This is a genomic window from Kitasatospora sp. GP82 (assembly GCF_029892105.1).
Lineage (GTDB): Bacteria > Actinomycetota > Actinomycetes > Streptomycetales > Streptomycetaceae > Kitasatospora.
Genome location: NZ_JARZAJ010000021.1, coordinates 1 through 115343, shown reverse-complemented (window position 1 = coordinate 115343; position 115343 = coordinate 1). Strand labels below are relative to the sequence as shown.

Annotated in this window: 104 protein-coding genes, 3 tRNA genes and 1 riboswitch (1 of these 108 running past the window's edge); of the genes, 65 read left to right on the top strand and 42 right to left on the bottom strand. The window is 70.6% G+C overall.

What is annotated here, in order from left to right:
• The 7 genes from P3T39_RS22920 to rpmH all read right to left on the bottom strand — a co-directional run.
• Positions 1-329, bottom strand: the start of a protein-coding gene (locus P3T39_RS22920; RefSeq protein ID WP_280700380.1) for a ParA family protein. It extends 649 nt beyond the left edge of the window; 329 of the gene's 978 nt are visible here — the first part of the coding sequence; it begins with the start codon at positions 327-329; its stop codon lies beyond the left edge, outside the window.
• Between the two features lie 269 nt (positions 330-598).
• Positions 599-1393 carry a 16S rRNA (guanine(527)-N(7))-methyltransferase RsmG gene (gene rsmG / locus P3T39_RS22915; RefSeq protein ID WP_280700475.1) on the bottom strand — a complete coding sequence of 265 codons (795 nt, stop codon included), beginning with the start codon at positions 1391-1393 and terminating at the stop codon, positions 599-601.
• Positions 1394-1634: 241 nt separating this feature from the next.
• Entirely contained in the window at positions 1635-2171 is a 537-nt protein-coding gene (locus P3T39_RS22910; protein WP_280700374.1) for a R3H domain-containing nucleic acid-binding protein, read from the bottom strand.
• 80 nt (positions 2172-2251) lie between these two features.
• On the bottom strand, positions 2252-3448 hold the full coding sequence (gene yidC / locus P3T39_RS22905) for a membrane protein insertase YidC (protein ID WP_280700372.1): 1197 nt from the start codon (positions 3446-3448) through the stop codon (positions 2252-2254).
• A gap of 3 nt (positions 3449-3451) precedes the next feature.
• Complete coding sequence (gene yidD, locus P3T39_RS22900) at positions 3452-3766, bottom strand: membrane protein insertion efficiency factor YidD (RefSeq protein ID WP_280700370.1); 315 nt, start codon at positions 3764-3766, stop codon at positions 3452-3454.
• The gene (rnpA, locus tag P3T39_RS22895; protein WP_280700369.1) at positions 3763-4194 is read right to left on the bottom strand and encodes a ribonuclease P protein component; all 432 of its coding nucleotides are present in this window, start codon (positions 4192-4194) and stop codon (positions 3763-3765) included. Before rnpA ends, yidD begins: the two co-directional genes overlap by 4 nt.
• Before the next feature lie 19 nt (positions 4195-4213).
• Positions 4214-4351: a 50S ribosomal protein L34 gene (rpmH, locus tag P3T39_RS22890; RefSeq protein ID WP_030392420.1), complete on the bottom strand. Its 138-nt coding sequence runs from the start codon at positions 4349-4351 to the stop codon at positions 4214-4216.
• A gap of 501 nt (positions 4352-4852) precedes the next feature.
• Between rpmH and dnaA the strand changes: the two genes are divergently transcribed.
• From dnaA to P3T39_RS22825, 13 genes are all read left to right on the top strand, one after another.
• The gene (gene dnaA, locus P3T39_RS22885; protein ID WP_280700363.1) at positions 4853-6802 is read left to right on the top strand and encodes a chromosomal replication initiator protein DnaA; all 1950 of its coding nucleotides are present in this window, start codon (positions 4853-4855) and stop codon (positions 6800-6802) included.
• Positions 6803-7836: 1034 nt separating this feature from the next.
• Positions 7837-8967 (top strand): DNA polymerase III subunit beta, encoded by a 1131-nt coding sequence (gene dnaN, locus P3T39_RS22880; protein WP_280700355.1) that lies wholly within the window; start codon positions 7837-7839, stop codon positions 8965-8967.
• A 169-nt stretch (positions 8968-9136) separates the two neighbouring features.
• On the top strand, positions 9137-10012 hold the full coding sequence (gnd, locus tag P3T39_RS22875) for a phosphogluconate dehydrogenase (NAD(+)-dependent, decarboxylating) (RefSeq protein WP_280700353.1): 876 nt from the start codon (positions 9137-9139) through the stop codon (positions 10010-10012).
• Positions 10013-10104: 92 nt separating this feature from the next.
• Positions 10105-11238: a DNA replication/repair protein RecF gene (gene recF / locus P3T39_RS22870; RefSeq protein ID WP_280700351.1), complete on the top strand. Its 1134-nt coding sequence runs from the start codon at positions 10105-10107 to the stop codon at positions 11236-11238.
• Positions 11239-11340: 102 nt separating this feature from the next.
• Positions 11341-11865, top strand: a complete 525-nt coding sequence (locus P3T39_RS22865; protein WP_280700350.1) for a DciA family protein — start codon at positions 11341-11343, stop codon at positions 11863-11865.
• 285 nt (positions 11866-12150) lie between these two features.
• Positions 12151-14151 carry a DNA topoisomerase (ATP-hydrolyzing) subunit B gene (gene gyrB / locus P3T39_RS22860; protein WP_280700348.1) on the top strand — a complete coding sequence of 667 codons (2001 nt, stop codon included), beginning with the start codon at positions 12151-12153 and terminating at the stop codon, positions 14149-14151.
• A 130-nt stretch (positions 14152-14281) separates the two neighbouring features.
• Positions 14282-16816 carry a DNA gyrase subunit A gene (gyrA, locus tag P3T39_RS22855; protein WP_280700472.1) on the top strand — a complete coding sequence of 845 codons (2535 nt, stop codon included), beginning with the start codon at positions 14282-14284 and terminating at the stop codon, positions 16814-16816.
• A 225-nt stretch (positions 16817-17041) separates the two neighbouring features.
• The gene (locus P3T39_RS22850; RefSeq protein WP_348534376.1) at positions 17042-17641 is read left to right on the top strand and encodes a DUF3566 domain-containing protein; all 600 of its coding nucleotides are present in this window, start codon (positions 17042-17044) and stop codon (positions 17639-17641) included.
• Positions 17642-17904: 263 nt separating this feature from the next.
• On the top strand, positions 17905-19251 hold the full coding sequence (locus P3T39_RS22845; protein ID WP_280700338.1) for a cyclopropane-fatty-acyl-phospholipid synthase family protein: 1347 nt from the start codon (positions 17905-17907) through the stop codon (positions 19249-19251).
• Positions 19252-19267: 16 nt separating this feature from the next.
• A tRNA-Ile gene (locus P3T39_RS22840) sits at positions 19268-19341 on the top strand.
• Between the two features lie 396 nt (positions 19342-19737).
• Positions 19738-20031, top strand: a complete 294-nt coding sequence (locus P3T39_RS22835; RefSeq protein WP_280700337.1) for a hypothetical protein — start codon at positions 19738-19740, stop codon at positions 20029-20031.
• Between the two features lie 335 nt (positions 20032-20366).
• Positions 20367-20498 (top strand): DLW-39 family protein, encoded by a 132-nt coding sequence (locus tag P3T39_RS22830; RefSeq protein ID WP_211785814.1) that lies wholly within the window; start codon positions 20367-20369, stop codon positions 20496-20498.
• A 154-nt stretch (positions 20499-20652) separates the two neighbouring features.
• Positions 20653-20725 (top strand) — tRNA-Ala (locus P3T39_RS22825).
• A gap of 99 nt (positions 20726-20824) precedes the next feature.
• Here the strand turns inward: P3T39_RS22825 and P3T39_RS22820 are convergent.
• Positions 20825-21685, bottom strand: a complete 861-nt coding sequence (locus P3T39_RS22820) for a DUF5324 family protein (protein ID WP_280700336.1) — start codon at positions 21683-21685, stop codon at positions 20825-20827.
• 249 nt (positions 21686-21934) lie between these two features.
• Here P3T39_RS22820 and P3T39_RS22815 point away from each other — a divergent pair, with 249 nt between their 5' ends.
• Positions 21935-22459, top strand: a complete 525-nt coding sequence (locus P3T39_RS22815; RefSeq protein WP_280700335.1) for a peptidylprolyl isomerase — start codon at positions 21935-21937, stop codon at positions 22457-22459.
• Positions 22460-22546: 87 nt separating this feature from the next.
• Entirely contained in the window at positions 22547-23440 is an 894-nt protein-coding gene (locus P3T39_RS22810) for a rhomboid family intramembrane serine protease (RefSeq protein WP_280700334.1), read from the top strand.
• Positions 23441-23759: 319 nt separating this feature from the next.
• Here the strand turns inward: P3T39_RS22810 and crgA are convergent, their stop codons facing one another.
• The gene (gene crgA, locus P3T39_RS22805; protein WP_280700333.1) at positions 23760-24008 is read right to left on the bottom strand and encodes a cell division protein CrgA; all 249 of its coding nucleotides are present in this window, start codon (positions 24006-24008) and stop codon (positions 23760-23762) included.
• Between the two features lie 255 nt (positions 24009-24263).
• On the opposite strand from crgA, the gene P3T39_RS22800 reads away from it, so the two are divergent.
• From P3T39_RS22800 to P3T39_RS22775, 6 genes are all read left to right on the top strand, one after another.
• Complete coding sequence (locus tag P3T39_RS22800) at positions 24264-24971, top strand: DUF881 domain-containing protein (protein ID WP_280700468.1); 708 nt, start codon at positions 24264-24266, stop codon at positions 24969-24971.
• 115 nt (positions 24972-25086) lie between these two features.
• Positions 25087-25257 (top strand): hypothetical protein, encoded by a 171-nt coding sequence (locus P3T39_RS22795; protein ID WP_280700332.1) that lies wholly within the window; start codon positions 25087-25089, stop codon positions 25255-25257.
• Positions 25258-25324: 67 nt separating this feature from the next.
• On the top strand, positions 25325-25987 hold the full coding sequence (locus P3T39_RS22790) for an aminodeoxychorismate/anthranilate synthase component II (protein ID WP_280700331.1): 663 nt from the start codon (positions 25325-25327) through the stop codon (positions 25985-25987).
• A 4-nt stretch (positions 25988-25991) separates the two neighbouring features.
• A complete protein-coding gene (locus tag P3T39_RS22785) occupies positions 25992-26996 on the top strand; it encodes a class E sortase (RefSeq protein WP_280700330.1) in 1005 nt (334 codons plus the stop codon).
• A gap of 36 nt (positions 26997-27032) precedes the next feature.
• Positions 27033-27776: a class E sortase gene (locus tag P3T39_RS22780; RefSeq protein ID WP_280700466.1), complete on the top strand. Its 744-nt coding sequence runs from the start codon at positions 27033-27035 to the stop codon at positions 27774-27776.
• Positions 27777-27911: 135 nt separating this feature from the next.
• Positions 27912-28571 (top strand): hypothetical protein, encoded by a 660-nt coding sequence (locus tag P3T39_RS22775; RefSeq protein ID WP_280700329.1) that lies wholly within the window; start codon positions 27912-27914, stop codon positions 28569-28571.
• A gap of 57 nt (positions 28572-28628) precedes the next feature.
• Here the strand turns inward: P3T39_RS22775 and pknB are convergent, their stop codons facing one another.
• The 6 genes from pknB to P3T39_RS22745 form a co-directional block, all read right to left on the bottom strand.
• A complete protein-coding gene (pknB, locus tag P3T39_RS22770) occupies positions 28629-30680 on the bottom strand; it encodes a Stk1 family PASTA domain-containing Ser/Thr kinase (protein ID WP_280700328.1) in 2052 nt (683 codons plus the stop codon).
• Between the two features lie 303 nt (positions 30681-30983).
• Entirely contained in the window at positions 30984-32444 is a 1461-nt protein-coding gene (locus tag P3T39_RS22765) for a penicillin-binding protein 2 (protein ID WP_280700327.1), read from the bottom strand.
• A gap of 88 nt (positions 32445-32532) precedes the next feature.
• Positions 32533-33921, bottom strand: coding sequence for an FtsW/RodA/SpoVE family cell cycle protein (locus tag P3T39_RS22760; RefSeq protein ID WP_280700464.1), 1389 nt, complete (start codon positions 33919-33921; stop codon positions 32533-32535).
• A gap of 124 nt (positions 33922-34045) precedes the next feature.
• Positions 34046-35653, bottom strand: a complete 1608-nt coding sequence (locus P3T39_RS22755) for a protein phosphatase 2C domain-containing protein (protein WP_280700326.1) — start codon at positions 35651-35653, stop codon at positions 34046-34048.
• A 166-nt stretch (positions 35654-35819) separates the two neighbouring features.
• A complete protein-coding gene (locus P3T39_RS22750; protein ID WP_280700325.1) occupies positions 35820-36338 on the bottom strand; it encodes an FHA domain-containing protein in 519 nt (172 codons plus the stop codon).
• A 12-nt stretch (positions 36339-36350) separates the two neighbouring features.
• Entirely contained in the window at positions 36351-37241 is an 891-nt protein-coding gene (locus tag P3T39_RS22745; protein WP_280700324.1) for a DUF3662 and FHA domain-containing protein, read from the bottom strand.
• A gap of 430 nt (positions 37242-37671) precedes the next feature.
• Between P3T39_RS22745 and P3T39_RS22740 the strand changes: the two genes are divergently transcribed.
• Positions 37672-37755: transfer RNA gene (locus P3T39_RS22740), tRNA-Leu, on the top strand.
• Positions 37756-37870: 115 nt separating this feature from the next.
• Here P3T39_RS22740 and P3T39_RS22735 read toward each other — a convergent pair.
• The gene (locus tag P3T39_RS22735; protein ID WP_280700323.1) at positions 37871-39073 is read right to left on the bottom strand and encodes a sensor histidine kinase; all 1203 of its coding nucleotides are present in this window, start codon (positions 39071-39073) and stop codon (positions 37871-37873) included.
• Positions 39070-39744, bottom strand: coding sequence for a response regulator transcription factor (locus tag P3T39_RS22730; RefSeq protein ID WP_280700322.1), 675 nt, complete (start codon positions 39742-39744; stop codon positions 39070-39072). The genes P3T39_RS22735 and P3T39_RS22730 overlap by 4 nt, the downstream gene beginning before the upstream one ends.
• Before the next feature lie 343 nt (positions 39745-40087).
• On the opposite strand from P3T39_RS22730, the gene P3T39_RS22725 reads away from it, so the two are divergent.
• Both P3T39_RS22725 and P3T39_RS22720 read left to right on the top strand, forming a co-directional pair.
• The gene (locus tag P3T39_RS22725) at positions 40088-41839 is read left to right on the top strand and encodes a phosphatidylglycerol lysyltransferase domain-containing protein (RefSeq protein WP_280700462.1); all 1752 of its coding nucleotides are present in this window, start codon (positions 40088-40090) and stop codon (positions 41837-41839) included.
• A 324-nt stretch (positions 41840-42163) separates the two neighbouring features.
• Positions 42164-42934: a hypothetical protein gene (locus P3T39_RS22720; RefSeq protein ID WP_280700459.1), complete on the top strand. Its 771-nt coding sequence runs from the start codon at positions 42164-42166 to the stop codon at positions 42932-42934.
• Positions 42935-43036: 102 nt separating this feature from the next.
• On the opposite strand, the gene P3T39_RS22715 is transcribed toward P3T39_RS22720, so the two are convergent.
• A complete protein-coding gene (locus P3T39_RS22715) occupies positions 43037-45820 on the bottom strand; it encodes a SpoIIE family protein phosphatase (RefSeq protein ID WP_280700321.1) in 2784 nt (927 codons plus the stop codon).
• 310 nt (positions 45821-46130) lie between these two features.
• Between P3T39_RS22715 and P3T39_RS22710 the strand changes: the two genes are divergently transcribed.
• The 5 genes from P3T39_RS22710 to P3T39_RS22690 all read left to right on the top strand — a co-directional run bounded on the left by P3T39_RS22710 (position 46131) and on the right by P3T39_RS22690 (position 50272).
• Entirely contained in the window at positions 46131-47285 is a 1155-nt protein-coding gene (locus P3T39_RS22710) for a rhodanese-like domain-containing protein (RefSeq protein ID WP_280700320.1), read from the top strand.
• A gap of 81 nt (positions 47286-47366) precedes the next feature.
• On the top strand, positions 47367-47999 hold the full coding sequence (locus P3T39_RS22705) for a DUF5819 family protein (RefSeq protein WP_280700319.1): 633 nt from the start codon (positions 47367-47369) through the stop codon (positions 47997-47999).
• A gap of 86 nt (positions 48000-48085) precedes the next feature.
• A complete protein-coding gene (locus P3T39_RS22700; protein ID WP_280700457.1) occupies positions 48086-49141 on the top strand; it encodes an HTTM domain-containing protein in 1056 nt (351 codons plus the stop codon).
• A 259-nt stretch (positions 49142-49400) separates the two neighbouring features.
• On the top strand, positions 49401-49586 hold the full coding sequence (locus P3T39_RS22695; protein WP_280700318.1) for a hypothetical protein: 186 nt from the start codon (positions 49401-49403) through the stop codon (positions 49584-49586).
• A 38-nt stretch (positions 49587-49624) separates the two neighbouring features.
• Positions 49625-50272 carry a TrmH family RNA methyltransferase gene (locus tag P3T39_RS22690; protein ID WP_280700455.1) on the top strand — a complete coding sequence of 216 codons (648 nt, stop codon included), beginning with the start codon at positions 49625-49627 and terminating at the stop codon, positions 50270-50272.
• A 61-nt stretch (positions 50273-50333) separates the two neighbouring features.
• On the opposite strand, the gene P3T39_RS22685 is transcribed toward P3T39_RS22690, so the two are convergent.
• The 5 genes from P3T39_RS22685 to P3T39_RS22665 form a co-directional block, all read right to left on the bottom strand.
• A complete protein-coding gene (locus P3T39_RS22685) occupies positions 50334-50555 on the bottom strand; it encodes a peptidoglycan-binding protein (RefSeq protein ID WP_348534375.1) in 222 nt (73 codons plus the stop codon).
• A gap of 105 nt (positions 50556-50660) precedes the next feature.
• Positions 50661-51554 (bottom strand): pyridoxamine 5'-phosphate oxidase family protein, encoded by an 894-nt coding sequence (locus P3T39_RS22680; RefSeq protein WP_280700317.1) that lies wholly within the window; start codon positions 51552-51554, stop codon positions 50661-50663.
• A gap of 40 nt (positions 51555-51594) precedes the next feature.
• Positions 51595-52062, bottom strand: coding sequence for a VOC family protein (locus P3T39_RS22675; RefSeq protein ID WP_280700316.1), 468 nt, complete (start codon positions 52060-52062; stop codon positions 51595-51597).
• 126 nt (positions 52063-52188) lie between these two features.
• Complete coding sequence (locus P3T39_RS22670; protein WP_280700315.1) at positions 52189-53202, bottom strand: XRE family transcriptional regulator; 1014 nt, start codon at positions 53200-53202, stop codon at positions 52189-52191.
• A 190-nt stretch (positions 53203-53392) separates the two neighbouring features.
• Positions 53393-55543, bottom strand: a complete 2151-nt coding sequence (locus P3T39_RS22665) for a protease pro-enzyme activation domain-containing protein (RefSeq protein ID WP_280700314.1) — start codon at positions 55541-55543, stop codon at positions 53393-53395.
• Between the two features lie 198 nt (positions 55544-55741).
• On the opposite strand from P3T39_RS22665, the gene P3T39_RS22660 reads away from it, so the two are divergent.
• A complete protein-coding gene (locus P3T39_RS22660) occupies positions 55742-56287 on the top strand; it encodes a CGNR zinc finger domain-containing protein (RefSeq protein ID WP_280700313.1) in 546 nt (181 codons plus the stop codon).
• A 113-nt stretch (positions 56288-56400) separates the two neighbouring features.
• Here P3T39_RS22660 and P3T39_RS22655 read toward each other — a convergent pair whose 3' ends face one another.
• Positions 56401-57882: an FAD-dependent oxidoreductase gene (locus P3T39_RS22655; protein ID WP_280700312.1), complete on the bottom strand. Its 1482-nt coding sequence runs from the start codon at positions 57880-57882 to the stop codon at positions 56401-56403.
• Between the two features lie 106 nt (positions 57883-57988).
• Here P3T39_RS22655 and P3T39_RS22650 point away from each other — a divergent pair, with 106 nt between their 5' ends.
• Complete coding sequence (locus P3T39_RS22650; protein WP_280700311.1) at positions 57989-59257, top strand: bifunctional glycosyltransferase family 2/GtrA family protein; 1269 nt, start codon at positions 57989-57991, stop codon at positions 59255-59257.
• Positions 59258-59339: 82 nt separating this feature from the next.
• Here the strand turns inward: P3T39_RS22650 and paaN are convergent, their stop codons facing one another.
• Together paaN and P3T39_RS22640 are read right to left on the bottom strand one after the other, a co-directional pair.
• Complete coding sequence (paaN, locus tag P3T39_RS22645; RefSeq protein WP_280700310.1) at positions 59340-61040, bottom strand: phenylacetic acid degradation protein PaaN; 1701 nt, start codon at positions 61038-61040, stop codon at positions 59340-59342.
• A 188-nt stretch (positions 61041-61228) separates the two neighbouring features.
• Positions 61229-62521, bottom strand: coding sequence for a hypothetical protein (locus tag P3T39_RS22640; protein WP_280700309.1), 1293 nt, complete (start codon positions 62519-62521; stop codon positions 61229-61231).
• 342 nt (positions 62522-62863) lie between these two features.
• On the opposite strand from P3T39_RS22640, the gene P3T39_RS22635 reads away from it, so the two are divergent.
• Complete coding sequence (locus P3T39_RS22635) at positions 62864-63454, top strand: TetR/AcrR family transcriptional regulator (protein WP_280700308.1); 591 nt, start codon at positions 62864-62866, stop codon at positions 63452-63454.
• Here P3T39_RS22635 and P3T39_RS22630 read toward each other — a convergent pair.
• Positions 63451-63912, bottom strand: coding sequence for an Lrp/AsnC family transcriptional regulator (locus P3T39_RS22630; protein ID WP_280700307.1), 462 nt, complete (start codon positions 63910-63912; stop codon positions 63451-63453). The two genes, P3T39_RS22635 and P3T39_RS22630, sit on opposite strands and share 4 nt — an antisense overlap.
• A 231-nt stretch (positions 63913-64143) precedes the next feature.
• On the opposite strand from P3T39_RS22630, the gene pdhA reads away from it, so the two are divergent.
• The 3 genes from pdhA to P3T39_RS22615 are packed head-to-tail and all read left to right on the top strand — an operon-like array spanning position 64144 to position 67627.
• Positions 64144-65313: a pyruvate dehydrogenase (acetyl-transferring) E1 component subunit alpha gene (gene pdhA, locus P3T39_RS22625; protein ID WP_280700306.1), complete on the top strand. Its 1170-nt coding sequence runs from the start codon at positions 64144-64146 to the stop codon at positions 65311-65313.
• The gene (locus P3T39_RS22620; RefSeq protein WP_280700305.1) at positions 65310-66323 is read left to right on the top strand and encodes an alpha-ketoacid dehydrogenase subunit beta; all 1014 of its coding nucleotides are present in this window, start codon (positions 65310-65312) and stop codon (positions 66321-66323) included. Before pdhA ends, P3T39_RS22620 begins: the two co-directional genes overlap by 4 nt.
• A gap of 5 nt (positions 66324-66328) precedes the next feature.
• Positions 66329-67627 carry a dihydrolipoamide acetyltransferase family protein gene (locus P3T39_RS22615; protein ID WP_280700453.1) on the top strand — a complete coding sequence of 433 codons (1299 nt, stop codon included), beginning with the start codon at positions 66329-66331 and terminating at the stop codon, positions 67625-67627.
• A gap of 238 nt (positions 67628-67865) precedes the next feature.
• Here P3T39_RS22615 and P3T39_RS22610 read toward each other — a convergent pair whose 3' ends face one another.
• Positions 67866-68225 (bottom strand): hypothetical protein, encoded by a 360-nt coding sequence (locus P3T39_RS22610; protein WP_280700304.1) that lies wholly within the window; start codon positions 68223-68225, stop codon positions 67866-67868.
• Between P3T39_RS22610 and P3T39_RS22605 the strand changes: the two genes are divergently transcribed.
• On the top strand, positions 68200-69510 hold the full coding sequence (locus P3T39_RS22605) for a globin domain-containing protein (RefSeq protein WP_280700303.1): 1311 nt from the start codon (positions 68200-68202) through the stop codon (positions 69508-69510). The two genes, P3T39_RS22610 and P3T39_RS22605, sit on opposite strands and share 26 nt — an antisense overlap.
• Positions 69511-69584: 74 nt before the next feature.
• On the opposite strand, the gene P3T39_RS22600 is transcribed toward P3T39_RS22605, so the two are convergent.
• The gene (locus tag P3T39_RS22600) at positions 69585-70109 is read right to left on the bottom strand and encodes an NUDIX hydrolase (protein WP_280700302.1); all 525 of its coding nucleotides are present in this window, start codon (positions 70107-70109) and stop codon (positions 69585-69587) included.
• A gap of 571 nt (positions 70110-70680) precedes the next feature.
• Here P3T39_RS22600 and P3T39_RS22595 point away from each other — a divergent pair.
• On the top strand, positions 70681-71106 hold the full coding sequence (locus tag P3T39_RS22595) for an SsgA family sporulation/cell division regulator (RefSeq protein ID WP_280700301.1): 426 nt from the start codon (positions 70681-70683) through the stop codon (positions 71104-71106).
• Positions 71107-71197: 91 nt separating this feature from the next.
• Here P3T39_RS22595 and P3T39_RS22590 read toward each other — a convergent pair whose 3' ends face one another.
• Positions 71198-71575, bottom strand: coding sequence for a phage holin family protein (locus tag P3T39_RS22590; protein ID WP_280700300.1), 378 nt, complete (start codon positions 71573-71575; stop codon positions 71198-71200).
• A gap of 250 nt (positions 71576-71825) precedes the next feature.
• Between P3T39_RS22590 and P3T39_RS22585 the strand changes: the two genes are divergently transcribed.
• The 4 genes from P3T39_RS22585 (at position 71826) to P3T39_RS22570 (ending at position 74448) form a co-directional block, all read left to right on the top strand.
• Complete coding sequence (locus P3T39_RS22585) at positions 71826-72143, top strand: cupin domain-containing protein (protein ID WP_280700299.1); 318 nt, start codon at positions 71826-71828, stop codon at positions 72141-72143.
• A gap of 187 nt (positions 72144-72330) precedes the next feature.
• Positions 72331-73029 carry a thiaminase II gene (gene tenA / locus P3T39_RS22580; RefSeq protein WP_280700298.1) on the top strand — a complete coding sequence of 233 codons (699 nt, stop codon included), beginning with the start codon at positions 72331-72333 and terminating at the stop codon, positions 73027-73029.
• Between the two features lie 183 nt (positions 73030-73212).
• Positions 73213-73413 (top strand): DUF5326 family protein, encoded by a 201-nt coding sequence (locus P3T39_RS22575; RefSeq protein WP_280700297.1) that lies wholly within the window; start codon positions 73213-73215, stop codon positions 73411-73413.
• A gap of 255 nt (positions 73414-73668) precedes the next feature.
• On the top strand, positions 73669-74448 hold the full coding sequence (locus tag P3T39_RS22570) for a VC0807 family protein (RefSeq protein ID WP_280700296.1): 780 nt from the start codon (positions 73669-73671) through the stop codon (positions 74446-74448).
• A 96-nt stretch (positions 74449-74544) separates the two neighbouring features.
• On the opposite strand, the gene P3T39_RS22565 is transcribed toward P3T39_RS22570, so the two are convergent.
• Positions 74545-76032, bottom strand: a complete 1488-nt coding sequence (locus P3T39_RS22565) for a flotillin family protein (protein WP_280700295.1) — start codon at positions 76030-76032, stop codon at positions 74545-74547.
• Between the two features lie 300 nt (positions 76033-76332).
• Entirely contained in the window at positions 76333-76539 is a 207-nt protein-coding gene (locus tag P3T39_RS22560; protein WP_280700294.1) for a hypothetical protein, read from the bottom strand.
• Between the two features lie 97 nt (positions 76540-76636).
• Positions 76637-76770: riboswitch (TPP riboswitch) on the top strand.
• Here P3T39_RS22560 and thiC point away from each other — a divergent pair.
• Positions 76768-78597 carry a phosphomethylpyrimidine synthase ThiC gene (gene thiC / locus P3T39_RS22555; protein WP_280700293.1) on the top strand — a complete coding sequence of 610 codons (1830 nt, stop codon included), beginning with the start codon at positions 76768-76770 and terminating at the stop codon, positions 78595-78597. It overlaps the preceding riboswitch by 3 nt.
• A gap of 64 nt (positions 78598-78661) precedes the next feature.
• Here the strand turns inward: thiC and P3T39_RS22550 are convergent, their stop codons facing one another.
• Positions 78662-79129, bottom strand: coding sequence for an NUDIX domain-containing protein (locus tag P3T39_RS22550; protein ID WP_280700292.1), 468 nt, complete (start codon positions 79127-79129; stop codon positions 78662-78664).
• A complete protein-coding gene (locus tag P3T39_RS22545) occupies positions 79116-79853 on the bottom strand; it encodes a DUF5919 domain-containing protein (RefSeq protein ID WP_348534374.1) in 738 nt (245 codons plus the stop codon). The genes P3T39_RS22550 and P3T39_RS22545 overlap by 14 nt, the downstream gene beginning before the upstream one ends.
• A 270-nt stretch (positions 79854-80123) precedes the next feature.
• On the opposite strand from P3T39_RS22545, the gene P3T39_RS22540 reads away from it, so the two are divergent.
• From P3T39_RS22540 to P3T39_RS22505, 8 genes are all read left to right on the top strand, one after another.
• Positions 80124-80564 (top strand): ATP-binding protein, encoded by a 441-nt coding sequence (locus tag P3T39_RS22540; protein WP_280700291.1) that lies wholly within the window; start codon positions 80124-80126, stop codon positions 80562-80564.
• A 308-nt stretch (positions 80565-80872) separates the two neighbouring features.
• Positions 80873-81067 (top strand): hypothetical protein, encoded by a 195-nt coding sequence (locus tag P3T39_RS22535; protein ID WP_280700290.1) that lies wholly within the window; start codon positions 80873-80875, stop codon positions 81065-81067.
• Between the two features lie 168 nt (positions 81068-81235).
• Positions 81236-81589 carry a hypothetical protein gene (locus P3T39_RS22530; RefSeq protein WP_280700289.1) on the top strand — a complete coding sequence of 118 codons (354 nt, stop codon included), beginning with the start codon at positions 81236-81238 and terminating at the stop codon, positions 81587-81589.
• A gap of 826 nt (positions 81590-82415) precedes the next feature.
• Complete coding sequence (locus P3T39_RS22525) at positions 82416-82814, top strand: type II toxin-antitoxin system VapC family toxin (protein WP_280700288.1); 399 nt, start codon at positions 82416-82418, stop codon at positions 82812-82814.
• A gap of 42 nt (positions 82815-82856) precedes the next feature.
• Entirely contained in the window at positions 82857-83027 is a 171-nt protein-coding gene (locus tag P3T39_RS22520) for a hypothetical protein (RefSeq protein ID WP_280700287.1), read from the top strand.
• Entirely contained in the window at positions 83006-83917 is a 912-nt protein-coding gene (locus P3T39_RS22515) for a DUF5994 family protein (protein ID WP_280700286.1), read from the top strand. The genes P3T39_RS22520 and P3T39_RS22515 overlap by 22 nt, the downstream gene beginning before the upstream one ends.
• A gap of 109 nt (positions 83918-84026) precedes the next feature.
• Positions 84027-85733 (top strand): DUF885 domain-containing protein, encoded by a 1707-nt coding sequence (locus tag P3T39_RS22510; protein ID WP_280700285.1) that lies wholly within the window; start codon positions 84027-84029, stop codon positions 85731-85733.
• A gap of 320 nt (positions 85734-86053) precedes the next feature.
• Positions 86054-87013, top strand: a complete 960-nt coding sequence (locus P3T39_RS22505; protein ID WP_280700284.1) for an alpha/beta fold hydrolase — start codon at positions 86054-86056, stop codon at positions 87011-87013.
• A 255-nt stretch (positions 87014-87268) separates the two neighbouring features.
• On the opposite strand, the gene P3T39_RS22500 is transcribed toward P3T39_RS22505, so the two are convergent.
• The 3 genes from P3T39_RS22500 to P3T39_RS22490 form a co-directional block, all read right to left on the bottom strand.
• Positions 87269-88189: a hypothetical protein gene (locus tag P3T39_RS22500; RefSeq protein WP_280700283.1), complete on the bottom strand. Its 921-nt coding sequence runs from the start codon at positions 88187-88189 to the stop codon at positions 87269-87271.
• 194 nt (positions 88190-88383) lie between these two features.
• Positions 88384-89670 carry a metallophosphoesterase gene (locus P3T39_RS22495; RefSeq protein ID WP_280700282.1) on the bottom strand — a complete coding sequence of 429 codons (1287 nt, stop codon included), beginning with the start codon at positions 89668-89670 and terminating at the stop codon, positions 88384-88386.
• A gap of 405 nt (positions 89671-90075) precedes the next feature.
• Positions 90076-91233, bottom strand: coding sequence for a LacI family DNA-binding transcriptional regulator (locus tag P3T39_RS22490; protein ID WP_280700281.1), 1158 nt, complete (start codon positions 91231-91233; stop codon positions 90076-90078).
• 252 nt (positions 91234-91485) lie between these two features.
• Here P3T39_RS22490 and P3T39_RS22485 point away from each other — a divergent pair, with 252 nt between their 5' ends.
• From P3T39_RS22485 to P3T39_RS22425, 13 genes are all read left to right on the top strand, one after another.
• Complete coding sequence (locus tag P3T39_RS22485; protein ID WP_280700280.1) at positions 91486-91632, top strand: hypothetical protein; 147 nt, start codon at positions 91486-91488, stop codon at positions 91630-91632.
• A complete protein-coding gene (gene hisC / locus P3T39_RS22480; protein WP_280700279.1) occupies positions 91629-92708 on the top strand; it encodes a histidinol-phosphate transaminase in 1080 nt (359 codons plus the stop codon). Before P3T39_RS22485 ends, hisC begins: the two co-directional genes overlap by 4 nt.
• A 133-nt stretch (positions 92709-92841) precedes the next feature.
• Positions 92842-93279 (top strand): hypothetical protein, encoded by a 438-nt coding sequence (locus tag P3T39_RS22475; protein ID WP_280700278.1) that lies wholly within the window; start codon positions 92842-92844, stop codon positions 93277-93279.
• Positions 93280-93477: 198 nt separating this feature from the next.
• Positions 93478-94881, top strand: a complete 1404-nt coding sequence (locus P3T39_RS22470; protein ID WP_280700277.1) for a biotin/lipoyl-binding protein — start codon at positions 93478-93480, stop codon at positions 94879-94881.
• Positions 94878-95720, top strand: a complete 843-nt coding sequence (locus tag P3T39_RS22465; RefSeq protein WP_280700276.1) for an ABC transporter ATP-binding protein — start codon at positions 94878-94880, stop codon at positions 95718-95720. The genes P3T39_RS22470 and P3T39_RS22465 overlap by 4 nt, the downstream gene beginning before the upstream one ends.
• Positions 95717-96919, top strand: coding sequence for an ABC transporter permease (locus P3T39_RS22460; protein ID WP_280700275.1), 1203 nt, complete (start codon positions 95717-95719; stop codon positions 96917-96919). Before P3T39_RS22465 ends, P3T39_RS22460 begins: the two co-directional genes overlap by 4 nt.
• 93 nt (positions 96920-97012) lie before the next feature.
• A complete protein-coding gene (locus P3T39_RS22455) occupies positions 97013-97648 on the top strand; it encodes a DUF5666 domain-containing protein (RefSeq protein WP_280700274.1) in 636 nt (211 codons plus the stop codon).
• A 274-nt stretch (positions 97649-97922) separates the two neighbouring features.
• Positions 97923-98624 carry a response regulator transcription factor gene (locus tag P3T39_RS22450; RefSeq protein ID WP_280700447.1) on the top strand — a complete coding sequence of 234 codons (702 nt, stop codon included), beginning with the start codon at positions 97923-97925 and terminating at the stop codon, positions 98622-98624.
• An 11-nt stretch (positions 98625-98635) separates the two neighbouring features.
• Positions 98636-100153: a HAMP domain-containing sensor histidine kinase gene (locus P3T39_RS22445; protein WP_280700273.1), complete on the top strand. Its 1518-nt coding sequence runs from the start codon at positions 98636-98638 to the stop codon at positions 100151-100153.
• Positions 100154-100480: 327 nt separating this feature from the next.
• Entirely contained in the window at positions 100481-102022 is a 1542-nt protein-coding gene (locus P3T39_RS22440; RefSeq protein WP_280700272.1) for a cytochrome ubiquinol oxidase subunit I, read from the top strand.
• A 27-nt stretch (positions 102023-102049) separates the two neighbouring features.
• A complete protein-coding gene (cydB, locus tag P3T39_RS22435; RefSeq protein WP_280700271.1) occupies positions 102050-103063 on the top strand; it encodes a cytochrome d ubiquinol oxidase subunit II in 1014 nt (337 codons plus the stop codon).
• Between the two features lie 33 nt (positions 103064-103096).
• The gene (gene cydD, locus P3T39_RS22430; protein WP_280700270.1) at positions 103097-106612 is read left to right on the top strand and encodes a thiol reductant ABC exporter subunit CydD; all 3516 of its coding nucleotides are present in this window, start codon (positions 103097-103099) and stop codon (positions 106610-106612) included.
• A gap of 36 nt (positions 106613-106648) precedes the next feature.
• Positions 106649-108493, top strand: coding sequence for a GAF domain-containing protein (locus P3T39_RS22425; protein ID WP_280700269.1), 1845 nt, complete (start codon positions 106649-106651; stop codon positions 108491-108493).
• A gap of 169 nt (positions 108494-108662) precedes the next feature.
• Here P3T39_RS22425 and P3T39_RS22420 read toward each other — a convergent pair whose 3' ends face one another.
• The 5 genes from P3T39_RS22420 to P3T39_RS22400 form a co-directional block, all read right to left on the bottom strand.
• Positions 108663-109496, bottom strand: coding sequence for an HAD family hydrolase (locus tag P3T39_RS22420; protein WP_280700268.1), 834 nt, complete (start codon positions 109494-109496; stop codon positions 108663-108665).
• Between the two features lie 109 nt (positions 109497-109605).
• Complete coding sequence (locus P3T39_RS22415; RefSeq protein WP_280700267.1) at positions 109606-110205, bottom strand: hypothetical protein; 600 nt, start codon at positions 110203-110205, stop codon at positions 109606-109608.
• A 150-nt stretch (positions 110206-110355) separates the two neighbouring features.
• Entirely contained in the window at positions 110356-111597 is a 1242-nt protein-coding gene (locus tag P3T39_RS22410; protein WP_280700266.1) for a serine hydrolase domain-containing protein, read from the bottom strand.
• Positions 111598-112099: 502 nt separating this feature from the next.
• The gene (locus P3T39_RS22405; protein WP_280700265.1) at positions 112100-112492 is read right to left on the bottom strand and encodes a PIN domain-containing protein; all 393 of its coding nucleotides are present in this window, start codon (positions 112490-112492) and stop codon (positions 112100-112102) included.
• Positions 112489-112770, bottom strand: coding sequence for a hypothetical protein (locus P3T39_RS22400; RefSeq protein ID WP_280700264.1), 282 nt, complete (start codon positions 112768-112770; stop codon positions 112489-112491). The genes P3T39_RS22405 and P3T39_RS22400 overlap by 4 nt, the downstream gene beginning before the upstream one ends.
• A 226-nt stretch (positions 112771-112996) precedes the next feature.
• Here P3T39_RS22400 and P3T39_RS22395 point away from each other — a divergent pair, with 226 nt between their 5' ends.
• Both P3T39_RS22395 and P3T39_RS22390 read left to right on the top strand, forming a co-directional pair.
• A complete protein-coding gene (locus tag P3T39_RS22395; protein WP_280700263.1) occupies positions 112997-113893 on the top strand; it encodes an LLM class flavin-dependent oxidoreductase in 897 nt (298 codons plus the stop codon).
• 271 nt (positions 113894-114164) lie between these two features.
• The gene (locus P3T39_RS22390) at positions 114165-115103 is read left to right on the top strand and encodes a hypothetical protein (protein ID WP_280700262.1); all 939 of its coding nucleotides are present in this window, start codon (positions 114165-114167) and stop codon (positions 115101-115103) included.
• Positions 115104-115343: the final 240 nt, after the last annotated feature.

Below are 115343 nucleotides of genomic sequence, written 5' to 3'. Positions count from 1 at the left end.
TCGGCGAGCGGCTTGCCCTCCACCAGGACGTCGTAGATCGAGGGCACCTCGGCGTGGTGGTCGATGCCCAGCGCCGTGGAGGCGTTGCCCTGCGGGTCGAGGTCGACGACCAGGACGCGCAGTCCGTGCAGTGCCAGCGAGGCGGCCAGATTGACGGTGGTAGTGGTCTTCCCCACCCCGCCCTTCTGGTTGGCCACCACGATCACGCGTGTCGCAGCTGGCCTTGGCAGCCCTTCGCCGGCCCGCCCAGCAGCCCGCACTGCGGCCTGGGCTGCACGCGCGATAGGCGTGTCATCGCCGATCTGGTCGATGGTCTCCGAGTCCTGCATGGGGGTCAGTGTTTCACGTGAAACCGGAGCGGCAACAGTCGCCGCCCGGCTGCGACCGAGGATTCCAGAAAGCAGGGAGCGACGTTTCACGTGAAACACCATGCCCGCAATGTCGGAAATCTGACGGTGCGACACTCCGATCACCAGCACGAGCACGCCTCAGGGCACCCGGAAGCAGCAGAGCGGGTGGCCCCAGGGGCCACCCGCTCCGTGCACACCAACGAAAGACTCTCCGTACGAGCGGAGCGGCTGTCGCGACAACTCCGGGGTCAGCGTCGCCGACGCCCCACACCGCGCGGAGCGTCCCCGGCCTTTCCGGACCGCCCGGCCCGTGCCGCCTTCGCCCGCCGGGTCGCCGCCTTGACCCCGCCGGGGCTCTCCCCCGCCTCCACCCGCACCACTCGGGTCGAGGTCTCCAGGGTGCCCTCGCCCACCGAGATGACCGACCACTTCACCGCACCGAGCCTGGTCAGCGCGGAGCGCGAGTCCGCCAGCTCCTGCTCGGCGGTGTCGCCCTTGAGCGCCAGCATCTGCCCGTACGGACGCAGCAGCGGCATGCCCCATCCGGCGAGGCGGTCCAGCGGAGCCACCGCACGCGCGGTGACGATGTCCACCGAGAGCTTGCCGACCATCTCCTCCGCGCGACCGCGCAGCACCGTCACATTGGTCAGGCCGAGCTCCCGCACCACCTCTTCCAGGAAGGTGGTCCGCCGCAGCAGCGGCTCCAGCAGCGTCACGGAGACATCGGGCCTGGCCATCGCCACCGGGATACCCGGCAGCCCGGCACCCGAGCCGACATCGCAGAGCGAGGCCCCGGCGGGCAGCAGCTCGGCCAGCACGGCGCAGTTGAGCACATGGCGGTCCCAGAGCCGCGGGACCTCACGCGGACCGATCAGCCCGCGCTGCACACCGGCCGTCGCCAGCAGCTCGGTGTAGCGCACAGCCATCGGGAACCGCTCGCCGAAGATCTCCCGCGCCACGGCCGGCGCCTCCGGGAGCTCCTGCCTGCCCTCCTGGCCGTCCTCCGCCGGGGTGCCCTCGGCAGCCACACCGTCCGTCTCCATCTCAGCCTCTCCGCTCACGTCTCCACCGACCCGCACTCCACCACTGTTCCATGTGGGCCTTGTTTCACGTGAAACACAGCGCGTGAAACGCGGCCCACGTAAGACACGACGCACCTGCCCTCGTGCATCTGCCGCCCCGAACGGACGGCTCTCGAGAAGTCCCGGAAGGAGACCCCTCAGAGGGACGACGACCCCGCCCGCACGAGGCGGACGGGGTCGGTCGACAAACCGTCTCCGAACGTCAGCCCGGCAGCACGACGACGCAGCGCTGGGGCTCCTCGCCCTCCGACTCGCTGCGCAGCCCCGCTGCGGCCACCGCGTCGTGGACGACCTTGCGCTCGAACGGGGTCATCGGACGGAGCTTGACCTTCTCGCCCGAGCTCTTGACCTGCTCGGCCGCCTTGCTGCCCAGCGTCGCCAGCTCGGCCCGCTTGCGCGCCCGGTAACCGGCAATGTCCAGCATGAGGCGGCTGCGCTCACCGGTCTCCCGGTGCACGGCCAGCCGGGTCAGCTCCTGCAGAGCCTCCAGCACCTCGCCGTCATGGCCGACCAGACGCTGCAGAGAGCGGTCGCTGCCGTCACTGACGATGGACACCAGAGCGCGGTCGCCCTCCACATCCATGTCGATGTCGCCGTCGAGGTCCGCGATGTCGAGCAGACCCTCCAGGTAGTCGGCCGCGATGTCACCCTCCTGCTCCAGGCGGGCGACGAGGCTGTCAGCGGCGCCCTCGTCGGTCGCAGCCTCGGCCGCGACAGCGGAGGTGGTGCCTTCCGTCACTGATGGACTCCTTCAGGAATGGGCCCTCGGGTGGGGCCGAGAAACGAAGATCTTGGGCCGGGTCCGATGTCGTGGGGCCGTCAGGACTTCTTCCTCGGCCGCTGGCCGCCCTGCCCGCCCCGCTTCGGCTGCTGACGCGTCCCCTGCTTGGCCGCACCCGGCTTGCCGGCGCTCGCCTTGGCCGGTGTCGACTTGGCCGCAGCGGACTCGGCAGGCTCCGCGGACTCGACGGCAGCGGGCCCGGCCGAGGACTCGTCCTGGGCCTCCGGCTCCTTGGTCAGGCTCGTCTGCACAGTGCCGCCCGGCTGCTGCGCGCCGGTCTGCTGGCGCTGCGCCTTGCTCTGCTTGCGCGGCTGCTGGCGACGCACCTGCACCGCGTCCTCGACGGCCTCCTCGGCCGAGGCCGTGCCCTTGCCGGCCCCGCCGGTGAACAGCGCCAGCACGCCGGCCCTCTTCACCGAGCCGTCCGGGTTGAGGCGCCCGGCCTTCTTGAGGCGGTCCTGGCGCTCCTGGAACGCCTTGCTGCCCGGCGTCGGGTTGTTGCGGATGACGATCAGCTGCTGGCCCATGGACCAGACGTTGGTGGTCAGCCAGTAGACCAGCACGCCGACCGGGAAGTTGATGCCCATCACGGCGAACATCAGCGGGAAGACGTACATCAGCATCTTCTGCTGCTGCATGAACGGCGTCTTGACCGTCAGGTCGACGTTCTTGGTCATCAGCTGGCGCTGGGTGACGAACTGCGACAGCGACATCAGGACGATCATGACCGCGGTGACGATCTGCACGTTCAGCGTGTCGGAGCCGACGAACTTGGCCGACAGCGGAGCGCCGAAGATGTGCGCCTGCTTGGCACTGGCCAGCAGGGTGGGGTTGATGACACCGATCGTCTTGCCGTTGGCGACCGAGGCCAGCACTCCGTAGAGGGCGGTGAAGAACGGCGCCTGCACGAGGATCGGAAGGCAGCTCGAGAAGGGGTTGGTACCCGCCTCCTTGTAGAGCTTCATCATCTCTTCGGACTGGCGCTGCTTGTCGTTCTTGTAGCGCTCCTGGATGGCCTTCATCTTCGGCTGGATGGCCTGCATGGCCCGAGTCGACTTGATCTGCTTCACGAAGAGCGGGATCAGGCAGATACGGATCACGACCACCATGGAGGCGATCGACAGGCCCCACGCCCACCCGCCGTTGGGGTCGAAGACGTGGCTGTACAGCGAGTGGAACTGGACGATAATCCAGGACACCGCGTAGTACAGAGGTTTGAGGAAGGACCAGGTCACCGGTCAGACTCCTTGGACATCGGGCTTGGCCACCGGCTCAGGCCTGGCGGTCCCGCTCTTCGGGCTCAGCAGATCGCGCAACCGACGGTGCCAGACCGGGTGCTTGCGTGGCGGTACATGATCGACCCCGCCGGGTGACCATGGGTTGCAGCGCAGGATGCGCCACGCGGTCAGGCCACTGCCCTTGACCGCGCCGTGCACCCGCACCGCTTCGTACCCGTAGTGCGAACACGAGGGGTAGTACCGGCAGACCGGGCCGAGCAGTGGACTGATCGTCCACTGGTAGAGCCTGATCAACCCCATCAGCAGGTACTTCATCGCCCTGCTCCTGTCGGCACGGCATCGGCCGGCGGATCGGCCCGGAGCAGTCGCCGCAACGCCGCGTCCAGGTCGTGCTCCAGGTCCAGGTACGAGGCCGTCCCGGCCGCGGGCAGTGCCCGTACCACTATCAGGCTACCTGCGGGGAACCTGGACAGACGGTCGCGGACCAGATGACGCAGTCGACGCTTCACCAGATTGCGCACCACTGCGGGACCGACGGCCTTGCTCACGACGAAACCCGCACGCGCCGAAGGAAGCCCCTCGGCGACGTGCGGGTGGGAGTCGCTGTTCCGGTCGGTCTGCCCCCCGGCCGCCCCGTCTCTGTTGAGATGGACGACCAGAAGGGGCCGACCGGCCCGGCGACCGCGTTTCACTGCGGTCGCGAAGTCCTGGCGCCGCCGCAGCCGATTCTCGGAGGGCAGCACTGCAGACCCTTGCTGCGGATCAGGCGGACAGGCTGGTGCGGCCCTTGCCACGGCGGGCGGCCAGGATGGCGCGGCCGGCGCGGGTACGCATACGCAGCCGGAAGCCGTGGGTCTTGGCGCGACGACGGTTGTTCGGCTGGAAGGTGCGCTTGCTCACTCGGGGGCTCCTGAGGTGAATCGTAGGGCGACGGGACGTCGCTTGGCCGTCACCGTGCGTCCGCGCGATCTCTCCTGGTGAGAAATCCGGCCGCAACGGCCCAGGTCGGCTGGGGTTGCGACAATCCACGGCGCCCGTGCTGCGCGCCTTATGGAAGCGGGAGGACCCGCGGACATGCGGCAGCGGCCATCGACAACTCGACCTGGTTACGGTACGCGGCACGAGGGCGGAGGGTCAAACCGGCCATCCGGAGCAGAGCATCGCAAGCCCCCTCGGACTCCGCCGATCATGGTGACCGGACCGGCGGCACCGGGCATCCGGCGACGCCGCGCGCCCGCCCGCGCACCACGAGTACGTTCACCCACAGCCTGTGGACAACAACTTGAATCAGCCCAGTCGGCTGACTACCGTTGCAGGACTTGTCGGGTTTGTTCATCGGATCGGACCGGCACCCGAAGTCCCTTGACACCCCCGCATCGGGGAACGAGAAAGCGTGCACCAGTGGCTGATGTCAACAGCGATCTCGTCGTGGTCTGGGCGAGAGTCGTCGAGCGGCTGGTCAACGACTCAGGCGTCGGGGACAGCGACAAGATGTGGCTGCGCCGCACCCAGCCGATGTGGATGATGCACGACACCGCCCTGCTGGCCGCACCGAACGAGCGGGCCAAGCAGGTGCTCGAAGGCCGGCTGCTGCCGCCGCTGACGGAGGAACTCAGCCGCGAGTTCGCCCGCCCCGTGCGGATCGCCGTGATGGTCGACGCCAACGCCGTCCCACCGGCCGCCAGCCCGGCTCCCGCCGAGCCCGAGTCCGCTCCTGCCCAGCCGCAGAGCCCCCAGCCGGGCCCGTCCGCCGGGCCCCAGGACTGGCAGCAGCCCTACGCCGAGCCGGAGTCCGAGACCGGCCGCTGGCCCAGGACCGAGAACTACCCCTCCCCCGACTACGCCCGCCCGTACGAGTCCCAGACCGCCGAGGCCCCGCAGGGCTACGAGCGCAGCGGCCGCTACGACACGGCCGGTTACGACCAGCGTCCCGCCCCCTACGGCGGCGAGCAGAGCGAGTGGTCGGGCGCCGCCGAGCAGCGCCCCGGCTGGGAGGGCGGCTACGGGGGCCAGGAGACCGAGCGGCGCGGCGAAGGCCGGGACTCCGCCACCGTCGCGCAGGGCGACCTGTTCGGCGGCGCGTACGGAACCGGCCCCGGCGACCGCCCGCGTCCCTCGGCCGGCGCCCGGCGCACTCCGCCGCTCCCCCAGCGGCCGCCCGCTGTCCAGACCGACCGGGACGCACTGCTGCCGGACACCCGGCCGCAGCCGGGGCAACCTCCCACCACCGGCGGCCAGGTGCCCGAGCGCACCCCGAGCCCGGGTGTGCCCGCGCCGCCCGGCGCTCCCCCGGCCGGCGGCTCGCGCAAGGACGAGCCCGCGGCCCGGCTGAATCCCAAGTACCTGTTCGACACCTTCGTGATCGGCGCCAGCAACCGCTTCGCGCACGCGGCGGCGGTGGCGGTCGCCGAGGCCCCGGCCAAGGCGTACAACCCGCTGTTCATCTACGGCGAGTCCGGGCTCGGCAAGACCCACCTGCTGCATGCCATCGGGCACTACTCGCGCAGCCTCTTCCCGGGGACCCGGGTGCGCTACGTGAGCTCGGAGGAGTTCACCAACGAGTTCATCAACTCGATCCGGGACGGCAAGGCGGACGCGTTCCGCAAGCGGTACCGGGACATGGACATCCTGCTCGTGGACGACGTCCAGTTCCTGGCGAGCAAGGAGTCCACGCAGGAGGAGTTCTTCCACACCTTCAACACCCTGCACAACGCCAACAAGCAGATCGTCCTCTCCTCCGACCGGCCACCCAAGCAGCTGATCACCCTGGAGGACCGGCTGCGCAACCGCTTCGAGTGGGGACTGATCACCGACGTCACCCCGCCCGAGCTGGAGACCCGGATCGCGATCCTGCGCAAGAAGGCGATCCAGGAGCAACTCAACGCTCCGGCCGATGTGTTGGAGTTCATCGCCTCCCGGATCACCCGCAACATCCGGGAGTTGGAAGGCGCGCTGATCCGCGTCACCGCCTTCGCCAACCTCAACCGGGCGCCTGTGGACCTGGAGTTGGCGGGGATCGTCCTCAAGGACCTGATCCCGGGCGGCGACGAGGACGCGGGCCCGGAGATCACCGCGCAGGTCATCATGCAGCAGACGGCCGCCTACTTCGGTCTGGGCGTGGACGACCTCTGCGGATCCTCGCGCAGCCGTGTACTGGTGACGGCACGTCAGATCGCGATGTACCTCTGCCGCGAGCTCACCGACCTGTCGCTCCCCAAGATCGGCGCCCAGTTCGGCGGCCGGGACCACACCACCGTGATGCACGCCGACCGGAAGATCCGCTCGCTGATGGCGGAGCGGCGCTCCATCTACAACCAGGTCACGGAGCTGACCAACCGCATCAAGAGCTGAACCCGCGCCGCGCACGCGACGTGACGGGGAGTCGGGCCCACTGGAGCGATCCGGAGGGCGTCCGGCTCCCCGTCGTCGTTTCCGGCCGCCGGGCGGGCGCCAGGGCCTCGTGAGAGCCCCGGGCGGGCGCTCCGGGCCCCGGTGGGCCGGTGCCGGCCTCGACGACGGGTGTGGATGGAGGTGTAGCGGCGGCGGGATCGGGGCAGGATTCCCACAGTCGACGCTTCGCCAGGTGGACTGCCGCGCCGAACATCTGACCATCAATTCGAACGGGTCGGGGCCGCAGGGCAGTAATCCACAGGATCGGGTGGTTTTCCCCCGTCCACAGGCTGGGGAGCCCCGAGTTATCCAGAATTCTTCCACAGGGCCGTCACCGCTACGCTCTTCGACGCAGGTCAGGCCCCTGGGGACTTGTGCACAACAGTTATCCACAGGCTGTGGACAGTTGGCGGACCATCAGAGGGCCGAATGGGTTATCCACCGGTTGTCCCCAGGGAAGGGGCAGTTATCCCCAGGTTGTCCACAGGTGCATCCACAGTTCGACAACGTGCGGCAACTGTTCACCTGCTGGTGTGAAAGGCGTCACGAGATGTTGACAGCGCCCGGTGGATAACCCGTCCATGATCTGGGGACAGTGCTGTGGATAACCTGTGGATACTCAGCGTGCCCTGTTGATAACTCTCCGCTGTCCACAGTAGGCCCTGGTTGTCCACAGGTTCCATCCACAGCGACTGTGGACAAAAAACAGCACTTGACCTGCGAAAACGGGGTTATCCACGGTATCCACAGGCCCTACTACTACCACTACACCTATAGACCTCTGACCTTGATCAACAGTGGGGCGGGCCGAAATCTGTGGATACTCCGAAACCGACAACTGTTCGGACTTGACTCGGCCCGATTGCCTCGTCTGTCGGTGGAGTACGTCAGACTGTTCTCCGGCAACTGGAAACCGGAGGGCTCAGGCCCGGCGGCCAGGTGCCAGTAGACGATCAAGAGTGCAAGCGACAGCGGAGTCCAGGAGGCGGTTACCGGTGAAGTTCCGGGTGGAGCGTGACGTCCTCGCGGAGGCGGTGGCCTGGGCTGCCCGCAGCCTCCCGGCGCGGCCGCCGGTGCCGGTGCTGGCCGGCCTGCTGCTGACGGCGCAGGAGGGCAGCCTGGCCCTGTCCGGGTTCGACTACGAGGTCTCGGCCCGGGTCGAGCTCGACGCCGACGTCGAGGAGGCCGGCACGGTCCTGGTCTCCGGCCGCCTGCTGAACGACATCTCGCGCAACCTGCCCAACCGCCCGGTGGAGATCTCCACCGACGGCATGCGGGTCAGCGTGGTCTGCGGCAGCTCGCGATTCACACTCCCGAGCATGTCTGTGGAGGACTACCCGGCGCTGCCGCAGATGCCGACCGCCACCGGCACCGTCCCCGGTGACGTCTTCGCCGCCGCCGTCAGCCAGGCCGCCGTGGCCGCCGGGCGCGACGACACCCTGCCGGTGCTCACCGGTGTCCGGGTCGAGATCGAGGGCGACCGGATCACCCTGGCCGCCACCGACCGGTACCGCTTCGCGGTCCGCGAGCTGCTGTGGAAGCCCGAGCAGTCGGACATCTCCGCCGTCGCCCTGGTCCCCGCCAAGACCCTGCAGGACATCGCCAAGTCCCTCGGCAGCGGCGACAGCGTCTCCATCGCGCTGTCCTCCGGCGGGGCGGGCGAGGGCCTGATCGGCTTCGAGGGCGCCGGGCGCCGGACGACCACCCGCCTGCTGGAGGGTGAGTTCCCGAAGTTCCGCACCCTGTTCCCGACCGAGTTCAACGCGATCGCGGCGATCCAGACCCAGCCCTTCCTCGAGGCGCTCAAGCGCGTCTCGCTGGTCGCCGAGCGCAACACCCCGGTCCGGCTCAACTTCGAGCAGGGTGTGCTCACCCTGGAGGCCGGCTCCGGCGACGACGCCCAGGCCACCGAGCGGATCGACGCCGACCTGGAGGGCGACGACATCTCGATCGCCTTCAACCCCGGCTACCTGGAGGAGGGCCTCAAGGCCATCGACTCCGCGTACGCCCAGCTGAGCTTCACCACCTCGACCAAGCCGGCCCTGCTCAGCGGCAAGGCCGCGGTCGACGCCGAGGCGGACGCGGCGTACCAGTACCTGATCATGCCGGTCCGCCTCTCGGGCTGACGGCTTCCGGCGAGCCGGTCCACAGCCTGTGGACGGCGTCCGGCCGAATCCCGCACAGCCTCCCCTGGTCCGCCCCGACCGGGGGAGGCGCTGTGTGTCCCGGCGTAGGCTCGGGCTGTGCGGCAACGGCGCCGCCGTCAGGCACACACCACAGTGAAGGACAGTTGTCATGGAGCTCGGCCTCATCGGTCTCGGCAAGATGGGCGGCAACATGCGCGAGCGCATCCGCCGCGCCGGCCACACCGTCATCGGCTACGACCGCAACCCGGAACTCGCCGACGTCGACAGCCTTGAGCAGCTGATCAGCAAGCTGCAGGGCCCGCGCGTGGTGTGGGTGATGGTCCCGGCCGGTGGCCCGACCCAGGACACCGTCGACCAGCTGGCCGAGCTGCTCTCCCCCGGCGACGTGGTGGTGGACGGCGGCAACTCGCGCTGGACCGACGACATCAAGCACGCCGAGACGCTGGCCGCCAAGGGCATCGGCTTCGTGGACTGCGGTGTCTCCGGCGGCGTCTGGGGCCTGGAGAACGGCTATGCGCTGATGTACGGCGGCGACGCCGAGCACGTCGCCAAGGTCCAGCCGATCTTCGACGCGCTGAAGCCCGAGGGCGAGTTCGGCTCGGTGCACGCGGGCAGGGTCGGCGCCGGCCACTTCGCCAAGATGGTCCACAACGGCATCGAGTACGCGATGATGCAGGCCTTCGCCGAGGGCTGGGAGCTGCTGGAGGCGGCACCCGAGGTCACCGACGTCCGCGAGGTCTTCCGCAGCTGGCAGGAGGGCACGGTCATCCGTTCCTGGCTGCTCGACCTGGCCGTCCGTGCGCTGGACGACGACGAGCACCTGGCCAAGCTCAAGGGCTGGGCCGCGGACTCCGGTGAGGGCCGCTGGACCGTCGAGGCCGCGATCGACCACGCCGTGCCGCTGCCCGCGATCACGGCCTCGCTCTTCGCCCGCTTCGCCTCCCGCCAGGAGGACTCGCCGCAGATGAAGATGATCGCCGCGCTGCGCAACCAGTTCGGTGGTCACGCGGTCGAGTCGAACTAACGCCGGATCGGCCGGGGGTTCGGGGAGCGATCCCCTGGACCCGGGACGTACGAGGAACAGCAGAACCCAGAAGGCGAGCGCAGTCCACACCCATGCATGTCGCGCATCTGTCGCTCGCCGACTTCCGGTCCTACGCCCGGGTCGAGGTGCCTCTCGATCCGGGCGTGACCGCCTTTGTGGGCCCGAACGGCCAGGGCAAGACCAACCTGGTCGAGGCCATCGGGTACGTCGCCACCCTGGGCAGCCATCGGGTGGCCACCGACGCCCCGCTGATCCGGCTCGGCGCCGAGCGGGCGGTGGTCCGTACCGGCATCGTCAGGGACGGCCGCACCACCCTGGTCGAGCTGGAGATCAACCCGGGCCGGGCCAACCGGGCCCGGATCAACCGCTCCGACAACGTCCGCCCGCGCGACGTCCTCGGCCTGTTGCGCACGGTGCTGTTCGCCCCCGAGGACCTCGCCCTGGTGAAGGGCGATCCGGGTGAGCGCCGTCGCTTCCTGGACGAGCTGCTGACCGCCCGCGCGCCTCGCCTGGCCGGGGTCCGGCAGGACTACGAGCGGGTGCTCAAGCAGCGCAACGCCCTGCTCAAGACCGCCGCCGCGGCCCGCCGCTCCGGCGGCGGCAAGGGCGCGGACCTCTCCACCCTGGAGGTCTGGGACGGCCATCTGGCCAGGGCCGGGGCCGAGTTGACGGCCTTCAGGATCCAGCTGGTCGCCGCGCTCCAGCCGCTGGTGGCGCAGGCGTACGAGCAGCTGGCCCCGGGCGGTGGGGAGACCGTCCTGGAGTACCGGAGCTCGTTCGAGGGCACCCTGCCGACCAGCCGCGAGGAGGCCGAGCAGCAGCTGCTGGCGGCTCTTCAGGAGGCCCGGCAGCAGGAGGTGGCCAGGGGGCTGACCCTGGTCGGTCCGCACCGCGACGAGCTCGGCCTGAAGCTGGGCCCGCTGCCCGCCAAGGGCTACGCCAGCCACGGTGAGTCCTGGTCGTACGCGCTGGCGCTGCGGCTGGCCTCGTACGAGCTGCTGAAGGGCGACGGCGGCGAGCCGGTACTGATCCTGGACGACGTCTTCGCGGAGCTGGACGCCCGGCGGCGGGACCGCCTCGCCGAGCTGGTCGCCGGCGCCGAGCAGGTGCTGGTGACGGCGGCCGTCCCGGAGGACGTGCCCAAGGCGCTGTCCGGAGCCCGCTTCGCGGTGGCAGACGGTGCTGTGACGCGGCTCGACTCCTGAGCCGCGCACCGTCGCGGCAACCCGTAAGCTGGACGACTCTCGGCGACCGTCGGCGTGGGCCGCGTGCAACTGTCCACAGCCTGGGGAAAGGAGACCGCCGCGATGAGCGATCAGGATCCGCGGACCCAGGAGCCGTCCGGTGTGGATCTGGCCCGGGTGGCGTTGCGGGCGGCGAAGGAGCAGGCCCGTCGGCGCGGTGAGCAGGTGCGGGAGAAGCGCGAGGCGAAGCGGCACGGGCTGCGCAGCGGTGCGCGCGCGGACGGCCGCGACCCGGTGCCGCTGGGGGCGGCGCTGAACCGGCTGATCACCGAGCGGGGCTGGGAGGCCCCGGCCGCGGTGGGCGGGGTGATGGGCCGGTGGCCGCAGATCGTGGGTCCCGACATCGCGGCGCACTGTGTGCCCAAGCAGTACGCGGAGGCCGAGGCGGTGCTCACCGTGCAGTGCGACTCCACCGCGTGGGCGACCCAACTCAGGCTGCTGGCACGCCAGTTGGTGGCCCGCCTGAACCATGAGCTGGGGCACGGCACGGTCCGTGTGATCAAGGTGCTCGGTCCTGACGCGCCGGTCCGTGGGTACGGTCGGCTGCGGGCGCCGGGCAGCCGGGGCCCGGGTGACACCTGGGGGTGAGCGGGTGTCCGGCAGCGGTGTGAACGGAAGGGGATCTTCCGGAACCGCTGGCGGCCTGCATAGGCGCTCTGAGCCCCCCTGGCGAGTATCGGGACATGTGCAGAGGGGATTCAGGGCGGCACATCTGCCCTCAGGGGCTGCCAAACGCCCATCTCTGTCAGTCCTACCGGTAGACTAAGAGCCAAACACTGTTGCTCGTAGCAACCGAGTCGAAACGCCGTGGTCGCAGACCTGCCCGAGGAACCGGGTGGGGTGCGGCCCGCGCCGTGCCAGAGAGGGCGCTTCGTGGCCGATTCCGGCAACTCCAGCCAGACCCCAGAATCCACCGACCAGGCCGCCGAGGGCTCCTACACCGGTAGCAACATCCAGGTGTTGGAGGGCCTCGACGCCGTCCGTAAGCGCCCCGGTATGTACATCGGCTCGACGGGCGAGCGTGGCCTGCACCACCTGGTGTACGAGGTCGTGGACAACTCCGTCGACGAGGCGCTGGCCGGATTCGCCGACACCATCGACGTGACCATCCTGGCCGATGGCGCGGTACGGGTCGTGGACAACGGCCGCGGTATCCCGGTGGACATCGTCCCCGGCCAGGAGAAGCCCGCCGTCGAGGTCGTACTCACGGTGCTGCACGCGGGCGGCAAGTTCGGCGGCGGCGGGTACGCGGTCTCCGGCGGTCTGCACGGTGTCGGCGTCTCGGTCGTCAACGCGCTCTCCACCCGGCTCTCGGTCGACATCCACCGCGACGGCTACCGCTGGTCGCAGGACTACAAGATGGGCGCTCCGACCGCCGCGCTGGTCAAGCACGAGGCAACCGAGCGCACCGGCACCAGCGTGACCTTCTGGGCCGACCCGGACATCTTCGAGACCACCGTCTACTCCTTCGAGACGCTCTCGCGCCGCTTCCAGGAGATGGCCTTCCTCAACAAGGGCCTGACCATCTCGCTGACGGACGAGCGCCCGGAGCACGCCGACGAGAACGGCAAGCCGCTCTCGGTGACGTACAAGTACGACGGCGGCATCGCCGACTTCGTCGCCCACCTCAACTCCCGCAAGGGCGAGGTGATCCACCCGACGGTGATCGACTTCGAGTCCGAGGACAAGGACAAGTCGATCTCGGTGGAGATCGCGATGCAGTGGAACTCCTCGTACACCGAGGGGGTCTACTCCTTCGCCAACACCATCCACACCCACGGTGGCGGCACCCACGAGGAGGGCTTCCGCGCGGCACTGACCGGCCTGGTCAACCGCTATGCGCGGGACAAGAAGCTGCTCCGCGAGAAGGACGACAACCTCTCCGGCGAGGACATCCGCGAGGGTCTGACCGCGATCATCTCGGTCAAGCTGGGCGAGCCGCAGTTCGAGGGCCAGACCAAGGACAAGCTGGGCAACACCGAGGCCAAGACCTTCGTCCAGAAGGTCGTCCACGAGCAGCTGAACGACTGGCTCGACCGCAACCCGACCGACGCGGCGGACATCATCCGCAAGTCGATCCAGGCGGCCACGGCCCGCGTGGCCGCCCGCAAGGCCCGCGACCTGACCCGCCGCAAGGGCCTGCTGGAGAGCGCCTCGCTGCCCGGCAAGCTGAGCGACTGCCAGTCCAAGGACCCGGCCGAGTGCGAGATCTTCATCGTCGAGGGTGACTCCGCAGGCGGCTCGGCCAAGCAGGGCCGCGACCCGCGCACCCAGGCGATCCTCCCGATCCGCGGCAAGATCCTGAACGTCGAGAAGGCCCGGATCGACAAGGTGCTGCAGAACACCGAGGTCCAGGCGCTGATCTCGGCCTTCGGCTGCGGCATCCAGGAGGACTACGACGAGTCCAAGCTCCGCTATCACAAGATCGTCCTGATGGCGGACGCCGACGTCGACGGACAGCACATCCGTACCCTGCTGCTGACCCTGCTGTTCCGCTTCATGCGGCCGCTGGTCGAGTCCGGGTACGTCTACCTGGCCATGCCCCCGCTGTACAAGATCAAGTGGGGCAAGGACGACTTCGAGTACGTCTACTCCGACCGTGAGCGCGACGCCGTGATCGCGGCCGGCGTGGAGGCCGGTCGCCGACTGCCGAAGGACGACGCGATCCAGCGCTTCAAGGGTCTGGGCGAGATGAACGCCGAGGAGCTCCGGATCACCACCATGGACGCCGCCCACCGTCTGCTGCTCCAGGTCACCCTGGAGGACGCGGCCCGCGCCGACGACCTGTTCTCCGTCCTGATGGGCGAGGACGTCGAGGCCCGCCGCTCGTTCATCCAGCGAAACGCCAAGGACGTCCGCTTCCTGGACGTGTGACGGGTCCGTGCGTCAAGCACGGCCCTTGTCCACGAACCAGTCACGCGTGAAAGGAAACTGACCACCAGTGGTCGACGAGAACCGTCCCGACGGCGACGAGCAGCCGGAGAACACCGAAGCCCAGGTCACCCTGCGGGTCGAGCCGATCGAGCTCGAGACGGAGATGCAGCGCTCCTACCTCGACTACGCGATGAGCGTGATCGTCAGCCGTGCGCTGCCCGAGGTCCGCGACGGCCTCAAGCCGGTGCACCGCCGCGTGCTCTACGCGATGTACGACGGCGGGTACCGGCCGGAGAAGGGCTACTACAAGTGCGCCCGCGTCGTCGGCGACGTGATGGGTAACTACCACCCGCACGGCGACACCTCGATCTACGACACCGTGGTCCGCCTGGCCCAGCCGTGGTCGCTGCGGATGCCGCTGGTGGACGGCAACGGCAACTTCGGCTCCCCGGGCAACGACCCGGCCGCGGCCATGCGCTACACCGAGTGCAAGATGATGCCGCTGGCCATGGAGATGATGCGCGACATCGACGAGGACACCGTCGATTTCGCTGCCAACTACGACGGCCGCTCGCAGGAGCCGACCGTCCTGCCGGCGCGCATCCCCAACCTGCTGATCAACGGTGCCACCGGCATCGCGGTCGGTATGGCCACCAACATCCCGCCGCACAACCTGCGCGAGGTCGCCTCCGGTGCGCTCTGGGCGCTGGAGCACCCGGACGCCTCCAACGAGGAGCTCCTCGAAGCCCTGATCGAGCGGATCAAGGGCCCGGACTTCCCGACCGGCGCCCTGATCGTCGGCCGCCGGGGCATCGAGGACGCGTACCGCACCGGTCGCGGCTCGATCACCATGCGCGCGGTGGTCGAGGTCGAGGAGATCCAGGGCCGCCAGTGCCTGGTGATCACCGAGCTGCCGTACCAGGTGAACCCGGACAACCTCGCGCTGAAGATCGCCGACCTGGTCAAGGACGGCCGGATCGCGGGCATCGCGGACGTCCGCGACGAGTCCTCCTCGCGGACCGGCCAGCGCCTGGTGATCGTGCTCAAGCGCGACGCCGTCGCCAAGGTCGTGCTCAACAACCTGTACAAGCACACCGACCTGCAGACCAACTTCGGTGCCAACATGCTGGCCCTGGTCGACGGCGTGCCGCGCACGCTGTCGCTCGACGCCTTCATCCGGCACTGGGTCAACCACCAGGTCGAGGTCATCGTCCGCCGCACCAGCTTCCGGCTGCGCAAGGCCGAGGAGCGGGCGCACATCCTGCGCGCGCTGCTCAAGGCGCTGGACCAGATCGACGCGGTCATCGCGCTGATCCGGGCCTCGGAGAGCGCCGACGCGGCCCGCAGTGGCCTGATGAACCTGCTGCAGATCGACGAGCTGCAGGCCAATGCGATCCTCGAGATGCAGCTTCGCCGGCTGGCTGCGTTGGAGAGCGCGCGGATCCTCAGCGAGCACGACGAGCTGCAGGCGAAGATCAACGAGTACAACGCGATCCTGGCCTCGCCGTCCCGCCAGCGCGAGATCATCTCCGAGGAGCTGACCGGAATCGTCGAGAAGTACGGCGACGAGCGGCGCAGCACGCTGATCCCGTTCGACGGTGACATGTCGGTCGAGGACCTGATCGCCGAGGAGGACATCGTCGTCACCATCACCCGTGGCGGCTACGTCAAGCGCACCCGCAGCGACCTCTACCGCTCGCAGAAGCGGGGCGGCAAGGGTGTGCGCGGCGCCCAGCTGAAGCAGGACGACATCGTCGACCACTTCTTCGTGACGACGACCCACAACTGGATCCTGTTCTTCACCAACAAGGGCCGGGTCTACCGCGCCAAGGGCTACGAGCTGCCCGACGCGGGCCGGGACGCCCGCGGTCAGCACGTGGCCAACCTGCTGGCCTTCCAGCCGGAGGAGCACATCGCCCAGGTGATGGCGGTGCGCACCTACGAGGACAAGCCGTACCTCGTGCTGGCGACCAGGGCCGGTCTGGTGAAGAAGTCGCCGCTGAAGGACTACGACTCGCCCCGTTCCGGCGGCCTGATCGCGATCAACCTGCGCCAGGACGAGGAGGGCCGGGACGACGAGCTGATCGGCGCCGAGCTGGTCTCCGCCGACGACGACCTGCTGCTGATCTCCAAGAAGGCCCAGTCGATCCGGTTCACCGCCACCGACGAGGCACTTCGCCCGATGAGCCGGGCCACCTCGGGCGTGAAGGGCATGTCCTTCCGCGAGGACGACGAGCTGCTGTCGATGAACGTCATCCGTCCGGGGACTTTCGTCTTCACCGCCACCGACGGTGGCTACGCGAAGCGGACCTCGGTGGACGAGTACCGTGTCCAGGGTCGCGGCGGTTTCGGTATCAAGGCGGCCAAGATCGTGGAGGGCCGTGGCTCGCTGGTCGGGGCCCTGGTGGTCGAGGAGACCGACGAGATCATGGCGATCACACTCTCGGGCGGCGTGATCAGGACCAGGGTCTCGGAGGTACGTGAAACCGGACGTGACACGATGGGCGTCCAACTGATCAACCTCGGCAAGCGTGACGCGGTGGTGGGCATGGCCCGCAACGCGGAGGCCGAGGACGAGGAGATCTTGGAGGACGAGGACTCTGTGGAGACCTCGGCCGAGATCGCCGACGGGACCACGGCGGGTGGCGCGGCCGAGCAGGCCTGACCGCACGCCCGGCTGACCGGCGCCCGCCCGCCTGGGGCGGGCGCCGGTCGACCGGTACCCGGCCACCCGGGCCGGGTACCGGACACGACTGAGTGACCAGGGCGGACCGCCGGCCTGGCGGTTGACTGCGGGAGGACCAGGGTGAGTGGAGCCACGGGTGCTGCGGGAGGTGCCGCGAGCGGCCGGCCCGGCGGTGCCGCACATGGCGGGGCGCCGTTCGGTGGGGTGCCACAGCCCCCGGCCGAGCCCCCGGCCGCGGCCACCTCGGTGATGCCGCCGGTCGGCGCCGCCGGTGGCGCACCCTCGGCCGCACCCGGCGGCTTCTCGCCGCCGACCACGTACACCAAGGGCCAGCCGACCCCCGCCCGGGGCACCAAGACCAACCAGGGCTCCCCCGCCGCGCGCCGCCCGGGAATGCCCCCGGCCGCCGCCCCGGCGGGCCAGGCGTCGGGTCGGGTGCGCAAGGCCCGGCTGCGGATCACCAAGGCCGACCCGTGGTCGGTCATGAAGGTGAGCTTCCTGCTCTCCCTCGCGGTCGGCGTCATCATCATCGTCGCGGCCGCCGTGCTGTGGATGACCCTGGACGGCCTCGGCGTCTTCGACTCCCTCGGCAGCACGCTGAAGGAAGCCACCGGGGCGGACACCTCGGGCGGCTTCAACCTGATGGACTACGTCGGCTTCGGCCGCGTGATGATCTTCACCACCCTGATCGCGGTGGTGGACGTGGTCCTGATGACCGCGCTGGCCACCCTCTCCGCCTTCATCTACAACACGGCGGCCGGTTTCACCGGCGGCATCGAACTGACGCTGGCGGAAGAGGACTGACGCACCGTCGGCCCGGTCGAGGGCCGGCCCCGGGGGCTGACGGGCCGTCGAACACGGTCCACCGGGATTTCCCCCCAACCGGAATCAGCGGGCCCTGAAGGCTGTTGCAGCCTTCAGGGCCCGCTGGCATTCGAGTGACAGCCCCGGCGATCCCGGCGTGCCGTCCGAGCGGTGGCGGCGGCCGTGGGTTAGCTGGCGGCCAGGTCCGGGGGCGGGCTTCGTAAGCGACAGGGTGGGCAGTTACGGCTGGTCGGAGGCGCTTCATGGCTGAGGTGGCAACGCAACTTGTAGGGGCACTCGAGGGCTTGCTGGGGGCTCGGCTCCCGCTCCGAGTGCGGGCATGGGACGGCAGCGTGGCAGGCTCGCCCGGGGCACCGCTGGTGGTGCTCCGCAACCGCCGCGCCGTCCGTCGGCTGATCTGGCAGCCGGGCGAGCTGGGCCTGGCCCGCGCATACGTCTCGGGCGACCTCGACCTCGCCCCCGAGACCGATCTGTACGAAGTGATGGCCGCCGTCGCCCACTTCGCCGAACTTCCCGAGATCCGCAGCCTCAGGCTGGGTCCGCGCGAACTGCTGAGCCCCGAGGGCCGGCGCCTACTGGGCACCGCCGCCCGTACCGGAGCGCTCGGCCTCCGGCCCGCCCCGCCGCCGGAGGAGGCCCGCCAGCAGGGCCGGGTGCACAGCCATGGCCGCGACCGCGCCGCCATCAGTCACCACTACGACGTCGGCAACGACTTCTACGGCCTCGTCCTGGGCTCCTCGATGGTCTACTCCTGCGCCTACTGGACACCGGGCGGCAAGAGCCTGGAGGACGCCCAGGAGGCCAAGCTCGACCTGATCTGCCGCAAGCTGGGCCTGCGCCCCGGGATGCGCCTGCTGGACGTCGGCTGCGGCTGGGGGTCGCTGCTGCTGCACGCGGCGAGGAACTACGGCGTCACCGCGGTCGGAGTCTCCATCTCCAGGGAACAGGTCGCCCTGGCCCGCAAGCGGGTCGAGGAGGCCGGTCTGGCCGGTCAGGTCGAGGTGCGCCTCCAGGACTACCGCGAGATCCCCGACGGCCCCTTCGACGCCATCTCCAGCGTCGGCATGGCCGAGCACGTCGGCGCCGCCCAGTACCTGCGCTACGCCGGCGGTCTCTACGAGCTGCTCACCCCCGGCGGGCGCCTGCTCAACCACCAGATCGCCCGCCGCCCCGGCCAACCCGGCGAGCCGTACGTCCCCAGCCCCTTCATCTCCTCGTACGTCTTCCCGGACGGCGAGCTCGCACCGGTCGGCAGCACCGTCTCCCTGCTGGAGGAGGCCGGCTTCGAGGTCAGGGACGTCGAGTCCCTGCGCGAGCACTACGCACTCACCCTGCGCGAGTGGGTCGCGAACCTGGAGGCCCACTGGACGGAGGCCGTCCAGCTGGTCGGCCGCGGCCGCGCCCGGGTCTGGCGTCTCTACATGGCCGCCTCGGCCCTCGCCTTCGAGGAGAACCGCATCGGGGTCAACCAGGTGCTCGCCGTCCGTACTGCCCCTGATGGCCTCAGCCACCTCCCGGCGACCCGCGCCGAGTGGCTCGCCGGGGTGCCTGCCGAAACGGATTTGGGAGATCGGCGCTCGGTCCGCTAATCTTTCAGTGCGGCAAGGGCCTATAGCTCAGACGGTTAGAGCGCTTCCCTGATAAGGAAGAGGCCACAGGTTCAAGTCCTGTTAGGCCCACCGACGCAGAAGGCCCGGAGTGGATTCCACTACGGGCCTTCTGCCGTTCCCCGGGGCAGGACGTGACCCGTGGGCGGTGGACTCGTTGCACCGGGTGCGCAGAGGCAACTTGGGTGGGACGACTCGAAACTGCTGTGAAGTCGGGGATTGCCGGGCGATAGAACCGGTCATCGGATCTGTGGACAAAGCGCGACCTCTGCTCCTGCTGGCGGATGCTCCAGCCCCGCGCGCCATGGGTGATCGGGCGGTCCAAGACTTTTGCAAGCTTCAACTTGAAGCTTGCAAACCTCAAGCATCGGCGGCTGGCGCCCTACACCCGGCGCGCGGTGCTCAACGTGGCGATGCTGCTGCTGGACAGCGAGGTCGCCAGGAGTTGTCCGGCGGTACCTGCTCGACGTGGAGGCGGCGCGCCCGCAGGCCCTGCGCGGGGAGCCCGGGCCGGAGGAGACCGGCTGCTGGTGCTCGTGGGTCGTCGAGCAGCTCTCCGACCGCTTCCACGAGCGGGTCTCCGCGGTCGAGCAGCGCCTGACCCGGTGGGAGGGGATGGTGCTCGCGGACCGGGGCCTGCTGGGGGCGATGAGTCTGCGGCTCTGCCGGATCGGTGAGGACGTCGGGGAACTGCGGCTCGACCTGGCGGAGTTGCGACGCAGTCTGGGACGGCTCGCGGAGCGGCGGCCCTGGCGGCTCTGAGCCTTCCGGCGCCGAGGGCCCGGCGGACGACGGCTCCCGTACGCCGTACGACCAGGCGCGTTCCCCGCTGCCGGCCGCGGCACGTGGCCCGGCGTGTCGCGGCCCGGCCGTCCGGCAGGAGGCGTGACGTCAATCAGGCGTGCGGATTGGCCGGTTGGACCTGGCGGGGGCCGCTGGGTGAGCGGTTACCGGTGTGTATCATCGGCCGCAAGGCGGTCTGCCACCTCCGGCCGCTGGTTCGTGCTCGTACATCAGAGGACTCGCGGGCCATCCCTCCCTGGCGGGGGAGCCTGGCTGAGCCCGTCACAAGCAAGCAAGAAGGACGAGGTCCCGCGGTGAAGAAGCTTCTCCTGGTCGCCCTGGTCGCCCTCGGCGGCTTCTTTGTCTACCGTCAGGTCCAGGCGGACCGCGCCGAGCAGGACCTGTGGACCGAGGCCACCGACCCGGTCCCGGCCGGCGCCCGCTGAGGCGACGGACGATCTTCCGGAGGCCGTTCGAGGTCTTCCGGTGGGTGAGCCCCGGCCTGTCGGCCGGGGCTCACCCGCGGTCTGCCACCGGTGTGCGGATACCTGCTGAAGATTCTCGGCGGGACCGGGTACGCTAGTGCGCAGCACACCGCTCGGGGCTTTAGCTCAGTTGGTAGAGCGCTGCCTTTGCAAGGCAGATGTCAGGAGTTCGAATCTCCTAAGCTCCACAGTGGAATCGGCCGCTGACCTGGGATCAGGTCGGCGGCCGATTCGCGTTCGGGGCGTCTGCGGCGCACCTGCCGCTTCAGTACGGCTTCAGTACGGCTTCAGTGCGGCTTTCGCGGGTCGTGCGGCTTGGGGTGCTCGTCGGGTGCGGGCTTGCCGGGCGGCGGTCCCGGTTTGGGGTCGGGGTTCTCGGTGGGGTGGCCGTTCGGCTGGTCGGCGGACTGTTCCCGGGGGCCCGAGCCGTTGAGCTGCGGTTCGCCGCTGGATCCGCCGGTGGCTGCGGTGGTCCCGGTGGAGCCGCTGCCGGGGGGCTCGACCAGCCACTGGGGGTTGCTCTGGCGCTGCCACCACTGCCAGGCGAGGATGCCCGCGCCGATCGTCAGGGTCCCCGCGACGGCGAGGCCGGTGGCCCGGTTGAGGCGCCGGCACCTGGCCGCGTGCTTGGCGTTCCTGGCGGCGAGGTCGGCGATCTCGGCCGAGCTGACGTGGCCGTGCAGGGCGGTCAGGGCGGCGGCCCCGCGGCTCTGGGCCTCGTGGGCGACGGGGACGATCGCCGAGCGGGCGCCGTCGACGGCGTCGGAGACCTTGGGGACGACGTTGGTCCTGGCGTGGTCGGCGGCCTTGGTGGCGGTGTTCCGGGCGGCCAGGGCGGCCTCCTGGGCGCGGTGGACGGCCTTGAGGGTGTTCTGCTGGGCCTGTGGCGGCAGCGCGGAGAAGGCCTGCTCCAGCTGCGGGGCGAGGTGCTTGGCGTAGTGGACACGGGCGGCCTGGGCCGCGTGTGCGGCGCCGGTCCTGGCCTGGCTGCCGGCTGCGCCGACCTTGGGGCCCAGCGCCTCCAGCGCGGGGCCGATCCGGTGTCTGGCCTCGTCCGCGTAGTGGACCGCGGTTTCCTTGGCGGTGGTGGCATAAGGCGCCAGTGTGTCCCTGGTCCGGCCGGCTGTCTCACGAGCTGAATGGGTCACGAGCTTCTCCTCCTGAATGGCGTCTTGTATGCACATTTCCACCTGATTGGAGATCATGCATGCCGATTTGTCCGATTGGCGCGCCGGGTTGGGCCGTACGCGGGTCATCGGATGGATTCGGGCCGGCGGAAAGCCCGTGGAAAGCCGGTGGATCCGAGCTCCGCAGCCGGTGGCACGGGCGTCCCGGAGGCCTCAGATCCGGTCATGGGATGATTTGAAGATCAGTTGCACAGATTAGGAAGGCACACCGTGGCCGAGGAACTGTTCGCCACCCTGAAGACCAACCGCGGCGACATCGTCATCAAGCTGTTTCCGAACCACGCCCCCAAGACGGTGGCGAACTTCGTGGAGCTGGCCGAGGGCAGCCGCGAGTGGACGCACCCCCGCACCGGTGTGAAGTCCAACGACCCGCTGTACAACGGCACGGTGTTCCACCGTGTGATCGGCGACTTCATGATCCAGGGCGGTGACCCGCTGGGCACCGGCACCGGCGGCCCCGGCTACCGCTTCGCCGACGAGTTCCACCCGGACCTCGCCTTCAACCGTCCGTTCCTGCTCGCCATGGCCAACGCCGGCCCGGGCACCAACGGCTCGCAGTTCTTCATCACCGTGGCGCCGACCGTCTGGCTGACCAACAAGCACACGATCTTCGGCGAGGTCGAGGACGAGCTGAGCCGGAAGCTGGTCTCGGAGATCTCGGTCACCCCCACCGCCCGTGGCGACCGCCCGATCGAGGACGTCGTCATCGAGTCCGTGGAGATCACCCGCCGCTGAGCGGTTGCGGCAGTAGCCTTGACGGTCCCGGCGGTACCCCGTTCGCGGTGGTGTCGCCGGGATCGCTCTTGAGGAGGGAATCCCCGCATGCTCCCGGACGAGTCGGCCCGACCGCATCCCGAGGCGGCCTCGGGGCTGTCCCGCTGCTACCGGCACCCCGAGCAGGAGACCGGCATCTCCTGCACCCGCTGCGGGCGCCCGATCTGCCCGCAGTGCATGGTCAGCGCCTCGGTGGGCTTCCACTGCCCGGAGTGCGTCCAGGGCACCCGGCAGCAGGCGCAGCGTACGGCCGCCAGGACTCGCTTCGGCGGGCCGGCGGGGCAGCAGGGCGCGCTGGTCACCAGGAGCCTGATCGGGATCAACCTCGCCGTCTTCCTGCTGACCCAGTACCTGAGCCCGCAGCTCAAGGAGACGCTCTCCCTGCACAGCCTGGTCCCGCCGTACTGGTACGAGCCGTACGGCGTCGCGGCCGGGCCCGGCCAGTGGTACCGGCTGGTGACGGCGGCCTTCGTCCACACCGGGGTGCTGCACGTGGGGATGAACATGGTCTCGCTCTGGGTGCTGGGCCCAGGTCTTGAGCAGGTGCTCGGCCGGCTGCGTTTCGTGGGGCTGTACGCGGTCTCGGGGCTCGCGGGCAATGCCTTCGCCTATCTGGTCTCCGGGGGCGACCTCTACTCGGTGGGGGCCTCGGGGGCGATCTTCGGGCTGCTCGGGGCGACGGCGGTGCTGTTCCGGGTCAGCCGGACGCCGTTGGGGCCGCTGATGGCGATGCTGGTCTTCAACCTGGTGATCACCTTCTCGGTGCCCTACATCGACTGGCGCGCGCATGTGGGCGGCCTGGTGGCCGGGGCCGTCACCGGTGTGGGGCTGATGTACGCCCCCCGGGCGCACCGCAACCTGGTACAGGGGTTGACGGTGGCCGGGATGCTCGCGGTGGTCGTGGTGCTCGTCCTGGTGGGGACGGCGCGTCTCGGGGTGTGAGTCCGGTGGTCCTGCCGGCCGGAGTGCCAGGTTGTCCACAGCGCGCACCGCTCTGTGCACAGCCGGTGGCGCGACCCGGGTGGGGATAGCACCTCTACGCGCGTCCAGCTGTGCTTTTTCCGGAATTCGGGTGCTCTTCCCCGGGGGTGCCGGGGAAAAGTTATCCACAGGCTGAGCCGACTTTTCCCCACTGTGGATAACCGTGTGGATAAACGTATGGTTCGGTACGGTTCGATGCCCGGACCCGGCGGCGGACAGGCAGAAGCACCGCTCCGGGCCCGAGGCCTGGAGCGGTGCGGAGGAGCGGGTCAGAGGCGGCTTACTTCCACTGGGTGGAGACGCCGAATCCGGCGGCGATGAAGCCGAACCCGGCCAGAATGTTCCAGTTGCCCCAGCTGCTGATCGGCCAGCTGCCACTGGTCACGTAATAGGTGACGATCCACACCAGACCGATCAGGAACAGCGCCAGCATCAGCGGAGCAACCCAGCTGCGCCCGGAACTGATCTTCACCACAGCCGTCGTCGGCGGGGTGTAGTCGGACTTCTTGCGGAGTCGAGACTTCGGCACGAGTGGGTTCTCCTGTCGATGCGCTGTGACCGCGCAGGGTGCAGCGGGGGCGGGCGGCGGTGAGGGCCGGTCTGTGCGGGGCGATCGGCCGGGACCTCCGCCAGGCGAGCCTGGGGATGCACCGACAGGGCGCTCCGCACATGCCACCGGCGTCCGTTAGCGTAGTGGCTCGCCGGGTCTGAAGGAGATAAGGGTACGGTGCCTAATTCCACGATTCCGCCAAGCTCCGCCACCGGCCGCCGCCCCGGTACCCGAATTGTCGGACGTGCCCTGACCTGCGCTGTCTTCGCCCTCGCCGGACTGCTCTTCTACATCAGCGCCGAGACCGCCCGCGGTACCGATCTGCGCACCGACAACTCGCTGCTGCGGCTCAGCGACGTGATACGCCAGCGCAGCACCCAGAACCAGCAGACCCAGGCCCAGCTCACCGACCTCCAGCACCGCGCCGACGCCCTTGCCAAGCAGCAGGGCGACCCCTCCGACACCGCCCAGCTCGACCCGCTGCGCCGGGCTGCCGGACTCGACCCGCTTCAGGGCCCGGGGCTGACCGTCACCCTCAATGACGCACCCCCCGACGCCACCGCGCGCATCCCCGGCGTTCCCGACCCGGGCGTCAACGACCTGGTGATCCACCAGCAGGACATCCAGGCCGTGGTCAACGCGCTCTGGCGGGGCGGTGCCCAGGGAATCCAGGTGATGGACCAGCGACTGATCGCCACCAGCGCCGTCCGCTGCGTCGGCAACACCCTGCTGCTCCAGGGCCGGGTCTACTCCCCGCCGTACGTGATCAGGGCGGTCGGCAGGACGGACGGGCTGCGGGCGGCGGTCAACGGCGACCCGACGATCAACAACTACCTCCAGTACGTCGCCGCCTACGGGCTCGGCTGGAAGGTGCAGGAGAGCACAGCTCTGACCCTGCCCGGCTACCCGGGCAGCGTCGATCTGCACTCGGCGAACGGGTAGACCCCCGGGGTTGATCCCGCGCAGTCCCCCTCGGGGGCACAACTGAGGCGATGTGGCCTGCCCGGCGGGCACCGAGGTCTAGTCTTGACACCGACCTGAACCCCCGAGGAGCGGTATGTACGGCTGGATCTGGCGGCATCTGCCGGGCAACACCCTGGTCCGGATGGTCCTGGCGGTGCTGCTCGTCCTCGGGGTGGTCTACGTCCTGTTCCAGTACGTCTTCCCGTGGGCGGAGCCGCTGCTGCCCTTCGGCGACGTCACGGTGGATCAGGGCAACACCGGTTGACCCGGCTCCGCTTTCTGGCACCTCCCCTGCCGGCCGGCAGGACCTGCACCTCAGGAGTAGCGCGCGTATGACCTCCGCCGGCAGTTCACCCCGGATCCTCGTGGTGGACAACTACGACAGCTTCGTCTTCAACCTCGTCCAGTACCTGTACCAGCTGGGCGCCACCTGCGAGGTGGTGCGCAACGACGAGGTGACGGTCGAGCACGCGGTGCGCCGCGACGGTGAGCGCGGTTTCGACGGCGTGCTGCTCTCCCCCGGGCCCGGGGCCCCCGAGGAGGCAGGGGTGTGCATCGAGATGGTGCACCACTGCGCGTCCATCGGGCTGCCGCTGTTCGGCGTCTGCCTCGGACTGCAGTCCATCGCGGTGGCGTACGGCGCGGTGGTCGACCGGGCACCCGAGCTGCTGCACGGCAAGACCTCACTGGTCACCCATGAGGACGGTGGTGTCTTCGAGGGCCTGCCCTCGCCGATGACCGCGACCAGGTACCACTCGCTCGCGGTCGAGCCGGCCACCGTCCCCGAGAGCCTGGTCGTCACCGCGCAGACCGAGAGTGGCGTGATCATGGGGCTGCGGCACCGCGAACTCGCGGTCGAGGGAGTGCAGTTCCACCCCGAGTCGGTGCTCACCGAGGGCGGGCACCGAATGCTCGCCAACTGGCTGGCGGAGTGCGGCTGTCCGGACGCGGTGGGCCGTTCGGCCGGGCTCGCCCCGGTGATCGGCCGGAGCTGACGGAGTGACGGCACTGCGCCCGGAGGGGGGCGCGCAGACAGGCGCAGGGCCCGGGTGGGACGCCGGTCCGGGCGAGTGGGGTGTCTACGAGCCCGCCGGGGAGCGCCCCTGGACACCGAGCGAGCAGACGCTGCAACTGCGCCCGGTAGCCGACAGCCCGACACCCGCAGGCCCGGCGCCCGACAGCAGTCGTCAGGAACAGCCGGGCGGCGGCCGGGCCGCGCGGCGGCGGGCCGCTCAGGGCCCGATGGCCGTGCGCCCCGGCAACGGGCGGCGACGGGCGAGCGGGCGGGCCGGCGGCCCTCGGCCGCGTCCCAAGGAGTCCAAGGCGGTGGTCGCCGCCCGGCTGGTCGGCGAGCTGTTCATCACCCTCGGCGTGGTGATGCTGCTCTTCGTCTCGTACCAGCTGTGGTGGACCAATGTGCAGGCGGACGCCTCCGCCGACGGCACCCGCAGCCAGCTGGAGCAGCAGTGGAGCCGACCGCAGCCGACGCCCGCCCCGGGCAGCACCGACAAGCCGGCCGGGGCGTTCGAGCCCGGTCAGGGCTTCGCCATCATCTACATCCCCAAGCTCGGCCTGAAGTACCCGATCGCCGAGGGCACCCAGAAGCAGCAGGTCCTCGACAAGGGCCTGGTCGGGCACTACACCGGCACCGCGATGCCCGCCGACAAGAGCGGCAACTTCGCGGTCGCCGCCCACCGGACCACGCACGGCCAGCCCTTCCGCAAGATCGGGCAGCTGGTTCCCGGGGACAAGATCGTGGTGGAGACCGCGACCTCCTTCTACACCTACGAGGTCGAGGGCGGTATCCCGGAGACCCCGCCGTCCAATGTCACGGTGCTCCAGCCGATCCCCAAGGGCTCGCCGTTCAGCCAGCCGGGGCGCTACCTCACCATGACGACATGCACGCCGGAGTTCAGTGCCAGGGGAAGGCTCATCGTCTTTGGCAAGATGGTCGACGAACGGCCGAGGAGTCAGGGGCAGCCCGCTGCGCTGACCAACGGTTAGGCACCGGTACGTGAGGGGCGAGGCAGCGGCATGGAGATGGTGCTGGACGGTCCCTCGCGAGTTGACCGGCGCCGACGGGAGCGTCGTGGCCGCAGGGCCTCGGTCGTGGGCGTGGTCGGCGAGCTGCTGATCACCGCCGGGCTGGTGCTGGCCCTGTTCGTCGGGTACTCGCTGTGGTGGACGGATCTGGTCGCCGAGCGCCGCTCCGGGAAGCAGGCGGACCGGCTGCGCGAGAGCTGGTCCGCTCCCGCCACCCCGGGCGCGCCTGCCGAGGCACCGCCCCCGGTCTACGAGGCCGGGGACGGCGTGGGCTTCCTGCACGTCCCGGAGCTGGGTCGGGACTACCAGGTGCTGATCCGGATGGGTACCGGCACCGACGTCCTCAACGAGGGTGTGGCCGGGGTCTACGAGGAGCCCTACCGGGCCGCGATGCCCTGGGACGGGGAGGGCAACTTCGCCCTCGCCGCCCACCGGGACGGTCATGGCGCCAAGTTCCACGACCTGGACAGGCTCGACAAGGGCGCCGCGATCGTGGTCGAGACCAGGGACAAGTGGTACGTCTACCGGGTCGACAGCACGCTGCCGCAGACCTCCAAGTACGACACGGGCGTCATCGCCCCCATCCCGATGGGCTCGGGCTACTCGGCCCCCGGGCGGTACATCACGCTGACCACCTGCACCCCGGTGTACACCTCCACGTACCGCATGGCGGTGTGGGGCAGTCTGCTGCGGGTGGACGCCGTGGACGCGAAGCGGACCCCGCCGCCGGAACTGCGCTGAGGAGCTGACGCACGGATCGAGGCGTACGCCGGTCGGGTGATCCGGTGCGCTGGGCCGGGAAGGTGACGCGCCGTCAACCGGTGTCGTTGGCAGTTCGGCAGAACAGGTGCCTGACGACGGGTGAGGCGATCGCCGATGGATCACGAAGCCGTACTTCTCGAATCCCGGACCATGCGCGGCAGCCTGGCGGAGTACACGGAGAGCCTCGACAGGGCCAAGGTGTTCCGGTTGCTCCCGGACGGGGTGCATCTGACGCGATCCCTGCTGGCCGACTACTTCGAGGTCGACGAGGAGGCCATCAGGAGTCTGGTCCGACGGCATCGCGAGGAGCTCTCACAGAGCGGTATGGCCCTGTTGAAGGGCGCTGATCTGCAGGAGCTTCCAGGGGTCGACACGGCCCCTGGAAACTCTCCCGGCCGTGGGCTGCTCGTCTTCCCCCGCCGGGCGGTGCTGAACGTGGCGATGCTGCTGCGGGACAGCGAGGTCGCCAGACAGGTCCGTCGCCATCTGCTGGATGCCGTCGAGGGGCGCGGACGGTGGTCCGCGGCGGTGGTCGCCGACATCGCCGAGCGGGCCGCCGCGGGGGCGCGGGCGGATCTGGCCGAGCTGCGCGAGGCGTATGCACGCCTGGTCGGGCAGTTGGAGGCGGAGCGGGCGCTGATCGCCGCGACGAGTGTGCGGATCGCGGACACGGCGGGCGATGTGCACACCCTGGGCGGCCGGGTGGACATGCTCTGCACCCTGGGTGCCGCTCCCTGCCGGGGTGGACGGCGCCGACGGGGCCGCTGGCAGTAGCGCGGGGAATGCCGAAGGGGGCTGCGGGTGCAGCCCCCTTCGGCATTCGAGCGTGGGTCAGTGGTTGGGGGCCGGGCTGTTGCCCCGGGGGTCGCCCGGCTTGGTGAAGAGCCGGACGGTGCTGCCCTGGTCCACCGGGGTCGAGGACTGCGGGTCGGTCTGGAACACCACGGCGTTCTCGTCCTGGGGGCCGATCACCTGCGGGAGCAGGCCCTTCTGCTGCAGGATGTCGAAGGCCTGCTTGTAGGTCTTGCCCACCAGGATCGGAACGAGCACCTTGTCCGGAGCCTTGAAGACGCTCAGGGTGACGGTGGCGTTGTTGGCGGCCTTGCTGTTGCCCTTGGGATCCTGGTCGGCGACGATGTCGATCTTGGTGGGATCGTTGGTCGGCACGTTCTTGATGGTCACCTGGAAGCCCTGGGCCTCCAGCTGCTGCCGGGCGGCCTCGGACTGCAGGCCGATCACACTGGGGACGGTCGTCTTGGACTTGCCCTGGGAGATGACCAGGTCCACCGCGGTGTTCGGGGCGGCGTTGCCGGTGACCGACTGGGAGACGACCTTGTCCTGGGCGACGGTGTCGCTCGTCTGGTAGGTGGTGTTGCCGACGGTGAAGCCCGCCTTGGTGAGGGTGTCGGTCGCGGCGGACAGCGACTTGCCGGTGACATCGGGGACGGCGGTGGCGGCCGGGCCGCTGTTGAGGTGCACCTTGACCGGGGTGTCCACCGAGATCTGCGAACCGGCGGGCGGCTCCTGGGTGCAGACCTGGTCCTTCTGGATGTTGGTGTCCGGGCAGGCGACCGGGTCGGCTGCGGTGACCTGGAGCTTGTCGTTCACAGCCGCCGCGGCGGCCTGGGCGTCCTTCATGGACTTGCCGACCAGGTTGGGCGCGGAGACCTTGCTGGTCTTGGCGCCGCCCGGCTGGGTCATGGCGTCGACCACGAAGTACGCGCCGACCAGCACCAGTACGGCCGCGATGGCCAGGATGATCCAGGACGTGTTGCTCTTCTTCGGCTCCTGGCGCCTGCCACCCCGGTCGTAGCCGTCGTCGTAGCCGCCGCCGGCGCCACCCGCGCCGCCGTAGGTGTCGCCGTAGCCGGGCTGCTGGCCGCCGACCGGGGGCATCATCGTGGTCGGCCCGGCCGCGCCCTGCTGCGGGAGCAGGTTGGTCTGCCCGTACGGGTCGTGCTGGGGGGCGTAGCCCTGCTGGTCGTAGCCGTAGCCGGGGGCACCCATGCCGTACGCGGCGGCCTGCTGGGCGGCGGCGACCGGGAGGCCGTCGAGGAAGCGCTCGATGTCGTCGCGCATCTCGTCGGCGCTCTGGTAGCGGTAGTCGCGCTCCTTGGCGAGGGCCTTGAGCACGATCGCGTCGACCTCGGGGCGGACCTCGGCGTCGTAGGAGGAGGGCGGCATGGCCTCCTCGCGGACGTGCTGGTACGCCACCGCCACCGGCGAGTCGCCCACGAAGGGCGGGCGCAGCGTGAGCAGCTCGTAGAGCAGGCAGCCGGTGGAGTAGAGGTCGGAGCGGGCGTCGACGGTCTCGCCCTTGGCCTGCTCGGGGGAGAGGTACTGGGCGGTGCCGATGACGGCGGAGGTCTGGGTCATCGTCATGCCGGCGTCACCCATGGCACGGGCGATGCCGAAGTCCATGACCTTGACGTTGCCCTGCTTGGTGAGCATGACGTTGGCGGGCTTGATGTCGCGGTGGACGATGCCCGCGCGGTGGGAGTACTCCAGCGCCTGGAGGATGCCGATGGTCATCTCCATCGCGCGCTCGGGCAGCAGCCTGCGGCCCGAGTGCAGCAGCTCGCGCAGGGTGGACCCCTCGACGTACTCCATCACGATGTACGGGATGGAGATGTTGTCGATGTAGTCCTCGCCGGTGTCGTAGACGGCGACGATGGCGGGGTGGTTCAGGGAGGCCGCGGACTGGGCTTCGCGGCGGAACCGGGCCTGGAACGACGGATCCCGGGCCATGTCGGCCCGGAGCGTCTTCACTGCGACGGAGCGGCCGAGCCGGGTGTCATGGGCGAGGTACACCTCGGCCATGCCGCCGCGCCCGAGGACGCCGCCGAGCTCGTACCTGCCGCCGAGGCGACGAGGCTCTTCCATAGTTCCGACCCTCTCCCTCACCTCCTGGTGAGGATGTGACGTAGGTGTCCCCGCACGCTCTGTTGGACGCTACCGCCGCCACGGTGGTTCTGTGACGGCGGACCCTGCCCCGGCCTTCGGCCGGGGTGACCCCCCATGGCCGAGGCCGGTGGGTGAGCGGCGGGCACACCCGCTGCTGCGGATACGCTACCGGTCCTGCCAGAGCCTGCCGGGGCAGGCGGCCAGCTGAGACCAGACCGGTATCGACCGGCCGCGTCCCATTGTGACAAGCCTGCCATCCGTTCAGGGGTCACTCGGCGGGTCCTACTTGTTGAGGACGGCCTGCATCACCGATTTGGCGATCGGGGCGGCGATGCTGCCGCCGCTGATCTCGTTGCTCGATGCGGCACCGTCCTCGACCACCACGGCGACCGCGACCTGCTGGCCGTCGGCGCCCTTGGCGTAGGAGACGAACCAGGCGAAGGGCAGGCCGGAGTTGTCCTGGCCGTGCTGGGCGGTACCGGTCTTGCCACCGACCGTGACGCCGTCGATCTGGGCCTTCTTGCCGGTGCCGTCCTTGACGACGCTCTCCATCAGCTGCTGGAGCTTCTGCGCGGTCTCGGGCTTCATCGGCTGGCTGAACTGGTGCTCGGTGTGCGTGGAGACGGTGGTGAGGTTGGCCGAGCGCTCCTCGCTGACCAGGTACGGCTGCATCAGGGTGCCGTTGTTGGCGATGGCGGAAGCGACCATGGCCATCTGCAGCGGGGTGGCCCGGGTGTCGTGCTGGCCGATGGCGTCCATCGCGGTGCCGTCGGGAGTGGAGTTCTTGGGGAAGTAGCTGGCGACGGCGCGGATCGGGGTGTCGATCTTGTCGTTGTTGAAGCCGAACTTCTCGGCCTCGGCCCGCAGCTTGTCCTTGCCCAGGTCGGCGCCGATCTTGCCGTAGACGGTGTTGCAGGAGACCGCCAGGGCGTCCCTGAGGGTGGCGTTCTCGCAGGGCTCGTTGTCGCTGTCGTTCTTCAGCGGGGTCTTGGTGCCGGGCAGGATGTACGGGTTCGGGGTGTCGGTCTTGTCGTCCGGGCCCTGGAACATCCCGTTCTCGAAGGCGGCGGTGGCCGTGACCAGCTTGAAGGTCGACCCGGGCGGGTAGGTCTCCCGCAGCGCCCGGTTGACCATCGGCTTGTTCGGGTCGGCCTCCAGCGCCGCCTTGGCCGCGCCGTCCGCGTCCGTGCCACCGGAGAAGGTGGTCGGGTCGTACGAGGGCGTCGAGACCAGTGCCAGGATCGCGCCGGTCTTCGGGTCGAGGGCGACCGCGGCGCCCTTCTTGTCGCCCAGGCCGTCGAAGGCGGCCTTCTGTGCCTTGGGGTTGATCGTGGTGACGACGTCGCCGCCCTGCTTCTGCTTGCCCGTCAGCATGTCGAGGGTGTTGCGGAAGAACAGGCGGGAGTCGGTGCCGGAGAGGATGCCGTCCTCCAGGTTCTCCAGCTGGCTGCTCGGGCCCATCTGGGTGGAGTACCCGGTGACCGGTGCGTACAGCGGGCCGTCGATCCAGGCGCGCTTGTACTTGTAGCGGAGGCCGTTGACGAAGTCGGACTTGGTTACGGCCTGTCCGGCCACGATGATGTTGCCGCGCGGGTAGGCGTAGCGGTCGAACTTGTTGCGGTCGTTGTGGCTGTTGCTCGCCCAGGTGTCGGCCTGGACGCCCTGGACCCAGTTGGTGCGGAGCATCAGGGCGAGGATCAGGACCAGGCAGAAGATCGAGACCCGTCGGATGGGCTTGTTCACTGGGCGGGTCTCCTCCTTCGTGCGGTCACTGGGTCAGATTCAACCGCATGTCTCTTCATGATGGTGCAGCCCACGGCTGTGCTGGTGTTCACGCCTGGGCGGCCTGCACCGGTTCCGCGGACGGGCGCCTGGCGCTGTCGCTGATCTTCAGCAGGATGGCGATCAGCACCCAGTTGGCGACCACCGAGGAGCCGCCCTGGGCCAGGAACGGCATGGTCATACCGGTCAGCGGGATCAGTCCGGTGACGCCGCCCGCCACCACGAATACCTGGAGCGCGAAGGCCGAGGAGAGACCGACGGCGAGCAGCTTGCCGAACGGGTCACGGGCGGCGACGGCGGTGCGCAGACCGCGCTGTACGACCAGGGCGTAGAGCAGGAAGAGCGCCATCATGCCGGTGAGGCCGAGTTCCTCGCCGAAGGAGCCGAGGATGAAGTCGCTCTTGGCGGCGAACTGGATCAGCCAGGAGCGGCCCTGGCCGAGTCCGGAGCCGGTGACGCCGCCCGAACCGAAGGCCATCAGGGTCTGGCCGATCTGCTCGGTGGAGCCGGCCGGCGGCTTCGTCCGGAAGGCGGCCATCGGGTTGAGCCAGGCGTCGATACGGGTCTTGACGTGCTGCTCCGAGGTGGCGACCACGGCGGCGCCGCCGACGGACATCAGCAGGCCGAAGACGATCCAGCTGGTGCGCTCGGTGGCGACGTAGAGCATCACCACGAACAGGCCGAAGAAGAGGAAGGAGCTGCCCAGGTCGGTCTCGAAGACCAGGATCAGGATCGAGAGCAGCCAGACCACGATGATCGGGCCGAGGTCGCGCCCGCGCGGGAGGTAGATCCCCATGAAGCGGCGGCTGGCCAGGGCCAGGGCGTCCCGTTTCACCATCAGGTAGCCGGCGAAGAAGACGGCCAGGATGATCTTGGCGAACTCGCCGGGCTGGAGGGAGAAGCTGCCCAGGTGGATCCAGATCTTGGCGCCGTAGTCCTCCTTGCGGGCGGGGAAGAAGGCGGGTGCGGCGAGCAGCACCAGGGCGACGGCCATCGAGATGTAGGTGTAGCGCTGCAGGATCCGGTGGTCCTTCAGCAGCACGATGACGCCGATGAACCCGGCGATCGCCAGGCCCGACCACATCAGCTGGTTCTTGGCGGCGGGGAAGTTGTTGGCCAGCAGCTTCCCGGCCTTGTCGAGCCGCCAGATCATCACCAGGCCGAGCCCGTTGAGCAGGGTGGCGAGCGGCAGCAGCAGCGGGTCGGCGTAGGGCGCGAAACGGCGCATCACCAGGTGCGCGACCAGGGCGAGCGCCCCCATTCCGGCCCCGTACGCCAGCATGCCGGTGGGCAGCTTCCTGTCCATGGCAAGGCCGACGTTGGCGTACGCGAGCATCGGCAGCAGCACCGCGAAGGCCAGCAGGGTCAGCTCGGTGTTCCGCCGGTTGGGCGCACCCTGCGGGGTGATGGTGGTGTTCTCGCGGCGCCGGGAGCGCATGCCGGAGCCGGCGCGCCGGGCGCTCGCGCCGCGGCGACCGTTGGTCGTATGACTGCTGCTCAGGTCAAAGGTGCTCACGTGGTGGCCGCTCCCCGACGGCTGAGTAGGCCCGTACGGGCCAGAGTCACTGGGTCGCGCAGGAGAGGGCCAACTGCTGCTCCTGCTCGGTGAGGGTCGGTGCGCCCCCGGGGGTGGTGGAGGACGGGCTGCCGGTCGCGGGGGTTCCGCTGGCGGGCCGTTCGGCGGGCGGGGCCGGGGCGGCCAGGTATCCGGCGTTGCTGACGGAACTGCTCGCGGTGGGCGCGGGGCTGGGCGAGGCGGCCGGGGCCTGCGCGGGCTTGGCGCCCTCGGCGATCTTCTTGCAGACCGCCGCCTGGGCGCCGAGGCGCTTCACCTGCTCATGGGCGTCGTCCAGGCTCTTGGCCTGGATGGTCTGATCCACCTGGTTGCGCTGGTAGGGCGGCAGGTACTTCAGCTCGACGTCGCCATGCTGTTCGTATACCGAGGAGAGGCTGATCCCGGCCAGGTTCTGGTTGACGCCACGGTAGACCGCGACATGCTCGCCGTCGGCGCCGATGTAGTACTGGCCCTGCGTCCACTGCCAGCCGAACCAGCCGCCACCACCGAGCAGACCGAGCGTGAGGGCGACGGCCAACGAGACCTTCAGCCAGCGGCCCTTGCGGCGCGGCCCGTCCTCGTCGTCCTCGTAGTCGTCCTCGTACGCCTGCGCCTCGGCCGCACCGGAGGCACCGTGCGCCTCGCCGTAGCCGCTCTGGGAGTCGCCGTACCCGTCGCCGTAGCCCTCGGCGGGGCCGAAGCCCGGCTGCTCGTAGCCGGAGGCCGGGCCGAAGGCGCCCTGCGGGCCCTGCGGGGGGCGGCCGAGACCGGAGGCGCGGCCGGCCGGGGTGTTCAGGATGGTCTGGTCGTGCACGCTGGACGGCGGCGCGTCGGCGACCGCGCCGACCACCACCGGGATGTCGGCGAGCTGCCCGCTGAGGGTGTCGGTGGCGCCGACGTCGATCACGTCCGCGACGATGCAGGTGATGTTGTCGGGGCCGCCGCCGCGCAGCGCGAGCTGGATCAGCTCCTGGACGGTCTGCTGCGGGGAGTAGAAGCTCCCGAGTGTCTCCTCCAGGGTCTGGTGGCTGACCGGTCCCGACAGGCCGTCGGAACAGATCAGATAGCGGTCCCCGGCCCGGACGTCACGGATCGACAGATCGGGCTCGACCTGGCCGCGCCCGTCCAGGGCGCGCATCAGCAGGGAGCGCTGCGGGTGGGTCTCGGCCTCCTCCGGTGTGATCCGGCCCTCGTCCACCAGACGCTGCACCCAGGTGTGGTCCTGGGTGATCTGGCTGAGGCTGCCGTCGCGCAGCAGATACGCGCGCGAGTCACCGATGTGGACCAGGCCCATCCGCTGACCGGTCCAGAGCATGGCGGTGAGGGTGCAGCCCATGCCTTCGAGCTGCGGGTCCTCCTCGACCATCTGGCGAAGCCGGTCGTTGGCGACCTGGACCGCGTCCTTGAGCAGGGTGAGCAGATCGGCGCCCGGGATGTCCTCGTCGAGGCGGACGATCGAGCCGAGCACCTCGGAGGAGGCGACCTCACCGGCCGCCGCGCCGCCCATGCCGTCGGCCACCGCCAGCAGACGCGGGCCGGCGTAGCCGGAGTCCTCGTTCCCTTCCCGGATCAGACCCTTGTGGGAACCGGCCGCGAAGCGCAGCACCAGACTCATGCCCCCGCCTCGCTTCGCTCAGCGGCGGCTTCGCCGGACGCAGCCACAATGATTCGCTCGGTCATGCGGAACGGACTCCCTTCAGGGCGTCGGCGCGCACCAGGGTGGCAGCGTGGCAGCCGCGTGCCCGGCCGGGCTTGAACGGGATGCTGTCCCTCATGCGCTACTACTTCCGCAGTTCGATGACGGTCCTGCCGATACGGATCGGCATGCCCGGCTGGAGCGGGGTCGGCGTGGTGAGCCGCTGCCGGTCCAGATAGGTGCCGTTGGTGGAGCCTAGATCCTCGACCGTCCACTGCCCAGTCTGATCCGGGTAGATCCTGGCATGCCGGGAGGAGGCGTAGTCGTCGTCCAGCACGATGGTGGAGTCGTGCGCCCGGCCCAGGGTGATGGTCTGGCCCTGCAGCGCGACCGTGGTGCCGGCCAGCGAGCCCTGGACGACCACCAGCTGGGTCGGCGCGCCCCGGCGCTGCCGGGGCTGGGCGGGTGCGGCCTGCTGCGACTGGGTGGCCCGTCCCGGTCCGGCGGCGCTCGGCGCGGGGGCCGCAGCGGCGCGGCGCGAGGAGCGCGGGTTCACCTTGGTGCCGAAGAGATCACTGCGGATCACCTGCACCGCGACGATGACGAACAGCCACAGCACGGCGAGGAAACCAAGCCGCATGACCGTCAGGGTCAGATCTGACATAGGTGGCCCGCTCTACCCTTCGACCTGTCGGTAGACAATGGTGGTGCTCCCCAGGACGATCCTGGAGCCGTCGCGGAGCGTAGCGCGCTGGGTGTGCTGTCCGTCCACCACGATGCCGTTGGTGGACCCCAGGTCGAGCACCATGGCGGGAGTGCCGGGGCGGATCTCGGCGTGCTTGCGCGAGACACCGGGGTCGTCGATACGGATGTCGGCCTCGGTGGACCGGCCGAGGACGACGCCGTTACCGGTGACCTGGTGCCGGGCGCCGTTGACCTCGATCCAGCGGCGGGTGGCCGCGCCACCACCGCCCGAGCCGGGGAACGGGCGCACGTTGCCGCCGCCGCCCGCGGTGGGCGGTGTGCTCGGCGGTGCCGGGGGCATCGCAGGCATCGCGGGGGGTGCGGACGGCGGGGGCGGCGCACCGTACGGGGCCGTGCCCTGCTGCTGCCAGGGTGCGCCGGGCGCGGGCGGGGTGGGCTGGCGCCCGTACCCGGCCTGGGCCGGCGGCGGGGTGGGCTGCGGGGGCTCCTCGGAGGCCAGAGTGCGGCTGCGCACCCGGTACAGGCCGGTGTCGAGATCGTCCGCCTTCTCCAGGCTGACCTGGAGCGGGCCCATGAAGCTGTAGCGCTGGGCCTCGGCGTACTCGCGCACCATGCCGGCCAGCTCGGTGCCCAGCTGCCCGGAGTACGGGCTGAGCCGCTCGTGGTCGTGCGGGCTGAGCTCGACGATGAAGTCGTTGGGGACCACGGTGCGGTCGCGGTTCCAGATGGTGGCGTTGTTGTCGCACTCGCGCTGCAGTGCTCCGGCGATCTCCACCGGCTGGACCTCGGACTTGAACACCTTGGCGAAGGTGCCGTTCACAAGACCCTCGAGTCGCTGCTCGAACTTCTTAAGGACTCCCACGGGGCACCCCCTTCCAAGGGCTTCGGTCGGGCCTGCTGCTCGGCCTGCTTGCGGTACTTCCGTACTGATCGTATCCACGCCGGGCCCATCCGTACGGTTCCCCACCGATGTGGCTCCCGGCCGTGAGCCCTCGCACAGCGGTAACGACCCGGGGATCCTCATCGTTCGACGGTGGCAAGCGGGGGTTACCCGGGGCAGCCCCCACTCACCCCTCGCTCGCCGCCCCGGGCCTCCGGCCGGGTGAACGACCCCCTGCTCTCGGTCGTCCGCGGGGCGGCGGGGAACGGATTCGGAGGTAGCCCGCAGGCCGTGCTAATGTTTTCCATGTCGGAAGGGGCGCCCGCAAGGGAGCCGGACGGAAGACCAACTGGGATGCGGTAAGCTTCTCGGCAGGTCGGAAGAACGCAAAGCTTCTGAAGACAACACCCATGCGCGGGTGGCGGAATAGGCAGACGCGCTGGATTCAGGTTCCAGTGCCCGAAAGGGCGTGGGGGTTCAACTCCCCCCTCGCGCACAACGAAGCCCCGCAGATCTTCGGATCTGCGGGGCTTTTTTGTCGGTTTGAGCGAGCGTTGATTTGAATAAGCAGAGTCCCGATCGGGAAGGCCGACCGGGAAACGGGAAAAGGATCAGTCGCCCGCGGCCGGGAGTTCGGCGCGGACGGTGAAGCCGCCGTCGGGGGTCGGGGTGGCGGCGAAGGCCCCGCCGAGGAGCTGAGCGCGCTCGCGCAGGCCGACGAGTCCGTGGCCGCCGCCGGGGAGCCGGGCCGGCCCGGGCCGCTGGGGTGGGCAGCCGTTGTGGACCTCGACCGTCAGCCGGGTGCCCCGGGAGGCGAGGCGGACCTCGACGGTGGCACCGGGGGCGTGCTTGGTGATGTTGGTGAGGGCCTCCTGGACGGTGCGGTAGGCGGCCCGCTCGACCGCTTCGGGCCAGGGGCGGTCACCGGGGCAGAGCTCGCTGGTGACATGCAGTCCGCTGTCCTCGATCAGCCTGGGCAGGTCCGCCAGCCGGGGCTGCGGGGCGAGCGGCTCCTCAGGCCGCATTCCGGCCGCGCGCAGCACGCCGACCATCTGCCGCAGCTCCTCCAGGGTGCGCACCGCAAGCTCCCTGATGGTGACGGCGGTGGCCTTCGCGGCCGGGTCGCCGGTGCTCACCTGGAGCGCGCCGGCCTGAATGCTGATCAGACTGACCTGGTGGGAGACCACGTCGTGCATCTCACGGGCCAGGCGGGCCCGCTCGGTCGCGAGCACCCGCTCGGCGAGCAGCCGGCTCTCGCGCTGCTGTCCCTTGGTCAGTTCGTCCAGCCGGACGGCGAGCTCGCGCCGGGTGCGGGCGAGCAGACCGAGGGCGGCGGGGGCGGCGCCGAGCATCATGCACTGGATGGCGTAGAGGGCGTTGTCGCGGTTGAGCGCGAGCGGGTGGTCGCTGAGCGGCCAGTGGAAGAACTCCACCAGGGCGAAGGCAATGGCGCACAGCGTGGCGACCCAGGGCCTGGACCGGCGCGAGGCCACCGAGTAGACGGCCGTGATCGGTGCGATCCAGACGAAGGTGAGGAAGGCGCCCGGCAGGGTGAGCAGCAGCACCAGGACCGGGTAGCGACGGCGCAGCAGCAGCGACAGGGTGGCCAGGGCGGCCAGGCCGCGCTCCCACCAGGGGGAGTCGAGCGAGACCAGGACGGCGTCCACACCGGAGGCCAGGACGGGGAGCAGCAGCATCAGCCAGGGCGCGGTCAGCCAGCCGGGCCGGGGGCGGCGCGGTACGGGGGCGCCCGGTATCGAGCGGGGGCCGGTGGACGCGTCCCCGCTCTCTGCGGTCACGGCTTCGTCGATCATTCGCGTGGCTGCTCGGGGGCGCGGACCAGCCCGGCGCGGTTGGCGACCACCGCGGCCTGGACGCGGTTGGCGGCGCCCAGCTTGCCGAGGATGGCGCTGATGTGGTCCTTGACGGTGCCGGTGCCGAGGAAGAGCCGGTCGGCGATCTCGGCGTTGGAGAGGCCCTCGCCGAGCAGTGCGAGGACGTCGAGCTCACGGCCGGTCAGGCCGCGGGTGAGCGCGGTGGCCTCGGCGTCCGGGCCGCTGCCGCCCTCGACATAGCCGCTGATCACGGTGCGCGTGACGGTGGGGGAGAGCACGCTGCCCCCGGCCGCGAGCACCCGTACGGCGTGCACCAGCTGCTCGGGGGCGGTGTCCTTGAGCAGGAAGCCGGCCGCGCCGCTGCGCAGTGCGGTGCCGATGTACTCGTCGGTGTCGAAGGTGGTGAGCATGGCCACCGCCGGCGGACTGGGCAGGGCGCGCAGCCGGCGGAGCACGGAGATCCCGTCCAGGTCGGGCATACGGATGTCCAGCAGAACGACGTGCGGGCGCAGCGCGACAACCCGGTCCTCGGCCTGGCCGCCGGAGCAGTCGCCGACGACCTCCAGGTCGGGCGCGGATCCGACGATCAGGCCGAGGCCGGAGCGGACCAGGATCTCGTCGTCCACGATGAGTACGCGGATCGGCGTCATGGTCTTATTCTCCTCGGTCGGGCGGTACATGGGGTGGTTGCCGGTTCCGAGCCTAGGGGCCGGTGGGAGCGTGCGACGCCGTGCTCGGTGGGAGGTTACCCCCGCCGATCGGCGGGGGGCCGAATCGGCTACCTGGTTCACGTCATTCTCATCTTCGGTGAGCAACCATGGAATGCGGCGCCCTCCTGCCGGCGTGGGCCGATCGGAACCCGGCTGCACTGGCCCGGCTCGGCGCCGTGGGCGCGGTGCGGATGCGCCCCCATACCTGATCGTTTGGAATTGAGCCGTGTCCTCCACTGTGAAGCCGGAGTCCTCCGCCGTTCCCGTCGAACGCTCCGGCGTTCTGGCGAGCCTGCTGGCCCGCTGGCGGCCGAGGGCCGCCGCGGCGACCGTCTGGTACCTGCGGCTGCTGGCACTGCTCAACCTGCTGGCCGTTCTTGCCGTCCCGTTCCGGGAACAGGTGCGGACGCACAACGAGGGTGAGTACTTCACCCCCTATCTGTTGACCGCCGGTCTGACCTCGGTGGTGCTGTCGCTGTTCCTGGCGGTGGCGATGCGGCGGCGCAAGCGGGCCGCCTGGATCTTCAACACGGCGCTGTCGGGCGTGCTCACCCTGCTGTACCTGGCCTGGATGGTCACGCCGGGCCTGAAGTTCGCCCACCACGTGCTCAACTACTTCTCGACCGCGTTGACCGTTCTGTTCTTCCTGGCCTGCCTGGTCGGGCGCAAGGAGTTCACTTCCAAGGGCGACCCGTCCAACCTGAAGACCGGCGTGGCGACCTTCGCCGGCGGCCTGCTGTTCGGGGCCGGGCTCGGCGCGGTGCTTGTCGGGCTGACCAACACCGCTTCCGGGGCCAACTTCTGGGACCGGTTCGGCTATTCGATCGCCCGGATGGTCACCCTGGCGCCCTCCGAGCACGTCATCGACGTGATCAACGTCCCGACCTGGGTGAACGCCTTCATCAACACGATGAGCGCGGTGCTCTTCCTGCTGGTGCTGTACGTGGCCTTCCGCAGCCCGCGCGGGCAGGAGCTGCTGAGCGTCGAGGACGAGGTGAAGCTGCGCGGGCTGCTGGACAGGCAGGGCGAGCGGGACTCGCTGGGGTACTTCGCGCTGCGCCGGGACAAGGCGGTGATCTTCTCGCCGAGCGGCAAGGCCGCGGTGGCGTACCGCGTGGTCGGCGGGGTGTCGCTGGCCTCGGGTGACCCGATCGGCGACCCGGAGGCGTGGCCGGGGGCGATCGACGCCTGGCTGGGCGAGGCAAGGGAGCACGCCTGGGTTCCGGCCGTGATGGGGGCCTCGGAGGAGGCCGGGGTGATCTACGCCCGGCACGGTCTGGACGCGCTGGAGCTGGGTGACGAGGCGATCGTCGAGCTGGACGAGTTCTCGCTGGACGGCCGGGCGATGCGGGTGGTCCGGCAGGCGTACAACCGGGTGAAGCGGGCCGGGTACACGGTGCGGATCCGTCGTCACGAGGACATTCCCGAGAGCGAGATGGCCGAGCTGGTGGAGAGGGCGGACCACTGGCGGGACGGCGCCACCGAGCGCGGTTTCTCGATGGCGCTCGGCCGCCTGGGCGACCCGGACGACGGCCGCTGCGTGATGCTGGAGTGCCATGACGCCGACGGGGAGCTGAGCGCGCTGCTGAGCTTCGTGCCGTGGGGCGAGAAGGGCCTTTCGCTGGACCTGATGCGCCGGGACCGGGAGACCGAGAACGGCCTGATGGAATACATGGTGATCGAACTTCTGCAGCGGGCAAAAGAGGTCGAGCTCGAACGGGTATCGCTGAACTTCGCGATGTTCCGATCCGTTTTTGAGCGCGGCTCGAAGCTGGGCGCGGGGCCGGTCCTTCGGTTGTGGCGGTCGGTCCTCGGTTTCTTCTCCCGCTGGTGGCAGATCGAATCCCTCTACCGGGCCAATGCGAAGTACCGCCCGATCTGGGAACCGCGTTATCTGCTGTTCGAGAAGAGCAGCGAGATCCCCCGGATCGGTATCGCCAGCGCGCGTGCCGAGGGCTTCATCACCGCACCGAGCCTCCCCGCTCTGTTCCGTCGTCGGCACGTCAGGGCCACCGCTTCGGCGGGCGGTTCCTGACTGCCGGTGGCGGAGCGCAGTGGGAAGGGGTAGTCCCTCCGCCGGGGGGCGGAGGGCACCCACCGGGTCGAGCCCGAGGACACCGGGCTTGACCTGCCCGAATACCTGACAGAGAAGACGCGAATACACAGCGTCCGGTCGGGGTACCGGCCGACCGGCGGTACGGGGACGTTCTGTCTCCCCCTTCAGGATGACCCGTGATTCCCCATCAAAGCTGAGGCGGGGCGTTTATCCGCTGCCTACTGTGGATCTAAGTGGCGCGCAATCGTCAGCGCACGGTCGAAGTTCTTAATCGGGGACACGGGGAGCGCAGTCGTGGAGCAGATGACCCGGGCGGGGGGCGGAGGGAACGGAGCACTGGCACACGCCAGGCGCGCCGTCGTCGCCGAGTGGGGCGTGCTGTTCACCACAGCGCGGGACGCGGTGGTGGCCAAGCGCTTCGCGGCCGTCCCGCTGGCGGTGACGGCGACGGCGCTGGTGCTGCTCTTCAGCATCGTCCAGCATCTGCCCGGCGGGGGGCGTTTCGTCGCCCACGTAGGGGTCGTCAGGGCCGCGCTCCCGCTGGACATCTCGCTGCTGCGCACGCCGCTCTCGCTCTATGTACCCGCCCTAGACCTGCCGGTCTGGGGTGCGCTGGCGCAGGTCTTCTTCGTGTTCGGGATCGCCGAGATCGTGCTCGGCCGCCGGATGACGCTGGTCGTCGCGTACACCTGCACCCTGGCCGGGACGCTGTTCGCCCGGGTCGGCGTGGCACTCGGCCCCGGCCACGTCTTCGGCTTCCCGCACAGGATCGGCTATGTCCGCGACACCGGGCCCTCGGCGGCCGTGGTGGCACTGGCGATCTGCATCGCCTTCCGCTGCCGGGCCTGGTGGACGGGTGGCACGGTCGCGGTGGTGATGGTCACGGAGGCCGTCCTGCTGCCCAACCTCGCGGGTGTGGAGCATGTGGTGGCGCTGCTGGTGGCGGGGCTGATCGCCGTCTCGGTGGAGGTCTTCGGGGGCTTCTGGCCGCGGGTGCTCGGCGGTGTCGGTGCGGCGGCCTCGATCGCCACCGAGGCCGCCCGCCGGACGGCCCCGGGGACGCTCATCCCGTAGGGCCCCCGGGGCCGCTCGCCGTCGGGCGACCCCGGAGCCCCGGGCCCCTTGCGGCCGGCCGGGTGTTCAGGTCGACCGGCTGTCTCCGGCCGGCCGGTGTTCCTAGGAGCGCGGCAGCGCCAGCTCGAACCAGACCACCTTGCCGACCGCCTTCCTGGCGGTGCCCCAGCGCTCGGACAGTTTGCTCACCAGGTGCAGCCCCCGGCCGTTCTCGTCCAGTGACTCCGCCGGTTCCAGCGAGGGCAGGTTGTGGTTGTCGTCGCTGACCTCCACCAGCAGTTTGTCCACCCGGATCAGCTGGAGCTGGACATGGTCCCTGGCCACCCGCACCGCATTGGTGACCAGCTCGCTGACCAGCAGCTCGACCGTGTCGGAGAGCGCCGTCAGCTGCCAGGAGGCCAGCTGCTCGTGGACCAGCGTGCGGGCCCGGCGGACCTCGGCGTCGCTCACCGAGAGCTCCCAGGTGGCCACCTCGCTCGGGTCGACGCCGTCGAAGCGGGCCACCAGCAGCGCGATGTCGTCCTGCCGGTCCTCCGAGTGCAGCCGGTCCAGAACGACGTCGCACGCCTCTTCGGGTGTCTGTTTGGGGTCGATCAGATTGCCGCAGAGGGCGGCGAGTCCTGCTCCTATGTCACCGCCACGCACCTCGACCAGGCCGTCGGTGCAGAGCACCAGCATCGAGCCGTCGCTGACGTCGATGCTCTTCGCCACGAACGGCACCCCGCCCACGCCGATCGGCGCGCCCTCGGGGATCTCCAGCAGCTCGCCCCGGCCGTCCGGGTGGACCAGTACCGGCGGGACATGGCCGGCGCTGGCCAGCTCGCAGGTGCGGTTGATCGGGTCGTAGACCGCGTACAGGCAGGTCGCCAGGTGGTCGTCGCCCAGCTTCTGGGCCAGGTTGTCCAGGTGGCGCAGCAGCTGCCCGGGAGGCAGGTCGAGGGCGGCCAGGGTCTGCATCGCGGTACGGAAGCGGCCCATCGCGGCGGCCGAGTGCAGGCCGTGGCCCATCACGTCGCCGACCACCAGGGCGACCCGGCTGCCGGGCAGCTGGATCGCGTCGAACCAGTCGCCGCCGACCTCGGCGCGGCGGTCGCCCGGCATGTAGCGGTGGGCGATCTGCACACCGGGGATCTTCGGCGGACGGGTCGGGATCATGCTGCGCTGCAGGGTGGTGGCGACCTTGGCCTCGGCCCGGTGCAGCCGGGCGTTGTCCAGCGAGAGCGCGGCCCGGGCGGCCAGCTCGCGCAGGGTCGCCGCGTCGCTCTTGTCGAACGGCGCGCGGTCGGGCAGCCGCAGCAGCTTGAGGATGCCCAGGACGGTGCCCCGGGCGGAGAGCGGCAGCACCAGCATGGACCGGCCGACCACCACAGGGACGAGGCCGGGGCCGCCGAGCGAGGCGGCGTAGTCCACCGCCACGTCCGGGCTGATCACCGGGACCAGTACCGGCTGGTTCTCCTGCAGTGCCAGCCCCGGCGGGGTGGAGCGGGGCATCGCCAGCAGCGAGCCCTCGTCCAGGACGTGGTCCCAGCAGCCGGAGGAGGCGTTGAAGGCGCGGGCGACCCGGCGCAGCATCGTCCGGTCGTCCGGCCGGTTGGCGGGCAGCTCGGAGTCGGAGATCAGCCCGTCCATCAAGTCCACGCAGGCGAAGTCCGCGACCCGGGGGACCAGCACCTGGCAGAGCTCACGGGCGGTGGTGTCCAGGTCGAGGGTGGTACCGACGCTGCTGCCGACATCGCTCAGCAGCGCCAGCTGCTCACCCGCCTGACTGCTGGTCAGCACCTCCACGCTGGGGGACGGGGCGGCGGGCTGGACGGTGAGGCCGGTGTCGTGGAGGGGGGTGCGGCCATTGGCGACGGACTCGATGGCGGAGCCTCCAGGAGTCGGGCCGCACGGGCCGGTGGACGTGCCGTTCGGCTGGGAACCGTCCGGATCACAGGGGGTAGCGGTGCTCTGGCAGCCGTTCACGGTGGTGCGCAGCACGGCGGCCTCGCGCGGGCCGGGGACGGCGCTGTCGGGCGTACGAGAGCCTTCGGCGCCGTCGGCCGGCAGCAGTTGCAGTCCGATCGCCACCGGCCCGGCGCCGGTACGGCCCGCCTCCGGCGGACGGCGGGTGGCTCTGGGCTGGACGGCCCGCTGCTGCGGGGTGGGGTAGCGGCGGCCGAGCCCGGCGGCGATCCGGGCCACCCCGGAGCCGGTCGGTTCGTACGGGAGGACGGGCAGTCTGGTGGTCGCGTCCACCCAGAGGGCGGGCAGTCCGGCGTCGGCGAGCTGGGCGAGCAGCCGGTGCCGGCGCTCCGGTGAGCCGCCGGGCAGCAGTGCGGCCAGCGCGGCGGCACCGGACCGGCCCGTCGCGGCGAGGGTGGCGCAGATCCGGTGGAAGTTGCCCGGTCCTGCCTGGGCGGCCGCGTACGGGAGCAGTCGGCTGCCGAGGGCGATCCGGGGGCCCGTGGCGCGCAGTGGGCGGGCGTCCGCGGCCAGGGCGAGCAGGCTGCGGCCGCCGGGCTCGGTCAGCGGGTAGGCCCACCAGAGCACGTCGCGGGGGCGGTCCTCGCGGTCGTTCACCGTCATCGACCCGGCCCAGGCGGTGTGGTCGGGCTGGGTGAGGTCGTTCAGGGTGTCGAAGGCGTCGCAGCGCCGGGCAGCCGTGGCGGGGCGCGCGGCCGTCTCGGCGCGCGGCTCCAGGGCGGGGAGCAGGCCGGAGGCAGTCCGGCCGCAGGCCACCTCCGCCCGGTGCCCGAAGAGCTCCTCGGCCGCCCGGTTCCACTGGGCGATCCGGCCGTCCGGATCGACCAGCACGGAGGCGAGGCGCAGCAGCGCGACAACCCCGGGTGGCTGGTCACCCGGGGTGTCGGCCGGGCTCGGTGTGGAGTTGGGCTCGTCCACCATGGATTCGGTCTGCTCCCGCCTGGCCGCCGAGCCGAAGGGCGGCCGTTGTGAGCTCCTGTGTGCTGTGCCGGTGTGCCGTGCTTGCCGTGCTGAGCCGGTGTACCGCTTCAGCCGGTTGTGCGCCTTCCAGCGAAGCACGGCGAGGGCCCGGTCTGATAGCGAATCGGGGAGATTCGTCAGTATCAGTTGCCTGTCCTGTGGTGTGCGCCGGGCCTGTACCTCTGGTTCATCCGATCGGAGCAGCTGTGGGGTGTGTCGCCACCCGGGTAGGGTGGCAGGCCGTACGGCCGTTCCGGATGAAGGCGAGCAGGTGAGCGCAGAGAGCCCCGTCCAGTGGATGGACCCCGAGCGGCTGCGGCTGGAGGAGCAGGTGGCCGCCACCGAGCTCGCCTGGCTGACGCTGGAGGTCGATGTCGAGACCCTGAGGGTCGAGATCGACAACTTCGCGCTGATCCACCATCAGCTGCTCGGCCCGCTCTACGCCCGGCTGGACGAGCTGGACGCGCTGGTCGCGGAGAGCATCGCGGCCCGAACCGGGCACCCCGAGGACGTCCGTCGGGCCGGTGAGGCCCGCAGCCGGGTCGAGGAACTGCCCGACCTGGAGGCGCTGCTCGCCGATCTGCCGCCCGAGGTCCCCGAGCCGGAGCCGACGCGCCGGGTCCGCCCCGGCAAGGAGGCGCAGCGGATCTACCGCGATCTGGCCCGCCGCGCCCACCCCGACCTGAGTACCGACCCGGCCGAGCAGCAGCGCCGCTCGGCCTTCATCGCCCGGGTCAACGAGGCGTACGCGCACGGCGACGCCAAGGCGTTGGAGGACCTGGCCGAGGAGTGGTCCACCGCGCCGGAGGCCGCCCCCGCGCCCGAGGCACCGGACCGTCTTGAGTGGCTGCACCAGCGTCTTGAGTGGCTGACCGGGAAGATCGGGCAGCTGGCCACCGAGCAGGTCCGGCTGGAGCGCAGCGCGATGGGCGAGCTGCTGCGGCTCGCCCCGCAGGACCCGGACGGGCTGCTGGCGGAGCTCGCCGAGCAGCTGCTCGCCAAGGCCGCCGAGCGGCAGGCCGAACTTGACCGGCTGCTGGCCGCAGTGGCGGACAATGGCGGAGACCACCGCGAACCCCAGGAGAAGTCGACGATGTTCACCCAGCTCCCCACCACGGACGCCGCCTCGGTGCCCGCCGACGCCGCTCTGCTCGATGTCCGCGAGCAGGACGAGTGGGACGCCGGCCATGTGGACGGCGCGCTGCACATCCCGATCGGCGAGGTGATCGCCAGGATCGGCGAGCTGCCCGAGCCGGAGCAGAAGCTGTACGTGCTCTGCCGGGTCGGCGGCCGCTCCGCGCAGGTCGTCCAGTACCTGGTGGCCCAGGGCCGGGACGCGGTCAACGTGGACGGCGGGATGTTCGCCTGGGAGGCGGCCGGCCGCCCGATGGTGAGCGGCGACGGCCGGGACCCGTTCGTTCTCTAAATCTCACCCCCTGCCCAAGGTGTGCCCGGATGCGGCAGGATGACCGGGCACACCATGACGGGCCAGGGAGGAGAGCACGCCGTGGCTCGTACCTGGTCGCTTCCCGCGCTGACCGTGCTCTGTGCTGCGGCGACCCTGCTGATCGGCGGCACCGGGCTCTTCCTGGCGGCGCTCTTTCTGCATGTCGCGCCGTCCAACGCGCTCTCCCAGCGCTACCAGGCGCAGCTGAACGACGTGGTGTACCCGGAGTTCGAGCAGAACTGGAAGCTGTTCGCACCCAACCCGCTGCAGCAGAACCTCACCGTGGACGCCCGGGTGCAGACCATCTCCGACGGCGGCCGGGTGCTTACCCGCGACTGGGTCGCGCTGACCGCGCAGGACCTCGCCGCGATCCGGCACAACCCCGTCCCCAGTCATGTGGACCAGAACCTGCTGCGTCGCGCCTGGGACTTCTACGACTCCACCCACAGCGCCCAGGACAGCACCGCCGTCGGCGCCCGCGGCAAGTCGGCCGAGGAGTACCTCAAGCGGATCGCGCTGCAACGGTTCGGGCGTACGTTCCAGGGCGAGCGGATCCTGCAGATCCAGTTCCGTTCCGGGACGGCGGACATAGCGCCGCCGAAGTGGAGCAAGGAGCAGGTCTCCACCGAGGTCCGCTACCGGGAGCTGTCCTGGTGGCCGGTGGGCCAGGACGACTACCGGGGCCTGCTGTGACCAGGACCCAGCAGACCGGTCGTCAGCTGCTGCCCGGCATTCCGCGGCAGCCGGGGACGGCACCCGCCGCTCCCCCGCCCGGCCGCCTGGCACGGGCCTTCGAGGCTTTCACCGGCCGGGCCCACGGCCCGTACCAGGCGGCGGTGGTGCGGATCGGCTTCGGCCTGACCTGGGCGGCCTTCCTGCTGCGCGAGTGGCCCAACAGGCGGGTGCTGTACGGAGACCGCTCGCCGTGGTCGGACGAGCTGGCGGCCCGGCTGCTGGCCGAGAACCACGCCTTCACGGTGCTCGCCTGGTACCACGGGCGGCTCTGGTTCGAGCTGGTCTACCACCTGGCGATCGTCTCGGCCGTACTGTTCGCGCTCGGCTGGCGGACCAGGGCGAGCGGGGTGCTCTTCATGGTCACGGTGCTCTCGCTGCAGAACCGCAATGTCTTCGTCGGCGACGGCGGCGACAACGTGGTCCATCTGATGGCCGTGTACCTGGTGTTCACCCGCTGCGCCCAGGTCTGGTCCCTGGACGCGCGCCGGTCGCCTCCCGGTGCAGCCCGCTGGCTGTGGGTGCTGCTGGGAGCCGTACTGGCGGTGGGGCCGCCGGGGTGGCTGTGGGCTCCGTGGGCCATCGCCGGTATCTGGTACGCCGTCAACCGCCGCTACCCCGAGAGCGAGTGGCGTGCGGTGCTGGACGCGCTGGCGAACATGCTGCACAACTGCGCGATGCTGGTGATCGCCGTACAGGTGGTGCTGATCTACTCGACCGCCGGCTGGTACAAGGTCCAGGGCTCGCGCTGGCAGGACGGCACCGCGCTGCACTACCCCATGCACCTGGACTACTTCACGCCCTGGCCCTGGCTCTCCGGGGTGCTCGGCTCCAGCCTGCTGCTGGTCTTCCTGCTCTCGTACGGGACGGTGATCCTCCAGGTCGCCTTTCCCTTCACTCTGGTCAACCGGCGGCTGAAGAACGTGCTGCTGGCGCTGATGATGGTCGAGCACCTGGGGATCGCGGTAACCCTCGGGCTGCCGTTCTTCTCGCTGGCGATGATCGCGGCGGACGCGGTCTTCCTGCCGACCGCCGCACTGCTGTGGACGGGCCGCAGGGCCCATGACCTCCGGCACCGGTGGCGGCGCGCACCCCTCCCCTAGACTGCGGCTATGTCCTGGTCAGCGGCTCTGCGCGACACCGCGCGCACCGGGCTGACCCTGGACCGTACGCTCAGCAACCCCAGACGGGCGGTGCGCGGAGCCCTCGGCGCCGCCCTGGTGATCTTCCCGACGCTGGCGCTCGGCGGACCCGCACTCGCCACCTCGGCCGCGATGGGCGCCTTCACCCGCCGGTACCGCCACCTTCCAGCGCAGCTTCCGTCCCCGCGTCTCGCTCGCCGTCGCGGCGGCCGCCCTGCTGATGGGGGAAGCGGTCGACTTCGCCGGACTGCGCTCCGCCCACGAGCGCTGGGACGCCCGGCTGGCCGGCCTCCCCGCGGAGGACCACATCGAGGTGGCCAGGGCCGGTGCCCGGCTGGTCCTGGCGGCCATCGCCGACCTCGAAAAAGCGGTCCGGCCCCGCCGCCCCGTACCCTCGGGGACGTGAGCGAGCGCAGCGAGGGAACCGGCAGCAGGGGCAGCAGCATCGGCGTGCCCCACGAGGGAGAGCAGTACGACGACGCCTTCGTCCCCGAAGACCGGGAGATCGGCCTCGGCCCGCACCCCGAACCCTGGCCCGTGGGGCCGCAGTACGACCCCGAGCTGCTCGCCGGCGGGGACCGGCGCAACGTCGTCGACCGGTACCGCTACTGGACCCGCGAGGCGATCGTCGCCGACCTGGACACCCGCAGGCACGGCTTCCATGTCGCGGTGGAGAACTGGCAGCACGACTTCAACATCGGCTCGGTGGTGCGCACCGCCAACGCCTTCCTGACCTCCGAGGTGCATATCGTCGGGCGCCGCCGCTGGAACCGGCGGGGCGCCATGGTCACCGACCGCTACCAGCACGTACGGCACCACGAGGACGTGGCCACGCTGGCGGCCTTCGCGGCCGAGCGGGGCCTGCCGATCATCGGCATCGACAACCTGCCGGGTGCGGTTCCGCTGGAGACGTACGAGCTGCCCGAGCGCTGCGTACTGCTCTTCGGGCAGGAGGGCCCGGGGCTCACCGAGGCGGCCTGGGAGCACTCGACGGCCGTCTGCTCGATCGCCCAGTTCGGATCGACCCGGTCGATCAACGCCGGGGCGGCTGCGGCCATCGCCATGCACGCATGGATCCGCGTGCACGGGTGAAACCCCCAGGGGCAAGGGTGAGCCCCTTATGGGTTGCCCCTTGCCCCTGGAAGGTGCGTTGTCAGGCGGGTGGGGTGTCGTTGCCCTTGCCGTTCACCAGGTAGTCCCAGGTGTCCTTGCCCGGGTAGCCGTCGGCCTCGTTGCCCGTCCAGCCCTGGGCCCGCTGGAACGCCTCGGCGGCCCGGTGGTCGGACTCGCCCCAACTGCGGTCCGGTCCCTCGGAGTAGAAGCGTCCGCCGCCGCAGCCGCAGTTCTCGGAGGGCTCTATCCCGGTGAACTCCATCAGCACGGTGCTCCCTGCCTCCCTGCAGGGCGTACAGAAGAGGTCATACGTTCCACCGGCGGAGGGCGCGATACCAGGGCTGAAGGGACATCAGTGCTGTGCCGCTCACGCTGGGGGGACCGCGGGATTGGCCGGGGAGAATTCGGGAGGTGTCCAGGTCAGCGGGGTGGCGTGGGCGAGTTCGACCACCTGGGTGACGGTGAAGTCGACGGTGCGGGCGGGGCCGGTCCAGTCGATGCGGGCCTCGCCGGTCAGCAGGAGGGCACCACCGGTCTCCCAGTCGGGCAGGAGCAGCCCGGCCGAGGGGTTGAGCTCCAGGTTGCCCAGGGTCATGAACATGTTGTTGCCCGGGTAGTCGGGCCAGCGCAGGCGGTCCGGGGCGAGGACGCCGAGGAAGCCGGGGTTGCCGCCCCGGTGGGAGGCGTCCACCTTGCCGTCGGGGCTCGCGGTGGCGACGAAGAAGGTGTCGGCGGTCGCGATGGTGAGCTGCTGAACGGTGGTCAGCCGGGTGCCCCGGGAGGTGACCCTCGGGGTGCCTGGTGCCTCCTGGGGGCTGCGGCGCTGGATGTACTTGGGGCAGTTGGCGTACACCTGGCCGGCCGCGATCACCAGGCCGCCCCGGCCGTCGGGGACGGCTCGGCCGTTGAGCCGCATCCGCCGCCGCCCGGCCGGGTCCAGTGCGATGGTGCCGACCTCGGCGGGGTGCCCCAGGACGTCTGCGAGCGGGTCGCCGGGCGCGGGCAGCGCGGCCACCGCCAGAGTGGTCTCGTCGGCGGCCCGTAGGAAACCGGGCGGCCCGCTCAGCTGGGTGGCCCAGATCCTGCCCTCCCGGTCGGCGGCGCCGACCACCAGCGTCCGGCGCTCGGTCAGGAACCGGGCGGCCACCGGCGGGATGGTCCTGCCGATGGCCCGTCCGGAATGGTCGGCCCGTTCGAGCGCGTCGGCGCGCAGCTGGACCGCCCGCTCGCCCTGGTGGTACGGCCCGGGGATGTTCTTCATCGGTCGGCTCCTGCCCGATCGGCGCCCACAGGATCCGGGCTTAGAAGAAACCGCAGGTCGGGGCGGTGGTGGGGGCAGTGGCTCCGGTTTCCCCGATGCCCTCGGGGGTGAAGATCTCCAGTCGGATGCCGTCCGGGTCGGTGAAGAAGATGCCGCCGGAGGCCGCGCCCTCGGAGTGCGGGACGACGCCCTCGTAGGCGAACTCGGCGCCCAGCTCGCGCAGGGTGCGCTCGGCGGCTCGGACCTCCTCCAGTGAGTCGACCTGGAAGGAGAGGTGGTGCAGCCCGGGGGCGGAGGTGGCGAAGCTGCCTGTGCTCTGCTGCCAGAGCGTGATCACCAGGCGGCCGTCGCGGGCGAGGAAGGCGAAGCGGCGGCCCTCCTCGGTGCCCTCGGAGGCCAGGTCCAGGCCGAGGAGGGTGCGGTAGAAGGCGGCGGACCGGTCGAGATCGGTGACGTTGAGGCCGACGTGGCCGGTCTGGAGCGAGGTGAGGGCGACGGTACCGGGCATGCCTGGTCAACTCCCTTGGTCGGGTGGCCAGTCGGAATGGACTAACCGTTACCAATGACAGTAGGGGTTAGTCTGACAGGGCGTCAACCAGTACGGGGTGTTGCAACGGTTAGATCCGGCGGAGGGCTACTCCCACTCCCAGCGGATGCCGACCTGGCCCGGGGGCTGGTCCGGCGAGAGCACATGGACGCTGGCCGAGGCGCCGATCCACAGCTGCCTGCGGGCCCGGTCGGTCTCCTCGCCGGGCTCCCGGTCGAAGCGCTCGCAGTGCGCGGGCACCGCCGCCGGGTCGAAGTGCACCTGGAGCACGTACTCGCGTACGGGCACCGCGAAGCGCCGCGCATAGGTGGTGGTCGGGCTGCCGGGCGGGATCTCGACCTCGTACTCGAAGACCGTGCTGTCGCCGAGGCCGAGCGGGCGGTCCAGCAGCAGTTCGGCGACCAGCAGTCCGTTCTCCGGGCGGCGGCGGACCCGGCCGATTCTGGCGTGCCGCACGGAGGTGATCTCGGGGCAGTCGGTGGCCTCCTCGTCCGCCTTGTGCACGACCAGGCAGCGGGACACTCCGCTCACGGTGGCCCGCACCACCTGGCGCAGCCGCAGCAGGTGGCCACGCCGGCTCTCGTCGACGTAGTAGGCGTCGTGGATGCTCAGCCGTTCGAGCTCGCCGATCGGCGGGGCGTCCAACTCGGTGAAGACGTCGGCGATCTCGCGCTCGCCCGGCCACACGTCCTCGACCCGGAGGCTGTCGGACGCGGCGGGCGTGACCCACCGGCCGCGAGGGCGGGGTGGCCCGAGCAGGGTGGACAGAGCGGTGTGCGGGAGACCGAGCAGCTCCTCCAGCAGGTGCACGGCGCGCAGCGAGGTCGCACGCTCGGGCTGGCTGCGCCCCCTGCGCCAGTAACTGAGCGTGGTGACACTGACTCTGACGCCGTGTTGGGCGAGCGAGAGACGGATCCGGTCGAGGCTGAGGCCGCTGCCTTCGATGGCGGCATGCAGTGCCTCGGCGAAGTTGACGGCGGTCATCGGCCTTGCCGCGCCGATCTGCTGGACCGGCGGACGGGCGAAGCCGCCGTCCAGGCCATCCCTGTGCTCGCCGACCAGCCTGAGTCGACCGGCGTGCTGCGGTTGCTGTGAGGCCATGCGGACACCTTCCCCACCAGGCGAGTTCGGTGGGAACCCTACGCACGGTCGAGAGACTACGTCATCAACGCGAGGGTATGACAGTGGTCACGCAAAAGAATTCGCCAGTTTCCGGTTATTGAAACATTTCGGAAACACGACTGCCGGTACGGGGAGCGACCCCGTACCGGCAACCGGCTATGAATTCACATCAGGAAATGTTGAGCGCGGTGTCGTCGATGACGAAGCTGGTCTGCTGCGAGGAGTCCTCGACACCGGTGAACTTGAGGGTCACCGTCTTGCCGGCGAAGGCCGACAGGTCGAGGGTCTTCTGCACGTAGCCGGTGGCCGCGTCGACGTTGGAGTAGGTGGCCAGCGTGGTCGAGCCCGCCTGGACGGTGAGCTTGTCGTACGCGGTGCTGCCGGTCTCCGCGGTGTCGATGTGCAGCCAGAAGCTGAAGCTGGCCTTGCAGCCCGCCGGGATGGTCACGGTCTGCGAGAGGGTGTCGGTGTGGGCGGAGCCGTAGCCGTCCAGCCACGCCTTGTACGAGCCGGAGTGAGCGGCCTCACCGGAGGCGTTGGTGATCACACCGCTGCTGGCCGTCCAGGGCGAAGTGCCGTTCTCGAAGCCGCCGTTGCCGAGCAGCTGGGCCGAGGTGCAGCCACCGGTCGGCGGCGGGGTCGGGGTGGTGCCACCGAGCAGGGCCGTGGTCAGGCCGTCTGCTGCCGGGGAGCCCCAGCCGGTGACCTGGTCGTAGCCCGTCTTGGCCGGGAAGTCCTGGTTGGAACCGGAGGCGACATCGTGGAAGGCCGAACCGTAGCTGCTGCCGTTGGCAATCGAGTACAGCTTGGGGTTGGCCTCGCCGAGCGCGGACTGGCTGGCCGCCTTGGCCTTCTGGTTGAACAGCGCGGCGTAGCCGCCCCAGAGCGGAGCAGCGGCGGAGGTGCCGCCGTAGACCTGCCAGCCGCCGGCGGTGTAGATGGCGAAGCCGCTGGCCGGGTCGGCGTTGGAGGAGACGTCGGGCACGGTGCGCATGGAGCCGCTGACGCCGGTGCCGGTCTGCCAGCTGGGCTTGGCGAACTGGGTGGAGACGCCGCCGCCGGCCGTGCTCCAGGCACTCTCCGAGGAGTAGCCGGTGCCGGAGAGCTGGAGGTTGGTGCCGCCGACGCCGGTCACGTAGGTGTCCGAGGCCGGGAAGTCGACCGCCTTGACCGAGGAGCCGCTGGTGGAGCGGGTGCAGTCGCGGGAGCCGTCGTCACCGGAGGCGGAGAAGATGCTGATGCCCTGGGCGGCGGCCTGCTTGAAGGAGTTGTCCACCGCGGTCATCGAGGAGGCGGTGGTGTCCGGCTCGCAGGAGCCCCACGAGATGGAGATGGCCGAGACCTTGTTCTCCGAGACGATCTGGGCGGCCATGTCGATCTCGCCCTGGTCGCTGTTGGGGGCCTCGTAGACCAGCTGGGTCGCCTTGGGGGCGACACCGCGCACGATCTCGGAGTCCAGCTCGACCTCACCCTGACCCTGGCCGGGCGCACTGTTGTAGTTGGCGCCGTCGACCGAGACGGTGCTGACAGCCGGGCCGGAGAGGCCGAACTGGCTGTCGTAGGTGGTCAGGTTGCCGGAGGAGTAGCCGTCGAACTCCCAGAGCGCCACCGTGGAGCCGGTGCCGTCGGCGCTGATCTTGTTGAGGTTGTAGGCGCCGTCGTACTGGGCCGGGCCGTAGCCGCTCGGGGTCGAGTGCGGCGTGGCGGCGTTCGGCTTGGCGATCCGGGTGGTGCGCACGGTCTTGTTGTTCAGACCGGAGACGCCCTGGACCACATCGGCCAGCGAGGCCGGCACCGAGGCGGCGTCGTCGTTGGCGAAGAAGGTCTTGTTCTGCTGCTGGTCGACGTACTGGCTCTCGTGGGTGCCGAACGCCTTGGCGATCTGCGCGGCGGTGCCGCTGGCGTTCACCACCTGGCGGTTGCCGCTGACCGAGGTGACCTTCAGGCCCTGACCCGCCAGGTACGAACGGACCTGGTCGACATCGGCGTTGGTCGGGCCGAAGCGCTCGGTGAACTGAGCCGGGGTCAGGTACTGCCCGAACTCCGGGGCGCCCTTGGTGCTGACGGCGGCCAGGAACCGGTTGAGCTCTGCGGTGTTGCGCAGCTTGAGGCTGATGGCCACGGATATCTGCTGGGCGGCGGGAACGTCACCCTGCTTCTGGGAGTGGGCCACCGCCGGGGTCACGGTGTTGGGCAGGGCCACGCGGGCGGCCGAGGCGTTGGGCGTCGGCGCGGCGTAGGCGGCCGTGGCACCCAGGGATGCCACGGTCAGTGGCAGTACGGCAAGTGCCGAGGCAAGGGCGAGCGAGCGGGGTCGCACGGGCTCCTCCGGAAGGTGGGGGGCGTTCCGGTTCGAAAACGCTTGTCAGAACTTCTCAGAAAACTCTCAGGATCGGTCCCATGCCTGGGCAATTGGTTGCTAAAAAACAGTCAAGTGTGGAACCCCGATTCATCAACAGAATGCCTGAATCTTCATACAGTTAATAAGCTTGATAGGGCGGAGAGTTAGAATCGGCCCATGGCAGACCCCCGCGACCCGCGCCCGCTGATCGGTGAACCGCTCTCGCTCGATCTGCTCAACACCCGCTGGCGCCACCCCGTCGCCGAGGATCTGCTCAGTGATCTGACGGGCTATCGGATCTGGCTCTCCTCCGCCGGACTCGCCGACCGCTGCACCGCCGACCCGGCCGGACTGGCAGCCGCCCTCACGGCCCGCTCGGCCCTGGCCGGGGTCGCGTCCGCCGAGGAGTCAGGCCAGGCCGAACTGGACGCCCTCAACGAGGTGTTGGCCCACGGCAGGCTGGTCCACCGGCTCGCCGGGTCCGGTCCGCAGGAGAGCGTCGAGGTGGACAGCCCCGAGTGGCTGGCCGCCTGGCTCGCCGCCGACGACTACCTCGGCCTGCTGCAGCAGGGGGCGCACCGCATCAAGCGCTGCGCCCACCCGTCATGCATCCTGCACTTCTTCGACAGCTCGCAGAACGGGCGCCGCCGCTGGTGCTCGATGGCAGTCTGCGGCAACCGCGCCAAGGCAGCCCGGCACTACGTCAAGGTCAACAGCGCCTGAGCGGACCCCGCTTCAGAACGCTTGGGGGTTCCCTTTGCCCCTTCTGAGGGCCCACCCGCGCCCGTCAAGGTTCGCCCTTGCCCGTTCTGAAGGTTCGCCGACGCCCCTGAGGGTCACTTGGGCGGGGTGCCCAGCCACTGGGTGAGGGCTGTGCGCAGTTCGCCTCGGCTCGGGTCCACCGCCGCCCAGGCCGCGTAGCCGTCCGGGCGGACCAGCAGCACGGTGTCGCGCAGCTTGCCGTGCGGATCGGCCGGTGCAGCCGTCACCACCCGGTCCGCCCACGGCTCGGCCACCGAGAGCTCGTCATTGCCGACCAGTACGAACCGGCCGCTGCGCAGCGCCTCGTGGAGCCGTGCCGGGCCGCCCGGCTCGTCCACCGCCAGCCGCAGGTCGGGAATGCGCCGGCCCACCAGGTGGTGGGCGTTCCTGGGCGCGGGGTAGCCGATGCCGATGCCCGAGATCTGGCGGGCGCCGAGCTCGGCGAGCGGGCCGAGGTGCCCTGCCGCCCCCACCAGGGCGCTGCGCAGCGCCCTGGTGGGGGCGGAGCGGGCCAGCGCCATCCGGACCAGGGCACCGGAACTGCGCAGCACCGTACGGCCGACCGGGTGGCGCTCGGTCTGGTAGGTGTCCAACAGGGCGTCAGGGGCCCAGCCCTGGACGGCGGCGGCCAGCTTCCAGCTCAGGTTGGCGGCGTCCTGCAGGCCGGTGTTCATGCCCTGGCCGCCCGCCGGGGAGTGGCAGTGCGCCGCGTCACCGGCCAGGAAGACCCGCCCCGAGCGGTAGTTGGGCACCTGGCGCTCGTCGCTGTGGAAGCGGGACATCCAACGCGCGTCGTGCAGGCCGTAGTCCACGCCGTAGACGGTGCGGGTGATGTCCACGATCTCGGCGAGCGAGACCGGGTCCGAGTCGGGCCGCTGGCGGGTGCGGTCCCAGGCGATCACCCGGTACCAGCCGTCACCGAACGGGACCATGAAGGCGAAGCCCTGGCTGGTCGCGTTGACCGTCAGCACCTCCTGCGGCTCCCGCTCCAGCCGGACGTCGGCCAGCAGGACCGAGCTGATCACCGACTCGCCCGGGTACGGGATGCCGAGCAGGTCGCGGACCGTGCTGCGGACACCGTCGGCGCCGACCGCGTACTGGGCGGTGTGGGTGACACGCTCGCCCTCGACCCGGATGTCCAGGCCGACGCTGCGGCCGTCCTGGCGCAGCGCGAGCAGCTCGGCTCCCCGGACGATGGTCGCGCCGGCCTTCAACGCCCGGTCGTTCAGGAGCCGTTCGGTGTTGGACTGCGGGGTGATCAGGACGAACGGGAAGCGCGTCGGCAGGTGCCCGAACTCCACCGAGAGGCGGTCGAACAGTCGCAGCGAGTCCAGCGCTGTTCCGGTGGCGATCAGCTCCTCGGCCAGCCCCCGGGCGTCCAGTTGCTCCAGTGTCCTGGCGTGGACGGCGAAGGCCCGGGTGAGGTTGGACTCGGTGGCGCGCTTCTCCAGCACGGTCACCCGCAGCCCTGCAGTCGCCAGATCGCCGGCCAGCAGAAGCCCGGTGGGCCCCGCCCCGACGATCACGACATCCGAGGTGAACTGCTTGTCGGACATCTGCCATCTCCTGGTGGTCGGACCAGCATTGCAAGCGAGCCGAATCTCAGCTCGCTCTCAGCCTTCCATCATCGCGGCCCCATCCGGGGCTGTGAATCTCGCAGACATGACAGAGCCCGTGAGCCGGGGGACCACCACGGCCGAGCCCCTGCCCGCTCGCCGCGGGGAGGTCCGAACCCGCTTGGTCGAGGTGGTCGTCCCGGTCTACAACGAGGAGCACACGGTCGAGCGCTGCGTCCGCCGACTGCACGCCTACCTCGACGAGACCTTCCCCTACCCCTACCGCATCACCATCGCCGACAATGCCAGCATCGACGGCACCTGGAAGGTCGCGACCGCGCTGGCCGAGGAGATCCCGCAGGTGGAGGCGGTACACCTGGACCTGAAGGGCCGCGGCCGGGCGCTGCGCCAGGTCTGGGGCGCCAGCGACGCCGACGTGGTCGCCTACATGGACGTGGACCTGTCCACCGGTCTGGAAGCCTTTCTGCCGCTGGTCGCCCCGCTGCTCTCGGGCCACAGCGACCTGGCGATCGGCAGCCGGCTGCACCGGGGTTCGGCGGTGGTGCGCGGCCCCAAGCGGGAGTTCATCTCGCGCACCTACAACGTGCTGTTGCGGGCCACGATGGCGGCCAAGTTCTCGGACGCCCAGTGCGGGTTCAAGGCGGCGCGCACCGAGGTGGTCAAGCAGCTGCTGGTCGAGGTCGAGGACAACGCGTGGTTCTTCGACACCGAACTGCTGCTGCTGGCAGAGCGCTCCGGGCTGCGGATCCACGAGGTGCCGGTGGACTGGGTGGACGACCCGGACAGCCGGGTGGACATCGTCCGCACAGTGATCGACGACCTCAAGGGCATGGCCAGGGTCACCCGTCGCTCGCTCACCGGGGCAGGCCGGCTCGACCACCTGCCGACCCGGATCCGCGAGGCGCAGCTTCCGCCCGGCCTGTCCTGGCAGTTGAGCAGCTTCGCGGTGATCGGCACGCTCAGCACCCTCGCGTACATGCTGCTCTACCTGCTGCTGCGGCAGCCGGCTCCCGCGCTGCTGGCCAACGCTGTCGCGCTGGGCGCCACGGCGGTGTGCAACACGGCGGCCAACCGGCGCTTCACCTTCGGGGTGACGGGGCGTCGCAACGCCCTGCGGCACCAGGTGGAGGGCGGCATCGCCTTCCTGATCGGGCTGGGCCTGAGCAGCGGTGCGATCGGACTGCTGGCGTGTGCCTGGCCGACGGCCAGGCACACGGGCGAGCTGGCGGTGCTGGTGATGGCCAACGCGCTGGCGACGGTGGTGCGGTTCCCGCTGATGCGGGTGTGGGTGTTCAACCCGAGGCGGGCCCGCTGGCGTGATCCTTCAGGGGCAAGCAGAGCCCTGCGCCCCTGAGGAGTCGCCCCTTGCTCCCGGAGACTCCGGTGGCCCGCTCCACGCCCCCCATCGGGAGCGGGTCACCGGTGCTGCACGGTCGTCAGCTGTGGCGGCGGACCTCGACGACGCGGAAGCGGTTGGCGACGAAGGCCGCGTCCGAGTAGGCCGAGTTGGCGGCCGGGTTGGCGCCGGTGCCGTGCAGGTCGGAGAAGGCCGCCGTCTGGTTCGGGTAGACGCCGCCGGTCAGGTTGAGCGAGAGCGAGACCCCGGAGTCCAGGGCGGCCTCGACCAGGGCCGCCTCGACCTGTGCGTCGACGGTGTAGCCGGTGGCGGTCATCGCGCCCTGTTCGATGGTGGTGCGGCGCAGCAGCTCGACCGCATCCGCGGTGGACTCCACGGCCACCGCGAAGGAGACCGGGCCGAAGCACTCGCTGAGGAAGGTGGCCCGGTCGTCCGGCTTGTCGGCGTCCACCTTGACCAGGGCCGGGCTCCGCAGCGTGGCGGCGGGGAACTCCGGTGAGGTCACCACCCGGGGGGCCAGGGCGAGTTCACCGAACTCGCCGCCCGCCGCCTGCACCGTGCGCTGGAGCACGCCCGGGTTGACCACGGCGCCGAGGATCGCGGCGGCCCGGGCGTCGTCGGCCAGCAGACCCTGGATCGCGGCGGCCAGGTCGGTGACCACCTCGTCGTAGGACTTGCTGCCCTCGTCGGTGTTGATGCCGGTACGCGGGATCAGCAGGTTCTGCGGGGTGGTGCACATCTGGCCGCTGTAGAGCGAGAGCGCGAAGGCCAGATTGGCCAGCATGCCGCGGTAGTTGTCGGTGGAGTCGAGCACCGCCGTGTTGACGCCGGCCTTCTCGGTGTAGACCTGGGCCTGCTTGGCGTTGGCCTCAAGCCACTCGCCGAAGGCGGTCGATCCGGTGTAGTCGATGACCTTCACCTCGGGCCGGACGGCCAGCGCCTGGGCGATGGTCGAGCCCTCGTGCTCCGCCGCCAGACAGACCAGGTTGGGGTCGAACCCGGCCTCGCGGAGCACCTCGCGGGCCACTCGTACGGTGAGCGCGAGCGGCAGGGTGGCGCGCGGGTGCGGCTTGACGAGGACCGGGTTGCCGGTGGCCAGCGAGGCGAACAGGCCCGGGTAGCCGTTCCAGGTCGGGAAGGTGTTGCAGCCGATCAGCAGCGCGAGCCCGCGCGGCACGACGGTGAACTCCTTGACCATGCTGAGCGGGTCGCGCTTGCCCTGCGGCTTGGTCCAGCTCGCACTCTCGGGCAGTCGGGTCTGCTCGGCGAAGGCGTACGCCACCGCCTCGAGTCCGCGGTCCTGGGCGTGCGGGCCACCGGCCTGGAAGGCCATCCCGTACGCCTGGCCGGTGGTGTGCATCACCGCGTGCGCGAACTCGTGCGAGCGGGCGTTGATCCGGGCCAGGATCTCCAGACAGACCGCTGCCCGCGCGGCCGGACTCGCCGCGGCCCAGGCGGGGCGGGCGGCCTGTAGCGCGGCGATCAGCGCGTCGGGCTCGGCGTGCGGGTAGCTGACGCCCAGTTCGATCCCGTACGGCGAGGACTCGCCGCCGACGAACTCGCCGTCGGTCGGCTGGCCGTCGAGTGCGAAGACGCCGCCGAGCAGCGACTCGAAGGCCGCCTTTCCGTCCTCCGCCCCGCTCTCGCCGTACGCCTTGGGGAACTCGGGGTAGGGCGACCAGTAGTCGCGGCTGCGGATCGCCGTGAGCGCGCGGTCGAGGGTGTCCTGGTGGCGTTCGATGAGTTCGACGACCGGGGGGTTAGGGGTCGCAGCGGCCATGGTGCGCTCCTCCGAGGGGGCGGACGGGACACCCCTCAGCGTAACCGAACGATCGGTCGGGGCAAGAGGCAAATCCTCGGCGACCCAAGGAAACCTTCCGGGGCGAGCACGGCCCACAGCAAGGGGCAACCCTCCCGGAGGGTTGCCCCTTGCTCCGGGAGGGTTGCCCCTTGTCCGTAAGGCGGGGTCTACGGGATGCCCAGCTCGAAGATGACGTAGCCGGCGAACCAGCCGGAGGCGATGGCGCCAACGCCGAGGACGGTGGCCAGCGAGGGCAGGGAGAGCCGCCGCAGTGCGAGGGCGAGCGGGATCGTGAGGGGGAAGACCGGCAGGACGAAGCGGGAGAGGGTGCCGAACATCTGCTGGCTGCCCAGGGCCAGGACCAGGGTGCCCAGGGTGTAGACGGTGATCACCAGCGGTGGTCGCAGCCGCAGCAGCGGGACCAGCAGACAGGGCAGCGCGAAGAGCACCAGGACGGCGATCAGATCCTCGGTCGGGTACGCGAAGAGGTAGTTGTTGTCGCCGGTCAGAACGTGGGTGACCGCGTTCCAGGTGTACTTGCCGAAGTCGAAGAAGTGCAGCCAGGCGCCCCGCTGGAGGGTGAGGTAGCCGTCCCAGTGCCCCATCCGGTAGCCGACCCAGCCGATGTAGCCGAAGAAGCTCAGCGGCGGCAGCAGGATCGCGGTCAGCGGGCCGAGCACACCGTCCCTGCGGCGGAACAGCGCGATCAGGGCGGAGAGGGCGACACCCGCGATCAGGGTCATCGAGGTCGGGCGGCTCAGACCGGCGATGAAGGTGATCAGTGCGGCGTTCAGCCACTGCCTGCTGATCACGAAGTAGCAGGACCAGGCGGTCAGGGCGACGAAGAGCGACTCGCTGTAGACGGCCCACTCCACGCCCGACCCCGGGAAGGCGCCCCAGAGCGCCGCCGCGATCACGCCCGTTCTCGCACCGGCCAGTTGTGCGGTGACCGCGTAGATCCCCGCGGCGGCGGCGAAGGAGGCGACGATCGAGACCAGCATCCCGGCGCCGTAGAGGCCGAGGCCGGTGCAGTCGGCGACCAGGCGTATCAGACCCGGATAGAGCGGGAAGAAGGCCGAGGAATTCTGCTGGACGCTGAAGAATCCGCCGGGTTCCGCTATCAGCTGCGGGTGGTAGCCGAATTGCGCGACCTGCTGGTACCACCAGCCGTCCCAGCTGGCGAGGACGTCCCACGGGTGCGAACCGCCGCCGAATCGCGGATCCAGATTGTGGAAGCGGTTGGAGGAATCCAGCAGCAGCATGAAGACCGAGAAGCCGACCAGCTTCACCGCTCCGAACAGTGCCAGCGCGGGCCCGAACCGGGCCGCACCCTGGCGGAAGCGGACGCGGAAGCCGTCGGCCCCGGGTATGTGTGGGGGCGCGGACTCGGACGGTGGCGCCGCGGATTCGCCGGAGAACGTACGGCGCTCCGGCGCCACCGTGTCCTGTATCGCGCTCACTGTGGGGCCCCTCCGCAGGTCGCCGTCACCACACCGCCGGGGATCCTGCGGTGAACGGGGAGTCTATCCGGCCGCCTTGGAAACACCGAGGTCTCGCTGCCCGGGTGGGGGCGGTGCGCGAATTCGCTTTCGCGGAGTTCCGCCGACCTCCGGTGAGTTCTGCCGAGTTCCGGCGAGTTCAGGTGGTGAAATCCCGTAATCGGTGGGAAAGGTACGGAAACCGGTGGCCGCGGTCTCCGTATGCGGAGGTGAGCCGGGTACGCGTGATGCGGATCCGTGCGGTGGATGTGCGTTGTGACCCCGGGCTGACGTGCTGCCAGGGCGGCGAGGATACTCGGTCCCATGGCCGAGAACACCACCCGCACCGCGTACACCGTCGAGTCACTGCTGGCCGTGACCGTCGAGGTCTTCAACGAGCGCGGGTACGACGGGACCTCGATGGAGGACCTCTCGAAGGCGGCCGGGATCTCCAAGTCCTCGATCTACCACCACGTACGCGGCAAGGAGGAGCTGCTGCGCCTCGCCGTCGGGCGGGCGCTGGACGGCCTCTTCGCCATCCTGGACGAGCCGGCCGCCCGGGCCGGCCGCCCGGTGGACCGGCTGGAGCACGTCGTGCGGCGCACGGCCGAGGTGCTGCTCGACGAGCTGCCGTACGTCACCCTGCTGCTGCGGGTGCGCGGCAACACCCCCACCGAGCTGTGGGCGCTGGAGCGTCGCCGGGAGTTCGACCACCAGGTCGCGGAACTGCTGCGCGCCGCCGTCACCGCGGGTGAACTGCGCTCCGACGTGGAGCCCCGGCTGGCCACCCGGCTGCTCTTCGGCATGATCAACTCCATTGTGGAGTGGTACCGCCCGGGCGCCAGGGCGGCCGACGGTGTCGCCGAGGCGGTCGTCCACCTCGCCTTCGACGGGCTGCGCGCCCCCAGGGCCTAGTCCGGGGGTACCTGGTCGGTCTCCTCGAAGACCAGCAGGGTCTGGGTGGCCAGCACCTGCGGGATGCCCTGGATCCTGTTCAGCACCAGCTCGCGCAGCGCACGGTTGTCGGCGGTGTGGACCAGCATCAGGACGTCGAACTCGCCGCCGACCAGCGCGATGTGGGCCACCCCGGGCAGTTCCAGCAGCTGGTCGCGGACGGTGCGCCAGGAGTTCTGCACGATCTTCAGCGTGACGTACGCCGAGGCCCCCTGCCCGGCCTTCTCATGGTCCACGCGCGCTGTGAAGCCGCGGATGACGCCGTCCTCGACCATCCTGGATATCCGGGCGTACGCGTTGGCCCGGGAGACGTGCACCCGCTCGGCGACGGAGCGGATCGAGGCCCGGCCGTCCTGCTGGAGCAGGCGGAGGATCGACCGGTCGACCCGGTCGAGCCTGGACTGATCGAGCCTGGACATCTGTTCAGCGGACACGGCCCCCCGCCCTCCCGGATTGGACATGCTGCCACCAGCAGACCGCTGATCGGGCCGATTGTCCACCACCTTGGCGCAGCTGTGGCCAGAATGAACAGACGACCGAACAATCGGTAGGGAGATGAGGCCCCGGAGACCTGCCACTCCACCCTCGCTCACCACGGCATCACCCCTGCCCCTGCCGCACCCCCTCCCCACTCTTCGGAGGTGCCCGAGATGACCGTTCTCGACCCTCCCCCAGACTTCGTCCGGGGGGACTCCCTCAACCTTGCCCCCGTCCCGGGATGGCTGCCCGGCGCGAGCGGCCCACGGACCGACCCCGCACCGCTGCTCCCCGACCAGTCCCCCGTCCGGGTCCTCGGTACTCCGCTGCTGGAGAAGGCCGACCCGACGCTGCTGCGCGAGCTCTACCGCCGCCTGGTGGTCGGCCGTCGCTACAACCAGCAGGCCACCACCCTGACCAAGCAGGGGCGACTGGCCGTCTACCCCGCATCCACCGGCCAGGAGGCGTGCCAGGTGGCCGCCGCGCTGGCCCTGCGGGAGCAGGACTGGCTCTTCCCCAGCTACCGCGACACCCTCGCCGTCGTCGCCCGGGGCGTGGACCCGCTGGAGGCGCTCACCCTGCTGCGCGGCTCGGCCCACACCGGCTACGACCCGCGCGCCACCCGCACCGCCCCGCTCTGCACTCCGCTGGCCACCCAGGCCCCGCACGCCGTCGGCCTGGCGCACGCCGCCCGGCTGCGCGGCGAGCAGGTGGTCGCGCTGGCCCTGCTCGGTGACGGCGGCACCAGCGAGGGCGACTTCCACGAGGCACTCAACTTCGCCGCCGTGCTGCACGCGCCGGTGGTCTTCCTGGTGCAGAACAACGGGTACGCCATCTCCGTCCCGCTCACCCAGCAGTCCGCCGCGCCCACCCTGGCCCACAAGGCCGTCGGCTACGGCATGCCCGGCCGTCTGGTGGACGGCAACGACGCCCCCGCCGTGCACGCCGTCCTCACCGAGGCCGTCGAACGGGCCCGCTCGGGCGGCGGCCCGACCCTGGTCGAGGCGCTCACCTACCGCATCGAGGCGCACACCAACGCCGACGACGCCACCCGCTACCGGAACGAGGAGGAGGTCGCCGCCTGGCGCGAGCACGATCCGATTCTCCTGATGGAGCGTCATATGCGTGCTGCGGGACTGCTGGAGGAGCAGCTGGTGCAGGAGGCCGCCGACGAGGCAGAGGTGCTCGCCGCCCGGATGCGCGCCGAGTTCCACGCCGACGCCGAGCTGGACCCGATGTCCCTCTTCGCCCATGTCTACGCCGAGCTCACGCCGCAACTGCGCGAGCAGTCAGCCCAGTTGGCAGCCGAGCTGGCTGCGGAGGCCGAGGTGCACAACCCATGAGTACTGCCCCGCTTGTGGACCAGACACGGTCCGTACGGACCAGCAGCATGGCGCAGGCGCTCAACTCCGCGCTGCGGGACGCCATGCGGGCCGATCCGACCGTCCATGTGATGGGCGAGGACGTCGGCTCGCTCGGCGGTGTCTTCCGGATCACCGACGGCCTCGCTGCCGAGTTCGGCCCCGACCGGTGCCTGGACACCCCGCTCGCCGAGGCCGGCATCCTCGGCACCGCCGTCGGGATGGCGATGTACGGGCTGCGGCCCGTGGTGGAGATGCAGTTCGACGCCTTCGCGTACCCCGCGCTCGAACAACTCTTCTCGCACGTCGCCAAGATGCGCAACCGCACGGCGGGCAGGCTGCCGCTGCCGATCACCGTCCGCATCCCGTACGGCGGCGGTATCGGCGGGGTCGAGCACCACAGCGACGCCTCGGAGGCGTACTACGCCCAGACGCCCGGCCTGCACGTGGTCACCCCCGCCACCGTCTCCGACGCGTACGGGCTGCTGCGGGCGGCCATCGCCTCCGACGACCCGGTGGTCTTCCTGGAGCCCAAGCGGCTCTACTGGGGCAAGCAGGAGTGGGACCCCTCGGCGCCCGTGGAACCGATCGGCAAGGCGGTACTGCGGCGCACCGGCCGCTCGGCGGTGCTGATCACCTACGGGCCCTCGCTGCCGGTCTGCCTGGAGGCGGCGGAGGCCGCCAAGGCCGAGGGCTGGGACCTCGCGGTGCTGGATCTGCGCAGCCTGGTGCCCTTCGACGACGTGACGGTCGAGGAGGTGGTCCGCTCGGTCGGGCGGGCCGTGATCGTGCACGAGTCCACCGGCTTCGGCGGGGTCGGCGCGGAGATCGCCGCACGGGTCACCGAACGCTGCTTCCACCACCTGGCCGCGCCCGTGCTGCGGGTCACCGGCTTCGACATCCCTTACCCGCCGCCGATGTTGGAGCACCACCATCTTCCCGGGGTGGACCGGATCCTGGACGCCGTCGCCCGGCTCCAGTGGGAGGAGTGACGATGATGCCCGTGGTTCGCGAGTTCACCCTGCCCGATCTCGGTGAAGGTCTCACCGGGGCCGAGGTGGTGCGCTGGATGGTCGAGGTCGGCGAGGTCATCGCCGTCGACCAGCCGGTGGTGGAGGTCGAGACGGCCAAGGCGGTGGTCGAAGTCCCCTGCCCCTACGGCGGCGTGGTCACCGCGCGGTTCGGCGAGGTCGGCGAGGAGGTCCCGGTCGGCGCGCCGCTGGTGACGGTCGCGGTCGCGCCGTCGGGGCCGGGGTCGGACTCCGGGGCGGGGCCGTTCGAGGGGGCGGCCCCGGCCGCGAACGAGCGGCCGCTGGTCGGGTACGGGGTGATGGAGGGCGGCAAGGGCGCTCGCCGGGCCCGGATCCGGGTCGGCGAAGCCGCGCCTGCCGCGCCTGCCGCGCCTGCTGCGCCTGCTGCGTCGGCAGCGGTGCAGGTGGTGGCCCCGGCGGTGGTTCCGGTGATCTCGCCGCTGGTACGGCGGATGGCCCGCGACCACGGCCTCGATCTGGCCCGGATCTCCGGGAGCGGTCCGGACGGGCTGATCATGCGGGCGGATGTGCAGCGGGCGGTGGCCCAGACCGCCGCTCCGGTCGCGGCGGCAGCGGACGAGGAGGTCGTACCGCTGCGCGGGCTGCGCCGGACGATCGCCGAGAAGCTCACCCGCAGCCACCAGGAGATTCCCGCCGCGACCTGCTGGGTGGACGCGGATGCCACGGAACTCATGGACGTACGCGCCCAGTTGAACCGCTCGACCGGGCCGAAGGTCAGTGTGCTCGCCTTGCTGGCCCGAATCTGCACCGCTGGTCTGACTCGCTTCCCCGAGCTCAACTCCAGTGTGGAGAAGGATGGTTCGGTCATCCGTCGGCACTCGGCCGTGCACCTGGGATTCGCGGCGCAGAGCGAGCGCGGTCTGGTGGTGCCGGTGATCAGGGATGCGCACCTCCTCAACACCGAGCAACTCGGCGCCGAACTGGCCAGGTTGACGGAGGCGGCTCGCACCGGGAGGCTCACCCCTGCCGAACTCACCGGAGGCACCTTCACCCTCAACAACTACGGGGTCTTCGGAGTGGACGGCTCCACCCCCATCCTCAACCACCCCGAGGCGGCGATGCTCGGGGTCGGCCGGATCACGGCCAAACCATGGGTGCGCGAGGGGGAGTTGGCCGTCAGGCAGGTCACCCAGCTGTCGTTCACCTTCGACCACCGGGTCTGCGACGGCGGGACCGCAGGCGGGTTCCTGCGCTTCGTCGCCGACTGCGTCGAACAGCCGGGGATGCTGCTGCGGCAGCTCTAGCACCAGTCTGACGATCTGTCCGCAGGTGGCGGCCATGCGCTTTCAGGGGGGCGCATGGCCGGCCGAATGCAGAACGGGTGAGGGTAGCGCGTGTCCGGGCCGGGTGTCCGGGCTTCGCGTGATTTGTCGGATGAGCTGTGCAGAAGTGCCAGGCTACCGAAGGCATCAGCGAGCAGTACGCAGAGCCAGGTGTGGTTGCAGGGGCGACCGGAAGCGGAACGATTCTCTTGGGCACTAGTCAAGTCACGGTGAAGTCAACCTCGTTACTGGTCAGAACGGGTCGCGGTTCGGCTGCGGCGGACGCCGTGCCGGGAGTGCCCGAACCTCCTCCGATGACAGCGGGGGCACTCCCGGCCCAGCTGCCCTCGGTCCAGCCGCCCTCGGCCCGGACGGCCGTGCTTCGACCGGTGATTCCGCCCAGGCCGACCAGGCCGCCGTCCATTCCGGTACCCGGGGTGTCGGTCCGTCCCCTGGTGCCGGTGCGGCCCCGGCCGCCCGAGGTGCCGATGGCGTCCGCCCCGGCGGCGACGGCGGTGCTGCCGGTGCTGCCGCAGGCGCGGGCGATCGAGCCGATGTTCACCCGGGCGCCCGGGCTCAACTGGGCCGGTCCTGGCGACCACTGGAGCCGGGCCTGGGCGGCGGGCGCGCCGACCGGACCGACTCCGCCGGCCCTCGGCAGCGGTGCGGCCGGTCAGGGTGCCCAACATCCGCCCACGGCAAGGGACATCGAGCTGATCCGGGCTGGACTGGCCGTGGTGGAACCCGTCGCCGACCGGGCCACCGCGCACTTCTACGCCCTGCTCTTCCTCCACCACCCCGAGATCCGGTCGCTCTTCCCGGCCGCCATGGACGTCCAGCGGGACCGGCTGTTCCGCTCGCTGCTGATGGCCGCCCGCAGCGCCGACAACCCCGCCGGGCTGACCGAGTACCTGGTCCGACTCGGCCGTGGCCACCGCAAGTTCGGGACGCTGACCGGCCACTACGGCTCGGTGGGGGAGTGCCTGGTCGCGACCCTGGAACGGTACTGCGGCAGTCGGTGGGACGCGGAGGCCGAGCTGGCCTGGCGCCGGGTGTACGGGCTGGTTGCCAGGACCATGATCGACGCGGCCGAGGAGGCCGCCAAGAGCTCGCCGCCCTGGTGGCAGGCGGAGGTGGTCTCCCACCGGCTCGGCACCCCGGACATCGCGGTGCTGACCGTCCGCCCCGACCAGGCGTACCCCTACCGTGCCGGGCAGTACACCACCTTGGAGACGCCCTGGTGGCCCCGGGTCTGGCGGCACTTCTCCTTCGCCACCGCACCTCGCCCGGACGGGCTGCTGACCTTCCATGTCAAGGCCGTTCAGGCGGGCTGGGTGAGCAATGCGCTGGTCCACCGGGCCGCACCCGGGGACGTGCTGCGGCTGGGCCCGGCAGCAGGCGGCATGGTGGTCGACCACGGCAGCGGCGCCGACCTGCTGTGCGTCGGCGGCGGCACCGGCATCGCGCCGATCAGCGCACTGGTCGAGGAGGTCGCCGCGTACGGGGCCGGGGGCCGCTCGGTCGACGTCTTCTACGGTGCCCGGTCGCACGCCGGGCTGTACGCGCTCGAAGCGCTGCGGAGCCTGGCCGGCGGCAACCCCTGGCTCTGCGTCCACCCGGTGGTCTCGACGGACACGGTGGTCTCGACGGACCCGGGCGGCGGCGGTCCCGGCGGGACGGGGGGCCGGGCGGAGGCCGGGGAACTCCCGGCAGCGGTCCTCCGCCGGGGGCCGTGGTCCGGTCGCCGGGCCTATCTCAGTGGGCCGCCGGCGATGGTGCGCAGGACCGCGGCCGCGCTGCTGCGCTCCGGGGTGCCACAGGCGGCTGTCCACCACGACCTGGTGGGTGACCTGGCCGCCGGATGAGCGGGGCGAGCACGGGCCGACGGTTCGGGGCAGGGCCTCCGGGCGCAGGGCTCTCGAGTGCCGAGGGAGAGGATTCAGCCCAGGTCGTGGGCGAGCAGTGCCCGGACTCCCTCGATGTTGGCGGCCAGGTACGCGCGCAGGCTGGGCGGGACGACGTTCACCGAGGTCACGCCCTCCCTGGTGAAGGGCAGGCGGACGATCTCGTACTCGCCGCGCGGCTCGTCCACTTCGGGTCCGTGCCGCCGGGAAGGGTCCATCGCGGCCAGTCGGCAGACGAAGAAGTGCTGCACCTTGACCCCGTGCGGGTGGGCGAGGGTGCCGTCGTCGTGGTGCGCGTGGGAGACGGTGTCCACAAAGGCGGGCACCACGTCCACGACCTTCCCGCCGAGTTCCTCGTCCACCTCGCGGTGCAGCGCGTCCACGACGGTGCGGTCACCGCTCTCCACGCCGCCGCCGGGTGTGATCCAGTACGGATTGCTGCCCGGCCGGGTGCGTTTGATCAGCACGATGGCGGCCGGGGCGTGCGGGTCGTCCGGGTCCAGCTCCAGCAGGATCGCCCGGGCCGTGCGTTTGACGACCGGGCGGACGGGGCCGGTCATGGCCACCTCCGGTGCGCGAGCGTTGTGCGGAAGTCTCCCGCGCAGTGGCCCGGCCGAAACCCGTGGGAACGCACGAACGGGAGGGTCCGGTTCCGCCGAACGGCTGATTCGGCGTGCCCGGGTGTGTAGACCGGGAGGCATGGGTGCAGCCGCCGTAGATCTTCGATGGAAAGGTGCGGCATCGCTGAGCAGTGCGATTCACTGCGCTGGCCACCGCACTTATGACTTTGATTCGAAGGTTTTTCGATGGATGTGCTGTCGGGAATGATTGCAGGCCCGCCCACCCTGTGCTGCAATGAGCGCCAGTCGGGCAAACGGAGCAGCCAACTCCGGACTGGGGGCTGGGAATGGCCCTGGGTGACCGAACGGTCCGTGCCGCTGCGGCGGTTGGCCGCGATCGAGCCGGCCGGGCCGGTGCCGGAGCGTCAGGAGCGCGCGCTGGTTCAGCTCATCACCAAACGTGGCCGATGGGTTGAACGAGGAAACGGGCGCACACGACCACAGCACGTGCCAGGCCCAGACGGACCCTCAACGACACGTACGAGCCGGGTAGAACGAGAGGTACTGGCGCATGCACAGCACGGTCCAGGGCCACGTGGTGATGAACCTCGTGGTCTCCAGCGAGCTCTCCTTCCGCATCGTGGTCGACCTCGACTACGACCCCGTCGACCCGTACGCGATCCGGTTCACCTTCCACCTCCCCGGCGACGCGCCGGTGACCTGGGTGTTCGCGCGGGAGCTGCTGCTGGACGGAATCAGCCGTCCGACGGGCGAGGGCGATGTGCACATCCGCCCCGTCGGGGAGGAGCTCTCCGAGGTCCGTGTCGTGCTGCGCTCCCCCGACGGCGATGCGCTGCTGCGCACCTCGGCGCCGCCGCTGATCGCCTTCCTGGCCCGTACCGACCGCCTGGTGCCGATGGGCCAGGAGTTCACCGGCGGTGACCTGGACGAGCAGTTGGCGCTGATCCTCGGCTCGGGCTGTGAGAACGCCGGCTGACGCAGCCGTCCGGCGGCGGGAGCGGTAGAACGCAGTTGGGCCCGCCGTGACGAACGGCGGGCCCACGGGCCTGGACTGTGAGGGGTGGCGGTCAGTCGTCGTCCCCGAAGGCCAGGTGGAGGCCCCAGGCCACCAGGCTGATGATCAGCGAGCCGAACAGTGCGGCCCAGAACCCCGAGACGTGGAAGTCGAGGTGGAGCCTGCCGGAGGCCCACGAAGTCAGCAGCAGCATCAGGGCGTTGATCACAAAAGTGATCAGCCCCAGGGTGAGGATGAACAGCGGCAGCGAGAACAGCTTCACCACCGGCTTGATCAGCCAGTTCACCACACCGAAGACCAGGGCCACCACGACCACGGTGGCCGTCTTGTGCTGCCAGTCGTCCCCCGTGAGGGTGATCCCGTTGACGATCCAGGCGGCGACCCAGATGGCGGCCGCATTGATGAGCGTTTTGACGACGAAGTGTTTCACGGGTTAGCCAGCGTCCAATCTGCCTTGAGCCTTGAGTAGCGGTGGTCGTGATCATCGACCGGTTGCCCCTCCCGGGGGAAGGGGCGGCGCGCCACTACCTAGACCTACCGCACCGGCGCCGGATGCCAAACCGGCGGCCCGGGAGGGGAGGGGGCGGGGAGGCCGAGGAGCGGGACGGGATGCGATTGAATGAGTGCCGCGAGCATCTCGATCTCGGGCGGCATTTCGGTGAGGATGGGACACGAAGGCGATGAAGGTCTTCAGGCTGGACGAACTGGATGCGGAACGCGCCGCCAACCAGGGCGCCTACCTCCGCTTCCTCAAGGAGCGCAGTATGTCCGCCGGGCTGTACGCGCTCTCGCCGGGCGACACCGACACCCAGTCGCCGCACGCACAGGACGAGATCTACCAGATCATCAGCGGCCGGGCCGAGTTGACCGTCGGCCGGGAGACCACCACCGTTGCGCGGGGCAGTGTGGTCTTCGTGCCGGCCGGTGTGCCGCACCGCTTCCACCACATCACGGAGGAGCTGCGCGTACTGGTCATCTTCTCCCCACCCGAGGACTGACCGGCCCTGGCCGGTAGGGTCGGCCGGGTACGCAATCGAACCGCGGGAGCCCGCAGCAGCGGGCTGAGAGGGCGCTGAACGGTCGACCCCCGGAGTCGGGGTCCGCACCGGGGCCGCTGCGCCGACCGCCAGAACCTGGCCGTGGCACGGGAGCACCCCTGCCCGGGACAGGGAGGGAGTCCATACCGTGTCCGTTCCCGTGTCGCAGACCGACGAGCAGGCCGTGCCGCTCACCGAGGAGCTCTGGGCGGCGATCGAGCCGATCTACACGGAGATCCTCGCCCATCCCTTCATCGCCGGGCTCACCGACGGCACCCTGCCGCGCGATGCCTTCCGGCACTTCGTCATCCAGGACTCGCACTATCTGCGCGACTACGCCCGCGCCTTGGCCGTCTGCGCGGCGAAGGCCCCGGACGAGGAGGACGTGCGGGCCTTCGCCGACGATGCGATCGGTGCGCTGGCAGCCGAGCAGGGCATGCACGCCGAGTTCCTGAACGCCTTCGGTGAGACGGCGGCCGAGGCCGCCGCCGAACCGGTGCTGCCGACCACTCGCGCCTACACCAGCTACCTGCTGGCCACCGTCTACTCGGGTTCGTTCGCCGAGGCGCTGGCGGCGGTGCTGCCGTGCTACTGGATCTACGCCCGGGTCGGCGAGCAGCTGCTGGCGAAGTCCTCGCCCCAGCCGCTCTACGCGAAGTGGATCGCCACGTACGGCGACGAGGCGTTCCAGTCGGTGGTCCGGCGGGTGCTGGCGCTGACCGACCGGCTGGGCGAGGAGATCTCCCTGGCCGAACGGCGGCGGATGGCCGAGCACTTCACCACGACCTCCCGCTACGAGTGGATGTTCTGGGACGCGGCCTGGCGCGGGGAGACCTGGCCGGTCTGACAGCCGGTCCCGGGCGGCTGTGGTGGGGGAATCCCTGGGCCCGGCCTCGGGGGGATCTCGGGGTTCAATCGGGGGCCGAGACCCTCGTTTGCGTGGTGGGGCGCCCGTACGATCGAAGTATCGAAAGCGGACGGGACGCGACGGAAGAGCCGGCGCCGGCCCGAGGGGAGAGAAGGAACCGACATGGCTGAGCTCTGGAAGTCGCTGCCCTCTTGGGTGCGCAACATCGTTGTCCCGATCCTCGTTCTGGTGCTGGCCTGGAACCTGATCTGGTTCGTGGTCGGCGTCGTGAGCACGCTGTTCGGCCTGCTGATCAAGGGCCTGCTGGTGGTGGCCCTCGCCGCCGTGGTGGTGGTCCTGGTGAAGAAGGCAACAAAGAGCTGACCCCGCTCACAGAGACCGCCGGACGGGCCCTGTGCTCCCCTTGCTGGGAGCGCCAGGGCCCGTCGGCGTTCCTGCGGTCGAACTCGGCTGCACGGTAAGGGAGATGGCCGCCCAGCGGTGACGGGCGATCAGTTCGGCCATGACATCCGTCATAGCGCTTCCCGGACGGCAGGCACTGCTGCCGGGGCGGGCCCGCGCGGGATTCTGAGGACACCGGAAGGAACCGGAGCAGGGGCGGAGCGCGAGGAGCGGATCATGTCAGTCATCACCCGGAACGCGGCGCCGGAGCAGGGCACCTGGGCCGTGCGCGGCAGGGAGGACGAGGCGACCGTGCGCATGGCCGCCGGGAGCACCGCTGCCGTCACCGACGCGGTCGGGGGCACGGCCGTCGAGAGTGAGGCTGCCGGGCTGCGTCCGCTGCTCCTCGATGTCGCGCTGCCGCTGTTCGTCTACTACGCGGCGCACTCGGTCTTCGGCCTGAGCCTGATCGCCGCGCTGACCCTCTCCAGCGTGGTGCCCGCCGTCCGGACCGGCCACCAGCTGGTGCGCGAGCGCTCGCTGAACGCGTTCGCCGCCCTGATCCTGGTGGTCAACCTCGCGGGTATCGCACTGTCCCTGCTCACCGGGGACCCCCGGCTGATGATCGCCAAGGACGGTGCGGCCAGCAGTGTGATCGGCCTCGCCGTCCTGGGCTCGGCCTTCGCCGGACGGCCGATGATGACCACCGGTATGCGGCCGTTCCTGGTCAAGGGCAAGGCCGCCCGAGCTGCTGCGTGGGACCGGCTGATGGCGGGCTCGGCGGCCGGTTCGACGGCGTTCCGCCGCCACGAGCGCAACTTCTCGCTGGTCTGGGGTACGGCGCTGGTGGCCGAGTGCGTGGCCAAGGTGATCGGCGCGTACACCCTGCCGGTGGCGACCATGGCCTGGCTGGGCTCGGTCTTCCTGGCCGGAGCGATCGTTCTCGGCTTCGCGGTCGGCAATGTCTTCGCCGGCCGGATGCACGAGCTGATCACCGGGGAGGCCGACCGGTCCTGACCCGCCCGCTACTCCCTGCGAACACCTCCGGAAGCACGAGCGGGCCCGGTCGCCGAAGACGGCGGCCGGGCCCAACTCGGCTGTACGGCAGGCTGATCAGCCCTGCTGCTCCTGCAGCGGGATCGGCTGGCTGACGGCCTTGGCCGGAGCCTGCCGCTGCTCCTCGCCGTTCGCGCCCGGCTCACCGCCGGTGTTCATCGCGGAGAGCAGCTGGCGGGCCAGGCCGAGGCCGGTGCCGCCCATGGTCAGGGCCTTGGCGAACATCTCGCCCATGCCCTCGGCGCCGTTGAGCAGCACCATGTGCTCCACGTTGCCGAAGGCCTCCGCGCCCGCACGGACGATCTCGGGCCAGTTCTCGGCGAGCTGCTGGGCGACCACGGCCTCCTGGTTCTCGGCGAGCGCGGCCGCTCGGGCCTTGATCGCCTCGGCCTCGGCCAGACCCAGCGCGCGTGCCGCCTCGGCCTGGGCGAGACCCTTGGCCTCGGCCGCTGCGGCGTCAGCCTGACCGGTGGCCTTGGTCGCCTCGGCGGCGGCCAGACCCCGGGCCCGGGTGGCCTCGGCCTCGGCACCGGCGGCGATCTTCACCCGGTTGGCTTCGGCGGCCGCCTTCAGCTCGGTCTCCCTGGCCTGCGCCTCGGCCGCCGAGATCCGGGCGTCACGGTCGGCCTCGGCCTTGGTGCGGGTCTCGTACGCCCGGGCGTCGGCCGGCTTGCGGACATCGGCCTGGAGCTGCTGCTCCTTGCGGTGCGCCTCCAGCTCGGCGACCTTGGTCTCCTGGACCACGACCTCCTGCCGGGCGGCGGCCTGCGCCAGCGGCCCGGCCTGCAGTGCGCGGGCGGCCGCGGTGTCCATCTCGGCCTGGTAACCGGCCTGCTGGATACCGGAGTTGCGGGTGGCCTCGGCCTTGCGGGCAAAGGCTTCCTGCTCGGCCTCGGTGGCCGCCCGGTCGGCTGCGGCGGCCGCGATACGGGCGTCCCGCTGGACGGCTGCGGCGTGCGGGGCGGCGAGGTTCTTGATGTAGCCGGTCGGGTCCAGGATCTCCTGGATCTGGAGCGAGTCGATGATCAGACCCAGCTTCTCCATCTCCGTCCCGGAGGCGGCCCGGGTCTCCCCGGTCAGCCGCTCGCGGTCCCGGATCATGTCCTCGACGGTCAACCCGCCGACGATGGACCGGAGATGACCGGCAAAGACGTTGTGCACCCGCTGGCCCATCAGCTTCTGCTGGTCCAGGAAGCGGCGGGCGGCGTTGGCGATCGACACCACGTCGTCGCCGACCTTGAAGATCACAACACCCTTGACGTGCACGGGAATTCCCTGCGAGGTCACGCACTCGACATCCAGATCGGCCTCGTTGAGGTCGAGCGAGAGCCGGCGGACCACCTGCACGCCGGGCGTCACCAGCGTGCCCCGCCCGGTGACGATCCTGAAGCCCATGCTCTCGCCGACCCCCTCGGCGCGGTGCTTGGACCCGGAGATGACCAGTGCCTCGTTCGGCTCGGCAACGCGCCACATGAGCTTGAACAGCACGATCAGAACGATGACGGAGGCAACCACTGCCCCCACGACGCCGATCAACATCGGCATTCTCCCCCTTCAGGGCGCACCGGTTCCGTGGCTGCGCTCGTTGTGCAGGATGGCGCGGAACGCGGTGGCAGCATGAGATTCTGCGCCTCCGGAGATCCATTGGGAAGCTGGCAGGGTCCGCGTCCTGCATCGAAGTCGTCAAGATTCCGTCAACGATGCGACAAAGCGGACGACATGGGCGCTATCCCTGCGCAGGCCACCCCCCGTCCGACCCCGTTCGGCCCCGGCCCTCAACCCGCCCGGGGCCGGACCTGACAGAGTCTTCGGCCTCCTCGGTGCACTCCTGGCCCTCCCGGCGGTTCAGCCGAGCGCGCGGGCCACGTACACGGTGCGCGGCGGCTGGTACTCCACCACGACCACCGGTGTGCCGAGGGGCAGCGTCTCGTCCGGCACCGACGGGTAGGCGAGAAACGCCTCCGTGGCGAGCCGTTCCGGTACGTGCAGCAGCACCTCGCCGACCAGCCCTGCTCCGACCTTGCCGGTGACCCGGCCCGTGTACCCCACCATGGACCCCAGTCTGCCCGCCCCGCCCACCGGCCGGAACCCATCTGGACCTGCCGCGATCCGCCCGCTACGGTGTTTGACGTCTTACGCAGGCAATACCGCCTGCGGACACGGGAGCTCGGAGCACCGGGCTGAGAGGGCGCTGACCGGTACGTACGTACGTACCGAACGCTGCGTCGACCGCAGGAACCTGGACCGGGTAATGCCGGCGTAGGGAGTAGAGGGTCCGACATGACCACCTTTGATGCACAGCAGCCTGCCCGCAGCGCGGAGGCGAACGGCGCCGCAGTGACCAGCGCGCGCACCGGCTACCCGACCCCGGCATGGCGCAAGGCGTACCGCGAGGGCTCCCGGCCCGACCTGCGCGTGCCGTACCGCGAGGTCCAGCTCACCAACGGCAAGACCGTTCCGCTGTACGACACTTCGGGCCCGTACACCGACCCGGCGTACGAGCCCGACGTGCGGCGCGGCCTGCCCGCCCTGCGCGACCCGTGGATCCGCCAGCGCGGCGACGTCGAGGAGTACGACGGTCGCGAGGCGCGCCCGGAGGACGACGGGATCAAGCACACCTCGCCGCGCGGGGGCAACCTGCGCAACCTGGACGCGGTCTTCCCGGGCCGCCCGCGCCGTCCGCTGCGCGGGCGCGCCGGGGCGGCGGTGACCCAACTCGCCTACGCCAAGCGGGGGATCATCACGCCGGAGATGGAGTTCATCGCCCTGCGCGAGGGCCTGGAGGCGGAGTTCGTCCGCACCGAGGTCGCCGCCGGGCGGGCCGTCATCCCGCTGAACGTGAACCACCCCGAGGTCGAGCCGGCCATCATCGGCACCAACTTCCTGGTGAAGATCAACGCCAACATCGGCAACTCCGCGGTCACTTCGTCCATCGAGGAGGAGGTGGAGAAGATGACCTGGGCGACCCGCTGGGGCGCCGACACGGTCATGGACCTCTCCACCGGCCGCAACATCCACACCACCCGCGAGTGGATCCTGCGCAACTCCCCCGTGCCGATCGGCACCGTCCCGCTCTACCAGGCGCTGGAGAAGGTGGACGGCAAGGCCGAGGAGCTGAGCTGGGACGTCTACCGCGACACCATCATCGAGCAGTGCGAGCAGGGCGTCGACTACATGACCGTCCACGCCGGCGTGCTGCTGCGCTACGTCCCGATGACGGCCCGTCGCAAGACCGGCATCGTCTCGCGCGGCGGCTCGATCATGGCGGCCTGGTGCCTGGCGCACCACAAGGAGAACTTCCTCTACACCAACTTCGAGGAACTCTGCGACATCCTCGCCGCCTACGACGTCACCTTCTCGCTCGGTGACGGCCTGCGCCCGGGCTCGATCGCCGACGCCAACGACGAGGCGCAGTTCGCCGAGCTGCAGACCCTGGGTGAGCTGGGGCGGATCGCTCGCGCCAAGGACGTCCAGGTCATGATCGAGGGACCGGGACACGTCCCGATGAACAAGATCAAGGAGAACATGGATCTCCAGAAGGAGATCTGCGACGAGGCGCCCTTCTACACCCTCGGCCCGCTGACCACCGACGTCGCCCCCGGCTACGACCACATCACCTCGGGCATCGGCGCCGCGATGATCGCCTGGTGGGGCACGGCCATGCTCTGCTACGTCACCCCCAAGGAGCACCTGGGCCTGCCCAACCGGGACGACGTGAAGACCGGCGTCATCACCTACAAGATCGCCGCCCACGCCGCCGACCTGGCCAAGGGCCACCCCGGCGCCCAGGCCTGGGACGACGCCCTCTCCGACGCCCGCTTCGAGTTCCGCTGGGAGGACCAGTTCAACCTGGCCCTCGACCCGGAGACCGCCCGTGACTTCCACGACGAGACCCTCCCCGCCGAACCCGCCAAGACGGCCCACTTCTGCTCCATGTGCGGCCCGAAGTTCTGCTCGATGAAGATCTCCCAGCAGATCCGTGACGAGCACGGCGACGGCTCCACCGCTGTGGCAACGGAGTTCGACGCCGAGGCGGTGGCCGGGATGGCCGCCAAGTCGGAGGAGTTCGCGGCCTCGGGCAACCGGGTGTACCTCCCGCTGGCCGACTGACCCGGAGACGAGCGCCGTTCTGGGGAGGCTTCGGCCTCTCCGGACGGCGCTTCGTCGTATCCGGCTATCGGATGGCGGGTCCTTGCCCCGAGCGCCAGTCGTTGATCCGCTTGCGGATGCTGGAGACCATGGGGAGATCGTCCACCCGGTCGGCCTCGAACCACGCCACCTCGTGAGACTCGTCGGACACTCGGAGCGTCCCACCGGTCGGGCGGGCGAGTAGGCAGATGGAGAACTCCTGGCGGACCTCTCCGTCGTCGTAGGTGAAGACGTGGCCGGGGTTGGTGTAGGTGCCGACGATGCCGGTGATCTCCACGTCGATGCCGGTCTCTTCGAGGGTCTCCCGGATGCCGCAGCCCGCGAGGGACTCGCCGAGTTCCATCTTTCCGCCGGGCAGTGCCCACATGCCGTTGTCCGTCCGGCGCTGAAGCAGGATGCGACCGGCGTCGTCCACGACCACGACCGAGGCGGCGGGTACGAGGCTGTTGGGCTTCGGGGCGTTCGGGTCATCCTCGTAGTCACGCCTGGCCATGGTCTGTTGCCTCCCAGATGTCGCGTCCTCGGGTCCACAGTTCTTCGACGTGGTCGGCGAAGCGGTCGAACATCCCGTCGGCCTGGCTGCGTCGCAGGTGCATCATCGGCGAATCGTGGCCGACCCTGCGAGCGAGGATCGGTGTCACGATCATCTCGTCATCGAAGCGGAACACCGACAGGTTGACGTGGCCGGTCTCGAAGCGGCCTTCGATGTTCCCGACCTCGCGCAGCCTCGCCAGCTCGCTTATCGTCACGGCGATCCGCGTGGACAGCGACAGCGGAACGTCCTCCTCGTCCTCGCGGGCCCTGGTGACCGGGCTGTCGGGATCGCCGATCAGGAACCTGATCCGGCATCCGGTCTGCGCCTTGCGACGGAGCGCGCCGGCCAGGTTGGCCTGTTCGAGCCACAGGAAGTAGTTGGTGTAACCCGCGAAAGTCAGCTCGTGCTGAGCCTTCGTGATGAGCGAGCGCCAGAGCGATGCCGGGGCAGCCGACCGGTACGGGAACACCTGGATGACTTCGCGGTCGGGGCCTGTCTTGAGTGCCGATCGGACGGCGGTGGGCCACACGGCGGCCTCCTCCTCTCCCAACGCCTCGCAGGCTGCCCACCGGTGGCGGGCGTGGGGGATTCGGCTGGGGTCGGAAATCCATCGACTGATGGTCTTGGGATCGACGCCGCATGCCTCTGCGAGCTGCGCTTCGGTCATCTTGGCATTCGCCATCGCGCGGCGGAGAGCATGGTTCATAGTTCGCCTCCTTGGCCCCTGGGGGACGAGACGAACCATAACGGCGAAGTGTCCCAAACGTCCTGCAAATGCGGTGGGAACGCCCTGACGTGCGGTGGAGTATCGGGGAGTGTCATCGAGACTCGTCGTTCCGTGGACGGCGGGCCCCAGCCACGGCTGCCCCTGTTGGGACTGAGCGGCCGTCAGGGAGCCCATGCGCAGCCCTGGACGTCTCGCCTAACGGCCTTGCCCGGAGGGGGCTTTGACGTGCCCGAGGTGCATGCTGGACCGCCCGCGCTTGCGGGTGAGCAGTCGTGTTGGCTGCCGCGTCACCAGAAGTCGGCCAGCGAGGCCCGACGGCTGTTGCGGGCCTTCCTCGCCGAGCTCGATGGCGGCGAACGGCTCATCGACGTTGGCGAGTTGCTGCTCTCAGAGTTGGTCACCAACGCCGTGTCGCATGCGCGCGTCTCGCCTGGGCGGCTAATCCAGGTCCGGCTTGAGGTGGTGGCAAGTCAGCTGCGGATCGAGGTGCATGACGCGAGTAGTGACCGGCCTGTCATACGGCCGGTGGTCGGCGGCGATGCCGAGTCGGGCCGTGGGCTGCGCCTGGTCGATTCGCTGGCGGCGGCTTGGGGCTGCTGCCCGCGTCAGGGCGGTATCGGGAAGTTCGTATGGGCGTTGGTGGGCCCGATGGAGGGTGAGTCGTGAGGTTGGTCAAGCACTTCGCGCGGGTGGAGGCGGCGCGCTGCTTCTACTGCGGTGCGGGGCTTCGGAAGGGGGCAGCCCGGTTCATCGTCGTCGCCGGTCAGGTCGTTGGGGTCCATCGACGGCACCCGCGCCGGGCGGGGGAGGTGGCGGCATGACTGGCCTCACGAGGACTGGCGGCGTGCTCACCGCTGTGGCCCTGCCGCACCCACTTCCGGTCACGGCTGAGATCGAGGGCGTCATGCCTCGCGCCCTTCCCGGGGCTGTCTGAGGCCGCCGGAGCACTGGAGACCGTCCTTCGGCAGTGTCAGATGGGCGCGCAGCAACGGCAGTACATCGAAGGCTGCCTGACTGGTGTCGGGGCCTTCGAGTGCATCACGCACCGCCGCGAGCGTGAGGGCGTGTGGTCGCTGACGGTGTACCTGATCGGCGGCGCGGGTGCGGCGGCACGTTGGGTTGGGCATTCCATCCGGATCACCGCCCGGAAGGCGGCCGAGCAACGCTGACCTGTGAGTGATCACAACTGAAGACTTGCCGGACCACCCCGTGACCTTGGCGGGATAGGGGTGGTCCGGTGGGAGTTAACCCGGTGCCGATGGTACCGGGGCCGTCGGCATGTCCGTACACGGATTCCCGGTCTGAGCTGCCGGCCAAGGGAGTTGGGAACGACGGAGATGGATGCCTTCGATGGCAGAGCACTGCCGGAAGACCTCGACCCGGACGCGTGGCTGTGGCTGCCCGGCATGGACTACGCGGCGGGCAGGCGTGAGGCCCGGGATGAGGCGGACGCGGTGAACGCACTCCTGGCCGAACTGGGCGTTGAGCGCGCCGAGTTGCGGGCTGTCGCGGACACGGACGCCGAGGGGCGGGGGATGGTGCGGCTGGTCGGGGTGCCGTCGGGTTGGCGTCGGCTGGAGCTGCTGCTGACGCTGGCGCGTGAGAGTGGCGGGCCTGCGCTGGGGCTCGTGCGCGGCGCTGCTTCTTCCGGGTCTCGGCCAGCGACATGGCGACACCGAGCAGCCCCTTGATCTCGAAGCCCTCGGCATAGAGGTCCTGGTGCCCGTTGGAGTCCCAGTACACCCGGTCCTCGTGAGAGGTGAACGCACGGAGGAACCTCTCCCAGTCGCCCGGACGGCGGTACAGCCGGTCGGCCGGAGCGACTGGCGGACACGATCGCCGGCCGTCCGCTGCTCGCGGCCGGGCCCGGAGACGTTGACGGCGGACTCGCGCTGACCCAACCGGTCTGCCCCCAGCGGGCGAGCTGCCCGGCCACGCGGTCGTGCGCCAGGCCGAGGGCCGCGCGGCGCTCGGTTACGGCCGCCAGGTGGGGCCGGTACACGTCGACCGCCGCCGCGCAGGCCGGTTCGTCGGCGAGGTCGTGGTGCAGGCATGGAAGCACTTGCCGTGCGTCGTAGACGGTCGGCCCGGAGGCGAGCAGGCGGCGGATGGTGCGGACCCGGACCCACTGACTGCCCGCCGTAGTCAGCTGATGTCCGAGCGGAGTGAGAGGGCGCGCGGCTTCCAGGCGACTCGGTCAAGAGCTAGTATTACGTGGTAGAGGTATTACGTGCTACTCATCGAGGTGGGAGATGCGGCTCAACAGCAAAGGGCAGGTCACCATCCCTGCGGACCTTCGCGAAAAGTGCGGCCTGCGCCCTGGGGATGAGGTGGACGTCATCGAGGAGGGTGGCGTCCTGCGGATAGTGCGTCGGGAGGGTCATGGCACCAGGGGGCAGCGGGCGGCTCGCAGAATGAGGGGAAGCGCTGCGGGTGGCATGTCCACTGACGAGATCATGGAGTTGCTGCGTGGCGAGTAGCCGGTTGAGGCTGGTCGGCCCGGACCAGGAGCGGCCGGTGACGTTGGTCGACTCCTGCGTGCTGCTTGATTTGATGACGGACGATGAGACCTGGGCCGATTGGTCGGAAGCCGCGCTTTCCAAGGCTCAGGACGAAGGGGAGGTGGTGATCAACCCGATCGTCTATGCCGAGGTCTCGGTGGCCTACGCCGCGATCGAGGACTTGGACGCGGTCCTGCCAGCCGAGGACTTCGCACGGGAGCCGCTCCCTTACGAGGCAGGATTCCTGGCTGGCAAGGCATTTCTGCTGTATCGCAAGCGCGGCGGGCAGAAGACCGCACCACTGCCGGACTTCTACATTGGTGCGCATGCGGCCGTGCGTGGATATCGGCTGCTCACACGCGACGTCTCGCGTTACCGGACCTACTTTCCGACTATCGAACTGATCTGTCCCTAGGTGGGCGCAATCGTTGTGGTGCCTGTGCTGAGGTTCTGCTCGATGAAGAGCAGCCAGCAGATCCGCGACGAGCACGGCGACGGCTCCACCGCCGTCTCCAGCGACTTCCACGCCGAGGCCCTGGCGGGCATGGCCGCCGAGTTTGCTGCCAGTCATGAGCCGCACGGGCGGGGCAGGGCACCGGGCTACAGGTGGCCACGGTCAATGTCCTGAGCTACAAGCTGACGCATGATCATGATTCCTTGTGGCAGGGCGAGTGGCTGGTAGTGGTGTGTGCAGGGCCAGCCGTGTGCGGCTCCGCCGATGCGGCGGACCACGAAGAGCCCCGAGAGCCGTGGATCGGTGAGCGTATTGCCGCTGAATGGTGCGGCCGACTGTCGCAGCAGCCGGGCGTCACGGGCGATCGCGAAGAGCTGGTCGCGACCTACGCCGGGCCGACGGGAATGCTGACCGGGGTGCGAGAGATCCTCAACATTCCAACGCTACTCCTGCCGGTGTCGGCGCGGCGACGCAACGGAGGTGGGCGCGGAGTACCGTGGACGGTAACCGAGGACACGTCGAATGCCGGTATCCGCACTGGTGTCGCCCTAGGTCATAGTCGGTCCGCGTGCGGACCGGATGGGCGGCTCGTGATGATGCCGATTCCCCTTCCCTCACCTTCTGCGCCGGGGTCCTGGGCCGTACCCAATGCCCCGTTGCTGCCGCGACTGGCCTTGGAGACGACGCTCTCGCGCGATGGGATGTTCGACGGTGCCTGGTGGCCCCGGTCCCGGAACATCGGCGCCGAGCTGCCCGACCTGATCACCGCGCTCAGTGTCCACCTGGGCCGTATCCTCCGGGTCGGACTCGACACCGGAGCCTGGAACGACATTCCCCGCTCGGTCACGTCCGACGGCCTCCTGGTGAAGGTCAGCTGGTTCACGTCGAGCGACGACACCATCAGTCTCACCCGAGGCATGCAGGACCATTTCCTCCTCCTCGTGGTGCCGCCAGGCACCGACCCGCGCACGGCGGCCGCAGCGATGGCCGGCGCCGCCTGCACCGGAAACCACACGACGGCCGCGGAGCTGCTGGCCGTTGTGGTCGCGCCGGTCGACAGCTGACCGTCAAGCGACCGACCTGCCTCAACCTGCTGCCCGCCGACCGTACTTGCCCGGGGCTCTGCCGAGGAAACGGCTGACGTCCCGGGCATCGGTGGGACAGGATGGCGGTATGTCAGACGACCTGATCACTCCGCGCCGTATCGCCGACGACTACGTGGAGCAGGTAGCCGCGCAGGACCCGGTGATCTCCACCCAGCTGGGACTGAACCCGGGTGACGACCGGCAGCCCGACCTGTCGCCGGAAGGCTTCGAGGCCCTCGCCGAACTGGGCCGCCGCACCCTCACCAGGCTCGACCGGGCCGAGGCTGATTCGCAGGCCCACGCGCAGGCCCAGGCCGGGACGGGCCCCGCCGAGCAGGCCTGTGCCCGGCTGCTGCGCGAGCGCCTCACCGCAGAGCTCGCCATGCACGACGCCGGCGAGCACCACCGCGCGCTGCGCAGCCTCCACTCACCCGTCCACCGGGTGCGAGCCATCTTCACCATGATGCCGACCGACACCGACGAGGACTGGGCAGCGGTGGCCGGCCGACTGCGCAACCTCCCCGGCGCACTCGACGGCTACCGGGCCACCCTCACCGAGGGCATCTCGCGGGGCCTGCTCTCCGCCCCTCGCCAGGCCGATGCGGTGCTCCGCCAACTCGACGCCTGGACCGGCCGGGACACCGGCGGCGCGAGCTGGTTCGCCGACTTCGTCTCGACCGGTACGCAGCGGCTGCGCCCCGAACTCGACGCGGTCGCTGCCGGGGCGACGGCCGCCGTGGGCGAGTTCCGCGACTGGCTGCACGGTACGTACCTGCCCGCCGTCGCCGAGGTTCCGGACGCGGTCGGCCGTGAGCGCTATCTGCGGGCCACCCGGTTCTCCACCGGCGCCGACGTGGACGTGGACGAGGCGTACGCCTGGGCCTGGGACGAGTTCCACCGGAACGTCGCCGAGATGCAGGCCGAGGCCGACCGCATCCTGCCCGGCGCCACCGTCCTGGAAGCCATGCACCACCTGGACGAGCACGGCCACGTCATCAAGGGCGAGGAGGAGATCCGCGTCTGGCTGCAGCAGATCATGGACGAGGCGATAGCCGCTCTGGACGGCGTCCACTTCGACATCTCGGGGCCGCTGCGCCGGGTGGAGTCGCGGATCGCACCTCCCGGCAGCTCCGTCGCGCCGTACTACACCCGTCCCAATCTCGACTTCAGCCGCCCCGGGCGGACCTATCTGCCGACCCTCGGCAAGGACACCTTCCCGACCTGGGAGATCGTCAGCACCTGGTACCACGAAGGCGTTCCGGGGCACCACCTCCAGCTCGCCCAGTGGGTCGCGAACGCCGACCGGCTCAGCCGCTACCAGGTCACCCTGGGCAGTGTCAGCGCCAACACCGAGGGCTGGGCCCTGTACGCCGAGCGCCTGATGGACGAACTCGGCTTCCTTACCGACCCGGCCCGCCGCCTGGGCTACCTCGACAAGCAGATGCTGCGCATCATCCGGGTGATCATCGACATCGGCATGCACCTCGAACTCGCCATCCCCGCCGACTCCGGCTGGCACGCCGGTGAGCGCTGGACCCCGGCGCTGGCCGACGAGTTCATGGCCACCCATCACGGCAGCCCGGCCGAGCGGCGCGTCGGCGAGATCACCCGCTACCTCGGCTGGCCCGGCCAGGCCATCGGCTACAAGCTCGGTGAACGCGCCTGGCTCCAGGGCCGCGAGGCCGCCAAGCACCGCCACGGCGCCGCCTTCGACCTCAAGGCCTGGCACATGAAGGCCATCTCCCAGGGCTCCTACGGCCTCGACGACCTGGTCGACAACCTCGCGGCCCTGTAGCAGCACGGATTGAACCGGCCGTCCCCGGAGGCGTTCTGCCTCCGGGGACGGCCGGTTCGTTCGGGCCAACGGCCGGGCCGCCCGCCGCGAGCGGCCCCGGGGCACGGTTCGGGCGCGAGCGGTGAGGCGTCCCACGACACCCCTGATCAGACGGGGTGTCACTTCATGCGCGGTATCTGGGCAAGGTGTTGACTCCGCAGTAACTTACGGGCCAGTACGCAGTCCACGGCGTGACCTCGGTCACGCCGGTTCGGGCCCGGCCCGGTCGTCGAGACCGGCCGGACCGGGCTCAGCACCTCCACCCCCACTCGGAGGAAGCCATGCCCGTAGCCCCAACTCGCTCCCCCCTGCCCGGAAGCCGTCGGCTCGCCTCGCTGGCGACCGGCTGCGCCCTGCTGGCCGCGGCCCTGACCGGAGCCACCGTTCCGGCCGGAGCGGCGACGGCCGCCAGGACGACCATCGCGGCCGCGGCGCCGCAGAGCGACCCGGTGACCGCCGCCCAGGCGCTGGCCGCACCGGGTGTTCCCGGTGCCAACAACTGGTCGTGCAAGCCGAGTCCGGCCCATCCGAGGCCGATGGTGCTGGTCCACGGAACCTTCGCCAACGGCTCCGTGAACTGGGATACCGTCGCGCCCGCGCTGGCCGCGGACGGTACCTGCGTCTTCGTCCTCACCTACGGTGCGGTGCCGAACGTCCCCCTGCTGCGGGCGATCGCGCCGGTGGCGGACTCCGCGCAGCAGCTGTCGGTCTTCGTGGACGGCGTGCTCGCGGCGACCGGCGCCGGGCAGGTCGACATCGTCGGCCACAGCCAGGGCGGGATGATGCCGCGCTACTACCTGAAGTTCGACGGCGGCGCGGCCAAGGTGCACACCCTGGTCGGGCTCGCCCCGAGCAACCACGGCACCACCCTGGACGGCCTGGCCACCCTGGCGAAGTCGTTTCCCGGCGCGCTCGACCTGGTCGGCTCCGTCTGCCCGGCCTGCACCGACCAGGTCACCGGATCGGACCTGCTCAACCGCCTGAACGCCGGGGGCGACACCGTTCCCGGGGTGACGTACTGGGTGATCGCGACCGGGTACGACGAGGTGGTCACGCCCTACCTGTCGCAGTTCCTGAGCGGGCCCGACGTGCACAACGTGCTGGTCCAGGACCTGTGCCCGACCAACATCCCGGACCATGTGCTGATGGCCGTCGACCTGGTCGTGCTGCACGAGGTCAGGCACGCCCTCGACCCGGCGCAGGTGGCGACCGCCAACTGCTGGGCCAATCTGACGGGCTGACGGCAGAACAGCAGTCCGCAGACGGCGGATCCGCCCCCTCGGACGACCGGTCCGGGGCGGGCGGGTTCTGCCGGGCGCGGAGGGCCACCGGTGCGCCCGAGCGTTCGGGGCGCGCCAGCGCGGGGAGTAGGCCCCTGCACACTGCCGAGGAGCGGTCCGAAGCGGTCGAAGAGCGGGGCCGCGATGTCCACGCCGTCAGGACGGACCGCAGCCCACGGCCCGACCGGGCGTCAGATCGGCCGGACGGCAGGGGAGTCAGACCTCGTCCGGGCCGGTGAAGCCGGGCGGGCTGTAGCCGGGACTGGAGAACTCGGCCGGGCGCGGCGCACGGCCGTCCGGGTCGGTCCGACGGTCGGTGCCGGGGCTGGTGAAACCGGGGCTGCCGAAGGCCGCGGGACTGTAACCGGGGCTGAGCAGCTCCGGTGGGTTGGGGCTGGTGCTCGGCTGTGAGGGCAGCGCGGGTTCGGAATCCAGGTTGGCGTGCAGGTACGGCAGCAGGGCGCGCTCGCGCAGCGCGGTGTGCCAGGCGAGGCGGGCCTCGGCGAGGTCGTCCCGGAGTGCGCGGTCGTCACCGGGCACGGGGGCCCGGACGGGCTCGGTGCCGCGGTCGCGGCCGGGGATGCGCTGCGGCTGCCGGGACGGTGGAGAGCCCGCGCCGTCGCGCAGCGCGGTGAGCAGCAGGCCGACCGAACCGACCACCAGCGTGGCGACCCCGACTGCCAGGGCGGTCCATCCGGCGGTCACCACGGCGCGCCCCAGGGCGAGATCGGGGCTGGTGGCGCGCAGCGTGTAGCCGAGCAGCAGCAGGACGGCCGCCGCCGACCAGGCCAGGATCGGCGCCAGCACGGTGAGTGCGGGCAGCAGCCCGGCGCCCTGCTCCGGCTGCTCGGGAGCCCGGCGGTCCTGGTCCGGCGGGGCGGCCTCGTAGCGCTCGGCAGCCGCGGAGGGCCGGCCGAGGACGGTGTCGCGCAGCCCGGTGTAGTGCCGGTACTCGGCGTCCGCCGCCGCCGCGACGGCGTCGGCGGCCGTCAGCACCTTGGTGCGGAGCTGGGCCGTGGTGAGGTGAGGTCCCGGCTCGCGCAGGGCGGCGAGCAGGGAACCGTCGTGCAGTGCTTCGTCGAGGATGCGCTCGAAGTCCGGGCGGTCCTCGGCGAGCAGACGTGGGGTGGTGGTCATCGGTACCCCGTTCCGCTGGGTCACGGAGGTGAACTGGCCCACGCCTGCGGGGCGTCGGGCGGTGTCACCCGGCCCGGCGTGGTGCCTTGATGGTAGGGGTGAGCACTGAGCGACTGACAGTCGGTTTCCGGATTTTCAACGCAGTCCGCACCCTTGTGGTATCGGACAGTTGTTCAGCACCCCTGGTGGGAGCGCTAGTTCAGCGGAAGTCTGGCGACCAGCAGCCGTCCCTCCATGGTGACCCCGCCGTCCATCGCGATGGCCAGCTCGTCCGCGTAGATGTACGGGCCGGGAACGTGCGGCGGTACGCCCTCCTCGGCGTGCGTCGAGCCGGTGAGGTACGGGATCGGGCTGTGCCCGTGCACCACGCGTCGGCCGCCGTACGAGCCGAGCAGCTCGTGGACGGCCATCGGACCGGACTCGCCCCGGAAGGCGAAGCGCTTGGTGAAGCGACGGAAGCAGTCCCACCACTCGTCGGGGCCCTCGTCGGCGAGCAGGTCGTGCACGGCGTCGTTGACCTCGGCGATCGAGTCGCCGTACTCCAGGTAGGCGGTGGTGTCGGAGTGCAGCAGCAGGTGGCCGTCCTCCAGGGCGATCGCCGGGAGCCGGGAGAGCCAGCTGACGTGGTGGGTCTCCAGGCGGTCCAGGTCGTGCTGCTGGCCGCCGTTGAGCCGCCAGGCGGCGAGGAAGGAGGCCGTCCCCGCGGTGGACTGGACGGGCTCGTCGCCGTACTTGGCGGCACCGAGGAAGAGCAGTTCGTGATTGCCCATCAGGGCCCGGCAGTAGCCGCCGGCGGCGGCGGCCTCGGCGGCGAGCTGCATCACCAGGTCGATGACGCCGATGCCGTCCGGGCCTCGGTCGGTGAAGTCGCCGAGGAACCAGACCCGGGAGCGACCGGCCGCCCAGTGCCCGTCGGCGTCGATCAGACCCTGCTGGTGCAGCGCGGCGCGGAGTTCGTCGAGGTAGCCGTGCACGTCACCGACCACGTACAGCGGGCCCGGGGCCTCGCCGGGCGTCGGCTGCGGGTACGGGAAGTGGACCTCTTCGGGCAGCGGCGGGGTGAGCGGCGGGCCCAGCTCGATGGTCGGCGGGTCCTCGTGCTGCACGCCGGTTTCGTGCGGGGCAACGGTGTCGTGCTGCATACCCGCTTCTTGCTGCCTGCCGGCTTCGTGCGGAGCGCCGGTGTCGTGGTGGACCGCACCGGCCTCGTGACGCATGCCGTGGTCGTGGTGACCGCCGTGCTCGCGGTGGACCTCGGGGTCCTGCGAGCCGTGCTGGCCGTGGGTCTGACTGAACGTCGGCCAGTGCTGCTCCAGGAAACGAGCGCCGCCGTAACCGCTGTAGGTGGTGTCGTAGCCGTAGCCGGGGGGCGGCTCTGGAGGTTCGTAGTAGGAGCCGTACGGGAGCACGTCGAGGTCCTGGGGGTGGTGGGGGCCTGAGTCGGGCAGTTCAGGCCCGGGGAAACGGTCCTCGGGTGTCATTCGCCCATCATAGGAAGACCACTTCCCCGGCGTCCTCACCTGGTCCGTATCCAATCGCCCGGAGAGTCTCCCGGCGCGTCCCGGGGCGGGGCCCGGAGTGTCCGAGAAGTCTGGATTGCCGTGAATTGTTCCTCGGGCAGTGGGATCGGCCGCCGAGGGGCGCTGCGCGGCTTCCCGTGGGGCGCGAGCGTTGGTTCCAGGGGCGCGGGGCTCTGCTTGGTCAACTGTGTGCGCGAAAACGGAGGTGACTGCGTGCAGCCGGGCCCGGTGGGCCAGTTCCACCCCGAGAGCCTCCGGTGGGGCGGTGCAGCTTGCCCTCCGGAGGAACGGTGCGGCCCGGTGCCCTTCCGAGTCGCGCACGCAGTTGATCAAGCAGAGCCCCGCGCCCCGACGAGTCCGATGGGTCTAGACCTCACCCGGTGGGCGGGGCGGGCTGATGGTGGTCCGGGGGCTGCGGCGCTGCGAGGAGGCCCGCACGATCAGCTCGGTGGGCATCAGGGTGCCCGGCGGCGGACCGGTGCCGGCGGTGCGGAAGCGCGGCGGGAAGAGCCGGGCGATGTCCACGCCGGTGCCGGAGTCGACTCCCTCGATGGCGTCGATCAGCAGGTTGACCACGGTGGTCCCGATCCGGCGCGGCTTGAGCGAGAGGGTGGTGATCGGCGGCTCGGTGCCCGCGTACACGTCGCTCTCGCTGCAGCACACCAGCAGCAGGTCGTCGGGCACCCGCAGGCCGTACCGGCGGGCGGCGGCCAGCAGGTCGGTGCCGTTGGGGTCGAAGAGGCCGTACACCGCGTCGGGGCGGTCGGGACGGGCGAGCAGGCGGTCGGCGGCGACGGCTCCGGCGGCCGGGTCGTGGGCGGGGTAGGTCTCGTAGACCGGTTCCTGGCCGACCCGCTGGCACCAGCCGACGTACGCCTCGGTGGAGAGCCGGGTGTAGGTGTCGGTGCTGGTGCCGGTGAGCAGGCCGATCCGGCGGGCGCCGGCCTCGGAGAGGTGGTCGAGGATGCCGAGGACGGCGGCCTCGTGGTCGTTGTCGACCCAGGCGGTGACCGGGCAGTTGCCGGGCTTGCCGTCGCTGACCACCGGTACGCCGGACCGGTAGAGCTCGCTGACCAGCGGGTCCTGGTCGGGCGGGTCGATCACCACGGTGCCGTCCAGGGCGATGTTGCTCCAGACGTCGTGCCGGGAGGAGGCGGGCAGCACCACGAGGGCGTAGCCGCGCCCGAGTGCGGCGCTGGTGGCGGCCCGCGCCATCTCGGCGAAGTAGGCGAACTCGGTGAAGGTGAACGGTTCTTCACCGTAGGTGGTGACGGTCAGTCCGATCAGTCCGGATCGGCCGGTGCGCAGGGTCCGCGCGGCGGCGGACGGGCGGTAGCCGAGGCGCTCGGCGACCTCGCGCACCCGGCTTCTGGTCTCGTCGGGCAGGCGGCCCTTACCGTTGAGGGCGTCCGAGACAGTGGTGATCGACACTCCGGCGGCTGCTGCCACATCCCGGATGCCGGCCCGCTCCAGACGCCGCGAGGTGGTGGGTCGCCGACCGCTCTGATTGGCTGCTGCTGTCATGGCGGACCGATCGTATGGCGCATGGCGGGTGTCTGTGACCGGGGCCTCCTCAGGTCGAGAAGAACCGTTTCTCCATGAATCAGGTGTGCCAATCCCCTTGGATACCGGCGCCGATTCGGCCCTCTTACCTCTGACATGTGCCATAGGAACCCGGCAGAATGGCTGATCTGCACCCATGACCCGGACGGGCATCTCACCCCTACGGGTGAGCGCGATCGGTATCGTTCAGGGCACCCGACCGGGGTGGCACGGGTGCGTACCATGACCGACCGGCTGTCGGCACGCGACTCCGCGGGCCCGGTGGCCGGTCGGCCCAAGGGCTCGGGACCGCGCGGCGACCCCGGCGGCGCCGAGCACGACCCGTACGAGCACAGCATGAGCAGAAGGAGAGCACCGTGAGCGAGACGGCCGCGCAGGGCCCCCGGCTGAAGCCGACGCTGGAAGCCATTCCGACCTACAAGCCCGGCAAGCCGGCCGGCGCCGACTCGTACAAGCTGTCCTCCAACGAGAACCCCTACCCGCCGCTGCCGGGCGTCCTGGAGGCCGCCGTGGCCGCCGCGGGGTCCCTCAACCGCTACCCCGACATGGCCGTCACCGAGCTCACCAGCGAGCTCGCCGGCCACTTCGGGGTGCCCGCCGAGCACATCGCCACCGGCACCGGATCGGTCAGCGTCGCGCAGTCCCTGGTGCTCTCCACGGCCGGTCCCGGCGACGAGGTCATGTTCGCCTGGCGCTCCTTCGAGGCGTACCCGATCATCACCCAGGTCGCCGGAGCCACCCCCGTCGCCGTCCCGCTCACCGCGAACGAGGCGCACGACCTCGACGCGATGCTCGCCGCGATCACCGAGCGGACCCGGCTGATCTTCGTCTGCAACCCCAACAACCCCACCGGCGTGGTGATCCACCGCGCCGAGCTGGAGCGCTTCCTGGACGCCGTGCCCAGCGACATCCTCGTCGTGCTGGACGAGGCGTACATCGAGTTCATCCGCGACGAGCGGGTGCCGAACGGCATCGACATCTACCGCGACCGCCCGAACGTCTGCGTGCTGCGCACCTTCTCCAAGGCGTACGGCCTGGCGGGCCTGCGGGTCGGCTTCGCCATCGCGCACGAGCAGGTGGCCACCGCGCTGCGCAAGACCGCCGTCCCGTTCGGCGTCAGCCAGATCGCGCAGGACGCGGCCGTCGCCTCGCTGCGCGCCGAGGACGAACTGCTGGTCCGCGTCGAGGCGCTGGTCCAGGAGCGCAACCGGGTCGCCGCAGGACTGGCGGAGCAGGGCTGGACCGTCGAGGACTCCCAGGCCAACTTCGTCTGGCTGCGCCTGGGCGACCGCAGCCTCGACTTCGCCGCGGCCTGCGCCCAGGCCGGCATCGTGGTCCGCCCCTTCCAGGGCGACGGCGTCCGCATCACCATCGGTGAGACCGAGGCCAACACGATCTTCCTCGCCACGGCGGCCGCCTTCCGCAAGGAACTCTGACCCGTCCGGGACACCTCCGAGGGGCACGGCGCCAGGCGCGCCGTGCCCCTCGGCGTTCCCGCGTGGCGGTGTGAGGCGTGGTGCGGAGTGGAAGGAGACCTGCGGTACTGCCCCTGCGACAGAGAGCAGAGTGATGGCCGCCGTGAAGTTCCTGCTGCCCGAGGACCGGACTCCCACCACCTGGTGCAACGTCCTGCCGGATCTGCCGTCGCCCGTACCGCCGTTGTTGCATCCGGGGACCGGGGAACCGGTCACCGAGGCGGATCTGGCGCCGCTGCTTCCCCGGGAGGTGATCGCGCAGGAGTTCACCGGCGCGCGGGAGGTGGACATCCCGGGGGCGGTGCTGGACGTCTACCGGCAGTGGCGGCCGAGCCCACTGGTGCGGGCCCGCAGGCTGGAGCGGGCGCTGGACACCCCGGCGAGGCTGTACTTCAAGTACGAGGGCGTCAGTCCGACGGGCAGTCACAAGCCCAACACTGCGGTGCCGCAGGCGTACTACAACCACCTGGCGGGCGTGCGGCGGCTGGTGACGGAGACCGGCGCCGGCCGGGTGGTGACCGCCGGGCGGTGACCGCCGGACCCGGGCCGGATCAGAAAGCGGACCGGAAACACTGGGAACTCCCTGGGAGCTCGATCAAAAGCTCCCCAGTGGGAGGTAGCGCCTCGGCCGCCCGGGACCGGTGTGCGGCGGATTGTCCGGGTTGCCGGCATCAGCCGCCTCCCAGCTTCGGCACAGGACTTGGCAAGAGCACCACGCCACGCTGAGCCCATGAAGGTGCTCCCGCGACGGCGTGGTGCCGTCCTCGTCAACTCCGCGCTCGGCGTGGTCCTGCTGGGCGGCGCCGTATTGGCGTACACCGCCCTGGACAGCGGCACGAGTTCGGCCGCAGGCCGGACGCAGACCAGGACCGCGACGGTGGCCAAAGGCACCGTCCTGGCCACGGTGTCCGGCTCCGGCACGCTCTCCTCGCCCACCGATGCCGGTCAGGACTTCGTCACGGGCGGCAAGCTGACCGCCGTCAGGGTGGCGGTCGGTGACACGGTGAAGAAGGGCGAGCTGCTCGCCACCGTGGACACCACCCAGGCCCGGCAGCAGGTGGAGACGGCCCAGGCCGCGCTGACCGCCGCGCAGGCCGATCTCACCAAGGCCCAGGCGGGGGAGACCGTCACCACCACCTCCCCGGTCTCGTCCGGTGGTGGTGGCGGCAGCACCGGGGGCGGCGGAGGTCGCGGCGGCGCGACCCCGGCGCCCAGGACCACCACCATCACCACCACCAAGGTGGACGATGCCCAGGTCGCCCAGGCCGAGCAGCAGCTGACCACCGCCGAGACCGGTCTCACCAACGCCCAGGCGGCGCTTGCCGGTACGAGCCTGACCGCCTCGGTGGACGGTACCGTCGCATCCGTCGCGGGCAAGGTGGGCGACACCGTGTCCGGCAGCTCGGGTTCGGCCTCGGGCTCAGGGTCGTCCGGCTCGGTCGGTTCGGGCGGTTCCGGTGGCGGCAAGTCCACCGGCAGCTCGGCGGGTTCGGCCTCCGGCAGCGCGCCGAGCGGCTTCATCGTGCTGACCAACCCGACCGGGATGCAGGTCAGCGCCTCCTTCTCCGAGCTGGACTCGCTGAAGCTCAAGAAGGGGCAGGCGGCCACCGTCACCCTCAACGCGCAGTCCGACACCCAGCTCAAGGCGACCGTGCTGTCGGTGAGTTCGCTGCCGACCAGCTCGGGCAGCGGTGGCAACGGCTCGTCCAGCGCCGTCCAGTACGGGGCGGTGCTCCAGATCCTCGGCGACACCGGCAAGTTGCGGACCGGCCTCAGCGCCAGCATCTCGGTGGTCACCGGCGAGGCCGACAACGCGCTCTCCGTCCCGACCGCCGCGCTCGCGGGCACCGGCACCAGCCGGACCGCCACGCTGGTCCACACCGACGGCAGCACCGAGCGGGTCGATGTCACGGTCGGCGTCGAGGGCGACTCGACGGTCCAGGTGGTCTCCGGGCTGAGCGACGGCGACCGCGTCCAGCTCACCTCGACCACCGCAGGCACCGGCAACGGCTTCCCCGGCGGGAGCTTCCCCGGCCTGGGCGGCGGCGGGGCCGGTGGCGGTGGCGGTGGCGGTGGGTTCGGTGGCGGCGGTGGCCGTGGTGGCAACGGTGGCGGCGGGGGCGGTCGCGGATGACGGCCCGACAGCTCCCTGCCCAGCAGCAGCCGGCCCAGCAGCGATCGGCCCGGCAGCCGGCTGCCCAGCAGCCGCCGGTGATCCAGATCCGGCACCTCACCAAGGCGTACGGCCACGGCGACGCGACCGTCCACGCCCTGCGCGGCCCGCTGGCGCCCGGGACCGGCGAGCCGGAAGGCGTCAGCCTCGATGTCGAACAGGGCGACTACGTTGCGGTGATGGGCAGTTCGGGCTCCGGCAAGTCCACGCTGATGAACATCCTGGGCTGCCTGGACGTCCCGACCGCCGGCCGCTACCTGCTGGACGGCATCGACGTCGGCCACCTGGACGAGCAGCAGCTCTCCCTCGTCCGCAACCGCAAGATCGGGTTCATCTTCCAGTCCTTCAACCTGGTGCCGCGCACCACCGCGCTCGCCCAGGTGGAACTTCCGCTCGCCTACGCGGGCGTGCGCGCTGCCGAGCGCCGGCGCCGAGCGCTCGCCGCGCTCTCGCTCGTCGGTCTCTCCGAGCGCGCGGGGCACCGGCCCAACGAGCTGTCCGGCGGCCAGCAGCAGCGCGTGGCGGTGGCCCGCGCGCTGGTCACCGCGCCCGCGATGCTGCTGGCCGACGAGCCGACCGGAAACCTGGACAGCCGTTCCACCAGGGACGTGCTGGCGATCATCGACGATCTCAACGCCTCCGGCCGGACCGTCGTACTGATCACGCACGAGGACGAGGTCGCCGAGCACGCCAAGCGCGTGCTGCGCCTGGTCGACGGCCAGATCGTCTCCGACGTGCGGCAGGCCCCGGTCGACGGGCCGCCGCCCGCGCTGCGCGCACTTGCGGGGGCCCGCCCGTGATCGCCTGGCAGATGCTCCGCTTCGCCCTCGGCGGCCTGGCCGCCAACAAGGTCCGCTCCGCGCTCACCATGCTCGGTGTGCTGATCGGTGTCGCCTCGGTGATCCTGCTGCTGGCGGTCGGCAACGGCTCCTCCCAGGCCGTCAAGGACTCGATCACCTCGCTCGGCACCAACTCCCTGACCGTCTCCTCGACGAACCTGCGCGGCAGTGCCACCGCCGCCAGGAAGCTCACCGTGGACGACGCCAAGGCGCTGGCCGGCGCCACCGACGCACCCTCGATCAAGTCCGTCGCCCCGGTGGTCACCACCACCGCCACCGCGCTGTACGGGAACATCTCGTACACCCCGGGCTCGATCGTCGGCACCTACCCGGCGTACTTCGAGACCGCCAACCAGAAGGTGGTGCAGGGGGACTACTTCAGCAACGACGACGTGCTGAACTCCCGCAAGGTCGCGGTGATCGGCTCCACCACCGCCAAGCAGCTCTTCGACACCGAGGACCCGGTCGGCAAGCGGATCGTTCTCGGCGGCACCCCGTTCACGGTCGTCGGCGTCCTCGCGACCAAGGGCAGCACCGGGTTCAACGACCCGGACGATGTGGTGATCGCACCGCTGCCCACCGTGCAGAACGCCTTCACCGGCTTCGGCTCGGTCAGCCAGATCCTGGTGCAGGCGGACTCGGCGGACGCCACCACGGCCGCGCAGAGCGACATCACGCGGATCCTGATGGGCACCCACGCCATCACCGACCCGGGCAAGGTGGACTTCCGGGTCAGCAACCAGGCCTCGCTGCTGACCGCCCGCGAGAGCACCAGCAAGACCTTCACCGTGCTGCTCGGCGCGGTGGCGGCGATCTCGCTGCTGGTCGGCGGGATCGGGATCACCAACATCATGCTGGTCACCGTCACCGAGCGGACCAGGGAGATCGGGATCCGCAAGGCGCTCGGCGCTCCCAAGGCGGTCATCCTGGGGCAGTTCCTCACCGAGTCCACCCTGCTCTCGGTGCTCGGTGCCGGGCTCGGGGTGGTGGCCGGGATCGTCGGCTCCCGGTTCAGCATCGTCGGCATCAAGCCGGTGGTCATCCCTCAGTCCGTGCTCGGCGCCTTCGCCATCGCGGTGGCCATCGGCCTGTTCTTCGGCAGCTATCCCGCCAACCGGGCCGCCTCGCTGCGCCCGATCGACGCCCTGCGACACGAGTAGCCGCCCACCCGAGCAGCTCCCCCCGACCCGAGCAGACCGTCCACCCCTCCGCCCCGAGCAGACCCCTTCGACCTGAGTAGGAACGGCCACGCCATGACCTCCGAGCACGAGTCACCGCAGCAGCCGGCGGAGCCGGCCGGCCCCGCCGAGCAGGCCCGGCTGCTGGCCACCCCGCCGGACGCCCGCGACGTCACCGCCGAGCTCGCCGCACCTCCTCGCCGCAAGCTCCCCTGGCTCACCCTGGCCCTGGCCGGGGGCGCGATCGCCACCCTGGCCTTCGCCGGAGGCGTCTGGTACGAGCAGGGCAACGGCAGCAGCAACGGCACCACCCAGCGCGCGGCCGGCCAGCGCGGCGGATCCGGTGGCGGCCAGGGCGGTTACGGCGGCGGCCAGGGCGGCTCCCACCGTGGCGGCAGCGGCCAGGGAGCCGGCGGCCAGGGCGGTGCGGGCTTCACCCGGGGCACGGTCAAGGCCGTGGACGGCAGCACCGTCTACCTCACCGACGCAGGCGGCAACACCGTCAAGGTCACCACTGCCGACACCACCAAGGTCCAGCTCAGCAAGGAGGGCAAGGTCTCCGACCTCCAGCCCGGCCAGAGCGTGACCGTGGTCGGTACCCCGGACTCCTCCGGCGGCTATGCGGCGACCCAGCTCACCGAGGGCGCCGGTGGATTCGGCGGAGGCGGCGGTGGCGGCTTCCCCGGTACTCGAAGCTCGTCCAACGGCTGACACCCCGCTACCGTGGACGAACCGCAGGCCCGGCCGAACCCCCTCGGCCGGGCCTGACCCCTGCCCGGATAGGAGCGTTCGTGCCCCAAGGAGGTTGAATCGGGTTAATCAGGTCCTCATCAACCACGCATAGCCTCCCCGGGCTATCGTCCAACGAGGATGCATCGTCCGATCGGGAGGCGGAACAGCCGTGCAAGGGACAGTTTCGACCGCAACCGGGCCCGCCACAGCAGGCGGTCCGGCACGCCCGGCTGCCCCGGGCGGCGAGCCCTTCCTGCTGGTGGTGGACGACGAGCCGAACATCCGTGAGCTGCTGTCCGCCTCGCTGCGCTTCTCCGGCTTCCGGGTGGCCTCCGCCGCCACGGGTGAGGAGGCGCTGGAGGCCGTCGCAGCAGAGCGGCCCGACCTGGTGGTGCTCGATGTGATGCTGCCCGACCTGGACGGCTTCACCGTGGTCGAGCGGCTGCGCGAGCAGTCCCGGTGGCCGCAGTCCGGCGAGCATGTGCCGGTGCTCTTCCTCACCGCCAAGGACGGTACCGGCGACAAGGTGCACGGCCTGGCCGCCGGGGCTGACGACTACGTCACCAAGCCGTTCAGCCTGGAGGAACTGATCGCCCGGATCCGCGCCATCCTGCGCCGGGCCGGCGGCCCCACCGAGGACGGCCGGCTGGTGGTCGGCGACCTCACCCTCGACCCGCTGGCCCACGAGGTCAGCCGCGGCGGCCGCACGGTCTCGCTCTCGCCGACCGAGTTCAAGTTGCTGCACTACCTGATGGCCAATGTCGGCCGGGTCGTCTCCAAGGCCCAGATCCTCGACCACGTCTGGGCGTACGACTTCGGCGGCGACCTCTCCATCGTCGAGTCGTACATCTCCTACCTGCGCCGCAAGCTCGACTCCGGGCCCGCCCACGGCCCCAAGCTGATCCACACCGTGCGGGGCATCGGTTACGCCCTGCGGCGACCCCCGCAGCACTGAGCCGAACTGCCGTGCGCCGACTCCGCCTTCCCCACCTCACCAGCCTTCCCCGCCTCACCCGGCTGGCTCGCATCTCCAGACTGTCGCTGCGGGCACGGCTGCTGGTGCTGGCCGTGCTGCTGGTGACCACCGGACTCGTGGTGAGCGACGCCGTCGTCCTGGGGGCCGTCCGCGTCCAGCTGGTCCACCGGGCCGACCAGCAGCTGATCCGCTTCGCCGAACCGCTCTCGCACCGCTACCCCGGCGGCAGCCGCACGAACAACCCGGCGCCGAGCCTGCGGCGGGTCGGCCAGTTCCTGCCCAGCCAGTACGTGGTGCAGTACCTGGCGGCCGACGGCACCGTCCAGCAGACGATGCGTCAGCCGATCTCCGAGTCCGACCCGGCGCCCGACCTCGACGAGCTGACCGGCAGTCAACTCATCGCCCATGCAGGCGACCACGCCGGTTTCGACCTGCCCGACCAGATCGGCCAGGGCCGTTGGCGGGTGGTCGTCCTCCCGCTCGCCCACACGTCCGGCAGCCAGTTCACCGCGCCCTCGTACCTGCTGGCCGCCGTCTCACTGGACGACGTCGACGCCATGGTGGCCAAGCTGCGCGCCTCCTTCCTGGCCATCGGCGGTGCCGTCCTGGTGCTGATCGCCGCGCTGGGCACGGTCGCCGTACGGGCCGGGCTGCGCCCGCTCGCCAGGATCGAGCAGGACGCCGAACTGATCGCGTCCGGACGGCTCTCGCACCGGATGCCCGAACTCCCGCCAGGCACCGAGGTCGGGCGGCTCTCCGCCACCCTCAACGGGATGCTCACCCAGATCGAGGCCGCCTTCGCCGCCCGAGCCGAGTCCGAGTCCCGGATGCGCCGCTTCGTCGCCGACGCCTCGCACGAGCTGCGTACCCCGCTCGCGGGCATCCGGGGCTTCGCGGAGCTCTACCGGATGGGCGCGCTGCCCGACGTGGACCGGGCGATGGACCGGATCGAGAGCGAGGCGGTGCGGATGAGCGGGATGGTCGAGGACCTGCTCATGCTCGCCCGGCTGGACGAGGAGCGACCGCTCGACCTGGCCCCGATGGACCTGCGCACGCTGGCCGCCGACGCCCTGCACGACCTCACCGCGCTCGACCCCGGCCGCCCGGTCACCCTCACCGGGCCCGACGGTACCGGTGGCCCGCAGCCCGCTCCCGTCCTCGGCGACGAGGCCCGGTTGCGCCAGGTGGTGACCAACCTGGTCGGCAACGCCGTCAAGCACACCCCGTCCGGTACCGCGGTGCGGATCGGCGTCGGCACCAGCGAAGGACACTGCCTGCTGGAGGTCGTCGACTCCGGGCCGGGGCTGACCGAGGCCCAGGCCGCCCAGGTCTTCGAGCGCTTCTACCGGGTGGACGCCTCCCGCAGCCGCCACGAGGGCGGCGGTGCCGGCCTCGGCCTCGCCATCGCCACCGCCCTGGTCCACGCCCACGGCGGCACCCTCACCCTCGACAGCGCCCCGGGGCAGGGCGCGGCGTTCCGGGTGGAGATCCCCCACCAGCGGGACTGAGCCGCCGCAGCGCCGGCCCCGCCTCGCGCTCTGCCCCAGTACTGAGTCCACACACCGCCTGTCAAGCTCCTGACCGGCGCATATGCGCTGTGGGCCGTTGCCGTCTGCCGCTTGTTGCGGGTCCCGGGTTCGTCAGATCATCCGGTTGACCGTCAACCACACCCCGCCTTCCGGGCCACCGTAAGCATGTTGGATACTGCCTTTGTGAACGTGTTCACGTTCACAAGCGGACAAGCTTGTGCAGATTCACGGTGCTCTCGTACCAGAGGCGCCGAATGTCTGATGTGCGGGAAATAGTCCCGGGACGACGACCAGAGAGAGGACGCCGTGGAACTAGCAGTCGCTCACGAGACCATCGCGCGATGGCAGTTCGGTGTCACCACCGTCTACCACTTCCTGTTCGTCCCGCTGACGATCAGCCTCGCCGCCACCGTGGCCGGGCTGGAGACCGCCTGGGTCCGCACCGGCAAGGAGAAGTACTTCCACGCCACCAAGTTCTGGGGCAAGCTCTTCCTGATCAACATCGCCATGGGCGTGGTGACCGGGATCGTCCAGGAGTTCCAGTTCGGCATGAACTGGTCGGACTACTCACGCTTCGTCGGTGACGTCTTCGGTGCCCCGCTCGCGATGGAGGCGCTGATCGCCTTCTTCTTCGAGTCCACCTTCATCGGGCTGTGGATCTTCGGCTGGGACAAGCTGCCGAAGAAGATCCACTGCGCCTGCATCTGGATGGTGGCCATCGGCACCATGCTCTCCGCGTACTTCATCCTGGCGGCCAACTCCTGGATGCAGCACCCGGTGGGCTATTCGATCGACAAGGCCACCGGCAAGGCGCAGCTGACCGACATCACCAAGGTGCTGTTCCAGGACACCACCCTGGTCGTGGTCTTCCACACCCTCACCGCCGCCTTCCTGACCGGCGCCGCCTTCATGGTCGGCATCGCCTCGATCCACCTGTGGAAGGCCAAGCGGGCCGAGGAGCCCGACCGCAAGAAGGTCGCCACGATGCGGACCTCGCTGCGGGTCGGCCTGGTCATGGCCGTGGTGGCGGGTCTGGGCACGGCGATCAGCGGCGACACCCTGGCCAAGGTGATGTTCGAGCAGCAGCCGATGAAGATGGCCGCCGCCGAAGCGCTCTGGGACACCCAGTCCCCCGCCCCGTTCTCGATCTTCGCGGTCGGTGACGTCACCAAGGGCCACAACTCGGTCGAGCTGGAGGTCCCCGCGGCGCTGTCCTTCCTGGCCAAGAGCGACTTCAGCTCGCCCGTCCCCGGCATCAACGACACCGCCGCCGCCGAGGCGGCCAAGTACGGTGGCAGGCCCACCGACTACATCCCGAACGTCTTCGTGACGTACTGGGGCTTCCGTCTGATGATCGGCTTCGGGATGAGCTCCTTCGTGGCCGGCCTGATCGGGCTCTGGACGACCAGAAGAAAGTTCCTCCTCGCCCCCGAGTTCCGCACCGGCGAGGACGAGCCGCCGCGCCTGATGCTGACCGGGAACCGAGAGCTGGGGCCCGTCCTCACCAAGTGGAGCTGGCGGATCGGCATCTGGACGATGGGCTTCCCGCTGATCGCCAACAGCTTCGGCTGGATCTTCACCGAGATGGGCCGCCAGCCCTGGGCCGTCTTCGGCCTGATGACCACCGCCGACGCGGTCTCCCCCAACGTCGGCGTCACCACCCAGATCGGCGCGCTGACCACGTTCACGCTGCTCTACGCGGTCCTCGCGGTGATCGAGGTCAGGCTGCTCGCCAAGTACGCCGCCGCCGGGCCTGTCACCTCCGAGCAGCCGCCCGCCGAGGACCCGACCCTCCGTGGGCCGTTCTCGGACGAGGACGCCGACAAGCCCCTCGCCTTCGCCTACTGAGACTCCGCTTACCGAGGGGCACCGAGCATGCAACTCCACGACGTCTGGTTCGTCCTCATCGCCGTCCTGTGGATCGGCTACTTCTTCCTGGAAGGCTTCGACTTCGGCATCGGCGTACTCACCAAGCTGCTGGCCAGGGACACCGCCGAACGCCGGGTCCTGATCAACACCATCGGCCCGGTCTGGGACGGCAACGAGGTCTGGCTGCTCACCGCCGGCGGTGCCACCTTCGCGGCCTTCCCCGACTGGTACGCCACCCTCTTCAGCGGCTTCTACATCCCGCTGCTGGTGATCCTGGTCTGCCTGATCGTCCGGGGTGTGGCCTTCGAGTACCGGGCCAAGCGCACCGAGGAGCGCTGGCAGCGCAACTGGGAGCACGCCATCTTCTGGACCTCCCTGCTGCCCGCCTTCCTCTGGGGCGTGGCCTTCGCCAACATCGTGCACGGCGTGGCCATCGACCAGGACAAGAACTACGTCGGCGGGTTCTGGGACCTGCTCAACCCGTACGCGGTGCTCGGCGGCCTGGTCACGCTGGCGCTGTTCACCTTCCACGGTGCGGTCTTCGCCGCGCTCAAGACGGTCGGCGAGATCCGCACCCGGGCCCGTGCGACAGCCCTGCGACTCGGCCTGGTCACCGCCGTGCTGGCGCTCGGCTTCCTGGGCTGGACCCAGGTCCACCAGGGCACCGGACGGAGCCTGGCCGCGGCGGCCATCGCCGTGGCGGCCCTGGCCGCCGCGCTGGCGGCCAACCAACTCGGCCGCGAGGGCTGGGCGTTCACCTTCTCCGGACTGACCATCGTGGCGGCGGTCGCGATGCTCTTCCTGTCGCTCTTCCCGGACGTGATGCCCTCGACGCTCAACGGCGGCTGGTCGCTGACCGTCGAGAACGCCGCCTCCTCGCCCTACACGCTGAAGCTGATGACCGTCGTGGCGGCGGTGTTCACCCCGCTCGTGCTGCTCTACCAGGCGTGGACGTACTGGGTGTTCCGCAAGCGGATCGGCGTCCAGCACATCCCGGCCGTTCAGACCGCCGACCACTGACCCGCCCGCGCATCTGCCCAGGGAGCCGGAAGCATGAAGCCTGTTGACCCCCGGCTCCTCAGGTACGCCCGCACCACCCGTGCCTTCCTCGCCGGATCGGTGATCCTCGGCGGGGTCGGCGCGGTGCTGGTGGTGGCCCAGGCGAGCCTGATCGCCGAGATCGTCGTCCGGGCCTTCCAGCAGCACTCGTACGACCTCACGACTCCGCTGCTCTGGCTGGTCGCCACCGCGCTCGGCCGGGCGGCGGTCGCCTGGCTGACCGAGCTGACCGCACACCGCTCGGTCGCCAGGGTGAAGTCCACCCTGCGGCGGCGACTGCTCGACCACGCCACCGCGCTCGGCCCCGGCTACCTCTCCGGGCGCCGTACCGGCGAGCTCACCGCGCTCGCCACCCGGGGCATCGACGCCCTGGACGACTACTTCGCCCGCTATCTGCCGCAGTTGGCCCTCGCGGTGGTCGTCCCCGTGGTGGTGCTGGCCAGGATCCTCGGCGCCGACTGGACCTCCGCCGCGATCATCGCCGGGACGCTGCCGCTGATCCCGCTCTTCATGGTCCTGATCGGCATGGCCACCCAGTCCCGGATGGACCGGCAGTGGTCCTCGCTGTCACGGCTCTCGCACCACTTCCTGGACGTGGTCGCGGGGCTGCCCACGCTCAAGGTCTTCAACCGGGCCAAGGCCCAGGCCCGCACCATTGCGAAGATCACCGACGAGTACCGCCAGGCCACCCTGCGGACCCTGCGGATCGCCTTCGTCTCCTCCTTCGCGCTGGAGCTGCTGTCGACCCTGTCGGTCGCCCTGGTCGCCGTCTCGATCGGGTTCCGGCTGGTCGACGGCAGCCTCGGCCTCGGGACCGGACTGCTGATCCTGGTGCTGGCCCCCGAGGTGTACTTCCCGATCCGGCAGGTGGGCGCGCTCTACCACTCCAGCGTCGAGGGGCTCACCGCCGCCGACCAGATCTTCGAAGTACTGGAGACCCCGCTGCCCGCCACCGGGACCACCCCGGCGCCCGCGCTGGCCGGTGCGGTCATCTCGGTGACCGGGGTGACCGTCACCCACCCGGGGCGTACGGCCCCCGCCCTCGCGGACTTCTCGCTCACCCTCCGGCCGGGTCGGACAACCGCCCTCACCGGCCCCAGCGGTGCGGGCAAGAGCACCCTGCTCTCCGTCCTGCTCGGCTTCACCGAGCCGGACTCGGGCCGGGTCCTGATCGACGGGCACGACCTCGCCGACCTCGACCCGGAGAGCTGGCGCAGCCAGATCGCCTGGGTGCCGCAGCACCCCCACCTGTTCGCCGGGACGATCGCCGAGAACGTCCGCCTGGCCCGTCCCGACGCCACCGACGACCAGGTCACCGCCGCCCTCGCCGCCGCCCACGCCACCGACTTCGCCGCGCTCGACACCGTGCTCGGCGAGGGCGGCGCCGGCCTCTCCGCCGGTCAGCGCCAGCGCATCGCGCTCGCCCGGGCCCTGCTCACCGACCGTCCCCTCGTCCTCCTCGACGAGCCCACCGCCAACCTCGACGGCGCCGCCGAGGCCGCCATCGTCGAAGCCGTCCGCAGCCTCGCCGGACGCACCGTCCTCCTGGTCGCCCACCGCCCGGCCCTCCTCGCCACCGCCGACCACCGCCGCCACCTGCCCGCCGGCCGGCTCGCACCGTCCCCTCACGCGCAGTCGGGCGTCCCCGAGGGGCGCGGGGCTCTGCCGATCGACTGCGTGCGCGAATCGGAAGGCACCATCGCGTCACCCGATCCCGGTGGCCGGCTCGCACCGCGCCCCTCGGGAACGCCCGACCGCCCCCCGCAGGTGCCCCCGCAGGCCAAGCCCCGGCTGGCCCTCGCGATCCTGCTGGGCTCGCTCGCGCTCGGCTGCGCCGTCGCGCTGATGGCCACCTCGGGCTGGCTGATCTCCTACGCGTCCGAGATGCCCCCGGTGCTCTACCTGATGATGGCCGTCACCTCCGTCCGGGCCTTCGGCATCGGCCGCAGCGTCTTCCGCTACGCCGAGCGACTGGTCTCGCACGACGCCGTGCTGCGCGCCCTCGGCGGCGTAAGGACCGCCGTGTACCGCCGACTTGAGCGACTCGCCCCGGCCGCGCTGCCCGCCTACCGCCGAGGTGACCTGCTCTCCCGGCTGGTCTCCGACGTGGACGCCGTCCAGGACCACCACCTGCGCTGGCGGCTGCCCGCCGCGATCGCTGTGCTGGTCTCGCTCGCCTCCGCCGCCGCGATGGCCGCCTTCCTGCCGCTCGCCGGGGCGGTCCTCGCGCTCGGCCTGCTGCTCGCCGGGGCTGCCGTACCCGCCCTCGCCGTCCGCCTCTCGGGGCGCAACGAGCGCCAACAGGCCCCCGCACGCGGACAGTTGGCGGCCTCCGTGGTGGACACTCTCACCGGTACCGCCGAGCTGACCGTCGCCGGTGCCCTCCCGGGCCGCCTCGCAGCCGCACGGGTCGCCGACGGCCGCCTCACCGTGATCGCCGCCCGCTCCGCCGCCACCGCCGCTCTCTCCGCCGGACTGATCGCCCTGATCACCGGGCTGACCGTGGCGGCGAGTGCGGCCGTCGGCGTGCGGGGGGTCGGCGGCGGGGCACTCGGGGCTGTCTGCCTGGCCGTGGTGGTGCTGACCCCGCTGGCCGCCTTCGAGGCCGTCGCCGGGATGCCCACCGCCGTGCAGTTCCGCGAGCGGAGCCGCGCCGCGCAGGCCCGGCTCGCCGAGGTGCTGGAGGCCGAACCGCCGGTCACCGAGCCCGCCGAACCGGCCGCCCCGCCGTCGCACCCGTTCCCGATCGCCGTACGCGGCCTGGCGGCCCGCTGGCCGGGTCAGAGCGAGGACGCGCTGCGCGATCTCGACCTCGACCTCACCCCGGGCCGCCGGGTAGCGGTGGTCGGCCCCTCCGGCTCCGGCAAGACCACCCTCGCCCAGGTACTGCTCCGCTTCCTGGACCAGCGCGCTGGCACGGTCACCCTCGGCGGCTGTCCACAGCCTGTGGACACCCGTGCGCTCGACTCCGACGACGTCCGCCGCACCATCGGTCTCTGCGCCCAGGACGCCCACGTCTTCGACAGCTCGCTGCGCGAGAACCTCCGCCTCGCCCGCCCCGAAGCCACCGAGGAGCAGCTGCGCACGGCCCTCGCCGCAGCCCGGCTGCTGGACTGGGTGGACAGCCTCCCCAAGGGCCTGGACACCATGGTGGGCGAGCACGGCGCCCGCCTCTCCGGCGGCCAGCGCCAACGCCTCGCGCTGGCCCGCGCGCTGCTCGCGGACTTCCCCGTCCTGATCCTGGACGAACCCGCCGAGCACCTCGACCTGCCCACCGCCGACGCCCTCACGGCCGACCTGCTCGCCGCCACCGAGGGCCGCACAACCGTGCTGATCACCCACCGGCTGGCCGGCCTGGACGACAGCTCGGTGGACGAGGTGCTCGTCCTCGACCACGGACGGGTGGTGGAACGGGGCCGCTGGTCGGAGCTCACCGCCCGCCCGGACAGTCGGCTCACCGAACTGCGGATGCGCGAGCAGCTGGCCGACACGCTGCTCGCCGTCGTCTGAACACCCCGCCAAACCTGTACAAACTAGGCTCACAGCATGGAGACCAGACCGGACCACCCAAGACCGGACCGTCCCGTCCCGGACCACTCCGCCTCGGACCAGGCCGGGTCGGTGGCCCCCGAACAGACCCCCCACCGCGTGCCCGAGATCGCCTCGCTCGGCCTGGACACCCTGGTCACCGAGGTCGCCGAGCGCCTGCAGTCCGCCGCCGCCGTCACCGACCGGATGCAGCGACTGCTGGAGGCCGTGGTCTCCGTCGGCGCCGGCCTCGATCTGCACGCCACCCTGCACCGGATCGCCACCGCCGCCGCCGAACTGGTCGACGCCAAGTACGCCGCGCTGGGCGTGATCTCCCCGCACGGAGACGGGCTCTCCGACTTCATCCACGTCGGCATCGACGACGAGACCGCCGACGAGATCGGCCAACTCCCCACCGGACGCGGCATTCTGGGCGCCCTGATCGAGCGGCACGAACCGCTGCGGCTGTCCGATCTGACCGCCGACCCGCGCTCCTCCGGGTTCCCGCCGCACCACCCGCCGATGAAGTCCTTCCTCGGCGAGCCGATCAGGGTCCGCGACGAGGCCTTCGGCAACCTCTACCTCAGCGAGAAGCAGAGCAGCAGCGGCGCCTTCACCCCCGAGGACTCCCAGGTGCTGCACGCCCTGGCCGCCGCCGCCGGGGTCGCGATCGAGAACGCCCGCCTCTACGAGGAGGGCCGCCGCCGCGAGCGCTGGATCGCCGGTGCGGCCGCCGTCAGCACCGCGCTGCTCTCCACCGACGAGGCCGAGGTCGCCCTCACCGTCGCCGCCGAGCAGGTGCGCGAACTGGCCGACGGCGCACTCGGGATGATCCTGCTGCCCACCGGCGACGGCCAGATGCGGGTGGCCCACGCCTCCGGCGAGGCCGCCGAGCACGTCAGGGGCGAGCTGCTGCCGGACAACAGCTTCGCCGCCCGGCTGCTGGAGGCCGAGAGCGTCTACCTCGACGACATGTCCACCGACCCCGGCGTGGAGATCCGGCTCGCCCGCAACTTCGGTGCCTCGATGGCCGTGCCGATGGTCGCGGCAGGGCGCGTCCTAGGCGGACTCTGTGTCTGGCGCAGCCAGGGCGCACCGCCGTTCACCGAGACCGAGAAGCAGCTCGCGCAGTACTTCGCCTCGCAGTCCGCCCTCGCCCTGCGCCTCGCCGAGGGCCAGCGCGACCAGCAGCGCCTGGCCGTCTTCCAGGACCGCGACCGCATCGCCCGCGACCTCCACGACCTGGTGATCCAACGGCTGTTCGCCACCGGCATGATGCTGGAGAGCGCGGCCCGGCGCTCGGTCGTCCCCGAGGTGCAGGTCGGCATCGGCAAGGCGGTGGACGAACTCGACGCCACCATCCAGGAGGTCCGCACCACCATCTACGCCCTTCAGCACGACGACAGCGGCGACGAGCCGGACAACCTCCGCACCCGCGTGCTGCGCGAGGGCAGCCAGGCCGCCGCCGCTCTCGGCTTCAAGCCCTCGATGACCTTCGCCGGGCCGCTGGAGAGCCTGGTCGGCGAGAAGACCGGACGCCAACTGCTGGCCGCACTACGGGAGATGCTCTCCAACACGGCCAGACACGCCCGGGCCTCCCGGGTCGGGGTGGAGATCGACGCCACCGTTCACCTGGACGTCGAGGGCCATCCCATCTCCGGCACCCCCGAGTCGCTGGAGCGGGCCGGCTGGCCCGGTGTGCTGCTCACCGTCACCGACGACGGCGTGGGCATCCCGCACGGCGGCCGCCGCAGTGGCCTGAAGAACCTCACCCGGCGTGCCGAGACCCTCGGGGGCGACGCCTGGCACGAGCCAGGACCCTACGGCAAGGGCACCCGGATCCGCTGGTCCGCGAGACTCTGACCCGACGTCAACCCTGCTTCTTCTGGTGAACCGTATGCGATTGGGCAAGCATCAGGGGCGCGGGGAACTGCGCGAGAAACCCCTGCACCTCCGTACCGGGTTGGTCGCGCAGTTCCCCGCGCCCCTGTCTGGCACCCGATCGCGCAAGGTTTCCCGCTCCCCCTGCGGGTCAGCCCCGCTTGAGCAGCTCCTCGACCGCGATCGCCACGCCGTCGTGCTCGTTGCTGACGGTGTGCTGGGCCACGGCGGCCAGTACCTCGGGGTGGGCGTTGGCGACGGCGTACGAGGTGCCGGCCCAGGCCAGCATCTCCAGGTCGTTGGGCATATCGCCGAAGGCCACCACCTCGGAGCGGTCGATCTCCTGCTCGCGGCACCAACTGGCGAGCGTGCTGGCCTTGGTGACACCGAGTTCGCTGATCTCCAGCAGCGCGACCGGCGCCGAGCGGGTGATCTCGGCGAGATGCCCGGCCACCTGGCGGGCCCGGGTCAGGAAGGCGTCCGGGTCGAGCTCGGGGTGCTTGGCGAGCAGCTTGTACAGCCCGCGCACCGGGCCGCCCTGGACCAGCAGTTCCTCGGCCGGGGCGACCGGTGCGTTCCGGTCGTCGTCCTCGCCCCACATCCGCAGTGCGTACTCGGGCTCGCGGGCGAAGCCGTCGAGGTGCTCGAAGGCGAAGGCGGTGCCCGGCAGCGCGTCGCGCAGCGCGGTGACCACGGCCAGCGCGTCCTCGGAGCTCAACGGGAAGGTCTCCAGCATCTCGCCGCGGCGGACATCGACGACCGCCCCGCCGTTGGAGCAGATCGCCACCCCGTGGCCGCCGATGTGCGGGCTGATCTGCTGCATCCAGCGGGGCGGCCGGCCGGTCACGAACACCACCTGTACGCCCGCCTCCTCGGCGGCCGCCAGCGCGGCGGCCGTCCGTTCGGAGACGGTCCCGCGCGGGCAGAGCAGGGTGCCGTCGAGGTCGGTGGCGATCAGGCGAGGGCGCGTCGGGTTGGTGGTCACCGCTCCATCTTCGCTCACCCGTCGCCCCGGGCAGGTGGTCGGCCCCGTACTGTCCGGGAGGCCCGGCCCCCGGACAGCGGGCGGTTGCCGCGTGCGGACCGGTCGGGGATCAGGAGTGCCAGATCTCCCTGATCTCGGTGATCTTCGCGGTGGAGTCCTGTCCGATGTCGTAGACCGGGAACGAGGAGCAGGTCAGCGGGGCCTTCACCGCGGCGCCACCGTTCAGGCAGTCGCCGATGTGCGCCCAGAGCTCGCCGACGGCGACCGTCTTGTACGTGCCCGCGCCAGTGGCCAGCTCCGCCTTGACGTGCGGTGCGAAGTGCCATGCAGTCTCGCCCCCGGTCGGCTCGTAGTGGCCGTCGTTGGGGTCGCAGACGAACTTGGTCCCCTTGGCGTACATCGTGTCCTGGGTGGGCTGCCGCACCGGCTGGACGATCCGGTGATTCGGGGCGGGCTTGGTGGGCGTGCAGTCCGTACCGGGCTCCGCACCCGCGCCCGGGGCGTCGGATGCGGCCCCGCCGGGGGCGGTCTTCGACGTACCGGCGGGCGTACCGGCGCCCGGGCCGGTGGCGGGGGCCGATGCCTGCGGGGCCGCCGCTGCGGCTGTGCCGGCCGACGAGCCACCCGTGGAATCGCTCGGTCCGCAACCGGCCAGCCCGAAGGCGGCGGCGCCGAGCACAATGGTGGTGAGCAGTCTGCGAGACGACATCGCGGTGGTTCCCCCTGAGAGCATGGCCGATCCCTACTGACGGCCAGCCAGGCTATCCACCCGTCCCGGCACCCGCTCACCCAACCCACCCGTGAGCATCAGACCTTCACCGGGCAAGCGACAGACCTTCTCGGGCGGCCGGCCGGCGCGTCAGTGTCCGGAGGGCCGGACGACGGCCATCAGGAGGCGGCCCGAGAGCGCGGTCGCGCGGCCGTTGTTCCCATCGGTGGTGGAGACCGAGAAGACGCCCTTCATGGACAGGTCGCGGGTGGCGAACACACCGTCCGCGTAGCCCGTGTCGTGGCCCGTCTTGCCCCAGAGCAGGGTGCCGTCGGGCAGTGGGGTGGCCATCAGCCCGGCGCCGAAGCAGGCCGGTCCCGGATTGCCCTTGCCGTCGGTGCAGTTGCTGTTGTCGAAGTACCTGACCGTCTTGCCGTCGTTGCCCTTCGGCAGCCGGAACATTTCGTCCAGCTGGGCGGTGGCCAGCAGGCGGCCCTGGAACAGCGCGGTGATGAAGTGGTCCAGGTCGGCCGGGGTGGAGATCATGTTGGACGGGTTGCCGCCCTGTTCGCTGACATCGACCAACTCGCCCGCACCGTTGGCCTGATAGCCGTGCAGATACGGGCGGGGCATCCGCGGGTCGTCCTCGGGCGCGGAGGTCTGCGACAGGTGCAGCGGGTTGATGATCCGCGCGGTCACCTCGTCCTTGAACGAGTTCCCGGTGATCTCCTCGATCAGCCTGCCGGCGATCCGGAAGCCCAGGGAGTTGTACTGCTGCGCGGTGCCGGGAGCGAAGTTCGGCCCTGGAGCCGGGCGGCCGACCGGGCGCAGGGTTTCCTGGATGATCTGGTCGAAGCTGCGGTAGTCGTAGCGGTGCGCGATCAGCTCGTCCGCCGAGGGCTGCGGCGCCCCCTGGTAGACGTCCGGCAGCCCACTGGTCATATTGAGCAACTGCCGTACGGTGACCGGCGCGAACGTGTCCGGCAGCAGACCGGGCAGGTAGTGCTGGACGGTCTGGTCCAGGTCGACCCGCCCCTCGGCCGCCAGTTGCAGGACCACGACGGTCTCGAAGGTCTTGGAGATGCTGCCGATGTGGAAGTGCGCGTTGGCCGGCGTACTGCGCCCGGTCGCGGTGTCCCCCGAGGAACCCCGCCACACCTGCCCGTTCTCCACCACCCGCGCAATGGCCCCCGTCGCCTCGTCGCCCGGCTGGATCCGGATCGCCGCGTCCAGCGCCGCAGGATCCAGCGCAGGCAGCCCACCCTGCACGGCGGCCTGCCCAGCACCTCGCTCACTCGCGAACGCCTGCCCACCGCCGACCCCGACCGCCGTCCCCGCCACAGCCGCACAGGCCAACCCCAGGGCCGAGACACGACGTACAAACCTGCTCATCTGCTGACTCCACGGATCATCTCCGCCGCCCGTGCGGCGCTCTGCCACCAGCCTGTCCGAGCAGCCGCACCCCCGGGAACCCGTGTTCCCCCTGACCGGCCCCTGAGCCGACCCTGACGGAAGGTCAGGAGGACTGCCCCTCCGTGGCGTGGCCGGCTGCACCTACGACGACACCCGGATGTCGAGCCGGCAGGACGTCTTCGCCGAGTTCGCTCGATCCCTCCGGTTCCCGGACTACTTCGGTGGGAACCGGAACGCTCTCGACGAGTGTCTGGCAGACCTGGGCCGGCTGGAAGGTGCTGGGTTCATCCTGCGTGCTGGTCAGCCGGGACTGAGGAGATGGTCGGCTGCACGCGCAGGCCGCCTCCCGGCCGCTCGTCCGGGCATTGTCGCGGTGCTGGAACCCGCGCCCCGCGGTTGAGTTCAGTCAGGCGTCGTTCATGCACCACGACCTGACCTGCGACGACGCACGGCAGGAACCGAACGGGCAGGTGCGAAGACGTCAGATCGCCTCGACCGCGATACGGCGGAGACACAGCCGACGCAGGTCGTCGGTGTCACTGGTCACGATCGTCACGTCGCCGTGTTCCAGGTGCGCAGTGGCGGCGAGCATCGCGTCGATGGCGTACTTGTGGCCGTGAAGCCCCTCGGCTGCGAGCAGCTTGCTGGCAGCGCGTGCGATCTCTTCCGTGATGGGCCGCACCTTGACCAGGGACACGGCGTGGTCGAACGCCGCCTGCGGCACCTTGGGGTCACGTCCCTCGACCAGTGTGGCCGCGCTCGTCACCACCAGAAGATCCAGCGTACGGGCGACGTCCAGCCACACGATCATGTCGCGATGCCGCCGGGAGAGCTTGGAGAGCGCCTCGCTGTCGAGAACGAGGGTGCCGCTCACTCGGCATCCGCCGGAGCGGACTCTCCGCGGTGGGCGGTGTGGTGCGCGCGGATGCGCTCAGCCCTGGCTGCCACCTCGGCTTGATCGACCGGGCCGTGCTCGGCCTCGGAGGTGGCGATGTACTCGTCGATGGCCTCCCGCTGCAGCTGCCGCTGCACGGCCTCCTCGATGTAGGAGGAGACGCCCTGTTTGCCGGCGCGTGCGCGAATCGCCTCCAGGGTCTCGGCGCGCAGGGAGACGCTGGTGACTCGGGTCTTACCGGGGCGAGGCGTGTCCATATGCCAAGTGTAGTACATCATGTGTGAGCGAATGTGAGGAGTACGACATCTGGCTCGTCTGCTCCGATCCACGCTGAGGTCACCACGAAGGCAGACCTCGCCAACAGGTCTGGCGGTACCGTGCAGTCCGTGGCCGGAGACGCTGTCGGTGAGCCTGCGGAGTTCTGACGAGCAGACTTCGATGTGTGCTGCTGTGGCGGCCACGCGGAGACGTAGGGTCGGTGGCATGCGTCTGAGCACAGTGATCCTTCCTATCCACCGGTGGAGCGAGGGACAGAAGATCTGGCGGCGGGCCGAGGAGCTCGGGTTCCATGCCGCGTACACCTATGACCACCTGTCCTGGCGGACCTTTCGGGACGGGCCGTGGTTCGGTTCGGTTCCGACCCTGACCGCCGCTGCGGCCGTCACCGAGCGGCTGCGGTTGGGGACGCTCGTGACGTCGCCGAACTTCCGGCATCCGGTGACGCTCGCCAAGGACCTGATCTCGCTGGACGATGTCTCGAACGGCCGGATCACCCTGGGGATCGGGGCGGGCGGCAATGGCTTCGACGCGACCGCGCTGGGGCAGGAGCCCTGGACCCCGCGCGAACGTGCCGACCGGTTCGGGGAGTTCGTGCAGCTGCTCGACCGCCTGCTGACCGAGGACGCCGTCAGTCATGAGGGCGACTTCTACTCGGCGAGCGAGGTGCGGAACATCCCGGGCTGCGTGCAGCGCCCCCGCCTTCCCCTCGCGGTCGCCGCCACCGGCCCACGCGGACTGGACCTGGCCGCGAAGTACGGTCAGGCATGGGTGACCACGGGCGACCCGAAGCTCTTCGAGAGCGGTACGCCGGAGCAGTCCCGAGAGGCGATTCGCGGGCAGCTCACCAAGCTGGGTGCGGCCTGCGAGAAGATCGGCCGGGACGTCGGCGAGCTGGACAAGATCCTGCTCACCGGCTTCACCCCGGACCGCAACCGTCCGCTGGAGTCCCTGGATGCGTTCGTCGACTTCGCGGGTCGGCACCTCGAACTCGGCATCACCGAGATCGTCCTGCACTGGCCGATCCCCGACTCGGACTTCGCCGCCGACCAGCAGGTCTTCGAGCGCATCGCGACCGAGGCGCTGTCCCAGCTGCGGGCCTGAACCGGTCGTGAACCGCACCACGGTCCCGTCACCGTGCCGGCCGGCCGCCGGGCCCCAGGGGTCTCTGCGGCCGGCCCGTTGCGGTTCGATCACGACGTGTCCGATTGGTCGGCCAATGTGCGAACTGTCCGGGGCAACCCTGTTGTTGGGGGGCTTGTCGGACTCTCATAATTCCAGCTGAACGCGTTGCGACCGGTCGCGCAGAGCCAACAGGGGGCGGCCCGGACCGGGGTCCGTACGCGGTGTCATCCATTCATGCTGGGGGAGTCCCTTGTCCGCGCCCGACAACGTGCCGTCCACCGACGTGCCGTCCGATACGCCTGCGGTGGACATGCCCCAGGCCGAGCCCGAGCCCGAGAGACCTGCAGTCGGGTCCACGCGCAGGCCGTCGCGCGGTGTGAGCAGCGCGCTGGCCACCGTCGGGCTGCTCGCCGTCACCGCGGCCGGTGCCGCCGTGACCGTGGCCGTCGGCAGGCCGCAGGCGCGGCCTGGTGCGGTGGCCGTCCGTCCGACCCCGTCGGGTCCGACGGCCGAGAGCGCGCACCCCACCGTGCGCCCGAGCGCGAGCCCGACTGTGGTCCCGAGCCCGATCCGGAGTGCGGGCGCGAGCCCGAGCGCGAGCCGGAGTGCAAGCGCCGGTGCAGCCCCCACGCCGACCCCCGCACCGGCCCCCGCACCGGCCCCGAGCAGCACCCTGCACGGCACCGTCGACGGCAGCACCCACGGTGGCGACATCCGCTACTTCCTGCTCCCGATGCCGCCCGGCGCCGAGTCCTACGGCTCGGCCGACGGTGCCGAGTTGAGCGTCAAGGAGGTCTCGGCCGAGTACAGCAACTCCGATGAGATCCCCGTCGTCCTGGACTCGTACGGGTACCAGGACGACGGCGTCATCCGCCGGTACCGGACGGTGGACGGCAAGCAGGAGGTCGAGGCGCGGCTGCTGCGCTTCAAGTCCAGTGCGATGGCGCGGGAGTTCGCGCGGTCGGAGTCCTTCGACAACAGCGAGAGCTTCGACATCGACGGCGACGACGATGCACAGGGGTATGCGCTGAAGCCGCCTCAGGAGGCCAGGACCGGGAAGCTGGTGGGGGTCGGCCATGTCGGCGACATCCAGTACGAGGTCACCGTCTTCGAGCGGGGGACACCGGACAGGTCCCTGCTGGCGGACGCGGTGAAGCGCCAGCGCGAGCGCCTGGCCGACGGTGGCTGAGCAGTCGTCGGCACCCGAACCGGCCGCCGGGGCCGAGCGTGGGCGATGTCGTCGCCTAGATCGCGACGACCGACCCGAAGGCGTACCGGTCGCGGCGTTCCAGAAGGTGACCGTCCTTCAGGCCGAGATGCTGAGGCGGCGTCAGAAGAGCAGGTCAGAAGAGCAGGTGGGTGCGATCCCCGAGGGGATCGCACCCACCAGGGCATCCCACAGGCGCCGAACGGTCTGCCGGGCCCGCGC

What these genes read in the sequence shown, in the direction of transcription:
- rsmG (WP_280700475.1), bottom strand. Translation starts at nt 1,393, where the DNA reads ATGGAGACGGACGGTGTGGCTGCCGAGGGCACCCCGGCGGAGGACGGC.
- yidD (WP_280700370.1), bottom strand. Translation starts at nt 3,766, where the DNA reads ATGAAGTACCTGCTGATGGGGTTGATCAGGCTCTACCAGTGGACGATC.
- gnd (WP_280700353.1), top strand. Translation starts at nt 9,137, where the DNA reads ATGGAGCTCGGCCTCATCGGTCTCGGCAAGATGGGCGGCAACATGCGC.
- recF (WP_280700351.1), top strand. Translation starts at nt 10,105, where the DNA reads ATGCATGTCGCGCATCTGTCGCTCGCCGACTTCCGGTCCTACGCCCGG.
- P3T39_RS22865 (WP_280700350.1), top strand. Translation starts at nt 11,341, where the DNA reads ATGAGCGATCAGGATCCGCGGACCCAGGAGCCGTCCGGTGTGGATCTG.
- P3T39_RS22845 (WP_280700338.1), top strand. Translation starts at nt 17,905, where the DNA reads ATGGCTGAGGTGGCAACGCAACTTGTAGGGGCACTCGAGGGCTTGCTG.
- P3T39_RS22810 (WP_280700334.1), top strand. Translation starts at nt 22,547, where the DNA reads ATGCTCCCGGACGAGTCGGCCCGACCGCATCCCGAGGCGGCCTCGGGG.
- P3T39_RS22795 (WP_280700332.1), top strand. Translation starts at nt 25,087, where the DNA reads ATGTACGGCTGGATCTGGCGGCATCTGCCGGGCAACACCCTGGTCCGG.
- P3T39_RS22790 (WP_280700331.1), top strand. Translation starts at nt 25,325, where the DNA reads ATGACCTCCGCCGGCAGTTCACCCCGGATCCTCGTGGTGGACAACTAC.
- P3T39_RS22780 (WP_280700466.1), top strand. Translation starts at nt 27,033, where the DNA reads ATGGTGCTGGACGGTCCCTCGCGAGTTGACCGGCGCCGACGGGAGCGT.
- P3T39_RS22775 (WP_280700329.1), top strand. Translation starts at nt 27,912, where the DNA reads ATGGATCACGAAGCCGTACTTCTCGAATCCCGGACCATGCGCGGCAGC.
- pknB (WP_280700328.1), bottom strand. Translation starts at nt 30,680, where the DNA reads ATGGAAGAGCCTCGTCGCCTCGGCGGCAGGTACGAGCTCGGCGGCGTC.
- P3T39_RS22760 (WP_280700464.1), bottom strand. Translation starts at nt 33,921, where the DNA reads ATGCGCTCCCGGCGCCGCGAGAACACCACCATCACCCCGCAGGGTGCG.
- P3T39_RS22755 (WP_280700326.1), bottom strand. Translation starts at nt 35,653, where the DNA reads ATGAGTCTGGTGCTGCGCTTCGCGGCCGGTTCCCACAAGGGTCTGATC.
- P3T39_RS22750 (WP_280700325.1), bottom strand. Translation starts at nt 36,338, where the DNA reads ATGTCAGATCTGACCCTGACGGTCATGCGGCTTGGTTTCCTCGCCGTG.
- P3T39_RS22735 (WP_280700323.1), bottom strand. Translation starts at nt 39,073, where the DNA reads ATGATCGACGAAGCCGTGACCGCAGAGAGCGGGGACGCGTCCACCGGC.
- P3T39_RS22730 (WP_280700322.1), bottom strand. Translation starts at nt 39,744, where the DNA reads ATGACGCCGATCCGCGTACTCATCGTGGACGACGAGATCCTGGTCCGC.
- P3T39_RS22720 (WP_280700459.1), top strand. Translation starts at nt 42,164, where the DNA reads ATGACCCGGGCGGGGGGCGGAGGGAACGGAGCACTGGCACACGCCAGG.
- P3T39_RS22715 (WP_280700321.1), bottom strand. Translation starts at nt 45,820, where the DNA reads ATGGTGGACGAGCCCAACTCCACACCGAGCCCGGCCGACACCCCGGGT.
- P3T39_RS22695 (WP_280700318.1), top strand. Translation starts at nt 49,401, where the DNA reads ATGGGGGAAGCGGTCGACTTCGCCGGACTGCGCTCCGCCCACGAGCGC.
- P3T39_RS22685 (WP_348534375.1), bottom strand. Translation starts at nt 50,555, where the DNA reads ATGGAGTTCACCGGGATAGAGCCCTCCGAGAACTGCGGCTGCGGCGGC.
- P3T39_RS22680 (WP_280700317.1), bottom strand. Translation starts at nt 51,554, where the DNA reads ATGAAGAACATCCCCGGGCCGTACCACCAGGGCGAGCGGGCGGTCCAG.
- P3T39_RS22675 (WP_280700316.1), bottom strand. Translation starts at nt 52,062, where the DNA reads ATGCCCGGTACCGTCGCCCTCACCTCGCTCCAGACCGGCCACGTCGGC.
- P3T39_RS22670 (WP_280700315.1), bottom strand. Translation starts at nt 53,202, where the DNA reads ATGGCCTCACAGCAACCGCAGCACGCCGGTCGACTCAGGCTGGTCGGC.
- P3T39_RS22660 (WP_280700313.1), top strand. Translation starts at nt 55,742, where the DNA reads ATGGCAGACCCCCGCGACCCGCGCCCGCTGATCGGTGAACCGCTCTCG.
- P3T39_RS22655 (WP_280700312.1), bottom strand. Translation starts at nt 57,882, where the DNA reads ATGTCCGACAAGCAGTTCACCTCGGATGTCGTGATCGTCGGGGCGGGG.
- P3T39_RS22650 (WP_280700311.1), top strand. Translation starts at nt 57,989, where the DNA reads ATGACAGAGCCCGTGAGCCGGGGGACCACCACGGCCGAGCCCCTGCCC.
- paaN (WP_280700310.1), bottom strand. Translation starts at nt 61,040, where the DNA reads ATGGCCGCTGCGACCCCTAACCCCCCGGTCGTCGAACTCATCGAACGC.
- P3T39_RS22635 (WP_280700308.1), top strand. Translation starts at nt 62,864, where the DNA reads ATGGCCGAGAACACCACCCGCACCGCGTACACCGTCGAGTCACTGCTG.
- P3T39_RS22630 (WP_280700307.1), bottom strand. Translation starts at nt 63,912, where the DNA reads ATGTCCAGGCTCGATCAGTCCAGGCTCGACCGGGTCGACCGGTCGATC.
- pdhA (WP_280700306.1), top strand. Translation starts at nt 64,144, where the DNA reads ATGACCGTTCTCGACCCTCCCCCAGACTTCGTCCGGGGGGACTCCCTC.
- P3T39_RS22620 (WP_280700305.1), top strand. Translation starts at nt 65,310, where the DNA reads ATGAGTACTGCCCCGCTTGTGGACCAGACACGGTCCGTACGGACCAGC.
- P3T39_RS22615 (WP_280700453.1), top strand. Translation starts at nt 66,329, where the DNA reads ATGCCCGTGGTTCGCGAGTTCACCCTGCCCGATCTCGGTGAAGGTCTC.
- P3T39_RS22605 (WP_280700303.1), top strand. Translation starts at nt 68,200, where the DNA reads ATGTTCACCCGGGCGCCCGGGCTCAACTGGGCCGGTCCTGGCGACCAC.
- P3T39_RS22600 (WP_280700302.1), bottom strand. Translation starts at nt 70,109, where the DNA reads ATGACCGGCCCCGTCCGCCCGGTCGTCAAACGCACGGCCCGGGCGATC.
- P3T39_RS22595 (WP_280700301.1), top strand. Translation starts at nt 70,681, where the DNA reads ATGCACAGCACGGTCCAGGGCCACGTGGTGATGAACCTCGTGGTCTCC.
- P3T39_RS22585 (WP_280700299.1), top strand. Translation starts at nt 71,826, where the DNA reads ATGAAGGTCTTCAGGCTGGACGAACTGGATGCGGAACGCGCCGCCAAC.
- P3T39_RS22575 (WP_280700297.1), top strand. Translation starts at nt 73,213, where the DNA reads ATGGCTGAGCTCTGGAAGTCGCTGCCCTCTTGGGTGCGCAACATCGTT.
- P3T39_RS22570 (WP_280700296.1), top strand. Translation starts at nt 73,669, where the DNA reads ATGTCAGTCATCACCCGGAACGCGGCGCCGGAGCAGGGCACCTGGGCC.
- P3T39_RS22565 (WP_280700295.1), bottom strand. Translation starts at nt 76,032, where the DNA reads ATGCCGATGTTGATCGGCGTCGTGGGGGCAGTGGTTGCCTCCGTCATC.
- P3T39_RS22560 (WP_280700294.1), bottom strand. Translation starts at nt 76,539, where the DNA reads ATGGTGGGGTACACGGGCCGGGTCACCGGCAAGGTCGGAGCAGGGCTG.
- thiC (WP_280700293.1), top strand. Translation starts at nt 76,768, where the DNA reads ATGACCACCTTTGATGCACAGCAGCCTGCCCGCAGCGCGGAGGCGAAC.
- P3T39_RS22550 (WP_280700292.1), bottom strand. Translation starts at nt 79,129, where the DNA reads ATGGCCAGGCGTGACTACGAGGATGACCCGAACGCCCCGAAGCCCAAC.
- P3T39_RS22545 (WP_348534374.1), bottom strand. Translation starts at nt 79,853, where the DNA reads ATGGCGAATGCCAAGATGACCGAAGCGCAGCTCGCAGAGGCATGCGGC.
- P3T39_RS22535 (WP_280700290.1), top strand. Translation starts at nt 80,873, where the DNA reads ATGGGCGCGCAGCAACGGCAGTACATCGAAGGCTGCCTGACTGGTGTC.
- P3T39_RS22530 (WP_280700289.1), top strand. Translation starts at nt 81,236, where the DNA reads ATGGATGCCTTCGATGGCAGAGCACTGCCGGAAGACCTCGACCCGGAC.
- P3T39_RS22520 (WP_280700287.1), top strand. Translation starts at nt 82,857, where the DNA reads ATGAAGAGCAGCCAGCAGATCCGCGACGAGCACGGCGACGGCTCCACC.
- P3T39_RS22510 (WP_280700285.1), top strand. Translation starts at nt 84,027, where the DNA reads ATGTCAGACGACCTGATCACTCCGCGCCGTATCGCCGACGACTACGTG.
- P3T39_RS22505 (WP_280700284.1), top strand. Translation starts at nt 86,054, where the DNA reads ATGCCCGTAGCCCCAACTCGCTCCCCCCTGCCCGGAAGCCGTCGGCTC.
- P3T39_RS22500 (WP_280700283.1), bottom strand. Translation starts at nt 88,189, where the DNA reads ATGACCACCACCCCACGTCTGCTCGCCGAGGACCGCCCGGACTTCGAG.
- P3T39_RS22495 (WP_280700282.1), bottom strand. Translation starts at nt 89,670, where the DNA reads ATGACACCCGAGGACCGTTTCCCCGGGCCTGAACTGCCCGACTCAGGC.
- P3T39_RS22490 (WP_280700281.1), bottom strand. Translation starts at nt 91,233, where the DNA reads ATGACAGCAGCAGCCAATCAGAGCGGTCGGCGACCCACCACCTCGCGG.
- P3T39_RS22475 (WP_280700278.1), top strand. Translation starts at nt 92,842, where the DNA reads ATGGCCGCCGTGAAGTTCCTGCTGCCCGAGGACCGGACTCCCACCACC.
- P3T39_RS22470 (WP_280700277.1), top strand. Translation starts at nt 93,478, where the DNA reads ATGAAGGTGCTCCCGCGACGGCGTGGTGCCGTCCTCGTCAACTCCGCG.
- P3T39_RS22465 (WP_280700276.1), top strand. Translation starts at nt 94,878, where the DNA reads ATGACGGCCCGACAGCTCCCTGCCCAGCAGCAGCCGGCCCAGCAGCGA.
- P3T39_RS22455 (WP_280700274.1), top strand. Translation starts at nt 97,013, where the DNA reads ATGACCTCCGAGCACGAGTCACCGCAGCAGCCGGCGGAGCCGGCCGGC.
- cydB (WP_280700271.1), top strand. Translation starts at nt 102,050, where the DNA reads ATGCAACTCCACGACGTCTGGTTCGTCCTCATCGCCGTCCTGTGGATC.
- cydD (WP_280700270.1), top strand. Translation starts at nt 103,097, where the DNA reads ATGAAGCCTGTTGACCCCCGGCTCCTCAGGTACGCCCGCACCACCCGT.
- P3T39_RS22425 (WP_280700269.1), top strand. Translation starts at nt 106,649, where the DNA reads ATGGAGACCAGACCGGACCACCCAAGACCGGACCGTCCCGTCCCGGAC.
- P3T39_RS22415 (WP_280700267.1), bottom strand. Translation starts at nt 110,205, where the DNA reads ATGTCGTCTCGCAGACTGCTCACCACCATTGTGCTCGGCGCCGCCGCC.
- P3T39_RS22410 (WP_280700266.1), bottom strand. Translation starts at nt 111,597, where the DNA reads ATGAGCAGGTTTGTACGTCGTGTCTCGGCCCTGGGGTTGGCCTGTGCG.
- P3T39_RS22400 (WP_280700264.1), bottom strand. Translation starts at nt 112,770, where the DNA reads ATGGACACGCCTCGCCCCGGTAAGACCCGAGTCACCAGCGTCTCCCTG.
- P3T39_RS22395 (WP_280700263.1), top strand. Translation starts at nt 112,997, where the DNA reads ATGCGTCTGAGCACAGTGATCCTTCCTATCCACCGGTGGAGCGAGGGA.